Annotated in this window: 105 protein-coding genes, 1 tRNA gene and 1 riboswitch (2 of these 107 cut by a window edge); of the genes, 65 read left to right on the top strand and 41 right to left on the bottom strand. The window is 72.0% G+C overall.

Annotation, left to right across the window (positions count from 1 at the left end; all coding sequences use genetic code 11):
- The 4 genes in view from pcaG to AB0412_RS13140 are tightly spaced (at most 5 nt apart) and all read right to left on the bottom strand, a layout consistent with a single transcriptional unit that may run on beyond the window.
- On the bottom strand, positions 1-93 hold the beginning of the coding sequence (pcaG, locus tag AB0412_RS13155) for a protocatechuate 3,4-dioxygenase subunit alpha (RefSeq protein ID WP_366402628.1). It extends 513 nt beyond the left edge of the window; 93 of the gene's 606 nt are visible here — the first part of the coding sequence; it begins with the start codon at positions 91-93; its stop codon lies off the left edge, out of view.
- 5 nt (positions 94-98) lie between these two features.
- Complete coding sequence (gene pcaH, locus AB0412_RS13150) at positions 99-878, bottom strand: protocatechuate 3,4-dioxygenase subunit beta (protein WP_366402627.1); 780 nt, start codon at positions 876-878, stop codon at positions 99-101.
- A complete protein-coding gene (locus AB0412_RS13145) occupies positions 875-1,519 on the bottom strand; it encodes a CoA transferase subunit B (protein WP_366402626.1) in 645 nt (214 codons plus the stop codon). Before AB0412_RS13145 ends, pcaH begins: the two co-directional genes overlap by 4 nt.
- Positions 1,519-2,274, bottom strand: a complete 756-nt coding sequence (locus AB0412_RS13140; RefSeq protein WP_366402625.1) for a CoA transferase subunit A — start codon at positions 2,272-2,274, stop codon at positions 1,519-1,521. The genes AB0412_RS13145 and AB0412_RS13140 overlap by 1 nt, the downstream gene beginning before the upstream one ends.
- Positions 2,275-2,485: 211 nt before the next feature.
- Here AB0412_RS13140 and AB0412_RS13135 point away from each other — a divergent pair, with 211 nt between their 5' ends.
- Positions 2,486-2,956: a MarR family transcriptional regulator gene (locus AB0412_RS13135; protein ID WP_366402687.1), complete on the top strand. Its 471-nt coding sequence runs from the start codon at positions 2,486-2,488 to the stop codon at positions 2,954-2,956.
- Here AB0412_RS13135 and AB0412_RS13130 read toward each other — a convergent pair whose 3' ends face one another.
- Complete coding sequence (locus AB0412_RS13130; RefSeq protein ID WP_366402686.1) at positions 2,957-3,964, bottom strand: DUF3048 domain-containing protein; 1,008 nt, start codon at positions 3,962-3,964, stop codon at positions 2,957-2,959.
- A 190-nt stretch (positions 3,965-4,154) separates the two neighbouring features.
- On the opposite strand from AB0412_RS13130, the gene AB0412_RS13125 reads away from it, so the two are divergent.
- On the top strand, positions 4,155-5,345 hold the full coding sequence (locus AB0412_RS13125) for a zinc-dependent alcohol dehydrogenase (protein ID WP_366402624.1): 1,191 nt from the start codon (positions 4,155-4,157) through the stop codon (positions 5,343-5,345).
- A gap of 12 nt (positions 5,346-5,357) precedes the next feature.
- Here AB0412_RS13125 and AB0412_RS13120 read toward each other — a convergent pair whose 3' ends face one another.
- The 4 genes from AB0412_RS13120 to AB0412_RS13105 all read right to left on the bottom strand — a co-directional run bounded on the left by AB0412_RS13120 (position 5,358) and on the right by AB0412_RS13105 (position 8,952).
- The gene (locus AB0412_RS13120) at positions 5,358-6,425 is read right to left on the bottom strand and encodes an ATP-dependent DNA ligase (protein ID WP_366402623.1); all 1,068 of its coding nucleotides are present in this window, start codon (positions 6,423-6,425) and stop codon (positions 5,358-5,360) included.
- 102 nt (positions 6,426-6,527) lie between these two features.
- Complete coding sequence (locus tag AB0412_RS13115) at positions 6,528-6,665, bottom strand: hypothetical protein (protein WP_366402622.1); 138 nt, start codon at positions 6,663-6,665, stop codon at positions 6,528-6,530.
- Positions 6,666-6,883: 218 nt separating this feature from the next.
- Complete coding sequence (locus AB0412_RS13110) at positions 6,884-7,894, bottom strand: LacI family DNA-binding transcriptional regulator (RefSeq protein WP_366402621.1); 1,011 nt, start codon at positions 7,892-7,894, stop codon at positions 6,884-6,886.
- A 71-nt stretch (positions 7,895-7,965) separates the two neighbouring features.
- Complete coding sequence (locus AB0412_RS13105) at positions 7,966-8,952, bottom strand: multicopper oxidase domain-containing protein (protein WP_366402620.1); 987 nt, start codon at positions 8,950-8,952, stop codon at positions 7,966-7,968.
- A gap of 200 nt (positions 8,953-9,152) precedes the next feature.
- On the opposite strand from AB0412_RS13105, the gene AB0412_RS13100 reads away from it, so the two are divergent.
- Together AB0412_RS13100 and AB0412_RS13095 are read left to right on the top strand one after the other, a co-directional pair.
- The gene (locus AB0412_RS13100) at positions 9,153-11,630 is read left to right on the top strand and encodes a ThuA domain-containing protein (RefSeq protein ID WP_366402619.1); all 2,478 of its coding nucleotides are present in this window, start codon (positions 9,153-9,155) and stop codon (positions 11,628-11,630) included.
- 14 nt (positions 11,631-11,644) lie between these two features.
- Complete coding sequence (locus AB0412_RS13095) at positions 11,645-13,828, top strand: family 16 glycoside hydrolase (protein WP_366402685.1); 2,184 nt, start codon at positions 11,645-11,647, stop codon at positions 13,826-13,828.
- Positions 13,829-13,834: 6 nt separating this feature from the next.
- On the opposite strand, the gene ligD is transcribed toward AB0412_RS13095, so the two are convergent.
- Positions 13,835-14,860: a non-homologous end-joining DNA ligase gene (gene ligD / locus AB0412_RS13090; protein WP_366402618.1), complete on the bottom strand. Its 1,026-nt coding sequence runs from the start codon at positions 14,858-14,860 to the stop codon at positions 13,835-13,837.
- Between the two features lie 126 nt (positions 14,861-14,986).
- Between ligD and AB0412_RS13085 the strand changes: the two genes are divergently transcribed.
- Positions 14,987-15,775 carry a VOC family protein gene (locus tag AB0412_RS13085; protein WP_366402617.1) on the top strand — a complete coding sequence of 263 codons (789 nt, stop codon included), beginning with the start codon at positions 14,987-14,989 and terminating at the stop codon, positions 15,773-15,775.
- Between the two features lie 135 nt (positions 15,776-15,910).
- Positions 15,911-16,168 (top strand): WhiB family transcriptional regulator, encoded by a 258-nt coding sequence (locus tag AB0412_RS13080; RefSeq protein ID WP_366402616.1) that lies wholly within the window; start codon positions 15,911-15,913, stop codon positions 16,166-16,168.
- Between the two features lie 28 nt (positions 16,169-16,196).
- Here AB0412_RS13080 and AB0412_RS13075 read toward each other — a convergent pair whose 3' ends face one another.
- The 6 genes from AB0412_RS13075 to AB0412_RS13050 form a co-directional block, all read right to left on the bottom strand.
- Positions 16,197-17,171 (bottom strand): acyl-ACP desaturase, encoded by a 975-nt coding sequence (locus AB0412_RS13075; RefSeq protein WP_366402615.1) that lies wholly within the window; start codon positions 17,169-17,171, stop codon positions 16,197-16,199.
- Positions 17,172-17,388: 217 nt separating this feature from the next.
- A complete protein-coding gene (gene ddaH / locus AB0412_RS13070; RefSeq protein ID WP_366402614.1) occupies positions 17,389-18,165 on the bottom strand; it encodes a dimethylargininase in 777 nt (258 codons plus the stop codon).
- 95 nt (positions 18,166-18,260) lie between these two features.
- Positions 18,261-20,564: an excinuclease ABC subunit UvrA gene (locus tag AB0412_RS13065; RefSeq protein WP_366402613.1), complete on the bottom strand. Its 2,304-nt coding sequence runs from the start codon at positions 20,562-20,564 to the stop codon at positions 18,261-18,263.
- A 10-nt stretch (positions 20,565-20,574) separates the two neighbouring features.
- The gene (locus AB0412_RS13060; RefSeq protein WP_366402611.1) at positions 20,575-22,203 is read right to left on the bottom strand and encodes an ABC-F family ATP-binding cassette domain-containing protein; all 1,629 of its coding nucleotides are present in this window, start codon (positions 22,201-22,203) and stop codon (positions 20,575-20,577) included.
- A 271-nt stretch (positions 22,204-22,474) separates the two neighbouring features.
- Entirely contained in the window at positions 22,475-23,638 is a 1,164-nt protein-coding gene (locus tag AB0412_RS13055; protein WP_366402610.1) for a GDSL-type esterase/lipase family protein, read from the bottom strand.
- An 80-nt stretch (positions 23,639-23,718) separates the two neighbouring features.
- Positions 23,719-24,135, bottom strand: a complete 417-nt coding sequence (locus tag AB0412_RS13050; protein WP_366402609.1) for an SsgA family sporulation/cell division regulator — start codon at positions 24,133-24,135, stop codon at positions 23,719-23,721.
- Between the two features lie 359 nt (positions 24,136-24,494).
- Between AB0412_RS13050 and AB0412_RS13045 the strand changes: the two genes are divergently transcribed.
- From AB0412_RS13045 to AB0412_RS13030, 4 genes are all read left to right on the top strand, one after another.
- Positions 24,495-25,571 carry an oxidoreductase gene (locus AB0412_RS13045; protein WP_366402608.1) on the top strand — a complete coding sequence of 359 codons (1,077 nt, stop codon included), beginning with the start codon at positions 24,495-24,497 and terminating at the stop codon, positions 25,569-25,571.
- Positions 25,572-25,642: 71 nt separating this feature from the next.
- Positions 25,643-25,966: a plasmid stabilization protein gene (locus AB0412_RS13040; protein WP_366402607.1), complete on the top strand. Its 324-nt coding sequence runs from the start codon at positions 25,643-25,645 to the stop codon at positions 25,964-25,966.
- A 114-nt stretch (positions 25,967-26,080) separates the two neighbouring features.
- Positions 26,081-26,788, top strand: coding sequence for an endonuclease V (locus tag AB0412_RS13035; RefSeq protein ID WP_366402606.1), 708 nt, complete (start codon positions 26,081-26,083; stop codon positions 26,786-26,788).
- Between the two features lie 206 nt (positions 26,789-26,994).
- Entirely contained in the window at positions 26,995-27,141 is a 147-nt protein-coding gene (locus tag AB0412_RS13030) for a hypothetical protein (protein ID WP_366402605.1), read from the top strand.
- Positions 27,142-27,154: 13 nt separating this feature from the next.
- Here AB0412_RS13030 and AB0412_RS13025 read toward each other — a convergent pair whose 3' ends face one another.
- On the bottom strand, positions 27,155-28,333 hold the full coding sequence (locus tag AB0412_RS13025; RefSeq protein WP_366402604.1) for a saccharopine dehydrogenase NADP-binding domain-containing protein: 1,179 nt from the start codon (positions 28,331-28,333) through the stop codon (positions 27,155-27,157).
- Positions 28,334-28,422: 89 nt separating this feature from the next.
- Here AB0412_RS13025 and AB0412_RS13020 point away from each other — a divergent pair, with 89 nt between their 5' ends.
- The 4 genes from AB0412_RS13020 (at position 28,423) to AB0412_RS13005 (ending at position 33,575) form a co-directional block, all read left to right on the top strand.
- Complete coding sequence (locus AB0412_RS13020) at positions 28,423-28,803, top strand: MmcQ/YjbR family DNA-binding protein (RefSeq protein WP_366402603.1); 381 nt, start codon at positions 28,423-28,425, stop codon at positions 28,801-28,803.
- 152 nt (positions 28,804-28,955) lie between these two features.
- Positions 28,956-30,134: a CaiB/BaiF CoA-transferase family protein gene (locus AB0412_RS13015; protein ID WP_366402602.1), complete on the top strand. Its 1,179-nt coding sequence runs from the start codon at positions 28,956-28,958 to the stop codon at positions 30,132-30,134.
- A gap of 11 nt (positions 30,135-30,145) precedes the next feature.
- Positions 30,146-31,360 (top strand): acetyl-CoA C-acetyltransferase, encoded by a 1,215-nt coding sequence (locus AB0412_RS13010; protein WP_366402601.1) that lies wholly within the window; start codon positions 30,146-30,148, stop codon positions 31,358-31,360.
- A gap of 34 nt (positions 31,361-31,394) precedes the next feature.
- On the top strand, positions 31,395-33,575 hold the full coding sequence (locus tag AB0412_RS13005; RefSeq protein WP_366402600.1) for a 3-hydroxyacyl-CoA dehydrogenase NAD-binding domain-containing protein: 2,181 nt from the start codon (positions 31,395-31,397) through the stop codon (positions 33,573-33,575).
- Positions 33,576-33,626: 51 nt separating this feature from the next.
- Here the strand turns inward: AB0412_RS13005 and AB0412_RS13000 are convergent, their stop codons facing one another.
- On the bottom strand, positions 33,627-34,325 hold the full coding sequence (locus tag AB0412_RS13000) for a MerR family transcriptional regulator (protein WP_366402599.1): 699 nt from the start codon (positions 34,323-34,325) through the stop codon (positions 33,627-33,629).
- 216 nt (positions 34,326-34,541) lie between these two features.
- On the opposite strand from AB0412_RS13000, the gene AB0412_RS12995 reads away from it, so the two are divergent.
- Both AB0412_RS12995 and AB0412_RS12990 read left to right on the top strand, forming a co-directional pair.
- Entirely contained in the window at positions 34,542-36,017 is a 1,476-nt protein-coding gene (locus tag AB0412_RS12995) for an amino acid permease (RefSeq protein ID WP_366402598.1), read from the top strand.
- Positions 36,018-36,160: 143 nt separating this feature from the next.
- On the top strand, positions 36,161-36,649 hold the full coding sequence (locus tag AB0412_RS12990) for an ATP synthase F0 subunit B (protein WP_366402597.1): 489 nt from the start codon (positions 36,161-36,163) through the stop codon (positions 36,647-36,649).
- On the opposite strand, the gene AB0412_RS12985 is transcribed toward AB0412_RS12990, so the two are convergent.
- Positions 36,609-37,484, bottom strand: coding sequence for an arginase family protein (locus AB0412_RS12985; RefSeq protein WP_366402596.1), 876 nt, complete (start codon positions 37,482-37,484; stop codon positions 36,609-36,611). The genes AB0412_RS12990 and AB0412_RS12985 overlap by 41 nt on opposite strands.
- A 250-nt stretch (positions 37,485-37,734) precedes the next feature.
- On the opposite strand from AB0412_RS12985, the gene AB0412_RS12980 reads away from it, so the two are divergent.
- Positions 37,735-39,456, top strand: coding sequence for a BCCT family transporter (locus tag AB0412_RS12980; RefSeq protein ID WP_366402595.1), 1,722 nt, complete (start codon positions 37,735-37,737; stop codon positions 39,454-39,456).
- 304 nt (positions 39,457-39,760) lie between these two features.
- Here the strand turns inward: AB0412_RS12980 and AB0412_RS12975 are convergent, their stop codons facing one another.
- Positions 39,761-40,726 carry an FAD-dependent oxidoreductase gene (locus tag AB0412_RS12975; RefSeq protein ID WP_366402594.1) on the bottom strand — a complete coding sequence of 322 codons (966 nt, stop codon included), beginning with the start codon at positions 40,724-40,726 and terminating at the stop codon, positions 39,761-39,763.
- A gap of 68 nt (positions 40,727-40,794) precedes the next feature.
- On the opposite strand from AB0412_RS12975, the gene AB0412_RS12970 reads away from it, so the two are divergent.
- Positions 40,795-41,841: an oxidoreductase gene (locus AB0412_RS12970; protein WP_366402593.1), complete on the top strand. Its 1,047-nt coding sequence runs from the start codon at positions 40,795-40,797 to the stop codon at positions 41,839-41,841.
- A 48-nt stretch (positions 41,842-41,889) separates the two neighbouring features.
- Positions 41,890-43,527: an ABC-F family ATP-binding cassette domain-containing protein gene (locus tag AB0412_RS12965; RefSeq protein ID WP_366402592.1), complete on the top strand. Its 1,638-nt coding sequence runs from the start codon at positions 41,890-41,892 to the stop codon at positions 43,525-43,527.
- Here AB0412_RS12965 and AB0412_RS12960 read toward each other — a convergent pair.
- The 4 genes from AB0412_RS12960 to AB0412_RS12945 form a co-directional block, all read right to left on the bottom strand.
- Complete coding sequence (locus tag AB0412_RS12960; protein WP_366402591.1) at positions 43,524-43,976, bottom strand: putative glycolipid-binding domain-containing protein; 453 nt, start codon at positions 43,974-43,976, stop codon at positions 43,524-43,526. The genes AB0412_RS12965 and AB0412_RS12960 overlap by 4 nt on opposite strands.
- Positions 43,977-44,054: 78 nt before the next feature.
- Positions 44,055-46,436: a Tex family protein gene (locus AB0412_RS12955; protein ID WP_366402590.1), complete on the bottom strand. Its 2,382-nt coding sequence runs from the start codon at positions 46,434-46,436 to the stop codon at positions 44,055-44,057.
- Positions 46,437-46,542: 106 nt separating this feature from the next.
- On the bottom strand, positions 46,543-46,674 hold the full coding sequence (locus AB0412_RS12950) for an LPFR motif small protein (RefSeq protein WP_010042827.1): 132 nt from the start codon (positions 46,672-46,674) through the stop codon (positions 46,543-46,545).
- A gap of 89 nt (positions 46,675-46,763) precedes the next feature.
- Entirely contained in the window at positions 46,764-47,528 is a 765-nt protein-coding gene (locus tag AB0412_RS12945) for an enoyl-CoA hydratase-related protein (RefSeq protein ID WP_366402589.1), read from the bottom strand.
- Positions 47,529-47,613: 85 nt separating this feature from the next.
- Here AB0412_RS12945 and AB0412_RS12940 point away from each other — a divergent pair, with 85 nt between their 5' ends.
- Complete coding sequence (locus AB0412_RS12940; protein WP_366402588.1) at positions 47,614-48,273, top strand: HdeD family acid-resistance protein; 660 nt, start codon at positions 47,614-47,616, stop codon at positions 48,271-48,273.
- A 174-nt stretch (positions 48,274-48,447) separates the two neighbouring features.
- On the top strand, positions 48,448-48,954 hold the full coding sequence (locus tag AB0412_RS12935) for an ATP-binding protein (RefSeq protein WP_366402684.1): 507 nt from the start codon (positions 48,448-48,450) through the stop codon (positions 48,952-48,954).
- A gap of 19 nt (positions 48,955-48,973) precedes the next feature.
- Here AB0412_RS12935 and idi read toward each other — a convergent pair whose 3' ends face one another.
- The 3 genes from idi to galE all read right to left on the bottom strand — a co-directional run bounded on the left by idi (position 48,974) and on the right by galE (position 51,861).
- On the bottom strand, positions 48,974-49,567 hold the full coding sequence (gene idi / locus AB0412_RS12930; RefSeq protein WP_366402587.1) for an isopentenyl-diphosphate Delta-isomerase: 594 nt from the start codon (positions 49,565-49,567) through the stop codon (positions 48,974-48,976).
- Between the two features lie 189 nt (positions 49,568-49,756).
- Positions 49,757-50,695, bottom strand: a complete 939-nt coding sequence (locus AB0412_RS12925) for a cation diffusion facilitator family transporter (protein ID WP_366402586.1) — start codon at positions 50,693-50,695, stop codon at positions 49,757-49,759.
- A gap of 200 nt (positions 50,696-50,895) precedes the next feature.
- A complete protein-coding gene (gene galE / locus AB0412_RS12920; protein ID WP_366402585.1) occupies positions 50,896-51,861 on the bottom strand; it encodes a UDP-glucose 4-epimerase GalE in 966 nt (321 codons plus the stop codon).
- A gap of 284 nt (positions 51,862-52,145) precedes the next feature.
- Here galE and AB0412_RS12915 point away from each other — a divergent pair, with 284 nt between their 5' ends.
- The 20 genes from AB0412_RS12915 (at position 52,146) to AB0412_RS12820 (ending at position 73,407) form a co-directional block, all read left to right on the top strand.
- On the top strand, positions 52,146-53,999 hold the full coding sequence (locus tag AB0412_RS12915; RefSeq protein WP_366402584.1) for a DUF5941 domain-containing protein: 1,854 nt from the start codon (positions 52,146-52,148) through the stop codon (positions 53,997-53,999).
- Entirely contained in the window at positions 53,996-54,748 is a 753-nt protein-coding gene (locus AB0412_RS12910) for a phosphocholine cytidylyltransferase family protein (RefSeq protein WP_366402583.1), read from the top strand. Before AB0412_RS12915 ends, AB0412_RS12910 begins: the two co-directional genes overlap by 4 nt.
- Positions 54,736-55,797, top strand: a complete 1,062-nt coding sequence (locus tag AB0412_RS12905) for an iron-containing alcohol dehydrogenase family protein (RefSeq protein WP_366402582.1) — start codon at positions 54,736-54,738, stop codon at positions 55,795-55,797. The genes AB0412_RS12910 and AB0412_RS12905 overlap by 13 nt, the downstream gene beginning before the upstream one ends.
- 13 nt (positions 55,798-55,810) lie before the next feature.
- Complete coding sequence (locus tag AB0412_RS12900; RefSeq protein ID WP_366402581.1) at positions 55,811-56,554, top strand: CDP-alcohol phosphatidyltransferase family protein; 744 nt, start codon at positions 55,811-55,813, stop codon at positions 56,552-56,554.
- On the top strand, positions 56,551-57,432 hold the full coding sequence (locus tag AB0412_RS12895; protein ID WP_366402580.1) for a glycosyltransferase: 882 nt from the start codon (positions 56,551-56,553) through the stop codon (positions 57,430-57,432). Before AB0412_RS12900 ends, AB0412_RS12895 begins: the two co-directional genes overlap by 4 nt.
- A gap of 98 nt (positions 57,433-57,530) precedes the next feature.
- A complete protein-coding gene (locus AB0412_RS12890) occupies positions 57,531-58,466 on the top strand; it encodes an ABC transporter permease (protein WP_366402579.1) in 936 nt (311 codons plus the stop codon).
- Positions 58,459-59,247, top strand: a complete 789-nt coding sequence (locus AB0412_RS12885; RefSeq protein WP_366402578.1) for an ABC transporter ATP-binding protein — start codon at positions 58,459-58,461, stop codon at positions 59,245-59,247. Before AB0412_RS12890 ends, AB0412_RS12885 begins: the two co-directional genes overlap by 8 nt.
- Before the next feature lie 359 nt (positions 59,248-59,606).
- Positions 59,607-60,509 carry a squalene synthase HpnC gene (gene hpnC / locus AB0412_RS12880; RefSeq protein WP_366402683.1) on the top strand — a complete coding sequence of 301 codons (903 nt, stop codon included), beginning with the start codon at positions 59,607-59,609 and terminating at the stop codon, positions 60,507-60,509.
- The gene (gene hpnD / locus AB0412_RS12875) at positions 60,506-61,456 is read left to right on the top strand and encodes a presqualene diphosphate synthase HpnD (RefSeq protein ID WP_366402577.1); all 951 of its coding nucleotides are present in this window, start codon (positions 60,506-60,508) and stop codon (positions 61,454-61,456) included. Before hpnC ends, hpnD begins: the two co-directional genes overlap by 4 nt.
- Positions 61,456-61,593 (top strand): DUF6380 family protein, encoded by a 138-nt coding sequence (locus tag AB0412_RS12870; protein ID WP_366402576.1) that lies wholly within the window; start codon positions 61,456-61,458, stop codon positions 61,591-61,593. Before hpnD ends, AB0412_RS12870 begins: the two co-directional genes overlap by 1 nt.
- Positions 61,590-63,017: a hydroxysqualene dehydroxylase HpnE gene (hpnE, locus tag AB0412_RS12865; RefSeq protein ID WP_366402575.1), complete on the top strand. Its 1,428-nt coding sequence runs from the start codon at positions 61,590-61,592 to the stop codon at positions 63,015-63,017. Before AB0412_RS12870 ends, hpnE begins: the two co-directional genes overlap by 4 nt.
- A 71-nt stretch (positions 63,018-63,088) precedes the next feature.
- Positions 63,089-64,153 carry a polyprenyl synthetase family protein gene (locus AB0412_RS12860; protein ID WP_366402682.1) on the top strand — a complete coding sequence of 355 codons (1,065 nt, stop codon included), beginning with the start codon at positions 63,089-63,091 and terminating at the stop codon, positions 64,151-64,153.
- Positions 64,154-64,272: 119 nt separating this feature from the next.
- Positions 64,273-66,315, top strand: a complete 2,043-nt coding sequence (gene shc, locus AB0412_RS12855) for a squalene--hopene cyclase (protein WP_366402574.1) — start codon at positions 64,273-64,275, stop codon at positions 66,313-66,315.
- On the top strand, positions 66,315-66,956 hold the full coding sequence (locus AB0412_RS12850) for a 1-hydroxy-2-methyl-2-butenyl 4-diphosphate reductase (protein ID WP_366402573.1): 642 nt from the start codon (positions 66,315-66,317) through the stop codon (positions 66,954-66,956). Before shc ends, AB0412_RS12850 begins: the two co-directional genes overlap by 1 nt.
- A 5-nt stretch (positions 66,957-66,961) precedes the next feature.
- A complete protein-coding gene (hpnH, locus tag AB0412_RS12845; RefSeq protein WP_366402572.1) occupies positions 66,962-68,011 on the top strand; it encodes an adenosyl-hopene transferase HpnH in 1,050 nt (349 codons plus the stop codon).
- A 4-nt stretch (positions 68,012-68,015) separates the two neighbouring features.
- Positions 68,016-69,170, top strand: coding sequence for a flavodoxin-dependent (E)-4-hydroxy-3-methylbut-2-enyl-diphosphate synthase (gene ispG, locus AB0412_RS12840; protein ID WP_366402571.1), 1,155 nt, complete (start codon positions 68,016-68,018; stop codon positions 69,168-69,170).
- Positions 69,171-69,198: 28 nt separating this feature from the next.
- Positions 69,199-71,130: a 1-deoxy-D-xylulose-5-phosphate synthase gene (gene dxs, locus AB0412_RS12835; protein ID WP_366402570.1), complete on the top strand. Its 1,932-nt coding sequence runs from the start codon at positions 69,199-69,201 to the stop codon at positions 71,128-71,130.
- Positions 71,127-72,545, top strand: a complete 1,419-nt coding sequence (locus AB0412_RS12830) for an aspartate aminotransferase family protein (RefSeq protein ID WP_366402569.1) — start codon at positions 71,127-71,129, stop codon at positions 72,543-72,545. The genes dxs and AB0412_RS12830 overlap by 4 nt, the downstream gene beginning before the upstream one ends.
- A gap of 71 nt (positions 72,546-72,616) precedes the next feature.
- Entirely contained in the window at positions 72,617-73,240 is a 624-nt protein-coding gene (locus AB0412_RS12825; RefSeq protein WP_366402568.1) for an XRE family transcriptional regulator, read from the top strand.
- Between the two features lie 56 nt (positions 73,241-73,296).
- Positions 73,297-73,407 (top strand): DUF6126 family protein, encoded by a 111-nt coding sequence (locus AB0412_RS12820; RefSeq protein ID WP_366402681.1) that lies wholly within the window; start codon positions 73,297-73,299, stop codon positions 73,405-73,407.
- A 22-nt stretch (positions 73,408-73,429) separates the two neighbouring features.
- Here the strand turns inward: AB0412_RS12820 and AB0412_RS12815 are convergent, their stop codons facing one another.
- Positions 73,430-74,227, bottom strand: coding sequence for a tyrosine-protein phosphatase (locus AB0412_RS12815; protein WP_366402567.1), 798 nt, complete (start codon positions 74,225-74,227; stop codon positions 73,430-73,432).
- Positions 74,228-74,733: 506 nt separating this feature from the next.
- Positions 74,734-74,891, top strand: a riboswitch (cyclic di-AMP (ydaO/yuaA leader).
- Between the two features lie 4 nt (positions 74,892-74,895).
- Here AB0412_RS12815 and AB0412_RS12810 point away from each other — a divergent pair.
- Positions 74,896-75,825, top strand: coding sequence for a LysM peptidoglycan-binding domain-containing M23 family metallopeptidase (locus AB0412_RS12810; protein WP_366402566.1), 930 nt, complete (start codon positions 74,896-74,898; stop codon positions 75,823-75,825).
- Between the two features lie 185 nt (positions 75,826-76,010).
- Positions 76,011-76,829 (top strand): SGNH/GDSL hydrolase family protein, encoded by an 819-nt coding sequence (locus AB0412_RS12805; RefSeq protein WP_366402565.1) that lies wholly within the window; start codon positions 76,011-76,013, stop codon positions 76,827-76,829.
- A 250-nt stretch (positions 76,830-77,079) separates the two neighbouring features.
- Here AB0412_RS12805 and AB0412_RS12800 read toward each other — a convergent pair whose 3' ends face one another.
- The gene (locus AB0412_RS12800) at positions 77,080-77,679 is read right to left on the bottom strand and encodes a TetR family transcriptional regulator C-terminal domain-containing protein (RefSeq protein WP_366402564.1); all 600 of its coding nucleotides are present in this window, start codon (positions 77,677-77,679) and stop codon (positions 77,080-77,082) included.
- A 116-nt stretch (positions 77,680-77,795) separates the two neighbouring features.
- Between AB0412_RS12800 and AB0412_RS12795 the strand changes: the two genes are divergently transcribed.
- Entirely contained in the window at positions 77,796-78,989 is a 1,194-nt protein-coding gene (locus AB0412_RS12795; RefSeq protein ID WP_366402563.1) for an MBL fold metallo-hydrolase, read from the top strand.
- Between the two features lie 78 nt (positions 78,990-79,067).
- Here AB0412_RS12795 and AB0412_RS12790 read toward each other — a convergent pair whose 3' ends face one another.
- Entirely contained in the window at positions 79,068-79,514 is a 447-nt protein-coding gene (locus AB0412_RS12790) for an Asp23/Gls24 family envelope stress response protein (RefSeq protein WP_366402562.1), read from the bottom strand.
- Between the two features lie 216 nt (positions 79,515-79,730).
- Here AB0412_RS12790 and AB0412_RS12785 point away from each other — a divergent pair, with 216 nt between their 5' ends.
- Complete coding sequence (locus tag AB0412_RS12785) at positions 79,731-80,294, top strand: sigma-70 family RNA polymerase sigma factor (RefSeq protein WP_366402680.1); 564 nt, start codon at positions 79,731-79,733, stop codon at positions 80,292-80,294.
- Positions 80,285-81,082 (top strand): hypothetical protein, encoded by a 798-nt coding sequence (locus AB0412_RS12780; protein ID WP_366402561.1) that lies wholly within the window; start codon positions 80,285-80,287, stop codon positions 81,080-81,082. The genes AB0412_RS12785 and AB0412_RS12780 overlap by 10 nt, the downstream gene beginning before the upstream one ends.
- Here the strand turns inward: AB0412_RS12780 and AB0412_RS12775 are convergent.
- The 4 genes from AB0412_RS12775 to AB0412_RS12760 are packed head-to-tail and all read right to left on the bottom strand — an operon-like array spanning position 81,071 to position 85,778.
- Positions 81,071-82,111, bottom strand: coding sequence for a 2-hydroxyacid dehydrogenase (locus AB0412_RS12775; RefSeq protein WP_366402560.1), 1,041 nt, complete (start codon positions 82,109-82,111; stop codon positions 81,071-81,073). The genes AB0412_RS12780 and AB0412_RS12775 overlap by 12 nt on opposite strands.
- Positions 82,112-82,139: 28 nt before the next feature.
- Complete coding sequence (locus AB0412_RS12770; RefSeq protein WP_366402559.1) at positions 82,140-82,760, bottom strand: histidine phosphatase family protein; 621 nt, start codon at positions 82,758-82,760, stop codon at positions 82,140-82,142.
- Positions 82,757-84,247, bottom strand: a complete 1,491-nt coding sequence (locus tag AB0412_RS12765) for an FGGY family carbohydrate kinase (RefSeq protein ID WP_366402558.1) — start codon at positions 84,245-84,247, stop codon at positions 82,757-82,759. Before AB0412_RS12765 ends, AB0412_RS12770 begins: the two co-directional genes overlap by 4 nt.
- The gene (locus tag AB0412_RS12760; protein WP_366402557.1) at positions 84,240-85,778 is read right to left on the bottom strand and encodes an FGGY-family carbohydrate kinase; all 1,539 of its coding nucleotides are present in this window, start codon (positions 85,776-85,778) and stop codon (positions 84,240-84,242) included. Before AB0412_RS12760 ends, AB0412_RS12765 begins: the two co-directional genes overlap by 8 nt.
- Positions 85,779-86,085: 307 nt before the next feature.
- On the opposite strand from AB0412_RS12760, the gene AB0412_RS12755 reads away from it, so the two are divergent.
- The 15 genes from AB0412_RS12755 (at position 86,086) to AB0412_RS12685 (ending at position 101,083) form a co-directional block, all read left to right on the top strand.
- On the top strand, positions 86,086-86,877 hold the full coding sequence (locus AB0412_RS12755; RefSeq protein WP_366402556.1) for a DeoR/GlpR family DNA-binding transcription regulator: 792 nt from the start codon (positions 86,086-86,088) through the stop codon (positions 86,875-86,877).
- 224 nt (positions 86,878-87,101) lie between these two features.
- Positions 87,102-88,427 carry an MFS transporter gene (locus AB0412_RS12750; RefSeq protein ID WP_366402555.1) on the top strand — a complete coding sequence of 442 codons (1,326 nt, stop codon included), beginning with the start codon at positions 87,102-87,104 and terminating at the stop codon, positions 88,425-88,427.
- Positions 88,428-88,904: 477 nt separating this feature from the next.
- Positions 88,905-90,902, top strand: coding sequence for an ATP-binding protein (locus tag AB0412_RS12745; protein ID WP_366402679.1), 1,998 nt, complete (start codon positions 88,905-88,907; stop codon positions 90,900-90,902).
- A gap of 73 nt (positions 90,903-90,975) precedes the next feature.
- Positions 90,976-91,437 (top strand): roadblock/LC7 domain-containing protein, encoded by a 462-nt coding sequence (locus AB0412_RS12740; RefSeq protein ID WP_366402554.1) that lies wholly within the window; start codon positions 90,976-90,978, stop codon positions 91,435-91,437.
- Positions 91,434-91,811, top strand: a complete 378-nt coding sequence (locus tag AB0412_RS12735; RefSeq protein WP_366402553.1) for a DUF742 domain-containing protein — start codon at positions 91,434-91,436, stop codon at positions 91,809-91,811. The genes AB0412_RS12740 and AB0412_RS12735 overlap by 4 nt, the downstream gene beginning before the upstream one ends.
- Positions 91,789-92,436: an ATP/GTP-binding protein gene (locus tag AB0412_RS12730; protein WP_366402552.1), complete on the top strand. Its 648-nt coding sequence runs from the start codon at positions 91,789-91,791 to the stop codon at positions 92,434-92,436. Before AB0412_RS12735 ends, AB0412_RS12730 begins: the two co-directional genes overlap by 23 nt.
- A gap of 60 nt (positions 92,437-92,496) precedes the next feature.
- Entirely contained in the window at positions 92,497-93,072 is a 576-nt protein-coding gene (locus AB0412_RS12725; protein ID WP_366402551.1) for a GAF domain-containing protein, read from the top strand.
- Positions 93,073-93,260: 188 nt separating this feature from the next.
- Entirely contained in the window at positions 93,261-94,292 is a 1,032-nt protein-coding gene (gene tdh / locus AB0412_RS12720) for an L-threonine 3-dehydrogenase (RefSeq protein WP_366402550.1), read from the top strand.
- Between the two features lie 136 nt (positions 94,293-94,428).
- Positions 94,429-95,622, top strand: a complete 1,194-nt coding sequence (locus AB0412_RS12715) for a glycine C-acetyltransferase (RefSeq protein WP_366402549.1) — start codon at positions 94,429-94,431, stop codon at positions 95,620-95,622.
- Positions 95,623-95,658: 36 nt separating this feature from the next.
- A complete protein-coding gene (locus tag AB0412_RS12710; protein ID WP_366402548.1) occupies positions 95,659-96,564 on the top strand; it encodes a LysR family transcriptional regulator in 906 nt (301 codons plus the stop codon).
- A 46-nt stretch (positions 96,565-96,610) separates the two neighbouring features.
- Entirely contained in the window at positions 96,611-97,984 is a 1,374-nt protein-coding gene (locus AB0412_RS12705; protein ID WP_366402547.1) for a radical SAM protein, read from the top strand.
- Between the two features lie 46 nt (positions 97,985-98,030).
- On the top strand, positions 98,031-98,615 hold the full coding sequence (locus tag AB0412_RS12700; protein ID WP_366402546.1) for a helix-turn-helix domain-containing protein: 585 nt from the start codon (positions 98,031-98,033) through the stop codon (positions 98,613-98,615).
- Positions 98,616-98,626: 11 nt separating this feature from the next.
- Complete coding sequence (locus AB0412_RS12695; RefSeq protein WP_366402545.1) at positions 98,627-99,157, top strand: GNAT family N-acetyltransferase; 531 nt, start codon at positions 98,627-98,629, stop codon at positions 99,155-99,157.
- A 30-nt stretch (positions 99,158-99,187) separates the two neighbouring features.
- The gene (locus AB0412_RS12690) at positions 99,188-99,547 is read left to right on the top strand and encodes an MmcQ/YjbR family DNA-binding protein (RefSeq protein WP_366402544.1); all 360 of its coding nucleotides are present in this window, start codon (positions 99,188-99,190) and stop codon (positions 99,545-99,547) included.
- A gap of 222 nt (positions 99,548-99,769) precedes the next feature.
- Positions 99,770-101,083 (top strand): MFS transporter, encoded by a 1,314-nt coding sequence (locus AB0412_RS12685; protein ID WP_366402543.1) that lies wholly within the window; start codon positions 99,770-99,772, stop codon positions 101,081-101,083.
- Between the two features lie 36 nt (positions 101,084-101,119).
- On the opposite strand, the gene AB0412_RS12680 is transcribed toward AB0412_RS12685, so the two are convergent.
- Positions 101,120-102,040, bottom strand: a complete 921-nt coding sequence (locus AB0412_RS12680) for a transketolase (protein WP_366402542.1) — start codon at positions 102,038-102,040, stop codon at positions 101,120-101,122.
- A 39-nt stretch (positions 102,041-102,079) separates the two neighbouring features.
- Positions 102,080-102,787: a transketolase gene (locus tag AB0412_RS12675; RefSeq protein WP_366402541.1), complete on the bottom strand. Its 708-nt coding sequence runs from the start codon at positions 102,785-102,787 to the stop codon at positions 102,080-102,082.
- 126 nt (positions 102,788-102,913) lie between these two features.
- Between AB0412_RS12675 and AB0412_RS12670 the strand changes: the two genes are divergently transcribed.
- A tRNA-Pro gene (locus AB0412_RS12670) sits at positions 102,914-102,987 on the top strand.
- 73 nt (positions 102,988-103,060) lie between these two features.
- Here the strand turns inward: AB0412_RS12670 and AB0412_RS12665 are convergent.
- A complete protein-coding gene (locus tag AB0412_RS12665; RefSeq protein WP_366402540.1) occupies positions 103,061-103,294 on the bottom strand; it encodes a hypothetical protein in 234 nt (77 codons plus the stop codon).
- The gene (locus AB0412_RS12660) at positions 103,287-103,994 is read right to left on the bottom strand and encodes a DsbA family protein (protein WP_366402539.1); all 708 of its coding nucleotides are present in this window, start codon (positions 103,992-103,994) and stop codon (positions 103,287-103,289) included. Before AB0412_RS12660 ends, AB0412_RS12665 begins: the two co-directional genes overlap by 8 nt.
- Positions 103,995-104,445: 451 nt before the next feature.
- Here AB0412_RS12660 and AB0412_RS12655 point away from each other — a divergent pair, with 451 nt between their 5' ends.
- Positions 104,446-105,564: a transposase gene (locus AB0412_RS12655; protein ID WP_366402538.1), complete on the top strand. Its 1,119-nt coding sequence runs from the start codon at positions 104,446-104,448 to the stop codon at positions 105,562-105,564.
- Here the strand turns inward: AB0412_RS12655 and AB0412_RS12650 are convergent.
- From AB0412_RS12650 to AB0412_RS12640, 3 genes are all read right to left on the bottom strand, one after another.
- Positions 105,552-107,510 (bottom strand): helix-turn-helix domain-containing protein, encoded by a 1,959-nt coding sequence (locus tag AB0412_RS12650; RefSeq protein WP_366402537.1) that lies wholly within the window; start codon positions 107,508-107,510, stop codon positions 105,552-105,554. The genes AB0412_RS12655 and AB0412_RS12650 overlap by 13 nt on opposite strands.
- A 440-nt stretch (positions 107,511-107,950) precedes the next feature.
- A complete protein-coding gene (locus AB0412_RS12645) occupies positions 107,951-109,201 on the bottom strand; it encodes an MFS transporter (protein ID WP_366402536.1) in 1,251 nt (416 codons plus the stop codon).
- Between the two features lie 169 nt (positions 109,202-109,370).
- Positions 109,371-110,456: an alkene reductase gene (locus AB0412_RS12640; RefSeq protein WP_366402535.1), complete on the bottom strand. Its 1,086-nt coding sequence runs from the start codon at positions 110,454-110,456 to the stop codon at positions 109,371-109,373.
- Between the two features lie 135 nt (positions 110,457-110,591).
- On the opposite strand from AB0412_RS12640, the gene AB0412_RS12635 reads away from it, so the two are divergent.
- Together AB0412_RS12635 and AB0412_RS12630 are read left to right on the top strand one after the other, a co-directional pair.
- Positions 110,592-113,237 carry an AAA family ATPase gene (locus tag AB0412_RS12635; RefSeq protein ID WP_366402534.1) on the top strand — a complete coding sequence of 882 codons (2,646 nt, stop codon included), beginning with the start codon at positions 110,592-110,594 and terminating at the stop codon, positions 113,235-113,237.
- Between the two features lie 146 nt (positions 113,238-113,383).
- Positions 113,384-114,046, top strand: partial view of an NADPH:quinone reductase gene (locus tag AB0412_RS12630; protein WP_366402678.1) — the 5' portion only. The gene runs 321 nt beyond the window's last position; 663 of the gene's 984 nt are visible here — the first part of the coding sequence; its start codon is at positions 113,384-113,386; its stop codon lies beyond the right edge, outside the window.

The following is a 114,046-nucleotide window of genomic DNA, read 5'->3' as shown; positions in this document are numbered from 1 at the left end:
GCGGAAGGGCAGCGCGTAGCCGTAGAAGGGGCCGACGGTGTGCGAGGGGGTGGGCAGCACGGTCTCCGGGCTGCCGGTGTCGATCTTCGTCATGCTGGTCAGCGCCCTTCTTCCATCCAGGTGGCCGTCGGCCCGTCGAGCACGATGTCCCAGTGGTAGCCGAGGGAGAACTCCGGCACCGACAGACTGTGGTCGTACGTGGCGACCAGCCGCTGCCGGGCCGCGTCGTCCGTCACGGACTGCAGGATCGGGTCGTACGGGAAGAGCGGATCGTTCGGGAAGTACATCTGCGTCACCAGCCGCTGGGTGAACGCCGAGCCGAACACCGAGAAGTGGATGTGCGCCGGACGCCAGGCGTTGACGTGGTTGCGCCACGGGTAGGGGCCCGGCTGGATGGTGGTGAAGCGGTAGAACCCGTCGGCGTCGGTGAGGGTGCGGCCGAATCCGGTGAAGTTGGGGTCCAGCGGCGCGTCGTGCTGCTCCCGCTGATGGGCGTACCGCCCGGCCGAGTTGGCCTGCCAGATCTCCACCAGCTGACCGCGCACGGGGCGGCCGTCGCGGTCCAGCAGCCGGCCGGAGACGGTGATGCGCTCGCCGATCGGCTCACCGTTGTGATGCCGCGTCAGGTCGTTGTCGATCTCGGTGATGTCCCGCTCCCCGAACGCGGGGGAGGACAGCTCCACCAGCTCAGGGTCCTGCGCCACGTCGATGGCGACGGGCGGCTGCCGGGGATGGCGCAGCACCGAGGAGCGGTAGGGGGCGTAGTCGCGGCGCGGGTGGTGCTCCACGGGCGCACCCTCGGCGCGACGCTTCTCGTACGCGGCGTGCGCGGCCGCGATCTCCTGGTCGATGTCGCCCTGTGTGAGTACGTCGGTCACTTCAGGCCCTCCGCGATGAGCAGTTCGGCGTCGGTCTTGGCGGTGATCTCCTCGACGGTCACGCCGGGCGCGGTCTCGACGAGGACCAGTCCGGCGTCGGTGACGTCGAGGACGCCCAGGTCGGTGATGATCCGGTCCACGCACTCCTTGCCGGTCAGCGGCAGCGCGCACTCCTCGAGGATCTTCGGCGAGCCGTCCTTCGCGGTGTGCGACATCACCACGATGACGGTGCGGGCCCCGTGCACCAGGTCCATGGCGCCGCCGATCCCGGTGACGAGCTTTCCGGGTATCGCCCAGTTGGCCAGGTCACCGCGGGCGGACACCTGCATCGCGCCCAGCACGGCCACGTCGATGTGCCCGCCGCGGATCATGGAGAAGGACAGCGCCGAGTCGAAGAAGGAGGCTCCGGGCAGGACGGTGACGGTCTCCTTGCCCGCGTTGATCAGGTCCGGGTCGATCCGGTCCTCGGTGGGGTAGGGGCCGGTGCCCAGGATGCCGTTCTCCGACTCCAGCACGACCTCCACCCCCGGCGGGAGGTGGTTGGGGATGAGCGTGGGCAGACCGATGCCGAGATTGACGTACTGCCCGTCCCTCAGTTCGCGGGCCGCCCGCGCCGCCATCTCCTGACGTGTCCAGGCCATCAGCTGCTCACCGTCCGCTGCTCGATCCTCTTGTCCGCGGCCTGCTCGGGCGTCAGCGCGACGACCCGCTGCACGAAGATGCCCGGCAGATGCACCGCGTCCGGGTCGATCCCGCCCGGCTCGACCAGCTCCTCCACCTCGGCGATCGTCACCCGGCCCGCCATCGCGGCGAGCGGGTTGAAGTTGCGGGAGGACTTGTTGAACACCAGGTTCCCGTGCCGGTCGCCCTTCGCCGCCCGCACCAGGGCGTAGTCGGTGCGGATGCCGCGCTCCAGCACGTACTCCACGCCGTCGAACTCGCGGACCTCCTTGGGCGGGGAGGCCAGCGCGACCCCGCCGTTGCCGTCGTAGCGCCACGGCAGGCCGCCCTCGGCGACCTGGGTGCCCACACCGGCCGGGGTGTAGAAGGCGGGGATGCCGGCGCCGCCGGCGCGCAGCCGCTCCGCGAGCGTGCCCTGCGGGATCAGCTCCAGCTCCAGCTCACCGGCCAGGTACTGGCGGGCGAACTCCTTGTTGCCGCCGATGTAGGAGCCGGTCACCCGGGCGATCCGGCCGGCCGCCAGCAGCACCGCGAGGCCGGACTCCAGCGCACCGCAGTTGTTGGAGACGACCTTCAGCCCGCCCACCCCGCGCTCGTACAGGGCCTCGATGAGCACGTTCGGGACACCGCTCAGCCCGAATCCGCCCACCGCCAGCGACGCACCGTCCGGTACGTCGGCCACCGCCTCCACTGCGGAGGCGACCACCTTGTCCATCGATCCGACCCCATCCCTTTCCGGCTCTGCCCAGCGACCGAGTTAGTCAGCGCACTGATTATTTCCGCGAGGTTGCCCTCACGCTGCCATCGGGAGCAGAAACCGTCAATACCTCGGCTTATTCGGCTTGGTCGTACGCCTGCCACCGCAGACAGCGCCGTCCGCGCCAGGTATTGTTCAGTGCACCGATGAATCGACCATGGGGGCGTACATGGCGGCGGTGGACCTCACCACCCACCCCGGGCACCTGGCCCGGCGGCTCCAGCAGGCGCACTACCTGCTGTGGAACACGATGGTCTCCGAGGAGATCACCTCGCCGCAGTTCGCGGTCCTCAACGCCCTCGTGGCCGAGCCGGGCCTGGACCAGCGCACCGTGGGGGAGCGGGTGGGCCTGGACCGGTCCACCATCGCCGAGGTGATCAGCCGGCTGCTGCGGCGCGGGTTGCTCGACAAGGTCCGTGATCCGCAGGACGGCCGCCGTTTCCTGCTGCGCCTCACCGACGACGGGGTGCGCACCCACCGCAGGCTGACGGTGCGCACCGCGCGGATGAACCAGGTCTTCCTGGCCCCGCTCGACGCGGACGAGCAGGCGGTGTTCTTCGACCTCATCCGCCGGGTCGCCGACGCGGCGGAGCAGCTGCGCAACCCCGGCGAGCCGGCGTCCGCGGCGGCCCCGCGCTGATCAGGACGCCTTCGCGTACACCACCCACACCTGGCCGCGGGCGAAGTTCATCCGCTCGCCCTCCGCGGTGGTGAAGGTGGTGCCCTCCTCGGCGGCCGGCCGGTTCCACAGCGCCTCGTGGGCACGGCCCCCGCGCAGCACCAGGGCCTCGCCCGAGCCCACCGTCTCCGTGTACGGCGTGTTGTTGCCGAGGAAGTCCTGGAACTCCGAGGGGCGTACGGTCACGTACTGCACGACCACCGTCGCCGGTGCCAGCGGCTCGCCTTCGTCGGTGAGCGCCGGGCTGCCGTCCATGGCCACCAGCCAGCGGCTGTCCGCCTCCGACCAGGTGAACGTGAAGCGGGCCGCCGGATAGCGCACCGTGTGGGTGTCCCTGGGGGCACCGTCCGCCGGCGGCCGGCCGAAGCGGAAGCCGGTGGTGAGCGCCTGCGGGCCGGGCGGGCGGTCCATCAGGCGTTCGGGACGCAGATACAGGTTGTGGGGGGCGGGGCGCCCGGTGCCGCGGACGTAGACACCGGACGCCGACTCGGGCGTCACCGCATGGAGCGGAGCCCCGTCGATCAACGGCATGAGCCTGCTCTGCGCGCCGGAGAAGGCCAGCACGGGCCGGTCGAACTGGCGCAGCAGCTCAAGATCGGCCTCCCGGGCGCTGCGCACCGGCCCGACCCGGTCCGGCAGCCGGGTGGCGTACACCGCCATCAGGCGGCTCATCCCGCCCTCGACCTGCTCGACGTACACCACGTCGGCTTCCTCGACCCCGGTGTGCGGCCGCGCCCCGCGGGCGTTGTCGATCTTCACCGCGAGCACCGAGGGGCCGAATCTCTCGCCCGGGCCCGGCTCGCGCGACGAGTGCCGGGGCTGCTGGGACGAGCCGCGCCCGTCGTCGCCCGGACCGCCCGGCACCGTGCAGCCCGCCGCCAGACCGGCCGCCACCCAGACCGCCAGGAGTGACCCCAGCGCCGTGCGGCGCCGTGTGCGCGCCCCTCGTCCCGTGCCCACCGTCGCCACCACGCCCCGTCATTGATTGTCTCGATTGTGCGCTTTTCTGATCGTCGGTTGCTATACCCGATCAGAAGCGACCCCGCGCGGTCGTTCCGCCGATCGGCCCAGCGGCACACGATTCGCCCGCGGGCCCCTCGGGTACCCGGCGCCCACCGCATGAGCGACACACCGGCCGGCACGGAGGGAGCACGCGGCGATGAGGGCAGTGACCTGGCAGGGAAAGCGGGACGTCCGGGTGGAGAACGTGCCCGACCCACGGATCGAGGAGCCGACGGACGCGATCATCCGCATCACCTCCACCGGGCTGTGCGGATCGGACCTGCATCTGTACGAGGTGCTCACCCCGTTCATGACGCCCGGCGACATCCTCGGCCACGAGCCGATGGGCATCGTCGAGGAGGTCGGCGCCGGGGTGCCGGACCTCCAGGTCGGCGACCGGGTCGTGGTGCCGTTCCAGATCGCCTGCGGCAACTGCTGGATGTGCCTGACCGGCCTGCAGACCCAGTGCGAGACCACCCAGGTGGGCTCCGAGGGCATGGGCGCGGCCCTGTTCGGCTACACCCGCCTGTACGGCGCGGTGCCCGGCGCCCAGGCCGAGTACCTGCGCGTCCCGCAGGCCCAGTACGGCCCGATCAAGGTGCCCGAGGGACCGCCCGACGACCGGTTCGTCTACCTCTCCGACGTGCTGCCCACCGCCTGGCAGGCGGTCGCCTACGCCGGCATCCCGCAGGGCGGCAGCATCGCCGTGCTCGGCCTCGGGCCCATCGGGGACATGGCGTGCCGTGTCGCACAGGTCAAGGGTGCCGGACGGGTGTTCGGCGTGGACCTGGTCCCGGAACGGCTGCGCCGGGCGCGGGAGCGGGGCGTGGAGACCTTCGACCTGAGGTCCTTCCACGACGAGAAGGAACTCGTCGAGGCGATCCGCGACCGCACCGACGGCCGCGGCCCCGACGCGGTGATCGACGCCGTCGGCACCGAGGCGCACGGCAGCGCGGCGGCCCGCATGGTGCAGAACGCCTCCGCGATGCTGCCCCGCAAACTGAGCGGCCCCATGGCGGAACGCTTCAGCATCGACCGGCTCGCCGCCCTGCACACCGCGATCGAGCTGGTACGCCGCGGCGGCACCGTCTCGGTCACCGGCGTCTACGGAGGCACGGCCGACCCGATGCCGATGCTGACCATGTTCGACAAGCAGATCCAGATGCGCATGGGCCAGGCCAACGTGCGCCGCTGGAGCGACGAGATCATCCCGTATCTCACCGACGAGGACCCGCTCGGCGTGGAGGGCTTCGCCACGCATCGCGTGGCGCTGAGCGACGCGCCGCACGCCTACGAGATGTTCCAGCAGAAGCAGGACGGCGCGGTCAAGGTCCTCATGCAGCCGTGACACGGCCGTGCCTCAGGGGCCGCCGAGGATCTCCGCGAGGTCGTAGCGGACCGGCTCCTCGAGCTGTGCGTAGGTGCAGCTCTCCGGGGTGCGGTCCGGGCGCCAGCGGCGGAAGCGGGCGGTGTGCCGGAACCGCTGCCCGTTCTCCATGTGGTCGTACGCCACCTCGACGACCCGCTCCGGCCTGAGCGGCACCCACGACAGGTCCTTCTTCCCCGACCAGCGACTCGGCGCCCCCGGCAGCCGCGCGGACTCGTGCGCCGCCTCCTCGGCCCAGGCGGCCCAGGGATGCCCCTGGACGTCCTCCATCCGCAACGGCTCCAGCTCGTCGACCAGCTCCGCGCGCCGCTTCATCGTGAAGGCCGCCGACACCCCCACGTGCTGCAGGGTGCCCTTGTCGTCGTACAGCCCGAGCAGCAGCGAGCCCACCACGGGGCCGCTCTTGTGCAGCCGGTACCCGGCGACGACCACGTCCGCCGTGCGCTCGTGCTTGATCTTGAACATGGCCCGCTCGTCCTGGAGGTAGCGCAGGGTGAGCGGCTTGGCGACGACCCCGTCCAGTCCCGCCCCCTCGTACTGCTCGAACCACCCCTGAGCCACCTCGACGTCCGTGGTCGCCGGCGCCACATGCACCGGGGGAGTGACCCCGGCCAGCACCTCGACCAGCCGCTCCCGCCGCTCGGTCATGGGCACCCGGAGCAACGACTCGTCCCCGAGCGCCAGCAGGTCGAACGCGACGAACGAGGCCGGCGTCCGCTCGGCGAGCATCCGCACCCGCGAGTCGGCCGGATGGATCCGCTCGGTCAGCGCATCGAAGTCCAGCCGCCCCTCCCGCGCGATGACGATCTCCCCGTCCAGCACGCACCGCTCGGGCAGCCGTTCCCGCACCGCTTCGACCAGCTCAGGAAAGTACCTGGTCAACGGCTTCCCGGTACGGCTTCCGAGCTCCACCTCGTCCCCGTCGCGGAACACGATCGCCCGGAACCCGTCCCACTTCGCCTCGTACTGCATGCCGGGCGGGATCCTCGCCACCGACTTGGCGAGCATCGGCTTCACGGGGGGCATCACGGGCAGATCCATGCTCCGACTCTATGAACGGACCGGGCCCACCGCCTGCCGACGGACCCCGGTCCGGGGAGAGCAGGGCAGGGACCCGGCCCGGTGAGAGGGGGCCTGTCCGTGTCAGGCGACCTCCCAGCCGGCGAAGATGTGCAGCGCCGCCTCGATCTGCGCCTCGACACGGGGGTCCCGCACGCCGGTCACCCTGACGAAGACCACGGAGGATCCCGGGTCGGCCGCGACGCACAGCGTCAGCGGCACCTGGCCCAGCAGCGGGTAGTCGTACCACGCGGCCCGTTCGACGTCGGTCGCGGGCAGGGCGGTCTGAACGGCCGGCCAGTCCGAGTCGTCGAAGGCGTACCCGGCGAACGCGGCGACCGACTCGCACAGGGGCCGCAGGTTCGCGTCGACGATTCAGCCGCCGAGGGTGTGCTCGGACTCCGGGGCGGTCGCCGGTTCCGGCTCACCCGGTCCCCGGCTCACGCGGACGCCCGCCGTACCAGCGTCGTCGGGAGGATCACGCTCGACGGGGCGCGGTCGAGGCCCCGCAGGAGCAGGCGGGCCATCAGACGGCCCATCTCCTCGATGTCCTGACGCACCGTCGTCAGCGCCGGCTCCGTCTGCTCGGCGATCGGGAGCATGTCGTCGAAGCCGACGACCGCCACGTCGTCCGGCACCCGGCGCCCGTGCTCGCGCAGCACCCGCAGCGCACCCGCCGCCGTGAGGTCGTTCGCGGCGAACACCGCGTCCAGACCGGGGCAGCGGGCGAGGAGTTCGCGCATCGCCCGCTCCCCGCTCCCCGCGGTGAAGTCGCCCTCCGCGACCAGCCGCGGATCGGCGTCGACCATGACGTCCCGGTAGCCGTCGAGCCGGTCGACCGCCGACGTCTGGTCCAGCGCGCCGGTGATGTGCGCGACGCGGGTGCGGCCGAGGCCGAGCAGATGGCGTACGGCGTCGCGGGCGCCGCCCCGGTTGTCGCTGTCGACGTAGACGACCCCGTCCCGGCCGCCCGACCAGTCGGGACGGCCGCCGAACACAGTCGGGACGCCGGCCCGCTGGATCAGCTCGGGCAGCGGGTCGTTCAGGTGCAGCGAGAAGACCAGCGCGCCGTCCACGTGGCCGCCGGCCAGATAGCGGCCGACGCGTGCGTGGTCGTCGCGGCCCTCGGTGAGCAGCAGCACCAGCTGGTTGTCGTGGGCCGTCAGCTCCTTGCTGATACCGCGCAGCTGGCGGGCGAAGAACGGGTCGGCGAAGACGCGGCTCTCCGGCTCGGCGACGATGACGGCGACCGCGTCGTGCCGTTTCGTCACCAGGCTGCGCGCGGCCTGGTTGGGCACGTACCCGAGCTCCTCCACCGCCCGCCTCACCCGCTCGACCAGCGCTTCCCTGACGCCGTCACCGCCGTTGACCACGCGGGAGACGGTGGCCCGCGACACCCCGGCCCGCGCGGCCACGGCCTCCAGCGTGGGTCGCGGCACTGTGTCGCTCACTTCGGGGCTCCTCACCTGCGGCTGCGGGACAGGATAGCCCTGGGGCAGCGGACAGGAGGGAGCGCTCTCGATCACGTTCCGTGCTGATGGCCCTCGGCCGTCGTGGGCGTGTGATCGTGCTCGTGCGGGTCGTACCCGGGCATGGTGCCGTCCGGCTTCTTCACCAGGAACAGGCCGACCATGCCCATGTCCGAGTGGCTCTGGACATGGCAGTGGTACATCCACGCGCCCGCCCCGACGCCCTCCCCGGCGATCACCTGGAAGCCGAACGAGTCGGCCGGACCGACGATCTTGTTGTCGACGACCTGACTCGGGTCCTCGGGGCCGGTGAGCATCCCTGTGCGGTTGTCGGCCCAGCGGTGACCGTGCATGTGGAAGGTGTGGTAGTACTCGCCGTGCGTGATCATCACGAACTCGACGCGATCGCCCACCGTGGCCTCGAAGTCGGGTCCGGTGTGGCCCCGCCGGTTGTTGATCGTCATGTCGTTGAAGACGATGGTGTGGGTCGCGTCCGGCAGCACGTCGCCCTTGCGCCGCACGATCACCGGGCCGTACAGGCCGTTGCGGATGCCGCCGGTGCCGTGTTCCGTGCCGACCACGTGGTCGTGGTAGTGCCAGTAGCCCGCGCTGCCCGCCCGCCAGGTGCCGTCCGGGCGCCGTCCGGGCTCGTGGGTGCGCCAGGTGTAGGTGCGGGTACCGCCGGGCTCGACGTCGCTCCTGGTCTGCTTGGTGCCGTCGCTGGAGATCTCGTAGTCCAGGCCGTGGACGTGCAGGCTCACGGGTACGTCCATGGTGTTCTCGAACTCGATGTGCAGCGTGTCGCCCTCGTTGAGCTCGATCAGCGGACCCGGGATCGACGCCTTGCCCTTCTCGAGGCCGTAGCCCATCTGCCCGCGGTCCAGCTTCTCGGCGTAGAGCTTGATGCGCCGCACCTCGCCGCCGGCCGGCGCGGTTCTCGCGGGCCGGCCTGCGCTGTGCGCCTCGGGCGTCAGAGACAACGATGTCGCGACGGCTGCACCGCCCAGCAGCACCCGCCGGTTGAACCCGCGTCTGTCCATGCCGAACTCCCCAATGGTTGTCATGAACCTGGTGAACCGTACCGGCCGCACGCAAGTTTATCCACACTCAGGACAAAGTTGCCTTCATTGCGGCCATAGGTATTGGCGTGTGGCGTCAAGAGGTCTAGCTTCCTTCACGCTGTTGCCGCGACCGATGAGGGGTGGGTGGCCACGTGCGGTTCACATCGCATCAACAACCCATGAGCTTAAGAACGTCGAGCACCAGACGGCGCGCCTGGGCGGCGACCGTCACCGCCGGGATCGTCGCCGCCGGACTGCTGTCGGGTCCCGCCGCCAGCGCGCGCCCGGCGCCTGACCCGGATCTGACAACGATGTCCATCAAGTCGCCCCCGGGCGGCGCGAACGTACGGGTGCTGCTGTTCCACGGCTCGGCCGCCGGCGGCGAGGAATCACCGCTGGTCAACGCCGGGATCGTGGCGATCGAGAAGATCGGGCTGTCCGGCCCGGAGAACCAGCGGTTCAAGGTGACCGCCACCGGCGACTCCTCGGTCTTCACCGACGCCGCACGGCTCGGCCGCTTCAACGCCGTGGTGTTCCTGACCGGCGGCGGGGACGTGCTCGACCCGGACCAGGAGGCCGGCCTGGAGGCGTACATGGAGGCGGGCGGGGGTTTCCTCGGCATCCATGACGCGGCCCGCGCCGAGCCGTACTCGGACTGGTTCACCGGTCTCATCGGCGCCCGCCCCGCCGCGTCGAGCCCGGCCACGGTGCAGCGCGCGACCGTCGAGGTCGGCGACCGGCGGCACCCGGCGACCAAGAGCCTGCCACCGCAGTGGAAGCGGCCGGACAAGTGGCTCAACTGGGTGAAGAACCCGTCCGGCGAGGTGCACACCGTCGCCCGCGTACGGGAGTCGACGTACCAGCCGGGGACGAGCGCCAACGGCTGGGACCACCCGGTGAGCTGGTGCCGTGACTACGACGGCGGCCGGTCCTTCTACACCGGCATGGGCGGCACGGTGTCGTCGTACGACGAGACCGACTTCCGCGACCATCTGCGCGGCGCCCTGCTGTGGACCACCCGGCTCGTCCGAGCCGACTGCAAGGCGACCATCACCGGCAACTACAAGGCGGAGCGCCTGACGAAGCCCAACCAGCCCGGGCAGAACGACCAGATCGGCGAGCCGCACGGCCTGGTCACCGCCCCCGACGGCCGTGTCTTCTACATCGGCCGCGGCGGCGCCGACGCCTCCCAGCCGGTGATCACCGACTGGAACAACCCCGACATCGGCAAGGGCAAGGGCCAGATCCACGTCTACGACCCGAAGACCGAGCAGGTCACCCTCGCGGGCGAGCTGACCGTCTTCGGCAACAAGGGCGGCGGCGACGAGCTGACCAAGGTCGAGGAGGGCCTGCTCGGCATCGAGCTGGACCCGGGATTCGCCGAGAACGGCTGGGTGTACCTGCACTACACACCGCACTCGGAGATCAACCGTGAGACCCACATGGCCGAACGGCGCGTCTCCCGCTTCACGCTCGACAAGGCGACCGACAAGCTGGACCTCTCCAGCGAGAAGGTGCTGCTGAAGTGGCCGGTGCAGATCCACAGCTGCTGCCACTCCGGCGGCGGCATGGCCTGGGACTCCGAGGGCAACCTCTACATCGCCACCGGTGACAACAACTCCAGCGGTTTCAGCGGCGGTTACTCCGGCAACAACCCCGAGCCGAACTTCAAGGGCGTGTCCTTCGCCGACGCCCGCCGCACCGCCGGCAACACCAACAACCTCAACGGCAAGATCCTGCGCATCCACCCGGAACCGGACGGCACGTACACCCTCCCCGAGGGCAACCTCTTCACCGGGAAGGAGCCGGACGAGGGCGGCGGCAAGACCCGCGGCGAGATCTATGTGATGGGCGTGCGCAACCCGGCGCGCATCTTCGTCGACAAGTCGACCGACGTCCTCTACGCGGGCTGGGTCGGCCCCGACGCGGGGCAGCCCTCGCCCACCTGGGGCCCGGCCAAGTACGACACCTTCGCCGCCATCACCGAGGCGTCCAACCGGGGCTGGCCGTACTGCATGGGCAACAAGCAGCCCTACCGGGACCGCAATCTGCCCGACCCGTCCAAGCCGCTCGGCTGGTACGACTGCGACCACCCGAAGAACGAGTCGCCGAACAACGACGGCCTGGTCAACCTGCCGCCGGTGACCGGCAACAACATCTGGTACTCACCGCAGGGCGGCGGCCCCGACTTCCCGCGCGACGCCAGCGGCATCCCCTCCTACAAGGCGGAGGAGGCCACCTACCGGCTGCCCTGGCTCAAGGGCGGCGGCCAGGCCGCGATGAACGGGCCGGTGTACCGCTACGACGAGACGAGCGACAGCGCCGTCAAGTGGCCGGGCTACTGGGACGGCAAGTGGTTCGTCGGCGACTTCTACGACGCCGACCAGCCGCGCAACGCGGTGCTCATGGACCCGAAGACGCAAGGCGACGGCGGTCTGCCGGTGCACTCGGAGTCCCTGAAGAAGATCGTGCCGATCGGCAACGACGGCATCAAGAACCTGATGGACTGGAAGTTCGGTCCGGACGGCGCGCTGTACGTCCTCGACTACGGCCGCGGCTTCTTCACCTCCGACACCAAGTCCGCGCTGTGGCGGGTCACCTACACCGGCGGCGGGCCGACCCCGGCCGCCGGGCAACTGGCGAGGGGGACTCGGTGATACGTCGACGAAGAGTGTGGGCCGCGCTGCTGGCCGGTCTGCTGATGCTGCTGGGCCTGCAGGCGATGCCCGCCGCCGGGCAGCCCGAGGCCGAGGGGGCCGCCGCCGCGCAGGTCCTCACCTGGACCGCCGGCAACGACATCGACAAGTACCTGTCCGCACCGGCCACGGCGGTGGCCGGCCCGGCGACGATCGTCTTCGAGAACAGCGTGGCCACCGGCAACACCACCGGCATGCCGCACACGCTGACGTTCGTCACCAGCGATCCCGAGTACAACAGCGACGTCCAGCTCAACATCCTGGCCAACCCCAACGACGCCAACGGCGGCAGGCACACCGCCGAGGTCACCCTCACCCCCGGCCGCTACCTCTACCACTGCACGATCCCCGGCCACGGCCAGATGCAGGGCGTCCTGGTGGTGACCGAGGGCGACGGCGAGGACACCACCGCGCCCGAGGCGACCGCGAAGGTGAACGGCACGCAGAACGCCGACGGCGCGTACGTCGGCTCGGCGAGCGTCACCGTCGAGGCCACCGACGAGGGCTCGGGTGTCGACCGGATCGAGTACGCGGTCGGCGACGGCGGCGCCTGGCAGCCGTACACCGCGCCGGTCGTCATCGACCAGGTCGGCACCCACAAGGTGCGCTACCGCGCCCTGGACAAGGCGGGCAACGTCTCGGCCGAGAAGAGCGTGGAGTTCACGGTGGTCCCCCCGGCCTCCGACGACACCACCCCGCCGGAGACCTCGGCCACCGTGGACGGCGAACGCAACGACGACGGTGCCTATGTCGACATGGCGACCGTCACCGTCACCGCCTCCGACACCGGATCGGGGGTCAACACCATCGAGTACGCCATCGGTGCCGAAGGCCCCTGGCAGACGTACACCGGCCCGGTGATGGTGCACCAGGTCGGCACGCACACCGTGCGCTACCGCGCCACCGACAAGGCGGGCAACGCGGCGGCCGAGAAGAGCGTGCGGTTCACGGTCGTCGCCGCGCCCCCGCAGGACACCACCCCGCCGGTGACGGGCGTGAGCGTCGAGGGCGAACGGAACTCCGACGGCGCCTACGTCGGCGACGCCACCGTGACCGTCAGCGCCACCGACGAGGGCGGCTCCGGGGTGAACACGATCGAGTACTCGCTCGACGGCGGGCCCTATCTCGCCTACACGCAGCCGGTGATCGTCGATCGCGCGGGCCGGCACACCGTGACCTACCGGGCGACCGACAAGGCGGGCAACACCTCATCGCCGCTGTCGGTGAGCTTCACGGTCGTGGCGGGCGGCGGGGTGCCCGCGCCCGACTGCCCCGAGTACGACGAGCGGTTGACGGTGATCGTCGGCACGGTCGACTCGGGCGTCCCCAATCGGGTCACGAACAACCGGTGCCGGATCGGCGAGCTGATCGAGGACGAGAAGGAGTGGACCTCCCAGGCGCTGTTCCTCAAGCATGTGCGGACCGTCCTGGACCGGCTGCTGAAGGAAGGCGTCGTCGACCGGCGCGAGTACCGGGCGATCAACCGGGCCGCGCGCCAGTCGGGCATCGGCACACCGGGCCAGACCGAGGGCTACCGCACGATCCTCGACGGCACCGAGGCGTCCTTCGCCAAGTGGGAGCAGGTGGGCGGCGGTTCGTTCGCGCTGAACCCGGACGGGTCGATCACCTCCGGCACCACGAAGCCGGGCCTCGGCATGCTGTGGTTCCCCGAGCGGAAGTACGGCGACTTCTCGCTGAAGCTCCAGTGGCGGGACGACGCGCCCGGCACCGGCAACGCCAACTCCGGTGTGTTCGTGCGGTTCCCGCAGATCCACGACCATCCGGAGGAGCCGCGCCCGGAGTGGGTCGCCATCAAGTACGGGCACGAGGTGCAGGTACTGGACCGGCCCGACGGCGACATGTACAAGACCGGCTCGATCTACGGCTTCGACCGCGTGGGCCTCGCCGGTGCGGGCGTGACCCAGAAGGGCACCTGGAACGACTACGAGATCCGGGTCGTCGACCAGCACTACTCGGTCTACCGCAACGGCGTGCTGATCAACGAGTTCGACAACACCGGCGGCCAGGACTTCTCCCCGCCCCGCTCGGACGACCCGGGCACGGACGGGCGGCGGTTCGCCTCCGGATACATCGGACTGCAGGTCCACGGCACGACGGACGTCGTGTCGTACCGGGATGTGAGGATCAAGGACCTGTAGAGCCCGCTAGGGGGCGGTAGGCCCCGGTTGTCTCCTGGCCCGGCTCGGCTGTACCCGCCTGGGTTCCCCCGGCATCTTCGGATACTCGGGCGGGTACGGCAGATCGCCGAGCCCGTGGTCGTGCTCGTCCCGGCGGGCCAGCTCGAGCAGCGGCTCCAGGGAGAACGCGTGATCGTCCATGTCCGCGTGCACATCGCCGAGTTCGGCGAAGCGCGCGGGCATGGACGCGAGATCGAAGTCCTGCGGATGGGCGACACCGACCTCCTCCCACCGCAGCGGCGCCGAGACGGGCGCGTGCGGCCGGGGCCGGACGGAGTACGCGGAGGCGATGGTGCGGTCGCGGGCCGTCTGGTTGTAGTCGATGAAGATGCGCTCGCCGCGCTCCTCCTTCCACCACTTGATGGTCACCTGCTCCGGCATCCGCCGCTCCATCTCCCGGCCCACGGCGATGGCCGCCCGGCGGACCTGGGTGAACGTCCAGCGCGGCTCGATCGGCACGAACACGTGCAGACCCCGGCCACCGGAGGTCTTGGGCCAGCCGCGCAGCCCGTACGCGTCGAGCACGGCCCGCAGTTCGTGCGCGGCGCGGGCGGCGTCGTCGTAGTCGGTGCCGGGCTGCGGGTCGAGGTCGATGCGCAGTTCGTCGGGATGGTCGACGTCGTCGCGGCGCACCGGCCAGGGGTGGAAGACGAGCGTTCCGTACTGGGCCGCCCAGACGACCGCCGCCTCCTCGGTGGGGCACATCTCGTCGGCGCTGCGTCCGCTGGGGAAGGTGATGTGTGCGGTGGGAATCCAGTCGGGCATGTTCTTCGGCGCCCGCTTCTGGAAGAACGACTCGCCGGTCACCCCTTCGGGGTAGCGCTCCAGGGTGGTGGGACGGTTCCTCAGGGCGCGCAGGATGCCGGGTCCGACCGCCTGGTAGTAGCGGGCCAGATCGAGCTTGGTGAAACCGCGCTCCGGAAAGAACACCTTGTCCGGGCTGGACAGCCGTACGCTCCGCCCGGCCACCTCGAGCTCCACCGCGTCACCCATGCGAGCCACGGTAGGCGTATCACGCGAACCTCGCATACCGGGCGGCACCGCGTTCACGGACGGCCGTTGTCAGTGGCGGGTGCAAGACTCGGCGGCAAGGTGACGGGACCTCTTGGAGGAGGCGCCATGCTGAGCACTCGCTTCGTCGACGGCGGACCGGACTGGATCGAGGTCGCTGCGCCCGGTGCCGAGGAGGCCGCGGCCTTCTACGGCGGGCTCTTCGGCTGGGAGTTCCGCTCCGCCGGGCCGCAGGCCGGGGGATACGGCTTCTTCGAGCTGGGCGGTGAGATCGTCGCGGGATGCGCCCCCGGGGACGGGGCGGCCTCCTGGACCGTCTACTTCCAGAGCTCCGACGCGCAGGCCACGGCCAAGGCCGCCGAGCAGGCCGGGGGCGGCGTGGTCCAGGCGCCCGTGCGGGTCATGGAGCAGGGGACGTCGGCGGTTCTCACCGATCACGCCGGTGTGCCCTTCGGCATCTGGGAGCCCGGACTGCGCAAGGGCCTCGACCGGGTCATGGCGGCCGGCTCGCTGTGCTGGGCCGAGCTGTACACGCCGGACATCGCCCGTGCCGCCGCCTTCTTCCACTCCGTGCTCGGCTGGGAGACCTCCGCCGTGACCTACCCGGCCGGTGTCTACACGTCCGTCAACCCCTCCGGCACCGGTGAGGACGGCGCGTTCGGCGGGCTGGTGCCGGTGGCCGACGATCCCGTGGAGGCCGCGTCCGGCGGGCGGCCGTACTGGCTCCCCTACTTCGGCGCCGACGACCCGGACGCGACCGTCGCCAAGGCCGTCGAGCTGGGCGGCAGCGTGCGGATGCCGGCGACCTCGATCACCGGGGTGGGCCGGCTCGCCCGGCTCGAGGACCCCTGGGGTGCGCGCTTCGCCGTCCTCAGGGGAGACCCCCAGCAGGTCTGAACCCGACGTGCCGGGCGCGCCGCCGTGCTTTCGCGGGCCGACGCCGTCATCGTCGTCCCCGGTGTCCCGCGCGCGGCGCGCCGCGTTGATCCGGCGTTGATGAGACGTTTTTCGCCGCCGGGCACGCTTCCAGCCATGCACACGCACCTGGACATCGACACCTTCGCCTCACCCGATCTCGCTTGGCAGGAAGAGGCCCTGTGCGCGCAGACCGGGGGAGACTTCTTCTTCCCCGAGCCCGGCAGCTCCGTGCGCGAGGCCAAGCGGATCTGCGGGCTGTGCCCCATCCGCGCCACCTGCCTCGAGTACGCCCTGAGCCACGACATGCGCTTCGGCGTCTGGGGCGGACTGTCGGAGAAGGAGCGGCTGGAACTGCGGCGGGCGGGGCGCTGACGCCTCGCGTGCGCCCCGCGGGCGGGGGTCAGCCGGCGGCGCGGGCCGCCATGCGGGCCTTGCGGGCAGCGAGCTTCTCGTCGAACTTCCTGGCCTCCGCGTCCAGGCCGCCCATGTACAGACCCAGCTCCTCCTGGGCCTGCATGCCCTCGGGGCCCAGACCGTCGATCTCCATGATCTTCAGGAAGCGGAGCACCGGCTGGAGCACGTCGTCGTGGTGGATGCGCAGGTTGTAGACCTCGCCGATCGCCATCTGCGCCGCGGCCCGCTCGAAGCCCGGCATGCCGTGGCCGGGCATGCGGAAGTTCACCACGACGTCCCGCACCGCCTGCATCGTCAGGTCGGGGGCGAGCTCGAAGGCCGCCTTGAGCAGATTGCGGTAGAAGACCATGTGCAGGTTCTCGTCGGTCGCGATGCGCGCCAGCATGCGGTCGCAGACCGGGTCGCCCGACTGGTGGCCGGTGTTGCGGTGCGAGATCCGGGTGGCCAGCTCCTGGAAGGCGACGTAGGCGACCGAGTGCAGCATCGAGTGGCGGTTGTCCGACTCGAAGCCCTCGCTCATGTGGGCCATGCGGAACTGCTCGAGCTTGTCCGGGTCCACGGCGCGGGAGGCGAGCAGGTAGTCCCGCATGACGATGCCGTGCCGGCCCTCCTCCGCGGTCCAGCGGTGCACCCAGGTGCCCCAGGCGCCGTCCCGGCCGAACAGGGAGGCGATCTCGTGGTGGTAGCTGGGGAGGTTGTCCTCGGTCAGCAGGTTCACCACCAGCGCGATACGGCCGATCTCGGTGACCTTGGACTGCTCCTTGTCCCAGGCCTCGCCGTCCTCGAAGAAACCGGGGAAGTTGCGGCCGTCGCTCCACGGCACGTACTCGTGCGGCATCCAGTCCTTGGCGACCTGCAGATGCCGGTTGAGTTCCTTCTCGACCACTTCCTCGAGGGCGTACAACAGCCGCGCGTCGGTCCAGACGGAAGGGCTGCCGAGGTGGGGAGAAGCGAGCGTCACGGGGACTCCAGGGGGACGGTGACAGGTACGAGGGGTCCGGCGAGCGGCGCCGGGAACCTACGGAATCGTAGGCTACGAATCCGTAGGTTACGAAGCCGTAGGTTAAGGACGCTGTAAAGACCGCTGATCAGGCCCCCGCCGACCGGGAGTTGCCCGAAATGTGCCGACCCCCGGGACCCGCAGGTCCGGGGGCCGGACGAGGGGCGCGGACCGCCTCTCAGGCGTACAGCCCCCGCAGCCGCACCGAGAGGCATGTCACACAGCCCTCGAGCTTCTCGAACTCGCCGATGTCCACCAGCACGGGCTCGTAGCCCAGGTCCGCGAACAGCTCCGCGGTCTTCGGGGCGCTCGACGCCATCAGCAGCTTGTCCCCGCCGAGCAGCACCACGTGCGAGCCCGACTCCTCCGGCACCGGCAGGAAGCGGTCGAACAGCGACGGGGCGTCCATGGTCGGGATGTGCCCGATGACGGTGCCGTCCGGCAGCGCGGTGACCGCCGACTTCAGATGCAGCACCTTGCTCACCGGCACGGCGACGACCCGCGCGCCCAGCGGCTCGAACGCCGCGCGCAGCTGCTGGACGCCGGCCGCGTTGGTACGCCCGCCCCGGCCGACGTACACGGTGTCGCCGATCTTCAGCACGTCACCGCCGTCCAGCGTGCCCGGCTCCCAGATCCAGTTCACCGAGCAGCCGAGGCTCGCCACGGCCTCCTCGACGCCGATCGTCTCCGCGCGCCGGGACTCGGCACCGGAGCGGGCGATCAACGCGACGTTCCGGAACATCACGACCGTGTCCTCGACGAACACGGAGTCCGGGCAGTCGTCGGCCGGGTCCACCTCGACGGTCTCCCAGCCGTGGCTGCGCAGGGCCTCCACATACGCCTCCCACTGCTCCACCGCGCGGTCGACGTCGACCTGCTCCCGCTCGATGTGGGTCACCAGCCCCTCGGCCAGGCGGGGGCTGGGGCGGCGGACGAGGGCCTTCTTGCTGGGCACGAGCGTGACTCCGTATCGGATGGAACGTGACATGGGCGCCGGCCGACCATCATGCAAGCCGGAACCGGACGGGAACACCCCCACCGCCGATGAGTTTAACCACCGGTAACCCGGCGGGCCCCGGCTCGCCGCACCGCCCGGCGCAGATGCTCCCCGGTGTACGAGCCGTCCGCCTCGGCCAGCTCCGCCGGAGTCCCCTCGAAGATCACCCGGCCGCCGTCCCGGCCCCCTTCCGGGCCGAGGTCGATCACCCAGTCGGCGCGGGCGATCACGTCCAGGTTGTGTTCGACCACGATGACGGTGTTCCCCGAGTCCACCAGGCGGTCCAGCAGGGTGACGAGACCGTCGACGTCGGCCATGTGCAGCCCGGTCGTCGGCTCGTCCAGGACGTACACCGCGCCGGTGCGGTGCAGCCGGGTCGCCAGCTTGATCCGTTGCCGCTCGCCACCGGACAGCGTGGACAGCGGCTGGCCGAGCGTGAGGTACGGCAGCCCCACGTCCCGCAGCGCGGTCAGCCGGCGGCGCAGGCCCGGGTCGGAGAAGAAGTCCAGTGCTTCCCCCGCCGTCATCCCCAGCACATCGGCGATGGAGCGGCCGTCGACCGTCAGCCGCAGCACCTCGTCCTTGAAGCGCCGGCCCTCGCAGTCGTGACAGGTCGTGGTCACCGGGTCCATGAAGGCGAGGTCCGTGTAGATGATCCCGCGGCCCTCGCAGGTCGCGCAGGCGCCGTCCGAGTTGAAGCTGAACAGGCCCGCCTCCCGGCCCGTCTCCCGCGCGAAGATCTTCCGTACCGTGTCCATGATCCCGAGGTACGTCGCCGGGGTGGACCGGGCGGAGATGCCGATCGAGGACTGGTCCACCACCACCGCCTCGGGATGGGCCGCGGTGAACTCGGCGACCAGGGTGCTCTTGCCGGACCCCGCGACTCCGGTCACCGCGGTCAGCACCCCGGCCGGGAAGCGCACGGTGACGTCCCGCAGGTTGTGCCGGTCGGCGCCCTTCAGCCACAGCTCACCGGCCGCGTCCCGCACCGTGTCCTTGACCGACGCCCGCCGGCCCAGCCACCGTCCGGTCAGCGTGCCGGACGCGGCCAGCCCGGACGGCGGGCCCTCGAAGACCACCCGGCCGCCGTCGGCACCCGCCCCCGGCCCCATGTCGACGACGTGATCGGCCAGCGCGATGACATCCGGGTCGTGCTCGACGACCAGCACGGTGTTGCCCTTGTCGCGCAGCCGCAGCAGCAGTTCCCCGAGCCGGTGCACATCGCGCGGGTGCAGCCCGACGCTGGGCTCGTCGAAGATGTACGTCATCCCGGTCAGACTGGACCCGAGGTGCCGCACCGTCTTCAGCCGCTGGCCCTCGCCGCCCGACAGCGTGGAGGTCTCCCTGTCGAGGCTGAGGTAGCCGAGACCGATCCGCTCGATCCGCTCCAGCGCGGCGACGGCGGCCCCGGCGATCGGCCGTGCGACGGGGTCGTCGATCTCCCGCAGCACCGTGACGAGGTCGGTGACCTGCATGCGCGTGCAGTCGGCGATCGACAGGCCGTTGATCCGGGTGGCGAGGGCAGCCTCGTTGAGCCGTGCGCCCCGGCAGGCCGGGCAGGTGCCCTCGGACAGATACTCCCGCACCATGTCGCGGGTCTTCTGGCTCATCGCGCCCAGGTCCCGCTTGAGGTACAGCCGTTCGAAACGGTCGGCGAGGCCCTCGTACTCGGTGGTCCAGGTGCCGCCCGAACCGTTCACCGTGACCTTGCTGCCGGGACGCCCCCGCATCAGGAACTCCCGCTCGGCGGCCGTGAACTCGCGCACCGGCTTGTGCGGGTCCAGCTCGTCGCTGTTGGTGTACGCCTGGCCCTGCCAGGTCCCGGCGGCGAACGGCGGGAAGCGGACCGCCCCCTCGGCGAGGGAGCGGTCCGCGTCCAGGATGCGGTCCCAGTCCGGCCGCACGGTCCGGCCCAGACCGTCGCACTCGGGGCACATGCCCGACGGGTCGTTGAACGAGTACGCCGTCGCCGGACCGGCGCTCGGCGTGCCGTGCCGGGAGAACAGCACCCGGATCACCGAGTACACGTCCGTCATCGTGCCGACCGTGGAGCGGGAGTGCCCGCCGACGGGCCGCTGGTCGACGACGATCGCCGGGGTGAGGTCCCGCAGCGACTCCGCGTGTGGCCGCTCGTACTTGGGCAGCCGGTTGCGCACGAACCAGGTGAACGTCTCGTTGAGCTGCCGCTGCGACTCGACGGCGATCGTGTCGAAGACGACGGAGGACTTCCCCGATCCCGAGACGCCGGTGAACACGGTCAGCCGGCCCTTCGGGATGCGGAGCGTGACGTCCTTGAGGTTGTTCTCCCTGGCCCCGGTGATGGTGAGGTACGCGTTGTGGTCGACGGATGCGCTCATACCGCCGACGCTAGGCGGAATACCCGACAGCTTCTGTCGTGGTTTCTTTCAGTTCTCCCTCCTCCATGATCAGCCAGCGGGTGATGCCGAGGGACTGAAGGAACGGCAGGTCGTGGCTGGCCACGATCAGCGCCCCCTCGTACGACTCCAGCGCCGTGGTGAGCTGCCGGACGCTCGCCATGTCGAGGTTGTTGGTCGGCTCGTCCAGCATCAGCAGCTGCGGCGCGGGCTCGGCCAGCATCAGCGCGGCCAGCGCCGCCCGGAAGCGTTCGCCGCCGGACAGGGTCGCCGCCTTCTGGTCGGCGCGGGCACCCCGGAACAGGAAGCGGGCGAGCCGCGCCCGGATCCGGTTGTTGGTGGCCTCGGGCGCGAACCGCGCCACGTTCTCGGCCACCGACAGCTCCCCGTCGAGGACGTCGAGCCGCTGCGGCAGGAACCGCAGCGGGACATGCGCCGTCGCCTCACCCGAGACCGGCGGCAGCTCCCCGGCGATGGTGCGCAGCAGCGTCGTCTTCCCGGCGCCGTTGCGCCCGATCAGCGCGACCCGCTCCGGGCCCCGCAGGTCGAAGCCTCCCTTCACCCGGGCCCCGTGGGCGAGTTCCAGGTCCAGCAGCGTGAGAACGGTGCGGCCCGGTGGTACGGCGGTGTACGGCAGGTCGACGCGGATCTCGTCGTCGTCCCGCACGGCCTCCACCGCGTCGTCGAGCCGCTCCTTGGCCTCGGCGAGCTTCTCCTCGTGCATGATGCGGTGCTTGCCGGCCGCGACCTGGGCCTGGCGTTTGCGCTCGCTCATGATGATCTTGGGTTCGCGCTTGCTGTCCCACATCTTCTGCCCGTAGCGCTTGCGGCGCGCCAACTTCACCTGGGCGTCCGCCAGTTCACGCTTCTGCTTGCGCAGATCGGCCTCGGCGACCCGCACCATACGCTCGGCCGCCTCCTGCTCGACGGCGAGGGCCTCCTCGTAGGCCGAGTAGTTGCCGCCGTACCAGGTGACCTCCCCGGAGCGCAGATCGGCGATCTGGTCGACGCGTTCGAGCAGTTCACGGTCGTGGCTGACCACGATCATCACGCCCGGCCAGCCCTCGACGGCCGCGTACAGCCGCCTGCGGGCGTACAGGTCGAGGTTGTTGGTCGGCTCGTCGAGCAGCAGCACGTCCGGCCGGCGCAGCAGCAGCGCGGCCAGCCGCAGCAGCACCGACTCACCGCCCGAGACCTCGCCGATGGTGCGGTCCAAGTCGACGTGGCTGAGCCCGAGTTCGCCGAGCGTGGCCAGGGCGCGTTCCTCCACGTCCCAGTCGTCACCGACGGTCTCGAAGTGCTCCTCGGCCACGTCGCCCGCCTCGATGGCGTGCAGCGCGGCCCGCTGCGCGGCGATGCCGAGCGCCTCGTCGACGCGCAACGCCGTGTCGAGCGTGACGTTCTGCGGCAGATATCCCACCTCCCCGGCCACCCGGACGGTGCCGTCGACCGGGGTGAGCTCACCGGCGATCAGCTTCAACAGGGTCGATTTTCCCGACCCGTTGACGCCGACGAGGCCGGTGCGGCCGGCGCCGAAGGCGACGTCGAGGCCGTCGAAGACGGGGGTGCCGTCGGGCCATGCGAAGGACAGGGACGTACAGGCGATGGTGGAAGTAGACATGCGGGCCTCCGCGGTTGCTTGCAGTGGTCGGGGGAGCAATCGCGTATCGAGACACCGCGGGAGGCGACGAGGCGGAGACCGTGGGCCGGGAGGGAAGGCCGGGGCATGAGAAAAGCCCTGTTCCGCAAGGACGGCTCGAACGCCGAGGTCGCACACGACGGACACACTTCAGAGGTGTCACGCGGTGTCTCAGGACCTCAGACGAGCAACGTCCTTCTCCAATCGGCGGCAACAGGACCGCCATACACTGTAAGAGAGTTCCGGGCGGGTGTCAACACCCGCCGAAGGGTCCGCCCTTGCCGAAGGCCAGGTGCGCGAAGCGCTCGCCGACGCGACGGTGTGTGGCCGCGTCCGGATGCAGGTCGTCGGGCAGCGGCAGTTCGGCGTGGTCCGCCTCGCCGTAGAGCTCGCGGCCGTCCAGGTAGTGCAGATGGGGGTCGTCGGCGCCCCGCTCCCGCACGATGCGGGCCAGCTCGTCGCGCACGACCCTCAGCGTGAGCTTTCCCGCGGCCGTCTCGGCGGGATCGCCCGCGGCCTGGAAGCGCAGCCTGCCCTCGTCGATCTGGCTGAAGTCGAACGCACTGGGGCCCGGCGTGTTCTCGTGCATGGGGCACAGCAGGGGCGAGACGACCAGCAGGGGAGTGGTGGGGTGACCCTCGCGCAGGGTGTCGAGGAAGCCGTGCACGGCCGCCGTGAAGGCCCGCAGCCGCATCATGTCGTGGTTGACCAGATTGATGCCGATCTTCACGCTGACGAGGTCGGCGGGGGTGTCCCGCATCGCCCGCGCCGTGAACGGGTCGAGCAGCGCGCTCCCGCTCAGCCCCAGATTGATCAGGTCCACCTCGCCGAGCCGCGCCGCGAGCGCGGGCCAGGTCGTGGTGGGACTCGCGGCGTCGGAGCCCTGGCTGATGGAACTGCCGTGGTGCAGCCACACCCTGCGGTCCCCGGCCGGCACCGGCTCGACGGGGGCATCGGTGCGCAGCGCGACCAGCAGCGTCATCTCGTTGTGCGGCAGCCAGATCTCCACGCGCTTGTCGCGTTCGGGCAGCCCCGTGAACCTCACCGTGCCGACCGGCCCGGGCCGGAAGTCCGTGGACCCGGTGGCCAGGTCCGTCAGCACGACGTTCCCGCCGTCGACCGGGGACTGCCCGGCCGGCTCGCCGTCGATCAGCAGGTCGTACAGGCCGTCCGGACGGGGCGGGGCGCCCTCGTAGGCCGGCTTGGTGCGCAGCGCGTCCAGCTCGACCGCGGTGGCCCGGGTGCGGAACACCAGCCGGACCCCGGACGGCTGGGCCTCCGCCATGGCCACCTGACCGTCACCCTGCGCCCGGGCCCGCGCGGGCAGCCGGTGCGGTTGCACGCCCTGCCCGGTCCGCTCCAGCTCCAGCGCGCCCCGCAGCAGCTCCTCGGTGAGGGGCGTGGTGATCCAGCTCATGATCACAGACTGTCAACGGCAGGAGTGATCCGCAAACGGTTTCCGGCCGTTCCCCGCCGCGGTCCGGCGCCGCGCGGGTGTCAGCAGGCGTCGCGCATCAGCTCCGCCAGGTCGTGGTCCAGATCCAGCTGAAGGTGCTCCAGGCCGACCGGCACGAGCTCGCCCGTGGCCTCGAGGAACCGGCGCACCTCGCCCGAGCGGACATGCACGACGGCGGTGCCCTCGGGGGCGTGGAACTCCAGCACGGTGCGGTCGTACCCGTACGGCCGCACGCGCACGTCGCCATGGCCCTCGGGCCCCTCCAGGCCCGCGGCGAGGAGTTCGCGGGCGAAGGTCCAGCAGACCTCCACACCCTCCAGTGTGGCGGGCGCCGGGAAGGTCATCCGGACGGCGAAAGGATCGTTCCGGTCGTAATGCAGCGTGGCGGGAATGCTCGGCATCCGCGGTGCGGCGGCGACGAGACGGGCCTCTACGGGCTGCTCGATGACGGTGGACAACGCCTTGCTCCCTCGTGACGGCTGGACGGGCTTCCGGGCGGATGGGGCCGGGACGGCTACGGGAAGAGACGACGGAATCAGCCAATCCGTGCACACGAGAGGCGAGTGACCTCTGTCACCGCCTTCATGCACGCGAGTGACGCGGCTCTCCTCGCGTGACCCGAACGGCACTCGGGGCGCGTTCCGGCCCACCCGCCGGAGGCGTACGGCCCTCTGGACGGCGCCGGGGCCGTGGGCTAGCTTCGCCCGCCATGAGGCGCTTGGGGAGCACGCGACGCACTGGACGACGGGGCCGACCGGGGCCGACGGGCCGACAGCGACCAGCGGGGCGCGGGGGTCTCAGGACGACGGCCGCCGGCGTGTGCGCAGCCGTGCTGGCCGCGCTGACCGCCGTACCGGCGCAGGCGAACGGACCGGCGGGCGGGACCCAGGGCGGCGCACCGCATGCGACGGAACACGGGGCGCCGCACTGGGCGCTGAAGGACAGCGGCGCACCGGACGTACGGTTCCGCGGGCTGTCCGCCGTCAGCCGCGACACCGCCTGGCTGGCCGGCACCCGGGGCACCGTCCTGCGCACCACCGACGGCGGGCGCAGCTGGCGGAACGTCTCGCCGCCGGGCGCGGGGGAGTTGCAGTTCCGGGACGTCGAGGCCTTCGACGCAAGGCGGGCCGTCGTGCTGGCGATCGGCGAGGGCGAGGCGTCCCGCGTCTACCGCACCGACGACGGCGGCGCGACCTGGACCGAGTCCTTCCGCAACACCGACGCCCGCGCCTTCTACGACTGCATGACCTTCTTCGACCACCGCCACGGGCTCGCCATGAGCGACCCGGTGGACGGGAAGTTCCGCATCCTGCAGACCGGCGACGGCGGCCGGTCCTGGACGGTGCTGCCCGACACGGGCATGCCGCCCGCCCTGGAGGGCGAGGCGGGCTTCGCGGCGAGCGGCCAGTGCCTGGTGTCCTCGGGGCCGAAGGACGTCTGGATGGCCACCGGCGGGGCGGCACGCGCGCGCGTGCTGCACTCCGCCGACCGGGGCCGCACCTGGACGGTCACCGACGCCCCGATCCCGGCCGGCGACCCGGCCCGCGGAGTCTTCGCCCTCGCCTTCCGCGACCGCGCCCACGGCCTCGCCGTCGGCGGCGACTTCCGCCCCGACCAGCCCTCCGCGGACGCCGCCGCGCACACCGCCGACGGCGGCCGCACCTGGCGCCCGGCCGCCGCGTCCCCGCCCGCCTACCGCTCCGGCGTCGCCTGGCTCCCGCACAGCCGCCGCGCCGCCCTCGCGGTCGGGCCCACCGGGACCGACCTGACGACCGACGGCGGCCGGACCTGGCGGACCGTCGACACCGGCTCCTACGACACCGTCGACTGCACCCGCGACCACGGCTGCTGGGCCGCGGGGGAGAAGGGACGGGTTGCCCGCCTGGAGCACTGACGCATGCGGGGTGTCCTGATTGCTGCCAACGTGGGTACCCGTTCGCGGTACGCGAGAGGAAGTGAGCGGACATGCCACGCGGGTCCAGCCCGAAACGGGAGCGTCAGTACGAACACATCAAGGAGAGCGCACAGGACCGGGGCGAGAGCGCCGGCCGCGCCAAGGAGATCGCCGCGCGGACGGTGAACAAGGAACGCGCCCGCTCCGGCGAGTCCAAGTCCGCCAGCCGCACCTCGACGAAGGACATGTCGTCCGGCAAGCGGGGCGGCCAGCGGTCCGGCAAGGGCTCCCAGGGGCCCACCTACGACCAGCTCTACGAGGAGGCCAAGCGCCGCGGTGTCGAGGGCCGTTCGCACATGAACAAGAGCGAGCTGCAGCGGGCGCTCGGCAAGTGAGCCGCCCTGAGCGCACGACCGGTACGAACCCCCGGCGGTGAGAGGCGATCCGAGGTGGTCCCTCCCGGCGCCGGGGGTCTCGTCCGCCGGGGCACCGCGTAGGCTCGGGGCACCATGACGACCGCAGGCATCCCCGACGACTGGCCCGTGACCGAGGAGCAGGCCCGCGCCGTGCAGGACGCGTTGCGCGCCCGCGTGGTGCTCGACGAGGCGGGCCCGCCGCCCGGGACGGGGCACGTCACCGGGGTCGACGTGGCGTACGACGACGAGCGGGACGTCGTCGCTGCGGCGGCCGTCGTGCTGGACGCGGCGAGCCTGGACGTCGTCGCCGAGGCCACCGCGATCGGCCGGATCTCCTTCCCGTACGTCCCCGGTCTGCTGGCCTTCCGGGAGATCCCCACCGTCCTCGCCGCCCTCGACGCCCTGCCGTGCCCGCCCGGCCTGGTCGTCTGCGACGGCTACGGCCTCGCCCACCCCCGCCGCTTCGGCCTCGCCGCCCACCTCGGCGTCCTGACCGGCCTGCCCACGATCGGCGTCGCCAAGAACCCCTTCACCTTCACCTACGCCGACCCGGACACCCCGCGCGGCAGCACGGCCCCGCTGCTCGACGGGACCGAGGAGGTGGGCCGCGCCCTGCGCACCCGGGACGGCGTCAAACCCGTCTTCGTCTCGGTCGGCCACCGCGTGGGCCTCACGAACGCCTGCGCCCACGCCCTCGCCCTGACCCCGGCCTACCGCCTCCCGGAGACCACCCGCCGGGCGGACGCCCTGTGCCGCGGGGCACTGCGCGAGGCCACTGTGCTCCCGGGCCCCGGCGGGTAGGGGCGTCCGTGGCCGTGCCCGGTACCGCGGAGTCGGCCCCAGCCCGCTCGCCAGGTGCTGAGCCGACCCCTCGCCACGGCCCCGAGCAGAACCCCCTTGCCTGCGCGGGTCTCACCGGGGAAGCGGTCGGGGCGCGAGATCTGAGTACGGAGCCTGAGTACCCGGACGGATGCCCGGCCCACGGCACCCTCGGCAGGCTGGGGCGCATGACAACGCACCGTGCACCCAAGCCTGTTGCCGCTCCCGGCCGGACCGTCGAGCGGGGCGTGCTCGTCGCGCTGGTCCTCGCCGTGCTCGCCGCGCTGGGGTGGATCGCCGGGATGATCTACACCGTGGCCGAGTGGCCGCTGTGACTGCGGGGCCGCGTCAGCGGCTCGCGGCGACGCGGAAGCGTATGCCCGCCCGCTGGAGCCGTTCGAGGAGCGCGTCGCCCATCGCCACCGCGGTCGTGACCTGCCCGGCCGTCGGCGGGAGGTCGTCGAACGCCAGGGCCAGCGCGGCCTCGGCGAACATCTTGGCCGTCTCGTCGTAGCCCGGGTCGCCGCCCGACACCTCCGTGTACACCCGGCGCCCGCCGCCCTCGCCCACGAAGCGGACGGTGAACCAGCTCCTGGCCCGCTTCTCGGCGCTCGGCCCCTCACCGGGCTTGAGCCGGTCGGACAACCGGCGGCGCAGGGGCGGCACCTGGGCGGCCGCGACCAGGGCGCCCACGGCCGCGACGCCGCCCACCGCGACCGGCAGCCGGCGCACCGCCGCGTAGTGGCGGTAGCGGAAGTCGGGGCCGTACCGGTCCAGTGCCTTCGCCGAGCGGCGCACGATCTGCGCGTCGATGGTCGGCAGCGGCAGCGCCCAGGCGTCCACCTCGGGCGCGTAGCGGGGCGCGCCCGTCGGTGCCGAGGCGCGGCGGCCCACCAGCCGCGGCTCGTGCCGCCGCCGGTCCCGGGCCGCCGCGAGGAGCTGCCGGTACCGGGCGAACTGGCCCAGCGCCGAGGCGAACGTGCCGCCGGAGAACGTGGCGTCGGCGGTGACGAAGCCGTCCACGGTCAGCGGCACGCCCTCCGGCAGCTGCCGCACCGTGAAGTAGGCACCCAGGTCGTGCGGGACCGAGTCGAAGCCGCAGGCGTGCACCAGCCGCGCCCCCGTCTCACGCGCGCGTGCGTCGTGCCGGACGTACATCAGATCCACGAACTCGGGCTCGCCCGTGAGGTCGAGATAGTCCGTGCCGGTGTCCGCGCAGGCGGCGACGAGTTCCTCCCCGTACCGCACATAGGGACCGACGGTCGTGGCCACCACGCGCGCCTGCTCGGCGAGGGCGCGCAGCGACGCCGGGTCGGACACGTCCGCCCGCAGCACCCCGGCCCCGGCCGCGCCGGGCAGCCGGTCCCGCAGACGCTCCAGCTTCTCGGTGCTGCGGCCCGCGATCGCCCAGCGCAGCCCTTCGGGAGCGTGCGCGGCGAGGTACTCCGCGGTGAGGGTCCCGACGAAGCCGGTGGCTCCGAAGAGCACGATGTCGTACGGACGGTCCGTCCCGTTCAGCCTGCTCATGACACCCCTAGTCCCGCAGCCGCGCCGTTGTCGGTGGCCGAGGCTAGCGTGTGGAGTGCGGAGCCCGACGACGAGCCCGGAGGAAGCCGATGGCCGTACCCAGGAACGCCCTGAAGAAGTGGGAAAAAGTACGCGAGTACGCCCTCGGGCTGCCGGGCGCCACCGAGGAGCACCCCTGGGGAGAGACCGTCGCCAAGGTCAACAAGAAGGTGTTCGTCTTCCTCGGCGTGGACGACGGCAGTTACCCCTTGGGGGTGACCGTGAAGCTCAAGGACGAGACGGCCCACGCCCACGCCCTGGCCTGCCCCGGCGCCGAGCCCGCCGGCTACGGACTGGGGAAGTCCGGTTGGGTGAGCGTCCCCCTGGAGCCCAAGGGTGCCCCACCGGCCGAGCTGCTCTGCGACTGGGTGGAGGAGAGCTACCGCACCATCGCGCCGAAGCGCCTGACGGCGGAGCTGGACGCGCGCTGACCACGCCGAAGCGGCGGCCCGTGACGGCGGGGCGGAATCCGGTCACCCGTCGTACAGTGGCTAAGCGCTTGCTCGCCAGGTCTTGTGCCGGGTGGAACACGTTCCTAGCATCACTGGTGTTACATCAGTTGTGTCACAGCGGGGAGCTCAGGATGACCGAGGCGAAGACGCCAGGACCCGGCCCGCTCGCCGGTGTGCGGGTGGTCGAGCTCGCCGGGATCGGCCCCGGCCCCTTCGCGGCCATGCTCCTCGCCGACCTCGGCGCCGACGTCGTCCGCGTGGACCGCCCCGGCGGCCCCGGACTCGCCGTCGACCCCGCCCGCGACGTCACCAACCGCAACAAGCGCTCCGTGATCGTCGACCTCAAGGCACCCGACGGCCCGGCCCGCGTCCTCGACCTCGCCGCACGCGCCGACATCCTCATCGAGGGCTACCGCCCCGGCGTCGCCGAGCGCCTCGGTGTCGGACCCGAGGCGTGTCACGCCCGCAACCCCCGCCTCGTCTACGGCCGCATGACCGGCTGGGGCCAGCAGGGCCCCCTCGCCGACCGCGCGGGCCACGACATCGCCTACATCGCCCTCACCGGCACCCTCGGCATGATCGGCGACCCGGACCGCCCCCCGGCCGTCCCCGCCAACCTGCTCGGCGACTACGCGGGCGGCTCCCTCTACCTCGTCGTCGGCGTCCTGGCCGCCCTGAACCACGCGCGTGCGACGGGCACCGGCCAGGTCGTCGACGCCGCCATCGTGGACGGCACCGCCCACCTCTCCGCGATGATCCACGGCATGCTCGCCGCGGGCGCCTGGCAGGACCGGCGCGGCGCCAACCTCCTGGACGGCGGCTGCCCCTACTACGGCACGTACGAGACGGCCGACGGCAACCACATGGCGGTCGGCGCCCTGGAACCCCAGTTCTACGACGAGTTCCTGCGCCTGCTCGGCATCGACGACCAGGCAGGCGCCCGCACCGACGTCACCCGCTGGCCCGACCTGCGCGAACAGGTCGCCGCCCGCTTCAAGAGCCGCACCCGCGAGGAGTGGACGGCCGTCTTCGAGGGCTCCGACGCGTGCGTGGCGCCCGTGCTGTCGCTGCGCGAGGCCCCGCACCACCCGCATCTGGCCGCCCGCGGCACCTTCACCGACCACGACGGCATCACCCAGCCGGCACCCGCCCCACGCTTCTCCGCGACCCCCGCCGGCATCCGCTCCGGACCGGCCCGGCCCGGCACCGGCACCGCGGAGGTGGCCCGCGACTGGGACGTCCCCCGACTGCTGCGGCCCCAGGCCCCCGACGACCCTCAGCACCCTCAGCCGCCCCGAAACCCTCAGTGAAAGGCCTCCTCGTGAGCACCGAAGCGTACGTGTACGACGCGATCCGCACCCCGCGCGGACGCGGCAAGGCGAACGGCGCCCTGCACGGCACCAAGCCCATCGACCTGGTCGTCGGGCTCATCCACGAGATCCGCGCCCGCTTCCCCGGACTCGACCCGGCCGCCGTCGACGACATCGTGCTCGGCGTCGTCGGACCCGTCGGCGACCAGGGCTCCGACATCGCCCGCATCGCCGCCATCGCCGCGGGCCTGCCCGACACGGTGGCCGGCGTCCAGGAGAACCGCTTCTGTGCCTCGGGTCTGGAGGCCGTCAACCTGGCCGCCGCCAAGGTGCGTTCGGGCTGGGAGGACCTGGTCCTCGCGGGCGGCGTCGAGTCGATGTCGCGGGTGCCGATGGCCTCCGACGGCGGCGCCTGGTTCAACGACCCGATGACCAACCTGGCCACCAACTTCGTGCCGCAGGGCATCGGCGCCGACCTGATCGCCACCCTGGAGGGCTTCTCCCGCCGCGACGTCGACGAGTACGCGGCGCTCTCCCAAGAACGCGCGGCGACCGCCTGGAAGGAGAACCGCTTCGAGCGGTCCGTCGTCCCGGTGAAGGACCGCAGCGGCCTGGTCGTCCTCGACCACGACGAGCACATGCGGCCCGGCACCACCGCCGACTCCCTGGCGAAGCTCAAGCCGTCCTTCGCGGACATCGGCGAACTGGGCGGTTTCGACGCGGTGGCGCTGCAGAAGTACCACTGGGTCGAGAAGATCGACCACGTCCACCACGCGGGCAACTCCTCCGGCATCGTCGACGGCGCCGCGCTGGTCGCGATCGGCTCGCGCGAGGTCGGCGAGCGCTACGGGCTCACCCCGCGCGCCCGGATCGTCTCCGCCGCCGTCTCCGGCTCCGAGCCCACCATCATGCTCACCGGCCCCGCCCCCGCCACCCGCAAGGCGCTCGCCAAGGCCGGGCTCACCATCGACGACATCGACCTCGTCGAGATCAACGAGGCCTTCGCCGCGGTCGTGCTGCGCTTCGTCAAGGACATGGGCCTGTCCCTCGACAAGGTCAACGTCAACGGCGGCGCCATCGCGCTCGGCCACCCGCTCGGCGCCACCGGCGCGATGATCCTCGGCACGCTCGTCGACGAACTGGAGCGCCAGGACAAGCGCTACGGCCTCGCCACCCTCTGCGTGGGCGGCGGCATGGGCGTCGCCACCATCGTCGAGCGCATCTGACCCCCTCCCGACGGATCACCTGGAGCACACCCTCATGAGCACCGAGTCCACCACCATCCGCTGGGAGCAGGACGACACCGGCGTCGTCACCCTCGTCCTGGACGACCCCGACCAGTCCGCCAACACCATGAACCAGGCGTTCCGCGAGTCACTCGCAGCGATCACGGACCGTCTGGAGGCCGAGAAGGACAGCATCCGCGGCATCATCCTCACCTCCGCCAAGAAGACCTTCTTCGCCGGCGGCGACCTGCGCGACCTCATCCGCGTCACCCCGGAGACCGCCCAGCAGCTGTTCGACGGCGGCATGGCGATCAAGCGCGATCTGCGCCGCATCGAGACCCTCGGCAAGCCGGTCGTCGCCGCGATGAACGGTGCCGCGCTCGGCGGCGGCTACGAGATCGCCCTCGCCTGCCACCACCGCGTCGCCCTCGACGCCCCCGGCTCCAAGATCGGCTGCCCCGAGGTCACCCTCGGTCTGCTCCCCGGAGGCGGCGGCGTCGTCCGCACCGTCCGGCTGCTCGGCATCGCCGACGCCCTGCTGAAGGTCCTCCTCCAGGGCCAGCAGTACAGCCCCCGGCGTGCCCTGGAGAACGGTCTGGTCGACGAGGTCGCCGACAGCCCCGAGGACCTGCTCGCCAAGGCCCGCGCCTTCATCGACGCCAACCCGGAGTCGGCCCAGCCCTGGGACAGGCCCGGCTACCGCATCCCCGGCGGCACCCCGGCCAACCCGAAGTTCGCGGCCAACCTGCCCGCTTTCCCGGCCACCCTGCGCAAGCAGACGGGCGGCGCCCCCTACCCGGCGCCGCGCAACATCCTCGCCGCCGCCGTCGAGGGCTCCCAGGTCGACTTCGAGACCGCCCAGGTCATCGAGGCCCGCTACTTCGTCGAACTGGCCGCCGGACAGACGTCGAAGAACATGATCCAGGCGTTCTTCTTCGACCTCCAGGCCGTCAACTCCGGCGCCAACCGCCCCCAGGGCATCGAGCACCGCCAGGTCCGCAGGGTCGCCGTCCTCGGCGCCGGGATGATGGGCGCCGGCATCGCCTACTCGTGCGCCCGCGCCGGCATCGACGTCGTCCTCAAGGACGTCTCCCTGGAAGCGGCCGTCAAGGGCAAGGGCTACTCCGAGAAGCTGTGCGCCAAGGCCGTCGCCAAGGGCCGTACGACGCAGGAGAAGGCCGACGCGCTGCTCGCCCGCATCACGCCCACCGCCGAGGTCGCCGACCTGGCCGGCTGCGACGCGGTGATCGAGGCGGTGTTCGAGGACACGTCGCTGAAGCACAAGGTGTTCCAGGAGATCGAGCAGGTCGTCGCGCCGGACGCCCTGCTGTGCTCCAACACCTCCACGCTGCCCATCACAGCCCTCGCCGAAGGCGTCGAGCGCCAGGCCGACTTCATCGGGCTGCACTTCTTCTCGCCCGTCGACAAGATGCCGCTGGTCGAGATCATCAAGGGCGAGCGCACCGGCGAGGAGGCGCTGGCGCGCGCCTTCGACCTGGTCCGGCAGATCAAGAAGACCCCGATCGTCGTCAACGACTCGCGCGGCTTCTTCACCTCCCGCGTCATCGGCCACTTCATCAACGAGGGCGTCGCCATGGTCGGCGAGGGCATCGAGCCCGCGTCGGTGGAGCAGGCCGCCGCCCAGGCCGGCTACCCGGCCAAGGTGCTCTCCCTCATGGACGAGCTGACGCTCACCCTGCCGCGGAAGATCCGGAGCGAGACCAGGCGGGCCGTCGAGGAGGCGGGCGGCACCTGGACCCCGCACCCCGCCGAGGCCGTCATCGACCGCATGGTCGACGAGTTCGGCCGCACCGGACGCAGCGGCGGCGCCGGCTTCTACGAGTACGGCGAGGACGGCAAGCGCGCCGGCCTGTGGCCCGGGCTGCGGGAGCACTTCACGAAGCCCGGCCACGAGATCCCGTTCCGTGACATGCAGGAGCGGATGCTGTTCTCCGAGGCGCTGGACACCGTGCGTCTGCTGGAGGAGGGCGTGCTCACCTCGGTCGCCGACGCCAACATCGGCTCCATCTTCGGCATCGGCTTCCCCGGCTGGACCGGCGGCGTCCTGCAGTACATCAACGGCTACGACGGCGGGGTGGCCGGATTCGTGGCCCGCACGCGTGAACTCGCCGAACGCTACGGCGAGCGCTTCACCCCGCCGGCGCTGCTGGTGGAGAAGGCGGAGAAGGGCGAGGTGTTCACGGACGCGCGCTGAGGCACCGCGCGCCGCGCAGGGTTCCCCCTGGCCGTCCTGGTCCCAGGGGGATCACCCCTCGTCGTCGAGCCACTCCCGCAGCTCCTCCTTCAGCGACCGCTGGAAGGTCGTGAGCAGCGCCTGCACCACGAGCGGATGCATATGGGCGGACAGGGACTTCACGTCCCGCGCGTCCCGCTCCGCGACCGCGTCGCGCAGCAGCCGCGACAGCTCGCGGGCCGCCGCGCGGGAGTGCTCGATCAGGGCCGTGCGCGCGGCGAGCACCGTCTCGTGCGACAGCGGTACGTCCAGCAGCTCGACGCCGAGGCGCAGCAGCCCGGCGTCGACGCGGAAACCGTCCCCTTCCTCCTCGACGATGTCCAGGGCCACCAGCCGTTTCAGCTCCTCGTCGTCCAGGGCCCGCCCCGCCCGCCGCTCCAGCTCCTCGCGCGGCACCAGTTCCGTCGTCTCCGGCGCCCAGGAGGCCACCACCGCGCGCTGGATCGCCAGCTCCCGCGCGGTGAGACCGGGCGGCAGCTGCCCCAGATACCGCTCGATCGCCGCGAGCGTCATGCCCTGGCGCTGCAACTCCTCGATGAGCGCCAGCCGGGCCAGATGGTCGCGCCCGTAGCGGCCGACGCGGCGCGGGCCGAGCACCGGCGGCGGCAGCAGCCCCTTGGTGCCGTAGAAACGCACCGTGCGGACCGTGACACCGGCCCGGGCCGCCAGTTCGTCGATGGTGAGCGTCGGCTCCTCGGCGTCGGTCGTCATGTGCAGCAGTATCGCTGTCTCACCACTGCTGTGACACCTCGACGGCCTGGCCGACCTCGTGTGTGACATGTTCCGCGATGTGACGTGCGCCATCGCATGAGGCAGCCCACATCCGGAAAGGTGCCCCCTTGGTCTGTGCCGTGATCGGGCGCCGGCCGAGGCAATCCGGACAGCCGGGCGTGACCCGCCCGAGCGCACCAGAGAGTGGAACCACCCGTGAGCAAGGACGCCGTGAACACGGCAACGGCCGACGTGCGCCCCGCGCAGGCCCAGGTGCCCGCGGACGCGGGCGACGCCGGTTACAGCAAGGACCTCAAGGCCCGCCACGTCAACATGATCGCCATCGGCGGCGCGATCGGCACCGGCCTCTTCCTCGGCGCCGGCGGCCGGCTGCACGACGCCGGACCGGCCCTCGCCCTGGCCTACCTGGTCGCCGGCGTCTTCGCCTTCTTCGTCGTGCGCGCACTCGGCGAGCTGGTCCTGTACCGCCCGTCGTCGGGCTCCTTCGTGTCCTATGCGCGCGAGTTCCTCGGCGAGAAGGGCGCGTACGTCGCCGGCTGGATGTACTTCCTGAACTGGTCGACGACCGGTATCGCCGACATCACCGCGATCGCCCTCTACACGCACTACTGGAGCCTGTTCACCGACATCCCGCAGTGGGTGCTCGCGCTGATCGCGCTCGCGGTCGTGCTGGCCGTGAACCTGATCTCGGTGAAGATCTTCGGCGAGATGGAGTTCTGGTTCGCGATCATCAAGGTCGCCACGCTCGTCGTCTTCATGTTCGTCGGCGTGTTCCTGCTCGCCACCCAGCACGAGGTCGGCGGCGGCACGCCCGGCCTGAACATGATCACCGACAACGGCGGTGTCCTCCCGCACGGTGTGATGCCGGTCGTGCTCGTCATGCAGGGCGTGATCTTCGCGTACGCGGCCCTGGAGCTCGTCGGTGTCGCCGCGGGCGAGACCGCCGAGCCGGAGAAGGTCGTCCCCCGCGCGGTGAACTCCATCATGTGGCGCGTCGGCCTCTTCTACGTCGGCTCCGTCGTCCTGCTGGCCCTGCTCCTGCCCGGCTCGATGTACTCGGCCGACGAGAGCCCCTTCGTCACCGTCCTGTCGAAGATCGGCGTGCCCGCGGCCGGCGACATCATGAACCTGGTCGTCCTGACGGCCGCGATGTCGTCCCTGAACTCCGGCCTGTACTCCACCGGCCGCATCCTGCGCTCCATGGCCATGGCGGGCTCCGCGCCGAAGTTCACCGCCCGGATGAACCGCAGCCAGGTGCCCTACGGCGGCATCCTGCTGACCTGCGCGGTGTGCGTGCTCGGCGTCGGCCTGAACTTCCTCATGCCGCACCAGGCCTTCGAGATCGTGCTGAACGTCGCCTCCCTCGGCATCATCAGCACCTGGGTGATCATCATGATCTGTCACCTGATCTTCGTCCGCCGCGCCCGCGCGGGCCTGGTCACCCGCCCGGCCTTCCGCCTCCCCGGCAGCCCGGTCACCGAGATCGCCACCATCGCCTTCCTGGTCTCCGTCCTCGCCCTGATGTGGAACGACCCGGAGGTCGGCCGCAAGACGCTGCTCCTGGTCCCGCTGATCGCCGCCATGCTGATCGCCGGCTGGTACGCGGTCCGCCGCCGCGTCGCCCGCACGGCGGACCTCGAACTGACGAACCTGACGAACAGCACGAAGTAGCGGCTCGACAGCCGCGGTGTACGACCAGGCACGGTCGGCACTCGCCGGATCACCCGCACCCCTAAGGCGTCCCGGATCACCCGCCCCCTGCGGCGTCTCTGCCGGGGCGGGGCAGAGGCGGGGGGAGCGGGTATGGCATCGGCATGGAGCTCATTCCGATGGACGTCGGGCCGTTGAATCCCCCGGTCGAGGGGCTGGCGGCGGCGGTGTTCCTGTTCGCCGTCTGCCATCTCGTCGTGCGTCGGCTGCTGCGCCGGATCGACCGGGTGCTGGAAGCCCGCCGGCAGGCGAGCGACGGGGTCCGTAGGCAGGCCGAGGACGTGCGGGCGCAGGCCGAGGACGTGCGGGCGGAGGTGCGCGCCGTGCTGGCCGCAGCCCGGCACGACGCGGCGTCCGTCCGGCGGCGGGCCGAGGAGGAGGGCGCCGCGCTCATCGCCGCCGCCCGCGCCGACGGCGTACGCCAGGTCGACGAGATGCTCGCCGAGGCAGCCGCCCGCATCGAGTCCGACCGCAGGGCGGCGGAGGCCGAACTGCGCGGCTACGCGTCCGAGCTGGCCGTCGAGCTGGCCGGCCGGGTCGTGGGCGAGCCGATCAGTCCCGCGTCCCGAACGCCCGCAGCAGAGACGCGGTGAGCGCCGCGGCGATGCTCCCGTCCGGGTCCAGCCGCGGGTTGAAGATCGTCACGTCGAAGCCCACGGCACCGGGACCGGTCAGTGCCGTGCGCAGCACCGTCTCCAGCTCCGCCCAGGTCAGCCCGTCCGGCAGGCGGTAGTCGACCGCCGGCATGACCGCGTCGTCCAGTACGTCGGCGTCGACGTGCACCCAGTAGGCGGTGTCCCTCAGCAGAGCCATCGCGTGCTCCGCGGCCCCGGCCGCCCCCATCGCCCGTACCGTGCCGAGATCCATCGCGTGCAGGGCCGGCGGCAACGGCTGCATCCCCGCCGCCGCGGACTCCTCCCCGTCGCGGAAACCGAGGGCCACCACGTCCTCGTCCCGCACCAGCGGGCGTCGCCCCTCCAGGTCGGCGAGGACGTCCGGCCCCCGGCCCGTGGCCAGCGCCAGCTCCATCGACGCCACCTCGCCGGCCGGTTCCGCGGCAGGCTGGTAGAAGTCGGTGTGACCGTCGAGGAAGAGCAGTCCGGGCCTGCCGCGGCGGCGCAGGGCGAGCAGGTTGCCGAGCAGGATGCTGCAGTCACCACCGAGGACGACCGGGAACCGGCCCGCATCGAGCACGCCGCCCACGGCGTCGGCCAGCGTTACCGAGTACGCGGCGATACCGGCCGGATTCAGCACGCCGGTGGCCGGGTCGCGCACCGGATCGTAGGCGGGCGGCTCGACCCGGCCCGCGGACACCGCGCCCAGTCCCTCGGCCAGTCCAGCGCCGAGCAGCGCCCCCGCCAGCTCCTCGACCCCGCTCGGCCGCAGCCCCAGCACCGACGGTGCCTCGATGATCACGGCATCCCGCACGTCCGGCTCCCTCGTCCGCCCGGCGGCAGCGGCCGGGCCCCGCACACTCGGCGTACGCCCCACCGTATGCCGCCGGGCAGGACGCTGCGCGGCGGCCGGCCCTTCAGTGGGGCGAAGAGCGAACCTTCGCGCGGGGTGGCGCGGGGCACGAGACAGGTACTGCTGGGAAGGTGAATTTTGCGCCACACGTGGTAGGGGCATTGCGGGAGGAGCGCTCTCCTCCCGTTTGGTTTGACGAAAGGTGCCGCCTGTGACGCAACACGAACACAGCGACAAGGGACACACGGCCCACCCCCTGCCGGGCTCGGAAGCGGGCCTGCCCGGCCAGGAGCGTCCCCGGACCGACCGGGTGGTGTTCGGGGTCACGGCGGTGCTCACCCTTGCGTTCGTCATCTGGGGCGCCGCCGCGACGGACTCCCTCACGGACGTCTCCAGCACCATGCTCGGCGGGCTGATGCACAACGGCGGCTGGGCCTTCATGCTGGCCGCCTCCGGGTTCGTCGTCTTCGCCCTCTGGCTCGCGGCCAGCCGTTACGGCCGGATCCACCTCGGCGCGGAGGGCGAGGAACCGGAGTTCCGGACCGTGTCCTGGGTCGCCATGATGTTCAGCGCCGGTATGGGCATCGGCCTGATGTTCTACGGCGTCAGCGAGCCGCTGTCGCACTACCTCACACCCCCGCCCGGCACCGATCCCGCCGACTCCGGTGAGCGCATGGAGACGGCGATGGCGACCACGCTGTTCCACTGGACGCTGCACCCCTGGGCCATCTACGCCGTGGTCGGTCTCGCCATCGCCTACAGCACGTTCCGCAGGCGCCGCCGGCAGACCATCAGCGCGGTGTTCACGCCGCTCATCGGGGAGAAGAACGCGAGCGGTGTCGGCGGGCGGGTCATCGACATGCTCGCGATCGTCGCGACGGTCTTCGGCTCCGCCGCCTCGCTCGGGCTCGGTGCGCTGCAGATCGGCTCCGGTGTGCAGGAGCTGGGGTGGATGGACGAGGTGAGCACCGGGCTGCTGGTCGGCATCATCGCGGTGCTGACGCTGGCGTTCGTCGCGTCGGCGGTGTCGGGGGTGGAGAAGGGCATCCAGTGGCTGTCCAACACCAACATGGTGCTGGCGCTGGTGCTCGCCCTGTTCGTGTTCGTCGCCGGGCCGACGATCATCGTGCTCGATCTGCTGCCGACCTCAGTCTTCTCCTATCTGGGCGATCTGCCGCAGCTGGCCGGGCGCACCGAGGCCAGTGGGGGCGAGGGGGTCGCCGACTGGCTGGGCAGCTGGACCGTCTTCTACTGGGCGTGGTGGATCTCCTGGACGCCGTTCGTCGGCATGTTCATCGCGCGGATCAGCCGGGGGCGCACCATCCGCCAGTTCATCGGCGGCGTCATCCTGGTGCCGAGCACGGTCAGCCTGGTGTGGTTCGCGATCTTCGGTGGTTCGGCGATGAAGCTGCAGGAGCAGAACCGGCTGGGGGAGGAGGCCACGCCGGAGGGGCAGCTCTTCGCGGTGCTGCAGGAGTTCCCTGTCGCCACCGTCACGAGCCTGCTGGTGATGATCCTCGTCGGCATCTTCTTCGTCTCGGGGGCGGATGCCGCGTCGATCGTGATGGGCACGCTGTCGCAGAAGGGCGCGCTGGAACCGGGGCGGCTGGTGGTGGTCTTCTGGGGCGTGGTCACCGGTGCGGTGGCCGCGATCATGCTGCTGGTCGGCAGCGGGCAGGGGGACGCGCTGACGGGGCTTCAGAACCTGACGATCCTGGCGGCGGCGCCGTTCGTGATCGTGATGATCTTTATGTGCGTCGCTCTGATGCGCGATCTGCGGCGTGACCCGATCATCGTGCGTGACCGGATGGGGTCGGAGGCGGTGGAACTGGCCGTCATCGAGGGGCACAAGAAGTACGACGGGGAGTTCGAGCTGCGGATCGGGCCCGGGCGGGGGCCGGATGTGGAGGGGGACCCGATCGGCAAGCACTGAGGTCGTGGGTGGGGGCGCCTGCGGGTGGGGGGCCGGGGGTGGGGGGCCGGGGGTGGGGTGGTGCGACGAAGGCCGCCGCAGTCGCGCCCCTCCGCCCGCTGCCACAGTGCCCCGGCGTGGGGACCAGCTAAGCGGCGACCTCCGCCACACCACCCCACCCCCTCCCGCCGCCCCGCGCCCGCGGCAACGCCTCGGTGCGGTGGCATCATGCGTAGCTGCGGGCAGTCGTGCCGCTGGGGCGGCACGGGTGGGCGCAGCGGCACCCTGCCAGCGCAGGTCAGCGACACTTACCCCCGGCCCGCGGTCACGCCGTTGCCAATTCCGCCGCCTGCTCCGCGCAGCCCCAGGCCACTGTGATCCCCGCTCCGCCATGGCCGTAGTTGTGCACCAACAGGCGTCCCTCGGTCAGCTGTTCACCCTCCAGGCGGACCTCGTCGCGCGCCGGCCGCAGTCCCACCCGGTGTTCCAGTACCGATGCCCCGCCGATCTCCGGGCGCAACGCCGCACACCGCCGGACGATCGCCTCGGCCACCGCCGGGTCCGGGTCCAGGGACCACGCGTCCTCCTCCGCCGTACCGCCCAGAATCAGCCGCCCCGGCTGCGGGAAGAAGTACGCCGGCTCGCCGCCCGCCGTGTCGGACACCATCCACGTACGGATCCCCGGGTTCTCCACGACGACCAACTGCCCCCGCACCGGCCGCACCGACGCGTCCGGCACCAGATCCCGCGCCCCCAGGCCCGCGCAGTTGACGACCACCGGAGCTTCCGGCTCGTGCAGGTCCTTCACCTCTCGCTCCTCGACCGCCCCGCCCGCCGCCACCAACCGCTGCCGGAGCCACGGCAGATGAGTCGACATGTCGATGAGCGGCAGGCGCAGCCACAGACCGACGCCCTGCGGATACTCCTCGGCGGTCGCGAGGCGGGCGTCCGCCAATCGGCCGTCGGTCCAGGCGTCGAGCTCCTCCGGCAGCGTCCCGCCCATCACCCCCTCGACCATCCGCACGCCGGTCACCTCGGGCCGCTCCGCCAGTTCCTCGTACACCTCCAGCGACCGCAGCGCCCACGCCCGCGCCGACTCCATGGGCTCGATCCGGTACGGCCACCACAGTGCCCCCGCCACCGCGGACGTCGTCCGCTCGACCGGGTCCCGTGTCCACAGCCGTACCCGGCGGCCCCGCTCGGCGAGGACGACGGCCGTCGTCAGGCCGATGACGCCGCCGCCGACGACCAGCACTTCGCAGTTCGGTTCACGCTTCGTCGCATCGCTCATCGCAAGGGACGCTAGCCGAATGTGGCACGGCGTGCTCAGGAGCGGCCCCCGGAGGGAATACTCACCCCATGTCTGCCGAGTACGCGACCTTCGGCCTGGCACCGGCGATGAGACCCGGTGGAGTCCTCGCCAACGGTGACTTCCAAGTCCACCGGGATTTCGTCGACTTCGTCGTCGACGGATGCCCGCTGCTGTTCCGCCTCTCCGACCTGGACGCGGTCTCCCCGCTCGCCTCCGACGTTCCGCCCGCCATCTTCACCGCCCAGGTCCGCAGCCTGCTGCTGGAGACCGAGGCCCCCCTGCCCGCCGGCCGGTACATCGTCTACGGCTGCCCCGACTGCGCGGACCTCGCCTGCGGCGCGGTGACCGCCGTCATCGAACGGGACGGCGAGGACTTCATCTGGCGGGACTTCGCCTGGCAGACCGACGAGCACGCCAATCTGGAGCTCAACGGCTACCACGGCATAGGCCCGTTCCGCTTCCGCGGCGCCGAGTACCGTACGGCCCTCGCCTCCCTCCTCGACGCCGGCTCCGGTGACGAGAGCGACGGCGACACGCCGGGCACCCGCCGCCGCGTCCTGCTCATCGGCGCCCGTGTCGCCCTGCTCGCCAAGCTCGCCGCGGCGCTGCGCACCATCGGCATCGGCGCCGACATCGCCCAGGACGCCGACGGTGTCCCGGAGGGGGAACTGCGCAGCTACGGGGCGGTCGTCTTCGGCCGCGCGGTGCCGGACGAGCAACGTGCCGCCGTTCGCCGCGCGTTCACCGCCGCCGGCATCGACGTGCCCTGCGTCGACGGCCTCGCCCCGATCGTCCCGCTCCTCGTCGCGCAGACCGAACACGCCCTGGACCGCAGACCGAGTGAGCAGCGCCGCCTCACCGACCTCGCCGCCACCGGCGACGCGGCGGAGATCGAGGTCACCTCCTCCTGCCGGGTGACCCTCACCGCGTACCGCATCGACCGCCTCTCCCGTACCCACACCGAGGACGTCTTCGACGGCATCCTGGAGCCCGGCCGGCATCGGGTCCCCGTCGACGCCAAGGCGGTGAAGGGGGAGGCGTACCTGGTGGCGCGCACCGCGGGGACGGTGCTGGTCGCGGCCGTCCGCCGCTGAGGAGCGAGGGGCCTGCCGTCCCGCCGGGCCGTTAGGATCGGCGGTCTGATGACTGCCACCCTCGTCGCCAAGAACCTCGCCGCCGGACACGGTGACCGCTCGCTGTTCAGCGGCCTCGATCTCGTCGTCGCCCCCGGTGACGTGATCGGGCTCGTCGGGGGCAACGGCGCCGGCAAGTCCACGCTGCTGCGGCTGCTCGCCGGGCTCACCGCGCCCGAGGAGGGCGAGGTGCGGCTCTCCCCGCCGACGGCGGCCGTCGGACACCTCCCGCAGGAGCCGGAGCGCCGGCCCGGCGAGACGGTTCGGGCCTTCCTGGCCCGCCGCACCGGTGTCGCCGAGGCCCAGCGGACCATGGACGAGGCGACCCAGGCCCTGGTCGACGGGGCGCCCGGCGCGGACGACGCGTATGCGACGAGCCTGGAGCGCTGGCTCGCGCTGGGCGGCGCCGACCTCGACGAGCGGGCCGAGGAGGTCGCCGGCACGCTCGGGCTCGCCGTCGACCTGGATCAGCCGATGACCTCGCTGTCCGGCGGGCAGGCGGCCCGGGCCTCCCTCGCCTCCCTGCTGCTGTCCCGCTACGACGTCTTCCTCCTCGACGAGCCCACGAACGACCTGGACCTGGACGGTCTGGAGCGGCTGGAGCGCTTCGTGAGCGGCCTGCGCGCCGGGACCGTCGTCGTCAGTCACGACCGCGAGTTCCTCACCCGCACCGTCACCAAGGTCCTCGAACTCGACCTCGCCCAACGGCAGATCAACCTCTACGGCGGCGGCTACGCGGCCTACCTGGAGGAGCGCGAGGTGGCCCGGCGGCACGCGCGCGACCAGTACGAGGAGTACGCCGACAAGAAGGCCGGCCTCCAGGAGCGCGCCCAGATGCAGCGCACCTGGATGGACAAGGGTGTGAAGAACGCGCGTCGCAAGGCGGGCGACAACGACAAGATCGGCCGGAAGTTCCGCAGCGAGGCGAGCGAGAAGCAGGCCGCGAAGGCCCGTCAGACGCAGCGCATGATCGAGCGGCTCGAGGTGGTCGAGGAGCCGCGCAAGGAGTGGGAGCTGCGCATGGAGATCGCGGCGGCCCCGCGCTCCGGCGCGGTGGTGGCGACGCTGCGGGACGCCGAGGTGCGGCGGGGCGGCTTCACGCTCGGGCCGGTGTCGCTGCAGATCGACTGGGCCGACCGGGTCGCCGTCACCGGGGCCAACGGCGCCGGCAAGTCCACCCTGCTCGGCGCCCTGCTGGGCCGGGTCCCGCTGGACGCGGGCCATGCCGCGCTCGGCTCGGGCGTGCTGCTCGGCGAGGTCGACCAGGCCCGCGCCCTGTTCCACGGCCCCGAGACCCTGCTGGACGCCTTCCACGCGGCGGTCCCGGACACCGAACCGGTCGAGATCCGGACCCTGCTCGCCAAGTTCGGACTCAAGGCGGACCATGTGGGGCGCCCCGCGGCCGGCCTCTCGCCGGGCGAACGCACCCGCGCCGCGCTCGCCCTCCTCCAGGGCCGGGGCGTCAATCTCCTGGTCCTCGACGAACCGACCAACCACCTCGACCTGCCCGCCATCGAGCAGCTGGAGTCCGCTCTCGACGCCTACGAGGGCACGCTGCTGCTGGTCACCCACGACCGGCGCATGCTCGATGCGGTGCGCGTGACGCGCCGCCTCGAGGTGGCCGACGGCAAGGTGACCGAACGCTAGTCCGGCCGGCCGGGTGTCGCTCTCCGGGCCGGCAGGGGGTAGTCCACGACCAGACCCTCTGCGTCGACCTCCAGCTCACTGCTGAAGTCCCCGGACGCGAAGCGAACCCGTCCGGGGGCGACGTGGGTATAGGTCTGCCGTGACGGCCGCACGTCCAGGTCGGGGACGGCGACCCACGCCATCAGGAACCGCCGCTCGCCGAGGGCGCGGTGGAGGTCGTGCCGCAGATCGAGCGTGCGGGTGCCGGAGGCGTCGTCGGCGGTCACCGCCAGCCGCCGGGTCACGAAGCCGTCCGTCGTCTCCAGCTCGTAGGTGATCCAGTACGGCCACGGAACGGTCCCGACGGCCCGTCCCCGGGCCCGCAGCGCGCGGTCACCCAGCTCGACCCAGGCGGTCTCGTAGCCGTGGCTCGCTGTGACGTCCCAGGTGATGACTCGTGAGGTCGGCATGCCGGCAGCCCAGGGACGGAACCGGGCCCGGGGTCCCACCGCCACGGCGGCTGGTCTCCGGGCCCGGTCCTCGAGGTGTCAGCGCCTGCCGTTGTTCTGGTCGAGCAGGCCCGCGCGGCGCAGGGCGTCGGCCATCGCGCTGTTCGCCGGGGCGGGCGCCTGGCGCGAGCCGCCGCCCCCGCCGCCCCGTCCCTGGCGCTGCTGGGGCGGGCGCCCGCCGCGCTGCCGGCGTTCACCGCCACCCGCCGGAGCGCCGCCGGCCTGCGCGGACGCCTCGTCGTCCAGCCGGAGCGTCAGCGAGATGCGCTTGCGCGGGATGTCCACGTCGAGCACCTTCACCTTGACGATGTCACCCGGCTTCACCACGTCCCGCGGGTCCTTCACGAACGTCTTCGACATCGCGGAGACATGCACCAGACCGTCCTGGTGGACACCGACGTCCACGAAGGCGCCGAAGGCGGCCACGTTCGTCACGACGCCCTCCAGCACCATGCCGGGCGCCAGGTCGGAGATCTTCTCCACGCCTTCCTTGAACGCGGCCGTCCTGAACGCCGGACGCGGGTCGCGGCCCGGCTTCTCCAGTTCCTTGAGGATGTCGGTGACGGTCGGCAGACCGAACGTCTCGTCCACGAAGTTCTGCGGCCTCAGCGAGCGCAGCACCGCCGTGTTGCCGATCAGGGCGGCGACCTCCTGGCCGGAGGTCTTCACCATGCGGCGGACCACCGGGTAGGCCTCGGGGTGCACGCTGGAGGCGTCCAGCGGGTCGTCGCCGCCGCGGATCCGCAGGAAGCCCGCGCACTGCTCGTACGCCTTCGGGCCGAGCCGCGGCACCTTCTTCAGCTGGGAGCGCGACGTGAACGGCCCGTTGGCGTCGCGGTGCGCCACGATGTTCTCCGCGAGCCCGGAGGTGATGCCGGAGACCCGGGCGAGCAGCGGCGCCGACGCGGTGTTGACGTCCACGCCCACGCCGTTCACACAGTCCTCCACCACCGCGTCCAGCGAACGCGACAGCTTCACCTCGGACAGGTCGTGCTGGTACTGGCCGACACCGATCGACTTCGGGTCGATCTTCACCAGCTCGGCCAGCGGGTCCTGCAGCCGGCGCGCGATGGACACCGCGCCGCGCAGCGACACGTCCATGTCCGGAAGCTCCTGGGAGGCGAAGGCGGAGGCCGAGTACACGGAGGCGCCGGCCTCGGACACCATCACCTTCGTCAGCTTCAGCTCGGGGTGCTTGGTGATCAGCTCACCGGCGAGCTTGTCGGTCTCGCGGGACGCCGTGCCGTTGCCGATGGCGATCAGCTCGACCGCGTGCTCCTTCGCCAGCCGGGCCAGCTTGGCGATCGCCTCGTCCCACCGGTTCGCCGGGACATGCGGATGGATCACGTCCGTGGCGACGACCTTGCCGGTCGCGTCCACCACGGCGACCTTCACACCCGTACGGAAGCCCGGGTCCAGACCGAGCGTGGCGCGTGTGCCGGCCGGGGCGGCGAGCAGCAGGTCGCGCAGATTGGCCGCGAAGACCCGCACCGCCTCGTCCTCGGCCGCCGTGCGCAGCCGGAGCCTGATGTCGATGCCGAGATGCACCAGGATGCGGGTGCGCCAGGCCCAGCGCACCGTGTCGAGCAGCCACTTGTCGGCCGGGCGGCCCCGGTCGGCGATGCCGAAGCGGTGCGCGACGATGCCCTCGTACGACGACGGCCCGTCCGTCGGCTCCTCGGGCTCCAGGACCAGGTCGAGGACCTCCTCCTTCTCGCCGCGCAGCATCGCCAGGACGCGATGCGAGGGCAGCTCGGTGAACGGCTCGGCGAAGTCGAAGTAGTCGGCGAACTTGGCGCCGGCCTCCTCCTTGCCCTCGCGCACCTTGGCCGCCAGCCGCCCGCGCACCCACATGCGCTCACGCAGCTCGCCGATGAGGTCCGCGTCCTCCGAGAACCGCTCGGTGAGGATCGCCCGGGCGCCGTCCAGCGCGGCCTGCGGATCGGCGACGCCCTTGCCGGCGTCCACGAAGGCGGCGGCCGCGGCGAGGGGCTCCACACCGGGATCGGTGAGCAGCCCCTCCGCCAGCGGCTCCAGACCGGCCTCGCGGGCGATCTGCGCCTTGGTGCGCCGCTTGGGCTTGAACGGCAGGTAGATGTCCTCCAGCCGCGCCTTGGTCTCGGCGCCCCGGATCCGCGCCTCGAGCTCCTCGGTGAGCTTGCCCTGCTCACGCACCGACTCCAGGATCGCCGTACGACGTTCCTCCAGCTCCCGCAGATAGCGCAGCCGCTCCTCGATGGTGCGCAGCTGCGCATCGTCGAGCATCTCGGTCGCTTCCTTGCGGTAGCGGGCGATGAAGGGCACCGTCGAACCGCCGTCGAGCAGCTCCACGGCGGCCTTGACCTGCCGCTCCCGTACGCCGAGCTCCTCGGCGATCCTGCCTTCGATGGACCCTGCTCCGAGGGACCCGGGTGTCGTCACGATCCCGTACCGCCTTCTTCCACTGAGGTTGCGCGGCAATTGTGGCAGGTGGCACCGACGATCGGGGATCAGGGCGCCGACGCGCCGGGATCCGTTTCGGCCGCCGTCACACCCGGCGGCTGCGAGTGCTGGACGAGGCCCCGCCGAACAGCCGGGCCAGCGCCCGGAACGGCAGGGTCACGACGGTGGCGATGGCGCCGCCGATCTGACGCAGGACATCTGCGATGGCACGGAACACGTGCTTTCCCCTTTCATCCTTCCGGCCGCTCCGGCCGGGACGGACTCCGGGTACCTCGTCGATGCTTCAACATGCACGCGGCCGGCGCATCATGCGCCCGCCCCGCCGTGGACGCTCCAGGTGAAGCGCGGTGCGCGGCGCTCGAGGAACGCGGCGACGCCCTCCGCGGTGTCCTCGCCCGCGCGTGCCTGCTCGGTCCAGTGGGCGTCGCGGTCGGTGCGGCCGTCGGCGAACTCCTTCGCGGCGGCCTGCGTCAGCTGTGAACGGGACGCCAGGACGCGGGTGAACTCCCCGACCCGCTTGTCCAGTTCGGTCGCCGGCAGCACTTCGTCCACCAGGCCGGTGCGCAGCGCGCGCTCGGCGTCGATCAACTCGCCCGAATACAGCAGGTACTTGGCGGTGGCCGGGCCCACCAGGGAGACCAGCCGGCGGGTGGAGGAGGCCGGGTAGACGATGCCCAGCTTGGCCGGGGTCACGCCGAAGAGCGCGTCCTGCTCCGCGAACCGCAGATCGCAGGCCGCCGCCAGTTGCGCCCCGCCGCCCACGCAGTGGCCGCGGATCGCCGCCAGTGTCGGCTTGGGGAAGGCGGCGAGCGCCTCCTCCGCGGCGACGGCCAGCCGCTGGGCCTCGAAGGCCGACTCGCGGAGTGTGGAGATGTCGGCCCCGGCGCAGAACGTCCCGCCCTCACCCGTGAGGACCAGCACCCGTACCCGCGGGTCCTCCGCCAGCCCGGCGAGCAGTGGCGGCAGCGCGGACCACATCGCGGCGGTCATGGCGTTGCGCTTCGCCGGATGGCTGATGACGACCGTGGCGACCGAGTCGGTGACGTGGTGCAGCAGCTGGGGCTCCTCCATGTGCCGGATGCTATCCGGCCCGTTCGGTGCGACGGCCGCCGGGAGCGCGCACAGTGGAGGGGAGGGACGGACCGAGGAGGCAGCCATGGCCGAGCCCACCGCGCCGCGGGGCGACGAGACCACCCCACCCGGGGGCGACCGGCCCACCGCGCCGCAGGACGAGGTGAAGCGGCTGAGCCGCGGCTTCAGCTGGCTCGCCGTGCTCGGGGTGATCCTGGTCGTCGCGGGCCTCGTGGGGCTCGTCTACACCGGTGTCGCCACCCTGACCTCGATGATCCTGTTCGGCTGGCTGCTGCTGATCGGCGGGGTGATCGGCCTGCTGCACGCCGTCCAGGCGCGGGGCAGCAACTTCTTCTGGCTGGGCGTGGTCGTCGCGGCCCTGAACATCGCGGCCGGTGTGGTGGTCCTGAAGACGCCGGACGCCGCGGCCGAGGCGCTGGCCATGTTCGCCGCGCTGCTGTTCCTCACCGGCGGGCTGTTCCGCCTCGTCGGCAGCCTCGTCGTGCGCGGACCGCAGTTCGGCTGGACGCTCGTGCAGGGCGCCTTCGGGCTGCTCCTCGGCATCCTGGTGCTGGCATCCTGGCCGAGCAGCAGTCAGTACGTCATCGGGACGTTCTTCTCGCTCGCGCTGCTCTTCGACGGACTCGGCCTGATCGCCACCGGCTACGGCGGACGCAGGATCGTCGGCATGGTCTCCGACCGGCTCGCCGGTGAGGAGCCCGTCAAATCCGTACAACCCGAATAGTTCGCCGAGACGGCACAAGGCGGACAGGAACAGTCCCACAACTGACCGTGTCATACGCAGCCGGTCAGAAACGCTCGATATGTGCTGACTTCTGTTCAGTACTTGGGTGCGGAGCGCATCGTTACCAACACTCGACGTGTGGTGACAATCGAGCGCGAGGGTGGCGACCGGACGATGGACGACCAGGGGCGCGGGCCCGGCCCACGCCCACAGGGCGCGGAAGGTTCCGTCGACGCGAGAGCCGTCGACCCGTTGCCGTACGAGGGTGTCTGGCGGTTCACCGCGCCCGCCGCCGACGCCTCGGTCCCTCAGGCCCGCCACGCCGTGCGCGACCTGCTGCTGCGCCAGGGCGTGCCGGTCGCCGACGACGTCGTCCAGGGCCTGCTGCTGATCGTCTCGGAACTGGTCACCAACGCCGTCCGGCACGCCGCGCTGCTGTCCCCCATGCTCGCCGTCGAGGTCGCCGTCGGCGCCGAGTGGATCCGGGTGTCCGTGGAGGACAACCACCCCTACCGCCCGACCGCCCTGGAGGCCGACTACGGCCAGACCGGCGGACGCGGACTGCTCCTGGTGCGCGAGATCACCCGCGAGGCGGGCGGGGTGTGCGACGTCGAGCACACCGCGAGCGGCGGCAAGGTGATCTGGGCCGCCCTGCCGCTCAAGCCCGCGCAGGTCTCCTAGCCGGCCGCCCGCCGCAGGGTCACCATCCGGCCGACGGCCCCGTCAGCTCCCGGACCGCCGGACGCGCCGCGTCCAGAACGGTCATGAACCACGCCGAGAACGTGTCCCGCGCGTGCCGCTCCGCCAGCTCGGCCGGGGTGACGAAGACCGTGGAGGCCACCTCCTCGGGGTCCGGCCGCAGCGGCGACTGGACCAGTCCGACGAAGAGGTGGTTGAACTCCTGCTCCACCAGACCCGAGGCCGGGTCCGGATGGTTGTAGCGGACCGTGCCCGCCTCCGCGAGCAGCGACGGGGACACCCCCAGCTCCTCGTACGTCCGCCGGGCCGCCGCCGCGAACGGCGCCTCGCCGGGGTAGGGGTGACCGCAGCAGGTGTTGGACCACACACCGGGGGAGTGGTACTTGCCCAGCGCGCGCTGCTGGAGCAGCAGCCGGCCGTGCTCGTCGAACAGGAACACCGAGAACGCCCGGTGCAGCTGACCCGGCGGCTGATGGGCGGCGAGCTTCTCCGCGGTGCCGATCGTCACGCCGTTCTCGTCGACCAGTTCCAGCAAAATCGGCTCCGCTGTCCCGTTCGACGGACTGTGCGTCGCGGTGGCAGGTGTGATCGCCATACCCATCCTTCACATCGGTCTTCGCGCCCCAAGTCTGCCGTACGAATCCGGCACTCCCGGCACTTCCCGGCGCGCCCGCATGTCCTCGAAGGCGGCACCGGTCGTTCACGGTCGGGGACCCGATAGATCATCGTGCCCGGACGGGCGGGCCGGGAATCCTCGGCCGCACCGGCCCCCGGCGCGGCGCGCTCAGTGGCAGAGCCGGGCCTCGTGCTCCGCGTGGCCGCCGGGCTCCAGCTGGAAGGTGCAGTGCTCCACGTCGAAGTGGTCGCCGAGGCAGCTCTGCAACTCGTGCAGCATCTTCTCGTGCCCTAGGGCGCTCAGGACCTCCGAGCTGACCACGACGTGCGCGGACAGCACCGGCATGCCCGAGGTGATGGTCCAGGCGTGCAGGTCGTGGACGTCCTCCACGCCGTCCGTGGCCAGGATGTGCGCCCGCACCTCGGCCATGTCCACACCCTTGGGCGCCGCCTCCAGCAGCACGTCCAGGGTCTCCCGCAGCAGCTTGACCGTTCGCGGCACGATCATCAGGGCGATCACCAGAGAGGCGATCGGGTCGGCGGCCGTCCAGCCCGTGGTGACGATCACCAGCGCGGAGAGGATCACCGCGACGGAGCCGAGCGCGTCGGCGGCCACCTCCAGGAAGGCGCCGCGCACGTTCAGGCTCTCCTTCTGCCCGCGCATCAGCAGCGTCAGCGACACCAGGTTGGCGACCAGGCCGATCGCGCCGAACGTCATCGCCAGACCGCCCTTGGTGGCGGCCGGGGAGACGAACCGCTCGACCGCCTCGTACAGCACGTAGCCGCCGACACCGAGCAGCAGCAGACAGTTCGCCAGGGCCGCCAGGATCTCCGCACGGGCCAGCCCGAAGGTGCGGCGCTCGCTCGGCGGGCGGGCCGCGAAGTGGATCGCGAGCAGCGCCATCCCGAGCCCCAGGGCGTCGGTCGCCATGTGCGCGGCGTCCGCGACGAGGGCCAGCGAGTCGGCCAGCACACCGCCGACGATCTGGACCACCATCACGCCGAGCGTGATCGCCAGCGCGACGCGCAGGCGGCCGCGGTAGGCGGCACTCGCGGTGCCGCCGGCCGGCGCGCCGTGCGCATGCCCGTGATCGTGCCCAGCCCCCATGCGTGCCGTCCTTCCGTGACGCGGTCCGGATCACAGTGAACTACGGGGAGGGGGTATGGGGCAACGCGGCACTGAACACCGTTGTCATGTGCCCTGACCTGCGGGTTTGCTCCGCAGGTCAGGCGGTTGTCCGTCGGCTGCGCGATCAGCCACGGACTGCCTGCTCCCGGGACTCCACCCTTGCCGCAACGGCGCTTCGCCTAAGCCTTGCCGTGCCAGCCCTGCCAGGCCGAGTCGACCATCTCGGACACCGAACGGCGGGCCTTCCACCCCAACTGATCCGCCGCCCGCTCCGCCGATGCCACCGCACGGGGTGCGTCGCCCGGACGGCGGGGTTCCACGACCGGAGGCCGCCCCTCGCCGGTCACCTCGGCGATGACCGTGATCAGTTCGCGCACGGAGACGCCCTCGCCGCGGCCGATGTTGACGGTCAGGTCACCCGAGACGTCGCCGTCGGACAGCCGGCGTGCCGCCGCCAGGTGGGCCTCGGCGAGGTCGGAGACGTGGATGTAGTCACGGACGCACGTGCCGTCCGGCGTCGGATAGTCGTCGCCGAAGATCCGCGGGGCCTCGCCCCGGGTGAGCCGGTCGAAGACCATCGGCACGATGTTGAAGACCCCGGTGTCCGCCAGCTCCGGCGCCCCCGCGCCCGCGACGTTGAAATAGCGCAGGCACACCGTGGCGATTCCGTGCGCCCGGCCCGCCGCCCGCACCAGCCACTCACCGGCGAGCTTGGTCTCGCCGTACGGGTTCACCGGCGCGCAGGGCGCGTCCTCCGTGATGAGGTCCACGCCGGGGTCGCCGTACACGGCCGCTGAGGAGGAGAAGACGAAGCGGTCGATCCCGGCCTGCGCCACCGCGTCGAGGAGCGTGGCGAGACCGCCCACGTTCTCCCGGTAGTAGCGCGTCGGCTGGGCCACGGACTCGGCGACCTGCTTGCGGGCGGCGAGGTGCACCACTCCGGTGACCCCGTGTTCGGCGCACACCCGCTTCAGCAGCGCAGCGTCCAGCGTCGAGCCCTCGACCAGCGGCACCTCGACGGGCAGTCGTCCCGGGACCCCGGCCGAGAGGTCGTCCAGGGCGACGACACGCTCCCCGGCCTCGGTCATGGTCCGCGCCACATGGGCCCCGATGTAACCGGCCCCGCCGGTGATCAGCCATGTCATGGTCGCCCACCCTATGCCGAGCGCCCCGGCGAGGGGGAAATGTCCCCGATCTCCTTCAACGCCCCTTCTGGCGGCGCGGTTTGTGGGCCGGGCCCCGCATCGCCCATGATGATCGCGGCACAGGCGCGGGCGAACCGCGTCGATCCAGCCGTGGAACGGGCGGTGAACGCCGGCTTCCGGGGATCCGATAGCCTCTGCCGACATGCCGCCCGGGGTCCGGCACGGGCGCCCCCACCATGTACATGACCGGCGCGGATGCGCCGGTACCCAGGGAGTGAGTTCGGTTGTCGACCGCCATCCTCACCGGTCAGCCGGTCCCCGGCTCGTCGCTCGAGGGCGATCTGCGCTCCCTCGGCTTCGACGTCCGGACCGCGTCCGGCCCGGCCGAGGCCGAGACGCTGCTCGCCGAGGTGCCCTCGGGCGAGCGCGTCGCCGTCGTCGACGCCGGGTTCGTGGGCCATGTGCACGCCCTGCGCCTCGGTCTCACCGACCCCCGCTTCCCGCTCGCCGCGATCCCCGGCGCCGTCACCGCCCAGCCGGCCGGCCGCCAGGCCCTGACCCGGGCGATGGCCCGCGAGAACTCCGCGGCCGGGGGGACGGCGGACGAGGGTGCCTCCGCGCGAGCGCAGGCCGGCGTGGTGGCCGTGGACAGCCTCCCCGACCGCATCGTCACCGCGCTCGACGCCGACGGCGCCGACGTGCACCGCCCCGACCTCGGCAGCCTCGTCGCCGCCGTCCCCGCCGACCCCCAGGCCCGCAACGAGGCCCGCCAGGCCGTCGCCGCCGTCGACGACGAGGCCGTCCGCCTGAAGTCGGCCGTCAAGGCCCGCGACGGCTTCTTCACCACGTTCTTCATCAGCCCGTACTCCCGCTACATCGCCCGCTGGTGCGCCCGCCGGGGCCTGACCCCCAACCAGGTCACCACCGCCTCGCTGCTCACCGCGCTCATAGCGGCCGGCTGCGCCGCCACCGGCACCCGCGGCGGCTTCGTCGCCGCCGGCGTGCTGCTCATCGCCTCCTTCGTGCTGGACTGCACCGACGGCCAGCTCGCCCGCTACTCCCTGCAGTACTCCACCCTCGGCGCCTGGCTCGACGCCACCTTCGACCGGGCCAAGGAGTACGCCTACTACGCCGGCCTCGCCCTCGGAGCCGCCCGCGGCGGAGACGACGTATGGGCCCTCGCCCTCGGCGCGATGGTGCTCCAGACCTGCCGGCACGTGGTCGACTTCTCGTTCAACGAGGCCAACCACGACGCCACCGCCAACACCAGCCCCACCGCCGCCCTCTCCGACAAGCTCGACAGCGTCGGCTGGACGGTCTGGGTGCGCCGCATGATCGTCCTGCCGATCGGCGAACGCTGGGCGATGATCGCCGTCCTGACGGCCGTCGCCACCCCCCGCATCACCTTCTACGCCCTGCTCATCGGCTGCGCCTTCGCCGCGACCTACACCACGGCGGGCCGTGTCCTGCGCTCGCTGACCCGCAAGGCGAAGCGGACCGACCGGGCCGCGAAGGCACTGGCCGACCTCGCCGACAGCGGACCGCTCGCCGAGGGCGTCGCCAAGGCGCTGCGCGACCCCGCCCGCCGGCTCCCCGGCTTCGCCGTCCCCGCCCTCGCCCTGCTCGGCGGCGCGGCCGTCGTCACCACCGCCGCGCTCACCGGCTTCGGCAGTGCCTGGACGATCGCCGCCGCCGCCGTGTACGCCGCGACCTCGGGCCTCGCCGTCGCCCGCCCCCTCAAGGGCGCCCTCGACTGGCTCGTCCCGCCGTTCCTGCGCGCCGCCGAGTACGGCACCGTTCTGGCACTGGCGGCCCACGCGGAGGTGAACGGAGCCCTTCCCGCGGCCTACGGGCTGGTGGCCGCGGTCGCCTACCATCACTACGACACGGTCTACCGCATCCGCGGCAACGCGGGCGCGCCCCCGCACTGGCTGGTGCGGGCGATCGGGGGGCACGAGGGCCGCACGCTCGCGGTCGCCGTTCTGGCGGCACTGCTCACCGCCTCGCAGTTCACGGTCGCGCTCACGGTGCTCGCCGTGGCCGTGGCCCTGCTGGTGCTCGCCGAGAGCATCCGCTTCTGGGTCGCCGCCCACCAGGGTGGCGCGCCCGCCGTACACGATGAAGGAGAACCCGCATGATCGGCCTCGTGCTGGCGGCCGGCGCCGGACGGCGTCTGCGCCCCTACACCGACAGCCTTCCGAAGGCGCTGGTGCCGGTGGGGCCCGCGGGTATAGAGGGCGAACCGACGGTCCTGGACCTGACCCTCGCGAACTTCGCCGAGGTCGGTCTGACCGAGGCCGCGATCGTCGTCGGCTACCGCAAGGAGGCCGTGTACGAGCGCAAGGCGGCCCTGGAGGCCAAGTACGGCCTCAAGCTCACCCTGATCGACAACGACAAGGCCGAGGAGTGGAACAACGCCTACTCCCTGTGGTGCGGCCGTGACGCCCTCAAGGACGGCGTGATCCTCGCCAACGGCGACACCGTCCACCCGGTCTCCGTCGAGAAGACGCTGCTCGCCGCCCGCGGCGAGGGCAAGAAGATCATCCTCGCGCTGGACACGGTGAAGTCGCTGGCCGACGAGGAGATGAAGGTCGTCGTCGACCCCGCCAAGGGCATGACGAAGATCACCAAGCTGATGGACCCGGCCGAGGCGACCGGCGAGTACATCGGCGTCACCCTCATCGAGGGCGACGCCGCCCCGGAGCTCGTCGACGCGCTGAAGACGGTCTGGGAGACCGACCCGCAGCAGTTCTACGAGCACGGCTACCAGGAGCTGGTCGACCGCGGCTTCCGTATCGACGTGGCGCCGATCGGCGACGTCAAGTGGGTGGAGATCGACAACCACGACGATCTCGCCCGCGGACGGGAGATCGCATGCCAGTACTGACCCGGCTCATCCCCTCCCCGCTCGTCGTCGACATCCGCCCCGGCGCCCTCGACGACCTGGGCTGTGTCCTCGCCGACGAGCGCATCTCGCACTCCGGCCGGCTCGCCGTCGCCGTCAGCGGCGGCTCCGGAGCCCGGCTGCGCGAGCGCATCGCCCCCTCGCTGCCCGGCGCCACCTGGTACGAGGTCGGCGGCGGCACCATCGACGACGCGGTCCGGCTGGCGAGCGACATAAAGGCCGGCCACTACGACGCGGTCGTCGGACTCGGCGGCGGCAAGATCATCGACTGTGCCAAGTTCGCCGCGGCCCGCGTCGGCCTGCCCCTGGTCGCCGTGGCCACCAACCTGGCGCACGACGGCCTGTGCTCCCCGGTCGCGACCCTCGACAACGACGCCGGCCGCGGCTCCTACGGCGTGCCGAACCCGATCGCCGTCGTCATCGACCTCAACGTGATCAGAGAGGCCCCCGTCCGGTTCGTCCGCTCCGGCATCGGCGACGCCATCTCCAACATCTCCGCCGTCGCGGACTGGGAGCTGGCCGGCCGGGTCAACGGGGAGAAGATCGACGGCCTCGCCGCCGCCATGGCCCGCCAGGCCGGCGAGGCGGTGCTCAGGCACCCGGGCGGCGTCGGCGACGACGACTTCCTGCAGGTCCTGGCCGAGGCGCTGGTCCTCACCGGGATCGCCATGTCGGTGTCCGGCGACTCGCGCCCCTCCTCCGGCGCCTGCCACGAGATCAACCACGCCTTCGACCTGCTCTTCCCGAAGCGGGCAGCCGCCCACGGCGAGCAGTGCGGCCTGGGCGCCGCCTTCGCGATGTATCTGCGCGGCGCGCACGAGGAGTCGGCGTACATGGCCGAGGTGCTGCGCCGGCACGGGCTGCCGGTGCTGCCGGAGGAGATCGGGTTCACGGCCGACGAGTTCGTCCGCGCGGTCGAGTTCGCCCCGGAGACCCGCCCCGGCCGCTACACGATCCTCGAACACCTCGACCTGAAGACCGACCAGATCAAGGACATCTACGCCGACTATGTCAAGGCCATCGGTAGCTGAACTCCGTCCGGTCGTGCACCCCGCGGGGGTCAAGGACCGGCGCAGCGGTGAGCACTGGATGGGACGCCTCTACATGCGTGAGGTGTCCCTGCGGGTCGACCGCTACCTGGTGAACACCAGGGTCACCCCCAACCAGCTCACGTACCTGATGACCGTCTTCGGAGTCCTCGCGGCCCCGGCCCTGCTGGTGCCGGGGATCGCGGGAGCCGTCCTCGGTGTGGTCATGGTCCAGCTGTATCTGCTGCTGGACTGCGTCGACGGCGAGATCGCCCGCTGGAAGCAGCAGTTCTCCCTCGGCGGGGTCTACCTCGACCGGGTCGGCGCCTATCTGTGCGACGCGGCCGTCCTCGTCGGTCTGGGCCTGCGCGCCGCCGATCTGTGGGGCCCCGGCCGCGTCGACTGGCTGTGGGCCTTCCTCGGCACCCTGGCCGCGCTCGGCGCGATCCTGGTGAAGGCCGAGACCGACCTGGTCGGCGTCGCCCGTCACCAGGGCGGTCTGCCGCCGGTCAAGGAGGCCGCCGCCGAGCCGCGCTCCTCCGGCATGGCGCTGGCCCGCAAGGCCGCCGCCGCGCTGAAGTTCCACCGCCTGATCCTCGGCATCGAGGCGTCCCTGCTGATCCTCGTCCTCGCGATCGCCGACCAGATCCACGGCGACCTGTTCTTCACCCGCCTCGGCACCGCCGTCCTGGCCGGCATCGCCCTGCTGCAGACCCTGCTGCACCTGGTGTCGATCCTCGCGTCGAGCAGGCTGAGGTGAGCGCCTTGAAGGTCGGGGCCGTCATCATCACCATGGGCAACCGCCCCGACGAGCTGCGCGCCCTGCTCGACTCGGTCGCCAAGCAGGACGGCGACCCGGTCGAGGTGGTCGTCGTCGGCAACGGCTCGCCCGTCCCCGACGTCCCCGAGGGCGTCCGCACGATCGAGCTGCCCGAGAACCTCGGCATCCCCGGCGGGCGCAACGCCGGCATCGAGGCCTTCGGCCCGGGCGGCCGCGACGTCGACATCCTGCTGTTCCTCGACGACGACGGACTGCTGGCCGGCCACGACACCGCCGAGCTGTGCCGGGAGGCGTTCGCCGCCGACCCGCGGCTCGGCATCATCAGCTTCCGCATCGCCGACCCCGAGACCGGGATCACCCAGCGCCGCCACGTGCCCCGCCTGCGGGCCTCCGACCCCATGCGCTCCTCGCGGGTGACCACCTTCCTCGGCGGGGCCAACGCGGTGCGCACCCAGGTCTTCGCCGAGGTCGGCGGCCTGCCGGACGCGTTCTTCTACGCCCATGAGGAGACCGACCTGGCCTGGCGGGCCCTCGACGCCGGCTGGCAGATCGACTACCGCTCCGACATGGTGCTGTACCACCCGACGACCGCCCCCTCCCGGCACGCGGTCTACCACCGCATGGTCGCCCGCAACCGCGTCTGGCTGGCCCGCCGCAACCTCCCCGCGCTGCTGATCCCCGTCTACCTGGGCGCGTGGGTCCTCCTCACCCTTGTGCGCCGCCCCACACGCGCCGCGCTGAAGGCGTGGTTCGGCGGATTCAGGGAAGGGTGGACGACACCCTGCGGGCCGCGCCGGCCCATGAAGTGGCGTACGGTGTGGCGGCTGACCCGACTGGGCCGGCCCCCCGTGATCTGACAAGCTCGTATCCGGGAACATCGGGGCCGTACCCAGGCTCCCCGGCTCATGCCAGGCCGCTCAGGGCCGCGCATCTCGAGGACGAAAGTTTTCCACCAGTGAGTGAGACAACGCACGACGGCACGGTCGCGGTCAGCGCGCCCGTGTCGCCCGACGAGGGCCTCACGGCGGCCGAGCTCGCCGCCAAGTACGGGCTGTCCGTCAGCGGCGCCCGGCCGTCCCTCATCGAGTACGTCCGTCAGCTCTGGGGGCGGCGCCACTTCATCCTCGCCTTCTCCCAGGCGAAGCTGACCGCCCAGTACAGCCAGGCCAAGCTCGGCCAGCTGTGGCAGGTGGCGACACCGCTGCTGAACGCGGCCGTGTACTTCTTCATCTTCGGCCTGCTGCTGGGCGCCAACCGGGGTATCCCGAGCGACGTGTACGTCCCGTTCCTGGTGACCGGCGTGTTCGTGTTCACCTTCACGCAGAGCTCGGTCCTCGCGGGCGTGCGCGCCATCTCCGGCAACCTGGGCCTGGTGCGCGCCCTGCACTTCCCGCGGGCCTCGCTGCCGATCTCCTTCGCGCTCCAGCAGCTCCAGCAGCTGCTGTTCTCGATGATCGTGCTGGTCGTGGTGATGCTGGCGTTCCGCAGCTTCCCCGACCTGTCCTGGCTGCTGGTCGTGCCGGCGCTGCTGCTGCAGTTCGTCTTCAACACGGGCCTCGCCCTGATCTTCGCCCGCATGGGCAGCAAGACCCCCGACCTGGCCCAGCTGATGCCGTTCGTGCTGCGCACCTGGATGTACGCCTCGGGCGTGATGTTCAGCATCCCGGCGATGCTCGCCGACAAGGACGTCCCCGGCTGGCTCGCCGACGTGCTGCAGTGGAACCCGGCCGCCGTCTACATGGACCTCGTCCGCTTCGCGATGATCGACGACTACGGCTCCTCCTACCTGCCCCCGCACATCTGGGCCTTCGCGGTCGGCTGGGCGCTGCTGGCCGGTGTGGTGGGCTTCATCTACTTCTGGAAGGCGGAGGAGAGGTACGGCCGTGGCTGACGACAAGACGGGCGCGCGCGTCCCCACCGTCATCGCGGACGACCTGCACATCGTCTACCGCGTGAACGGTGCCCGGTCCGGAAAGGGCAGCGCCACCGCGGCGCTCAGCCGCATCCTCAGGCGAGGCAAGGACGACGAGGCGCGGGGCGTGCGCAAGGTGCACGCCGTGCGCGGGGTCTCCTTCGTCGCCTACCGCGGCGAGGCCATCGGCCTGATCGGCTCCAACGGCTCCGGCAAGTCCACCCTGCTGCGGGCCATCGCCGGGCTGCTGCCCGCCGAGCAGGGCAAGGTCTACACCGACGGCCAGCCGTCCCTGCTGGGCGTGAACGCGGCGCTGATGAACGACCTGACCGGCGAGCGCAACGTCATATTGGGCGGGCTCGCCATGGGCATGTCCCGCGAGCAGATCAAGGAGCGCTACCAGGAGATCGTCGACTTCTCGGGCATCAACGAGAAGGGCGACTTCATCACCCTGCCGATGCGCACCTACTCCTCCGGCATGGCGGCCCGCCTGCGCTTCTCCATCGCCGCCGCCAAGGACCACGACGTCCTGATGATCGACGAGGCCCTGGCCACCGGGGACCGCAAGTTCCAGAAGCGTTCCGAGGCCCGCATCCGCGAGCTGCGCAAGCAGGCCGGCACGGTCTTCCTGGTCAGCCACAACAACAAGTCCATCCGCGACACCTGCGACCGCGTCCTGTGGCTGGAGCGCGGTGAGCTGCGCATGGACGGGCCGACCGACGAGGTGCTCAAGGAGTACGAGAAGTTCACGGCCAAGTGACCCGGAACGCCCAGGGCCCCGCCGGAACTGCTCCGGCGGGGCCCGGCGTCTGCAAAGGAAACGTCAACTCCTGTCCCCTTGAGGAAGCTTGACGCCAATCGGTGTGTTGTTGTGATGTGCGGGTCACCCCGACGGTCGGTATCGCGTTGTACAACGTAAGCTGTACCGGTCCCTAAAGGCGGCAATCAGGGCCATACTGCGCGACACGTCCGGCACTGCCGTCGGGCGGAAGTCCGGGCGGCGTGTCCGAAATAGTGTGTATTGGGTCGGCGGTGTAGAACGGGAGATGTGACGGCAATGGCTACGGAGACTCCCCGGCTGAACGCAGCATGCGCCGTCCCCGCCCCGGGCAGCCCACGATGACGCCGGCCGGCACGGCGCGCGCCGCCGACACCGAGCGCGCCACCCTCGACAAGGCCGCCGCGGAGAACTTCCCCGTGGCGCCGTTCTTCCTGCCCCGGGCCTGGCGCACCGACCTGATGGCCGTCTACGGCTTCGCCCGCCTCGTCGACGACATCGGCGACGGCGACCTGGCCCCCGGCGGCGCCGACGCCGCACTGCTCGGCGTCTCACCCGATCAGGCGGAGGACCGGCCGGCACTGCTGGACGCCTTCGAGACCGACCTGCACCGCGTGTTCGATTCCGTCCCGCGTCATCCGCTGCTGCGCCGCCTCCAGCCGACCGTCCGCCGCCGCGCGCTCACCCGCGAGCCCTTCCTCGCCCTGATCGCCGCCAACCGCCAGGACCAGCTCGTCAAGCGCTACGAGACCTACGACGACCTGCTCGCCTACTGCGAGCTGTCCGCCAACCCCGTCGGCCGTCTCGTCCTCGCCGTCACCGGCACCGCCAGCCCCGAGCGCATCCGCCGCTCCGACGCGATCTGCACGGCCCTGCAGATCGTCGAGCACCTCCAGGACGTCGCCGAGGACCTCGGCCGCGACCGGATCTATCTGCCCGCCGCGGACATGAAGCGCTTCCACGTCCAGGAGGCGGATCTCGCCGCCCCCACCGCCGGCGCCTCGGTGCGCGCCCTGATCGCCTTCCAGGCCGAGCGCGCCCGTGACCTCCTGCGTGAAGGCACCCCGCTCGTGGGTAGCGTCCAGGGCAGGCTCAGGCTGCTGCTCGCCGGGTTCGTGGCGGGGGGAAGGGCGGCGCTCGACGCGATCGCCGCCGCCGAATTCGACGTACTTCCCGGCCCGCCCAGGCCCGGCAGGCTGAGGCTGCTGCGCGAGGCGGGCGTGACCCTGCGAGGAGAGGGGTGATCCGGACCGTGGAGTCGGAACCACACGCGTCCGCACCGGTACTCGCCGCATACCGCTACTGCGAGGCCGTCACCGGGCAGCAGGCCCGTAACTTCGCCTACGGCATCCGGCTGCTGCCCACGCCCAAGCGGCGCGCGATGTCGGCGCTGTACGCGTTCTCCCGGCGCGTCGACGACATCGGTGACGGCGCGCTGGCGGACGACGTCAAGGTCGCACGGCTCGAGGACACCCGCGCGCTGCTCACCCGGATCCGTGCGGGCGCGGTCGACGAGGACGACACCGACCCGGTCGCCGTCGCCCTCGCGCACGCCGCCGGACACTTCCCGATCCCGCTCGGCGGACTCGACGAGCTCATCGACGGCGTCCAGATGGACGTACGCGGCCAGACGTACGAGACCTGGGACGACCTGAAGGTCTACTGCCGCTGTGTGGCCGGCGCCATCGGACGCCTCTCGCTCGGCGTGTTCGGCACCGAACCGGGGGCGCGCGGCGCCGAGCGCGCGCCCGAGTACGCCGACACGCTCGGTCTCGCGCTCCAGCTCACCAACATCCTGCGCGACGTCCGCGAGGACGCCGAGGGCGGGCGCACCTACCTGCCCGCGGACGACCTCGCCAAATTCGGCTGCTCGGCCGGGTTCAGCGGGCCACGGCCACCGGAGGGCTCCGACTTCGCGGGCCTCGTGCACTTCGAAGTGCGTCGGGCCCGCGCCCTTTTCGCCGAGGGCTACCGGCTGCTCCCGCTGCTCGACCGGCGCAGCGGCGCCTGCGTCGCCGCCATGGCCGGCATCTACCGACGCCTCCTCGACCGCATCGAACGCGACCCCGAGGCGGTGCTGCGCGGCCGGGTCTCGCTTCCCGGACGCGAGAAGGCCTACGTCGCCGTGCGCGGGCTGTCCGGCCTGGACGCCCGGCACGTCACCCGGCGGACCGTCAGGAGGCGCGCCTGATGGCCGCAGCGATCCCCGGTGACGCTCCCGGCGAAAAGCGGCGGGCAACCCTCCGCGGCGGGGGTGCGTCCCAGACTGAGACGGCCGGTCGTTCACGGTTCATCTACGGCCGCCGTCGGGGGGAGGGCGCACGATGACCCATGTCACGCGGCCCGGGGGGCCGCTCGCGGACGAACCGGCACCGGACGGGAGGCACGCCGTCGTGGTCGGCGGCGGGCTCGCCGGCGTCACCGCCGCGCTCGCGCTCGCCGACGCCGGGGTGCGCGTCACCCTGCTCGAAGGCCGCCCGAGACTCGGCGGACTCGCCTTCTCCTTCCGGCGCGGCGCCCTCACCGTGGACAACGGCCAGCACGTCTACCTGCGCTGCTGCACCGCCTACCGCTGGTTCCTCGACCGCATCGAGGGATCGGCGCTGGCACCGCTGCAGAACCGGCTCGACGTGCCCGTCGTCGACGTCACCAAGCCCGAGGGACGCAGGCTCGGCCGGCTGCGGCGCGACCCGCTGCCCGTACCGCTGCACCTGGGCCGGAGCCTCGCCACGTACCCGCATCTCCCGCTCGCCGACCGGGCGAAGGTGGGCCGGGCCGCGCTCGCGCTCAAGGGGCTCGACCTGGCCGATCCGGCGCTGGACACCCAGGACTTCGGCAGCTGGCTCACCGCGCACGGACAGTCCGCGCGAGCCGTCGAGGCCCTGTGGGACCTGGTCGGGGTCGCCACCCTCAACGCGGTCGCCTCCGACGCCTCCCTGGCGCTCGCCGCGATGGTGTTCAAGACCGGTCTGCTGTCCGACCCGGGCGCGGCCGACATCGGCTGGGCGCGCGTACCCCTGGGCGAGCTGCACGACCGGCTGGCCCGCAAGGCGCTCGACTCCGCGGGCGTGCGCACCGAGGTCCGTACACGCGTCACCTCCCTCTCACAGAACGGGAACGGGAGGTGGAGCGTCCAGGTTCCCGGCGAGACGCTCGACGCGGACACCGTCGTCCTCGCCGTACCCCAGCGCGAGGCGTACGAACTGCTGCCCGCCGGAGCGCTCGACGCCCCCGAACGGCTGCTGGACATCGGCACCGCGCCGATCCTCAACATCCACGTCGTCTACGACCGCAAGGTGCTCGCCCGCCCCTTCCTCGCGGCCCTCGGCACCCCCGTCCAGTGGGTCTTCGACCGCACCGACGCCTCCGGTCTGACGCAGGGCCAGTACCTGGCGCTGTCGCAGTCGGTGGCCCACGACGAGATCGACGAACCGGTGGCCGTGCTGCGCGAGCGGTATCTGCCCGAGCTCGAGCGGCTGCTGCCGCGCACGCGCGGCGCCGAGGTGCTGGACTTCTTCGTCACCCGGGAGCGCACCGCCACGTTCGCTCCCGCCCCCGGCGTCGGGCGGCTGCGGCCCGGCGCCCGCACCGAGGCACCCGGCCTGTACCTGGCCGGAGCGTGGACCGCCACCGGGTGGCCCGCGACCATGGAGAGTGCGGTCCGCAGCGGTGTCGGCGCGGCGGACGCCGCGCTGAGCGCCCTGGGCCGGCCCCGCCCCCGTCACCTCTTCGAGATCCAGGAGGCGGCGTGATGCTCGATCAGAGCGGCGCGGCAGACCCCCGCACCCCCGGTACCGCGACAAGAGGAGAGACTGTGCCCACTGTGCCCCCGGCCCCGAAGGCCGACCGGAGGACCGCGGTGGACGTGTCCGCGCTGCTGGAGCGCGGCCGGACCCTGGCCACGCCGGTACTGCGGGCGGCCGTCGACCGTCTGGCCCCTCCCATGGACACCGTCGCCGCCTACCACTTCGGCTGGATCGACGCCCACGGCAGGCCCGCGGACGGCGACGGCGGAAAGGCCGTGCGCCCCGCGCTCGCCGTGCTGTCCGCCGAGGTCACCGGCGCCGCCCCGGAGACCGGCATCCCCGGCGCGGTCGCCGTCGAACTGGTCCACAACTTCTCCCTGCTGCACGACGACCTGATGGACGGCGACGAACAGCGCCGGCACCGCGACACCGTCTGGAAGGTGCACGGCCCCGCCCAGGCCATCCTGGTCGGCGACGCCCTGTTCGCGCTGGCGGGTGAGGTGCTGCTGGAGCTCGGCACCGTCGAGGCCGGCCGCGCCGCCCGCCGTCTGACCACCGCCACCCGCGCCCTGATCGACGGTCAGGCGCAGGACATCTCCTACGAGCACCGCGACCGCGTCAGCGTCGAGGAGTGCCTGGAGATGGAGGGCAACAAGACCGGCGCGCTGCTCGCCTGCGCCAGCTCCATCGGCGCCGTGCTCGGCGGCGCGGACGACCGCACCGCCGACGCGCTGGAGAAGTACGGCTACCACCTCGGCCTCGCCTTCCAGGCCGTCGACGACCTCCTCGGCATCTGGGGAGACCCCGAGGCCACCGGGAAGCAGACCTGGAGCGATCTGCGTCAGCGCAAGAAGTCCCTCCCCGTCGTCGCCGCCCTCGCGGCCGACGGGCCCGCCGCCCACCGGCTCGGCGAGCTCCTCGCCGCCGACGCCAAGAGCAGCGACTTCGAGAACTTCTCCGAGGAGGAGTTCGCGGCCCGCGCCGCGCTCATCGAGCAGGCGGGCGGCCGCGAGTGGACCGCCGAAGAGGCACGCCGTCAGCACACCATCGCCATCGAGGCCCTCGACGCCGTGGACATGCCCGAGCAGGTGCGGGAGCGGTTCACGGCGCTCGCGGACTTCGTCGTCGTACGAAAGAGATGATCACTATCGGTCGAATAGCCCTCGCGTAGTCGCCGGCCGGTGGTGCGGGGAGCACGGCACCGGCCGACGGCGGACCCACAGCAGACGCACGCCTTGCAGGACTGCACGAAGGGGAAGCCATGACAGCGACGACCGACGGAAGCACCGGGGCGGCCCTGCCGTCCCGAGTAGCCGCGGCCAGCGACACCGACACCGACACCCCCGTGGCGGCCGGGGTACCCGAGGCAGCCGCCCGCGCCATGCGGCGCGCCACCGACTTCCTGCTGTCCCGCCAGGACGACCAGGGCTGGTGGAAGGGCGACCTCGAGACCAACGTCACGATGGACGCCGAGGACCTGCTGCTGCGTCAGTTCCTCGGCATCCGCGACGAGGACACCACCCGCGCCGCCGCCCTGTTCATCCGCGGAGAGCAGCGCGAGGACGGCACCTGGGCCACCTTCCACGGCGGCCCCGGCGAACTGTCCACCACCATCGAGGCGTACGTCGCCCTGCGCCTGGCCGGCGACGCACCCGACGCCCCGCACATGGCGAGAGCCGCCGCCTGGATCCGCGACCAGGGCGGCATCGCCGCCTCCCGGGTCTTCACCCGCATCTGGCTGGCCCTGTTCGGCTGGTGGAAGTGGGAGGACCTGCCCGAGCTCCCGCCCGAGCTGATCTGGTTCCCCACCTGGGTTCCGCTCAACATCTACGACTTCGGCTGCTGGGCCCGGCAGACCATCGTCCCGCTGACGATCGTCTCCGCCAAGCGGCCGGTGCGGCCCGCGCCGTTCCCGCTCGACGAGCTCCACACCGACCCGGCCGACCCCAACCCACCCCGGCCCCTGGCACCGGCAGGCACCTGGGACGGCGCCTTCCAGCGTCTCGACAAGGGCCTGCACGCCCTGCGCAGGGCCGTGCCGCGCCGGCTGCGCCGGGCGGCCATGAACACCGCCGCCCGCTGGATCATCGAACGCCAGGAGAACGACGGCTGCTGGGGCGGCATCCAGCCCCCGGCCGTCTACTCGATCATCGCGCTGCACCTGCTCGGCTACGACCTCAAGCACCCCGTGATGCGGGCCGGGCTGGAGTCCCTGGACCGCTTCGCCGTCTGGCGTGAGGACGGGGCCCGGATGATCGAGGCGTGTCAGTCCCCGGTGTGGGACACCTGCCTCGCCACCATCGCGCTCGCCGACGCGGGCCTGCCCGCCGACCACCCCCAGCTGGTCAAGGCCGCCGACTGGATGCTCGGGGAGCAGATCGTCCGGCCCGGCGACTGGTCCGTGCGGCGGCCTCATCTCCCGCCGGGCGGCTGGGCGTTCGAGTTCCACAACGACAACTACCCCGACATCGACGACACCGCCGAGGTGGTCCTCGCGCTGCGCCGGGTCGAGCACCACGACCCGGAACGCGTGGACAACGCCATCGGACGCGGGGTGCGCTGGAACCTCGGCATGCAGTCGAAGAACGGCGCCTGGGGCGCCTTCGACGTCGACAACACCAGCCCGTTCCCCAACCGGCTGCCGTTCTGCGACTTCGGCGAGGTCATCGACCCGCCGTCCGCCGACGTCACCGCGCACGTGGTCGAGATGCTCGCCGTCGAGGGCCTCGCCCACGACCCGCGCACCCGGCGCGGCATCCGCTGGCTGCTCGCCGAACAGGAGCCGGACGGCTCGTGGTTCGGACGCTGGGGCGTCAACTACATCTACGGCACCGGGTCTGTCGTCCCCGCCCTGACCGCCGCCGGGATCCCCGGCTCGCACCCGGCGATCCGGCGGGCCGTGGCCTGGCTGGAGTCGGTGCAGAACGACGACGGCGGCTGGGGCGAGGACCTGCGCTCCTACAAGGACGCCCGCGAGTGGTCCGGCCGGGGCGCCTCGACGGCCTCCCAGACGGCGTGGGCGCTGATGGCGCTGCTCGCGGCCGGCGAGCGGGAGTCCAAGGCCGTCGAACGCGGCATCGAATGGCTGGCGGCCACCCAGCGCGAGGACGGCTCCTGGGACGAGCCGTACTTCACCGGCACCGGCTTCCCCTGGGACTTCTCCATCAACTACCACCTCTACCGGCAGGTCTTCCCGCTGACCGCGCTCGGCCGGTACGTCCACGGCGACCCCTTCGCGAAGAAGCCGGCCGCACGGGAGGGCGCCGCGGAGCAACAGCCGCTCGCCGAGGCGAAGGGGAGCTGATGACCGCCCAGCCCGTCTCCGCGCCGCTGCTGATCGCCTGCGCGCTCGGCATCGAGCAGTTCGCCCTGCGCGTGAGCGAGCGCGGCGGCGCGGGCGGGCCGGTCACCGTGCTGCGGACCGGGATGGGGCCGGCGGCCGCCGAGCGGTCCGTCACCCGGGTGCTCGCCCACCCCTCCCTGCGCCAGGCCGCGGTGCTCGCCACCGGGTTCTGCGCGGGGCTCGCCCCCGGCATGCACCCCGGTGACCTGGTGGTCGCCGAGGAGACCCGGGACCCGCGCGGCAGCGTGCCGTGCGTGGGGACCGAGCTGCTCGTCAAGGAGCTGGTGCGCGCCGTGCCCGGACGCACCGTCCACACCGGGCCGCTCACCGGCTCCGACCATGTCGTCCGCGGTCACGAACGGTCCGATCTGCTCGCCACCGGCGCGATCGCGGTCGACATGGAATCGGCGGCCACGCTGCTGAGCGCCGTGCGCACGGGCGCGCGCCCGGTTGCGGCCGTCCGGGTGGTCGTGGACGCTCCAGAACATGAACTCGTCCGGATCGGCACGGTGCGCGGTGGAATATCGGCTTTCCGTGTTCTTCGTTCCGTACTCCCGGCTTTCTATGAATGGCACCGTTCCTTGCTGCTCCCCAGGAGGTGAGCCAGATGGCCATGCCGCTGCGCCAGTCCATCAAGGTCGCTACTTACTTGGCCGAACAGAAGCTCCGCCGGAGGGACAAGTTTCCGCTCATCGTCGAGCTGGAACCGCTCTTCGCCTGCAACCTCAAGTGCGAGGGCTGCGGCAAGATCCAGCACCCCGCCGGAGTGCTCAAACAGCGCATGCCGGTCGCCCAGGCCGTCGGGGCGGTGCTGGAGTCCGGTGCGCCGATGGTGTCGATCGCCGGCGGGGAGCCGCTGATGCACCCGCAGATCGACGAGATCGTGCGCCAACTGGTGGCCAGGAAGAAGTACGTCTTCCTGTGCACCAACGCCATGCTGCTGCGCAAGAAGATGGACAAGTTCACCCCGTCCCCGTACTTCGCGTTCGCCGTGCACATCGACGGGCTGCGCGAGCGGCACGACGAGTCGGTCGCCAAGGAGGGCGTGTTCGACGAGGCGGTGGCGGCCATCAAGGAGGCCAAGCGGCGCGGCTTCCGCGTCACCACCAACTCCACCTTCTTCAACACCGACACCCCGCAGACCGTCATCGAGGTGCTCAACTACCTCAACGACGACCTCCAGGTCGACGAGATGATGATCTCGCCCGCCTACGCCTACGAGAAGGCCCCCGACCAGGAGCACTTCCTGGGCGTGGAGCAGACCCGGGAGCTGTTCAAGAAGGCCTTCGCGGGCGGCAACCGGCGCCGCTGGCGGCTGAACCACTCGCCGCTGTTCCTCGACTTCCTCGAGGGCAAGGTCGACTTCCCGTGCACCGCCTGGGCCATCCCCAACTACTCCCTCTTCGGCTGGCAGCGCCCCTGCTACCTGATGAGCGACGGCTATGTGCCGACGTACCGGGAGCTGATCGAGGAGACCGACTGGGACAAGTACGGTCGCGGCAAGGACCCGCGCTGCGCCAACTGCATGGCCCACTGCGGCTACGAGCCGACCGCCGTCCTCGCCACCATGGGGTCCCTGAAGGAGTCGCTGCGCGCCATGCGCGAGACGGTCTCGGGGGGCGCCGGCGGTGCCGGCTCCTCCGGCGGCAAGGGGTGACGTGATGACCGCTGTCCCGCTCGGCGTGCCGTCCGTTCCGACCAGGCTCGCCGAGCGCCGGCGGAGCCGGCAGATCCAGGTCGGATCCGTGGCGGTCGGCGGAGACGCCCCCGTCTCGGTCCAGTCGATGACCACGACCCGCACGTCCGACATCGGCGCCACCCTCCAGCAGATCGCGGAGCTGACCGCGTCCGGCTGCCAGATCGTCCGCGTGGCGTGCCCCACCCAGGACGACGCGGACGCACTGGCGACGATCGCCCGCAAGTCGCAGATCCCGGTGATCGCGGACATCCATTTCCAGCCGAAGTACGTGTTCGCCGCGATCGAGGCGGGCTGCGCGGCGGTGCGCGTGAACCCGGGCAACATCAAGAAGTTCGACGACCAGGTCAAGGAGATCGCCAAGGCGGCGAAGGACCACGGCACCCCGATCCGCATCGGTGTGAACGCCGGCTCGCTGGACAAGCGCCTGCTGCAGAAGTACGGCAAGGCCACCCCCGAGGCCCTGGTCGAGTCCGCTCTCTGGGAGGCGTCCCTCTTCGAGGAGCACGACTTCCGGGACATCAAGATCTCGGTGAAGCACAACGATCCGGTGGTGATGATCGAGGCGTACCGGCAGCTCGCCGCCCAGTGTGACTACCCCCTGCACCTCGGCGTGACCGAGGCGGGCCCGGCGTTCCAGGGCACGATCAAGTCGGCGGTCGCCTTCGGCGCCCTGCTCTCCCAGGGCATCGGCGACACCATCCGCGTCTCCCTGTCCGCGCCGCCCGCCGAGGAGGTCAAGGTCGGCATCCAGATCCTCCAGTCGCTCGGGCTGAGGGAACGACGGCTGGAGATCGTCTCCTGCCCGTCCTGCGGACGTGCCCAGGTCGACGTCTACAAGCTCGCCGAGGAGGTCACGGCCGGTCTGGAGGGCATGGAGGTGCCGCTGCGGGTGGCGGTGATGGGCTGCGTCGTCAACGGGCCCGGCGAGGCGCGGGAGGCGGACCTGGGCGTCGCCTCCGGCAACGGCAAGGGCCAGATCTTCGTCAAGGGCGAGGTCGTCAAGACCGTCCCCGAGTCCAAGATCGTCGAGACGCTGATCGAAGAGGCGATGAGGATCGCCGAGCAGATGGAGAAGGACGGCGCCGCGGCGGGGGAGCCGGCCGTCACCGTGAGCTGAACAGCACGGAAGTGAAGGGGGCCCGAGCGTGACGATCCTGGAGAGCATCCGGCAACCGCGCGACCTGAAGGCGCTGTCCGAGGGGGAACTCGTCGAACTGTCCCACGAGATCCGGGAGTTCCTGGTGAACGCGGTCGCGAGGACCGGCGGACACCTCGGGCCCAACCTGGGGGTGGTGGAACTCACCGTCGCCCTGCACCGGGTCTTCGAGTCACCGGTGGACCGCATCCTGTGGGACACCGGCCACCAGAGCTACGTCCACAAGCTGCTGACCGGGCGTCAGGACTTCTCCAAGCTGCGCGGCAAGGGCGGCCTGTCCGGCTATCCCTCGCGTGAGGAGTCCGAGCACGACATCATCGAGAACAGCCACGCGTCCACGGCCCTCGGCTGGGCCGACGGTCTCGCCAAGGCCCGCGACGTGCAGGGGGAGGAGGGCCATGTCGTCGCGGTGATCGGCGACGGCGCGCTGACCGGCGGCATGGCCTGGGAGGCACTGAACAACATCGCCGCCGCCAAGGACCGGCCCCTGATCATCGTCGTCAACGACAACGAGCGCTCCTACGCGCCCACCATCGGCGGCCTCGCCAACCACCTCGCGACCCTGCGCACCACCGACGGCTACGAGCGCATGCTGGCCTGGGGCAAGGACGTTCTGCAGCGCACCCCCGTCGTCGGCAACACGGTCTACGAGGCGCTGCACGGCGCGAAGAAGGGGTTCAAGGACGCCTTCGCGCCGCAGGGTCTCTTCGAGGACCTGGGACTGAAGTACGTGGGCCCGATCGACGGGCACGACATCAAGGCCGTGGAGTCCGCGCTGCGCCGCGCCAAACGCTTCCACGGTCCCGTCCTGGTCCACTGCCTCACCGAGAAGGGCCGCGGCTACGAGCCCGCCCTCGCCCACGAGGAGGACCACTTCCACACCGTCGGCGTGATGGACCCCCTCACCTGCGCCCCGCTCGCCCCGTCCGGCGGCCCCTCGTGGACGTCGGTGTTCGGCGAGGAGATCGTGCGGATCGGGGAGGAGCGCGAGGACGTGGTGGCGATCACCGCCGCCATGCTGCATCCCGTGGGTCTCGGCGCGTTCGCCGAGCGGTTCCCGGACCGGGTGTGGGACGTCGGCATCGCCGAGCAGCACGCGGCGGTGTCCGCGGCGGGCCTGGCGACGGGCGGGCTGCATCCGGTCGTCGCCGTGTACGCCACGTTCCTCAACCGCGCCTTCGACCAGCTGCTGATGGACGTGGCGCTGCACCGCTGCGGGGTCACCTTCGTCCTGGACCGGGCCGGGGTCACCGGTGTCGACGGACCCTCGCACAACGGCATGTGGGACATGTCGGTCCTCCAGGTCGTCCCCGGCCTGCGCATCGCCGCGCCCCGCGATGCCGACCAGTTGCGCGCCCAGCTGCGGGAGGCGGTCGCCGTCGACGACGCGCCGACCCTGCTGCGCTTCCCGAAGGAGTCCGTCGGCCCCGCGATCCCGGCGCTCGACCGGGTCGGCGGCATGGACGTGCTGCACCGGGCGGACGATCCGCAGGTGCTGCTGGTCGCGGTCGGCGTGATGGCGCCCGTCTGCCTCCAGGCCGCCGAGCTGCTTGAAGCCCGCGGCATCGGCTGCACCGTGGTCGATCCCCGCTGGGTCAAGCCCGTCGACCCCGCACTGCCCGAACTGGCCGCACAGCACCGGCTGGTGGCGGTCGTCGAGGACAACAGCCGTGCGGCGGGCGTCGGTTCGGCGGTGGCGCTGGCGCTGGGCGACGCCGAGGTCGACGTGCCCGTACGGCGCTTCGGCATCCCGGAGCAGTTCCTCGCGCACGCCAAGCGGGGCGAGGTGCTCGCCGACATCGGTCTGACGCCCGTCGAGGTCGCCGGACGGATCAGCGCGAGCCTCGCCGTGAAGGAAGAACTGTCCGAGCCAGCACTGGACCGACCGGTCCACCGGGACCGACAGGAGCACCAGTCATGACCACCGCGGAGTCCGCGTCTCAGCCGTCGCAGACCGGGGAGTTCGACCTCGGCGCGCTGCTGGCCGAGCGTGGCGCCGAGCGCTACGAGCTGCACAGCAGGTACCTCAACCACCAGCTGCCGCGCATGCTGCACACGATCGGCTTCGACAAGGTGTACGAGCGTGCCGAGGGTGCCTACTTCTTCGACGCGGACGGCAACGACTACCTGGACATGCTCGCCGGGTTCGGGGTGATGGGCCTGGGCCGCCACCACCCCGTGGTCCGCAAGGCGCTGCACGACGTCCTGGACCTGAACCTCGCCGACCTCACCCGCTTCGACTGCCAGCCGCTGCCCGGCCTGCTGGCCGAGAAGCTGCTCGCGCACAGCCCGCACCTGGACCGCGTCTTCTTCGGCAACAGCGGTACGGAGGCCGTCGAGGGCGCGCTGAAGTTCGCCCGGTACGTCACCGGCCGGCCGCGCGTGCTGTACTGCGCGCACGCCTTCCACGGCCTGACCACCGGCTCCCTGTCGGTCAACGGCGAGTCCGGTTTCCGGGACGGCTTCGCCCCGCTGCTGCCGGACACGGCCGTACCGCTCGGTGATCTCGACGCCCTGGAGCGGGAGCTGAGGAAGGGGGACGTCGCCGCCCTGATCGTCGAGCCGATCCAGGGCAAGGGCGTGCACGAGGCGCCGCCCGGCTATCTGCGGGCCGCGCAGGAGCTGCTGCACCGGCACAAGGCGCTGCTGATCGCCGACGAGGTGCAGACCGGGCTCGGACGGACCGGCGACTTCTACGCCTACCAGCACGAGGAGGGCGTCGAGCCCGACCTGGTGTGCGTGGCCAAGGCGCTCTCCGGCGGATATGTGCCGGTGGGGGCCACGATCGGCAAGGACTGGATCTTCAGGAAGGTCTACTCGTCGATGGACCGGGTGCTGGTCCACTCGGCCAGCTTCGGAGCCAACGCGCAGGCCATGGCGGCGGGCCTCGCGGTGCTGTCGGTCATGGAGAACGAGCAGATCGTGGCGGGCGTCCGCGCCACCGGCGAGCTGCTGAGATCCCGGCTGGCGGCGCTGAAGGACAAGTACGAGCTGCTCGCCGACGTGCGGGGCCGGGGCCTGATGATCGGCATCGAGTTCGGCCGGCCCCGCTCGCTGAAGCTGCGCGGACGCTGGACCATGCTCCAGGCCGCCCGCAAGGGACTCTTCGCACAGATGGTGGTCGTACCGCTGCTGCAGCGGCACCGGATCCTCACCCAGGTCTCCGGGGACCACATGGAGGTGATCAAGCTGATCCCGCCGCTGATCATCGGTGAGCGGGAGGTGGACCGGTTCGTGGACGCCTTCAGCGCGGTGATGGACGACGCGCACGACGGTGGGGGGCTGGTGTGGGACTTCGGCAAGACGCTGGTGAAGCAGGCGGTCGCCCACCGGTGAGGAGGCTTCCGCGCTTTGCCTGTGAGGCAAGAAATTTGCCTGCTGGGTAAGACCTCCGGCTGAATGGAGGCATGAGCTCCTCCGAGACGGGGCCGTCGGCCGAGCCGGCCGGCGCCCTGCTCGTGGTCGCGCCGCAGCTCCGGGCACTGCGGCGCCGGGCCTCCCTGACGCTGGAGGCCGCGGCCCGCGACGCGGGCCTGTCGCCCGCCCACCTCTCCCGCCTGGAGACCGGGCAGCGCCAGCCCTCGCTGCCGATGCTGCTCTCCCTCGCCCGGATCTACGGTACGACGGTCTCCGAGCTGCTCGGTGAGACGGCCGCCGACCGGGACGCCGTGGTGCGCGCCGACGACATGGAGCCCACCGCCGCCGGCGGCTGGACGTACTGGCAGGCCGGTGCGTCCGGGCGCGGCATGCAGGCCCTGCGGGTGCGGGTGCCGCACGGCTCCCAGGGCGACATCGTGCGCGTCCACCCCGGCGAGGAGTGGCTGTACGTCCTCGAGGGACGGCTGCGGCTGCGCCTCGGGGACACCCTGCACCGGCTCGGCCCGGGGGACAGCGCGCACTTCGACTCGCTCACCCCGCACCGGATCGCGGCCGAGGATCCCGCCGGGGTCGAGCTGCTGTTCGTCCACACCCTGCTGCAGAGTCCCACGGCCGCGCTGTGCCTGGGCCCGACCCCTGGAGAAGCGCGATGACCGGCAAGGACGTGCAGAACGTGAACGACGCGAACGACGCGAAGAACACGCGGGACATGGAGGAGAAGTTCCCCCGCGCGCTGTGGGTGAGGCTGTTCATCTACATCGCGGTGGGGCACGTCTTCGCGGCGTTCGTCTATCTGCTGTTCGAGGTCGGCGCCAAGTAGCCGCACGCCAGTCCCGGCCGGCTCAGTCGAGCAGGCGTTCGCGCAGGCGCTCCCGGTGCTCGGGGGTGAGCCCGAGCGCCGTCTCCAGGTAGGTGTCCACGTCGCCCCAGGTCTCCTCGATCGTCTCCAGGGCGGCCGACAGGTACTCGGCGCGGGCGTCGAAGAGGGGGCTGAGCAGCTCCATCACCTCGGGGGAGTAGGCCGCGGGGGCGTCACTGCTGCGGCGCACCTTGTAGCGGCGGTGCTTGGCGTTGGACTTCAGGTAGTCCTCGAAGATCGCGTCCCGCTCGACGCCCAGCGCGAGCAGCGTCACCGCCACGGACAGTCCCGCGCGGTCCTTGCCCGCCGCGCAGTGCATCAGCGCAGGGACGCTGTCCTCGGCGAGGGAGTGCAGCACCTGGGAGTGCTCCGCGGTGCGCGTCTTGATGGTGGTGCGGTAGGAGGCGATCATCCGGGCCGCGCCCTTGCCGTCCGCGAGGATCTCGCGCAGCTGGTCCAGGTTGCCGTCGCGGACCATCTTCCAGAACTCGGCGCCGTCGGCCGGGTCGCTCAGCGGCAGGTTCACATTGCGCACGCCCGGCAGCTCGACGTCCGGCCCCTCCAGCTTCTGGTCGGCCGCGTTGCGGAAGTCGAAGATCGTGTGCAGTCCCAGCGAGGACAGGAAGGCCGCGTCCTCGGCGGTCGCGTGAGCGAGATGGCCGCTGCGGAACAGCACCCCGTGCCGGACGCGCCGGCCGTCCACGGTCGGCAGTCCACCCACATCGCGGAAGTTGCGCACTCCGGCCAGCTCGGGCTCGGTCGACGGGACGTGCTGCGTCACAGGGGCTCCTCCCACTCGGCGCCGCCGCGCGGCTCGACGGCGGGCTCGTGTCGACGATACGACATGGCTGCCCCGGGCAACGAGGAGGAGCGAACACCCCGAAACGGGCGAATTCGCATCAAGTGTCCGGGTGGATGAGTCGAGGATCCGGCGCTCCGGTGAACCGCCGGCGATTCGGTGGCTAAGGAGAGTAATAAGGCGTTCTGTCCGATTAGGGACCTTCGCCATAACGTGCCCCGAAAGAAAGGGAGATGGGGATGGGGCGCGTGAGCATCGTCATATTCGTGACGATGTGTTGTCGCCATGTTCACGTAATTCCAGCGACTGACAAGGGAATTCAGGGCTCGCGGGGAATGCGGCGCGACGCTCGGTGACGGCATTTGTTCCCGTGGATCACGGAAAAACGGCTTGGTAGGGAACCTCGTGCTTGTCCCTTTGCGTCGCGGTCGCTTACGTTCCACACCGATCCGGACGGACGCCTAATCCTGCCGCCGCCCGGAGCCCGCACACACACTGACCCGTGTTCGGCAGGAGCGGGGGACCCACAGGTACGACTGCCTGGGCCGGTCTCCGGAACAGGCTTGGGGTTAAGTCGCGTTGACACGCGGCCGGGCATCTCCAGCCCGAACCCGACAGCTCACCTCGCAGGCGCCGGAGAGGAATTCGTCATGCCCGCGAAGGGTAAGCACCGCCGTCCCAGGACGCTTCGTTTCACCCGTTCCATCGCCGTCGCCGGAACCGGTGGCGCCGCACTCGCATTGCCGCTTCTCGGTGCCACCGGTGCCCACGCCGCCGCCCCGCAGACGGCTCCGGAAAAGGCCGTTCAGTCCCTTTCCGTCGCCGGCAAGAAGGCCGACGCCAAGGAGAAGGGCGAGGGCCGCACCTACACCGTGAAGGCCGGCGACTACCTCGCCAAGATCGCCGAGACCGAGGACGTCGACGGCGGCTGGAAGAAGCTGTACGCCGACAACCGCGAGGCCGTCGGTGAGGACCCGTCGCTCATCCACCCGGGCCTGAAGCTCGCGATCGACGGCGAGGCCGCCAAGAGCGCCCCGAAGAAGTCGTCCTCCTCGCAGGCGCCCGCCGCCCCGAAGGCGCCCGCCAAGCCGGAGTCGCAGCCGTCGAAGGCCGCGCAGCCCGCCGAGCAGTCCGCCGCGAAGACGACCACCGCCGACCGGGCCGCCACCACCTCCGCCTACAGCGCCCCCGTGTCCGGCGCCGTCGGCACCGGCTACAAGGTGGCCGGCAGCATGTGGTCCAGCGGCTACCACACCGGCGTCGACTTCAGCGTCCCGACCGGCACCTCCCTCAAGTCCGTCGGCGCGGGTACCGTCGTCTCCGCCGGCTGGGCCGGTGCGTACGGCAACCAGGTCGTCATCAAGCTCAACGACGGCTACTACGCCCAGTACGCCCACCTGTCCTCGCTGTCCGTCTCCGCCGGCCAGACCGTGACCGCCGGGCAGCAGGTCGGCCTCTCCGGCTCGACCGGCAACTCGACCGGCCCGCACCTGCACTTCGAGATCCGCACCACGCCGAGCTACGGCTCCGACGTGGACCCGGTCTCCTACCTGCGCTCCAAGGGCGTCTCCCTCGGCTGACCCCCCCCGAGGCGACCTGCCTGACACGCCGCCGACGGCCGGACCCGATCCCCGGGTCCGGCCGTCGGTGTGTCCGGGGGCGTATTCCTGAGTTGGCCAATTCTTTGAGAGTGGCTTATCTCACCGACCGTCAACCCCTGCCTACGGTCGCGTAGGTCACATTCAAAGGTGAATCATGAGGGGCTGTGGCAGACGATTCGAAGAGTGACAGCGCAACAGAGATCGGGTCGTACGTGGCGGTGGGGGACAGCTTCACCGAGGGTGTCGGGGATCCCGGCCCCGACGGGGCGTTCGTCGGCTGGGCCGACCGGTTCGCCGTACTCCTCGCCGACCGCCGGCCCGAAGGTGACTTCCAATACACGAATCTCGCCGTGCGCGGCAAACTGCTCGACCAGATCGTCGCGGACCAGGTGCCCCGGGCTCTGGAACTCGCCCCCGATCTGGTCTCGTTCTGCGCCGGCGGCAACGACATCCTGCGGCCGGGCACGGATCCGGACGAGGTGGCCGAGCGTTTCGAGCGCGCGGTCGCGGAGCTGGCCGCGGTGGCCGGGACGGTGATGGTGACGACCGGGTTCGACACCCGTGGCGTGCCACTGCTCAAGCATCTGCGGGGCAAGATCGCCACGTACAACGGGCATGTGCGGGCGATCGCCGACCGGTACGGGTGCCCGGTGCTCGACCTGTGGTCGCTGAGGAGCGTGCAGGACCGCAGGGCGTGGGACACGGACCGGCTGCATCTTTCGCCCGAGGGGCACACGCGCGTGGCGCTGCGGGCCGGCCAGGTGCTGGGGCTCGACGTGCCGGCGGATCCGGAGCAGCCGTGGCCGCCGCTGCCGCCGCGGGGAACGCTGGAGGTGCGGCGGGACGACGTGCACTGGGCGCGCGAGTATCTGGTGCCGTGGATCGGGCGGCGGCTGCGCGGGGAGTCGTCCGGGGACCATGTGACGGCGAAGGGCGCTCTGTCGCCGCAGGACATCCGGACCCGGATCGGGGCGGTGGCCTGAGCGCTGGTTGCGGCGCGGGGAGGGCGGGGCGGCCGGGCGGATCGTGCGGCCCGGGATTGCTGGTGGCCGTGATGTCCGACAGGCGGAGCTGCCACGCCGCCCTCGCCGCGGCGGGCGCACCCGTGCCCGACTCGCCCACGTCGGGGGCACGGTTCGGGCCCGCTTCCCCGGCTCTCGACTTCGTTCGAGTGGCGCCCCCGTCGCCCGGCAGCGCGATTGCCCGCGGGATCGGCGGCCCCGTCGGCCGCGGTTACGGGACGGGCATGGTCAGTTCGCGGGTCAGGGCCTCGTCGACCCATGCCCTGGCCCGGGATCTCGGGATCGTGCCCCTGTAGGACGTCAGTTGGACTGCCAGGCCGTCCAGCAGGGCCGTCAGGCGCCGGGCCGTCGCCGCGGGGTCGGGGCAGGTGAACTCGCCCGCCTTCACGCCCTCCGTGATGACCTCGGTCAGCGCGGCCTTCCACTGGAGGTCCAGGTCCCGCGCCACCTCCCGCAGGGCCGGGTCGCGCAGGGACACCGCCCAGCCCTCGATCCACAGGCGCCAGCCCTTCGCCTGGCCCGTGGGCGCGTACCAGCGCACGGCCGCACGCAGCCTGCGCAGTGCCGTCGTGCGGCGGCTCAGCAGCTTGCGCAGATGGGCCAGATCTCCCTCGGCGGCGTGCGCGAACGCGGCGGCGACCAGCTTCTCCTTCGTCGCGAAGTGGTACAGCACCAGCGCGTTGCTGACCCCGAGCGCCGAGGCGACGTCGGAGATCCGGACCGCGGCCACACCCCGTTCCTCGATCTGCTCGATGGCGGCCCGCAGCATCTCCTCCCGCCGCTCCGCCACGCTCAACCGCACCCTCGTCACGGCGGTCACCCTAGCCCGTACATGTCATGACGAGGGACTCCCGTACCGGCCGATCGGCACCGCGCTGTCGGACCGGCCCCACATAATGGAATGCCTGACCGACTCCTGGAGGTACCGTGGCCGGATTCCGTTCCCAGAGCTCCGGGCTCCGCGGCCTTCGGCCCCCGGCCTTCGGCGCGGACCCCAGCGGTGAGCGCATGGCGCGCATCCGCAGATCCCCGCACTTCAAGGACGGTGTGTTCGTCAATCCCGGCGGCCCCGCGCGGACCCGTCCCTCGGGCTCGTCCCTGGATCTGGCGAAGGTCTTCCTCGACAAGGAGACCCGGACCCGCCGCGCCCCCCGCGGCCCGGTGCCGGTGCACCCCACGACCCTCGCCGACATCTCCCGCCCGCCGGCCACCGGCCTGCGTCTGACCTGGATGGGCCACTCCAGCGTGCTCGCCGAGATCGACGGGCAGCGGGTGCTGTTCGACCCGGTGTGGGGCGAGCGCTGCTCACCGTTCCCCTTCGTCGGGCCCAAGCGGCTGCATCCGGTGCCGCTGCCGCTGGCCGCGCTCGGCCCGGTCGACGTCGTCGTGATCTCGCACGACCACTACGACCACCTCGACCTGCCCACCATCAAGGCACTGGCCGGCACGGACACGCTGTTCGCCGTGCCGCTCGGGGTCGGGGCGCATCTGGAGCACTGGGGCGTGTCCGAAGGGCGGCTGCGCGAACTGGACTGGCACGAGGCGACCCAGGTCGGCGGACTCACCCTCACGGCCACCCCCGCCCGGCACTTCTGCGGCCGGGGCCTGCGCAACACCCAGCACACCCTGTGGGCGTCCTGGGCCGTCGCGGGCGAGGAGCACCGCGTGTACCACAGCGGCGACACCGGCTACTTCGACGGCTTCCAGGAGATAGGCGCCGACCACGGCCCCTTCGACGCGACGATGATCCAGCTCGGCGCCTACTCGGAGTTCTGGCCCGACATCCACATGACGCCCGAGGAGGCGCTGCGCGCGCATCTCGACCTGCAGGGCGGGCAGCCGGGCGGAGTGCTCCTGCCGATCCACTGGGGCACGTTCAATCTGGCCCCGCACGCATGGGCGGAGCCGGGGGAGTGGACCAAGGACGCGGCGGAGTCCGCAGGCCAGGCGGTGGCGTTCCCCCGGCCCGGCGAGCCTTTCGAACCCGCGGGCAAGCTGCCCTCGGACCCGTGGTGGCGTGCGGTGACCGCTCCGATCGCGCGCCCGTGGCGGCGTCCACGGGGCGCGGCGGGTGTGGCGGACACGAGCAGGGACGATCTCCACCTGGCCGGTGAGCGGTGACATCGGCCGGGGACGAGACGTACTCGGGGAGGTAGTCCGGATACGGCTGTCGTGGCGGCGGACGGGGGGCTCGCGTGTCTACTGGACGCGGCCCTCGGTCTCCTCCTCTTCTTCCTCCTCGTCGGGCAGGTGGACGTCGTCGACGGCGATGTTCACCTCGACGACCTCCAGGCCCGTCATGCGTTCCACGGCCGTGATGATGTTGCTGCGGACGTCGCCGGCGACGTCCATGACGGACACGCCGTACTCCACGACCACGTCGAGGTCCACGGCGGCCTGGCGCTCGCCGACCTCGACGCTCACACCCCGTGTCACGCTGGGGCGTCCGCGCGGCACCCGGTCGCGCACGGCTCCGAAGGTGCGGGTCATCCCGGCGCCCAGGCTGTGAATGCCCGGTACCTCGCGGGCGGCCATGCCCGCGATCTTCTCCACCACGCTGTCGGCGATGGTCGTGCGCCCGCGCTTCTCCGGCGCGGTGCTGGGCCGGCTCTCGGATGCCGCGGGGCGGCTGAGGGTGTCGGACATGAGGACCTCCCGGAGGTGTCCGTGCGCGCACCGGGGTGGTGCCCGCCTATGGATGGGACACATCGCGACGCGGTTCCTCACGGCACTTGTGTAACGGGAGTCACATAAAATGGGTGGGTGCGTGCGGACGCCGGGGCGACAGCCCCTGGCACCAGGTCGGAGGCCGGTGGCGGCCGGACCGGCCTGCTGCCTCCACGGCCGCCCCCACCCGCCGCGGTGCGGCCGCGGAAGCCCGCCCTGTCGGCGACACCCGACCGCGTGCTGGCTGTCCGCGCCTCCGAAGGGGACGACGACGCGTTCGCCGTCCTGGTACGCCGGCACAGCCGCCCGCTGCTCGCACTCGCCCGTCGCCTGCTCGGCAGCCAGGCCGACGCCGAGGACGTCGTCCAGGACGCGTTTCTCAGCGCCTGGCGGCGGCTGCCGGAGTTCCGCCACAGTGCTTCCTTCGGCACGTGGATGTACCGCATCGTCACGAATCGCTGTCTCAACACCCTGCGCCGCCCCCGTGCCGTCCCCCTGGACAAGGTTCCCGAGCCCGTTGCCCACGACGCGTCCGCCTCACCCGCCTCCGCCGCCGAGACGGACGCGGCCACGGCCGCGCTGCTGCAGGCACTCCGCGCTCTCCACCCCGATCTGCGGGCCTGCTGGGTCCTGCGGGAACTCCACGGCCTGCACTACCAGGAGATCGCCCATGTGACGGGGACCAGCGAACAGACGGTGCGCGGGAGGCTCTTCCGCGCACGACGCGCTCTGCAGGAGGCGATGCGCCCATGGCGCTAGACGACCCGCCCCCCGTCTCCGGCGAAGCGGCCCATGGGGGCCGGCCGGTCGGCGCTCGGCCGCTTCCCGCGTCGCGGGTACCGGTCGGCGACGAGTATCTGCCCTGCGGGCGATCCCTCAGCCGCGCCTGGGAACTGATGCGCGACAGCGAGGTGCCGGACCCGCACGCCACTCACTGCCCGCACTGTCAGCAGGCCGTCGAAGGGCTGGCCGCCCTGGACCCGGCCGCCCACGCCCTGCGCGCCGGGGACCTCTCGGACAGTCGCGGCCTCGCCGACAGTCGCAACCTGGCCGACCGGGTCATGAGCGCCGTACGCGCGGAGGTCCGTCTCGGCAGGCTGCTGCCGTTGGACGACCCCGCCGAGGACCTGTGGATCGCTGAGCGTGCCGCCGCGCGAGCACTGCGTCGCGCCGCTGACGGCGTCCCCGGTGTCCGAGCCGCCGGCTGCCGTCTCAGGCCCGTGGGCGACGGTACCGCCGTCCACGTCGGCATGACCCTGGCCAGCACGCTCGACCAGCCTCTGCCCGACCGGGCTGCCGAGGTGCGGCGCGCAGTCCTGCACGCCGCCGAGCACGAGCTGGGCCTCGCGGTCACCGGCGTCGACCTGAGGATCGACGCGTTGTGGGACCCTCCCGGCACACTCGGTGACAGTCAGCCTGAACGGAGGGACCAGTGGTGGCCCGACGACCCCCACGACGCGGTCGCCGGCCCCGCCGAGACCGCGGAGACGATCCGGCGGGCCGAGTGGAGCGAAGGGGAGCACCGGCCGCCCGGATCAGGCCCCTGAGGCCCGCACCTCCGGATTGGCGCAGTGGGCCAGGGCCTCCCCGCGCAGGAAGCGGCCCACCTCGCCGGCGACGATCCGGGCGGCCTTCTGCGCGACCTCCCGGCTCGCGCCGGCGATGTGCGGGGTGAGCACGACCCCCGGCGTGGACAGCAGCCGCGCACCGGCCGGGACGGGCTCGACGGGGAACACGTCGAAGCCGGCGCCCGCCAGCTGCCCGGCGTCCAGGGCGTCGCACACGGCGTCGTAGTCGACGAGCGCCCCGCGGGCGCAGTTGACGAGGACCGAGCCCCGCGGCATGGCCGCGATCTGGTCCTTGCCGATCATGCCGCGGGTCTCGTCGGTCACCCGGGCGTGCAGCGAGACGATCCGGGAACGGCTCAGCAGCTCGTCGAGGGGGACCAGCCGGGCCACACCCTCGACGGCCTCCGGCCGGACGTAGGGGTCGTGGACCAGGACCGTCGCCCCCATCGCGGACAGCACCCGGGCCACGCGCGAGCCGATCGCGCCGAAGCCGACCAGGCCCACCACCGAGCCGTCGATCTCGACACCGCAGCGCGTGTAGTCGTAGTAGTCGCCCCGCCAGGTGCCGTGCCTGAGGTCGGTGTGCACGTCGCCGATGCCGCGGGCGGCGGCGAGGATCAGGGCGAGGGTGTGCTCGGCGGTGGCGACGGCGTTGCGGCCCGGCGCGAAGGTGACGGCGACGCCGTGCCGGGTGGCCGCCTCCAGGTTGGCGTTGACCGGGCCGCCCCGGCTGACGCAGAACAGCTCCAGGTCGGGGCAGGCGGCCAGCACCCGTTCGGTCAGCGGCGCCATCTGGGTGACGCAGATCCGCGCGCCCCGCAGCGCCTCGATCAGCTCCTCCTCCGTCCCGGACGCCTCGTCGACCTCGGCGACCTTGCCGAACGGCGTGTGCGGCCAGGGGAGTCGAAGCTGCCGCACGTCGAGGTCGGGGGCGGCGGCGCGCAGTTCCTGTACGAGCAGCTGGGGCAGGACGAAGTGGTCGCCGGCGGCGAGGACGGTGGTGGGCACGGTGGTCTCCGGGTGCGAACGGAAGCGATCAGGAACGGGCGGTCAGGTCGACAGGGGCGTTCAGGCGGAGCAGCGATGCCTCGCCGGCGCGCAGCCGCAGTTCGGTCAGGGCGCCGTTCTCCAGCGCCGGGAAGGCGCGTCGGTAGTGGGCGAGCGGGATGCCGAGCAGCTTGCACAGCACCAGGCGCAGCAGCGTCGAGTGGGCCACGACGAGGACGCGGCCGTCGGGGAGTTTGCGCGCGATCTCCTCCAGGCAGTCGACCGCCCGGTCGGCCGCCGCCACCGGATCCTCACCGCCGGGCAGGTGGTGGGCGACCGGGTCGGCGAGGAACGCGGCCAGCTCGTCGGGGAAGGCCTCGGCCATCTCCGCGCGGGTGAGCCCGTCGCCGCGGCCGAAGTCCACCTCGTACAGGCGCTCGTCGACCCACGGGGTCAGGCCGAGCGCGGTCGCCGCCGGCTCCGCGGTCAGCCGGGCCCGGGACAACGGCGAGCAGAGCACGGCGTCCAGCCGTTGCCCGGCGGCCCATGTGCCGAGCGCGGCGGCCTGCCGGCGGCCGCGTTCGGTGAGCGGCACGTCGGTGCGGCCCGCGTAGCGGTTCTCCGCGTGCCAGGCGGTCTCGCCGTGGCGGACGAGAACGAAGTCGGTCACTGTTCGGCCTTTCTGCGCGCATGGTCGGCCACGGCCTCGTCCAGCAGGCCGCGTCGGGCCAGTTCGTCGACGAAGCCGGCGTAGACGGGGAGCAGGGCGGCGGTGCGGCCCGGATCGGGGTGGAGTTCCCCGCGCAGACGCACCATGGCTGCCGTCGCCTCCTCAAGGGTGGCGCCGGAGGCCGTGGCGGCGAGCACCGCCATGCCGAGGGCGCTCTCGGCCTGTTCCGGCAGGCCGACCGTGCGGCCGAGCAGGTCGGCGCGCAGCTGCGCCCAGTAGCGGTTGCGGGCGCCGCCACCGGTGAAGGTGAGCGGCCCGTCGACGGGTGCGCCGAGGTGGTCGAGGTAGTCGAAGCACAGCCGTTCGACGCAGGCCACGCCGAGCAGGCAGGCGTGGAACTCCTCGGCCTCCCCGGAGAGTTCGCCGAGGACGAAGGGTGTGGCGTCCGGAGCGCGGAACGGAAAGCGTTCGCCGCCCGCGCCGGCCAGTGGATAGACGACCGCGGTGGAGCCGGTCGCGGCCGCCCGTGCCGTCAGCGCGTCGAGGTCGGCGCCGGGGAAGCGCTGGGCGATGATCCCGGCGCCGCTGCTGGAGGCGCCGCCGGGCAGCCAGGTGCCGCCGGGGCCGCGATGGCAGTAGACCACGCCGCCGGGATCGCGCACGAGGTGCGGGCTCGCGCCCTTGAACACCAGCGTGGTGCCCAGCACCGAGTTCCAGGCGCCCGGCGTCAGCGCCCCGGCGCCGATCTGGGCCGCGCAGCCGTCGGTCATCCCGGCGGTGACGGGCGTGCCGGCCGGGATGCCGGTCGCCTCGGCGGCGTCCGCGCACACCGTGCCGACGACCGTGCCGGGCCGTACCACCTCCGGCAGCAGATCGGGCGGGACGCCGAGCGCGGCGAGCTCGGCCTCGGGCCACCGCTCGGCGAGCAGGTCGTAGCCGGTCTTCAGCGCATGGCTGGCGTCGCTCGGCACCTGCCGCCCGGTGAGCCGCCAGGTGACGAGGTCCGCCTGGTGCAGCAGCCGGACCTCACGGGCCGCACCGGGGAGCCGGTCCAGCAGCCACAGCAGCTTCGGCAGCGCCCACGACGGCTGCATCGCGCGGTACCCGAGCCTCTCCCACACCTCAGCGCCCACGGTGTTCACACGGTCGGTGTACGCGTCGGCGCGACCGTCGTCGTACATCAGCCCCGGTGTGAGCTGGGTGCCCGCCGCGTCGGCGAGGAGCACCGTCCCGGAGGTGGCGTCGACGGCCAGGCCGCGCACGCGCCGCGGGTCGACGCCGGACAGGGCCGCACGGCAGGCGGCGGCGAGCGCCGGCCACCACTGCGCGGGGTCCTGTTCGTGCCGTACGCCGTCACGGCGGCCGGTCAGCGGGCGGGACGCGGCGCCCACCACACGGCCCGTGCCGTCCACGGCGACCGCGCGGGCGCTCTGGGTGCCGAGGTCGAGACCGAGGTGGACGGCGTCGGGGGACAGGGCGTCAGACATGCGGAGCCTTCACGGCGTGGGGGACAGGGGCGAGCGCCGGCCCGGACCCGACAGCGGCCGTCCAGCCGAGCGCGCGTGCGGCGTCGCGCCAGGTGAGATACGAGGCGTACAGCCCGTCGTAGAACGCGGCCCGCTCGGGGTCCGGCTCCCAACTCCTGTGCATATGGACGTACTTGGCGGCGGCGCTGTGCATGCTGCGCTCCGCCTCGCTGAGCACCAGGCCGGTCAGGAAGGCGCCCTTGGCGCCCAGTTCGGTGTCGGCGCTGCGGGCCGTCGGCACACCGGTGACGTCGGCGATGAGCCGGCACCAGTCGTCGCTGGCGGATCCGCCGCCGCACAGGCGCAGTTCGTGGACGTCGGTCCCGGACGCGGCGAGGCAGTCGCGGACGACGAGCGACAGGCCCTCGAACACGGCGCGGGCGAGGTGCGCGGGCGTGTGGTCGAGGGACAGACCCCAGAACGCGCCCCGCGCACGCGGGTCCAGGAAGGGGGCACGCTCCCCGGCGGGCGACAGATAGGGCAGGAACGCCGGCCCGTCCGCGCCCGGTTCGATGCCGAAGGCGAGCCGGCCGAGCGCGGCGGGATCCTCGACGGACAGGGTGCGGCAGGCCCAGTCGAGCACCTCGGTGCCGGACAGGGTGGGGAAGGCGCGCAAGGTGCGTTCCCGGCCGCGGTAGGCGATGTTGATGCCGCAGGGCTCGCCGCCGGTGTCCGGCGCCCGGGTGACGATCTCCGTGCACAGGGTCGTGCCGAGGATCGTGCACGCCTGGCCGGGGTTGACGGCGCCGGCGCCACGCGCGGTCGCGGCGATGTCGTACGGCGCCATCACGACCGGCAGCCCGGCGGGCAGACCCAGTTCGGCGGCCGTCTGGTGGGTGATCTCGGCCACGCGCTCGTGCTCACCGAGGATCCGCGGCAGCAGCGGCTCGGCCCAGCGCAGCTCGAACAGGTCGAGGATCACGGGGTCGTAGGCGCCGGTGGAGTGGTCGAGGAACGGCGCCGAGGCGTCGGACTCGTCGATCGCGGTGACGCCGGTGAGCCGCAGGAACAGCCAGCCCGCCGCCGTCAGCGCCGTACGGGAGCGCTTCAGCCGCTCCGGGTCGTGCCCGGCGAGCCAGCTGAGCACCGCGTTCGGCATGCCGCTGCAGGTGAGCGAGCCGTTGCGGCGGAACGCCTGCTCCAGTACGCCGTCCGCCTGCCAGCGGGTGAGCAGATCGCCGGCGCGCCCGTCGGACCACAGGATCGCCGGGCCGGTCGGGCGGCCCTCGCCGTCGACGAGCCAGCAGCCGTCGCCCTGCGCCGTGAAACTCACCAGCCACACGGGATCCTGGTCCGGGCCCAGCTGGGCGAGGGCGCTGCGCACGGCGAACACGACGCCGTTCCACACCGCCTCCATGTCCTGCTCCGCCCATCCGGGACGGGGCCGCAGCACCTCGGTGCCGATGCGGGAGACCGCCAATTCCCGACCCTGGTCGTCGAACACGACGGATTTGATGACCGAGGTTCCTACGTCGATGGTGAGAACCGACATGACTGCAATACCTGCCCCTTCATGTCCCTGCGCAAAGGACGCGCCCGCGGACCGGGCGGGCCCGGACCGCACGGCGGCTCGCGAAATCAGGGAATCGCGCGGCGGGCGCCGCGTCAATCGGCCCGGGGAGTTGTCCCGCGGGCGGATCACGGCGCCGTGTGAGATTCCGGGCGCGCTCTTGTGTCCGTGTGGTGTGGGAGCGGCGCTCACACGGGCACCGGCCAGGTCACGTCGTGTTACGTTCATGTGAGGTTCGCATCGCCGTGTCCCACGCCCCGCCCGCACCGCCCGGAAGGAGCCGCGAGCCATGCCCGGCATCGACGCCCGCACGGACGCCCAGGAGGAGCGCCGGCAGCGGCTGCGCGAGCTCGTCACCAGCCAGGGCTTCGTCCGCACCGCCGACCTCGCGGCCGAGTTCGGCGTGAGCGTCATGACCGTCCACCGCGACCTGGACGCGCTCCAGACGCAGGGCTGGCTGCGCAAGGTGCGCGGCGGGGCCAGCTCCCTGCCCTCCACGCAGTTCCACGGCAGCGTGAGCGAACGGCTGACGACGATGGCGCAGACCAAACAGCGGCTGGCGCGGGCCGCCGCCGAGGAACTCGCCCCGGGACAGGTCGTGATGATCGACGACTCCACGACGTGCCTGAACCTGGTCCGGCACGTCGCCGACCACACACCGATCACCGTCATCAGCAACGCCCTGCCCGCCATCACCGCCCTGGCCCGCGAGCCCGGCGTGGCGCTGATCGCGCTGGGCGGCACCTACTTCCCCGCGTACGACGCCTTCCTGGGCGTCCACACCGCGCACAGCGTGGAGTCGTTCCGCGCGGATGTGCTGTTCATGTCGACGACGGCGGTGACCGGCGGCCGCTGCTACCACATGTCGCCCGAGACGGTGCAGGTCAAGCGAGCCATGATGAGCGCGGCAGCCCGCCGGGTGCTGCTCATCGACCACACCAAGTTCGCCAACCAGGGCCTGTACGCGCTCGCCCCGCTCACGAGTTTCGACCTGGTGCTCGTCGACGACGCCGCCCCCGTGGGAGAGGTACGGCGGCTGCGGGACAGCGGGGTCGACGTCCGCGCCGTCGCCGGGGCGTGACCGGGCTCCGCCGCCTGTACGTCACGTGAAATGCACACCGATTTCACTCGGCGCCCCGGGCGGATGCCGAGGTCCGCACGGCGGCCCCCGGTGTCTTAACATCACGGCTCACACACCCCGCGAGGTGTTCTCCGGGACGGATTGACCCCGGCCGGGAGCGGTCTTTTCATCAGTGCCACGCCTTAGGCAATCCGCTCCCCGAATACCGCAAGAAGGTGTCCGCCGTGACCGTCCCCCCGAATGTCACACCCGCTTTCGAGGAAAACCCGCCGAGAAAATTCCTGGACCGTATCGGTATTCCGCATTCCCTCGCGTGGGGATTTCTGGGCGTCCTGGTCTTCATGATCGGTGACGGTGTCGAATCGGGATTCCTCGCCACCTATCTCCTGGACGAGGGCGTCTCCGAGGACCGCGTGGCGCTGCTGTTCACCGTGTACGGCGTCACCGCGAGCATCTCCGCCTGGTTCTCCGGGGCGCTGTCCGACCTGTGGGGCCCGCGCCGGGTGATGCTGCTGGGCCTCGGCATCTGGGCCGTCCTCCAGGTGGTGTTCCTCGGTGTCGCCGTACCGGCACAGCACTACTGGCTCCTGCTGGTGAGCTACGGCGTGCGCGGCTTCGGCTATCCGCTGTTCGCGTACGGCTTCCTGGTGTGGGTCACGGCGGTGACGCCGAGACGGCGGCTGGGCTCGGCGGTGGGCTGGTTCTGGTTCGCCTTCACCGGAGGGCTGCCCACGCTCGGCTCGCTCGTCGCCAGCTTCACGGTGCCGTGGATGGGCACGTACCGCACGCTGTGGTTCTCGCTGGGCCTGGTGCTGGCCGGCGGCGTCATCGCCCTGCTGCTGGTGCGCGAGCCGACCGGCCGCGGCCGGCTGGCGCCCGCCGGGGAGCGGCCGGTGGCCACGCTGCTCGGCTCGCTGTCCATCGTCTGGCGCGATCCGCGCATCGGCACCGGCGCCGTCGTGCGCACCATCAACACCGCGGCCCAGTTCGGCTTCCTGGTCTTCCTGCCGGTGTTCTTCACCGAGACGCTGGGCTTCACCCTGACCGAGTGGCTGCGGCTGCTGGCGGCGATGTTCGCCACCAATATCTTCTTCAACCTGCTGTTCGGCCTGGTCGGCGACCGGTTCGGCTGGCAGCGCACCGTGGCCTGGTGCGGCGGCGTCGGCTGCGCCCTGACCACGCTGCTGCTGTACTACGGGACGCTGGCGGCCGGTGACAACTTCGCACTGGCCCTGGTGCTGGTGAGCCTCTTCGGCGCGACCCTCGCCGGGTACGTCCCGCTGTCCGCGCTGATGCCGTCCCTGGCGCCGGAGCACAAGGGCCAGGCGATGGCGGCGCTCAACCTCGGAGCCGGGGCCAGCACCTTCGTCGGCCCGGCCGTGGTCGGGCTCTTCCTCGGGCCGCTCGGAGTCCAGGGCGTGATGTGGATCTTCGCCGGGCTGTATCTGGCGAGCGCCGTGATGACGCTCTGTCTCACGCTGCCGGAGCCGGACGCCACGGAGCGTACGACGGCGGCGGTGCCGGTGCAGAGCAGCACGGAGAAGGTGTAGGCGCCCACCGGCCCGTCGCCCGGCCGATGCCGCCCACGAAACGGAAGACCTTGGGCCTGATGATTACGGAGGGTGATGCCTGGGGGTAGGGCTGATCGGGCTGCCGGTGTGCGTTCCTTCCCCGGCCGACCGGTCGGGGCCGGTGAACGGGGTGGTCGGGGAGCTGTGGGCTTCCCGGCCGCCTTGTTCGTGTCTGACCGCTTCTGAACAGGTCGAATCGATCCTTGAACGATGTCAGGTCGTACGGTGGCGGGCTTATCGGTCTGTCGTACGAGGCCTCATACCAGAGCGGGACGTCGGCCGTAGGAGTTTGTCAACTGCCCACCGCACATGATGCGGTGGCGACTACGGTGAGTGGCGGTCGACAGCGTCGCATGAGGGAGCGGGGACCGGTACGTGCAGGCACAAGGCGGACGAGGGAACCGGCCGGGAGGCGTCGGCGCCGAGGCGGAGACCGGGCCGGCCCCGCGCGGGCGCGTGCCGCGACGCGAGGGTGCGCCCCGGCGTGACGGTGCGCCCCGGCGCGAGGGCGGACGGCACGGACGCCCGGCCGCCAGGCCCGCTCCCGCGCTGCCCGAGACGCACATACGGCCCCAGCTGCTGCGCCTCGCCGTGCTGCCCCCCGTCGCCGTCGCCCTCAGCGCCTGCGCCGCCGTGCTGTTCCTGGTCCGGACCACCGGAGTGCGTCCGGGCCCCGCCCTGTGGGCCGTGCTCGGCGGCGCCGTGTGCGTGGCCCTGGCCGGCATCATCATCGCCGCCGTGGCCGCCGACCGCGCGGCCCGCTCCGTGCACGACCGCATCGGCACCCTGCGCCGGAGCACCGCCCGGCGCGAGGCCGAACTGCGCGCCCTCGTCGAGACCCTGCGCCGCGGCGACGGCCCGCCCCCTCGGGCCCAGCACGGCGGACCGCCCCGGGACGCCGACGAGTTCGACCTCCTCGCCGCCGACCTGGCCCGCGCGCACGACGGTGCCGTGAACGCTGTGGTGCAGGCCTCCCGGCTGTCCAGCCAGGCGGGCAGCGAGCAGAAGCTCGAGGTGTTCGTCAACCTGGCCCGGCGCCTGCAGTCGCTGGTGCACCGGGAGATCTCGATCCTCGACGAGCTGGAGAACGAGATCGAGGACCCCGACCTGCTCAAGGGCCTCTTCCACGTCGACCACCTCGCCACCCGCATCCGCCGCCACGCCGAGAACCTGGCCGTGCTCGGCGGGGCCGTCTCCCGGCGGCAGTGGAGCAACCCCGTGTCCATGACCGAGGTGCTGCGCTCGGCCATCGCCGAGGTCGAGCAGTACTCGCGGGTCAAGCTCGTACCGCCCATCGACGGCACCCTGCGCGGGCACGCCGTCGCCGACGTCATCCACCTCCTCGCCGAACTCGTCGAGAACGCCACGGTGTTCTCCGCTCCGCACACCCAGGTGCTCCTGCGCGCCAACCTCGTCACCTCGGGGCTCGCCGTCGAGGTGGAGGACCGGGGACTGGGCATGCCCGTGGGCGAACAGGACCGGATGAACGCCCTGTTGAGCGATCCCGACCAGGTCAACGTCGCCAGTCTGCTGGCCGACGGGCGTATCGGTCTGTTCGTGGTCTCGCAGCTGGCCAAGCGGCACGGCATCCATGTGCGGCTGCAGACCAACATCTACGGCGGCGTGCAGGCGGTACTGGTGGTGCCGCAGGCGCTGCTGGGCGCGGAACCGGGCGAACCGGCGGCGGGCGCCGCGGGACAGCCGCGTGACGGCGACACCGGCGCGGGGACCGACGCGGGTACGGGCCCGGGGCGGCTGGTGTCCGTCCCCGGTACGCCTCTGTCGCCGGTGGCCGCCCCCGCCGTACCGCAGTGGCAGCGGCAGCCGGCCGCACCACGGCCCTCGGCGACCACGGCGCCCGCCTCCGCGCCGGTGTCCGCGCCCGCCCCTGCCCCGCCGGCGAACGGCGGAGCCGTCGCCCCGCCGCTGCCCGTGCGCGGTGCCCGACAGGTACGTCCCACCCCGGCCGAGGCCGTGCCCGGCGTCAACGCCGACGACCGGCAGCTTCTCGCCGAGAACGAGACCAGGCCGCTCACCCCCCGCACCGGCCCCGTGCGCGGCACCATGGGCAAACCCCAACTGCCCCGCCGCCGCGCCCAGGAACACATCGCACCCCAGCTCCGCGACGGTCCTGCCCCTCGCCAGGACACCGAGCACGTCCCCGGCCACGATCCCAACCTGATGGCCGCCTTCCAACGCGGCATCAGCCTGGCCGAGTCCCAGCAGCACACCGAGTCCCCGCGGCCCGACGAGCGGGCCTACACAGAGGGCGGCCACATGGGGGGCGGCCACACGGAGGGCGGCTCCATGGAGCATGGCCCCGTGGAGCGCGGCCACATGGGGCGCGAACACATGTCGTCGGCCTCCCTGTCCGACGGCACACCGCGCCCCGCAGGGGACACAGCGCGTACCGACCACACTTCCCGGCACGACGGGAGCGCAACCGCCGGATGACCACCCCCACGCCCACCCCCACCCGAATCCCAGCGCTCCCGCAGACCTTCGTATGACAAGGAGTCGATCCACCATGGCGAGCGATGCGCCGACCGCCCATGTATCCGATCTCGACTGGCTGATGAGCGGCCTCGTGCAACGCGTACCGCACACCAGCAGCGCCGTCCTGCTGTCGTGCGACGGGCTGGTGAAATCCATGCACGGCCTCGACCCGGACAGCGCCGACCACATGGCCGCCCTGGCCTCCGGCCTGTACTCCCTCGGCCGCAGCGCCGGCATCCGCTTCGGCGACGGCGGCGACGTCCGGCAGGTGGTCGTCGAGCTGGACTCGACCCTGCTGTTCGTCACCACCGCCGGCTCCGGCACCTGCCTCGCCGTCCTGGCCGGCCGCGAGGCCGACGCCGCCGTGCTGGGCTACGAGATGGCGATGCTGGTCAAGAGCGTCCGGCCGTACCTGGTGACCGCACCCCGGCAGCCCGCCGTCGAGCCCCAGGCTTCCCCGGGTTCGCCGGTCTCCCCGGCGATGAGGCCTTGAGCGCGGCGGCGGCCGGCGACGGACCCTGGCTCGACGACGCGGCCGGGCGGCTGGTGCGCCCCTTCACCGTCAGCAACGGCCGCACCCGCCCCACCGTCGCCCTCGACCTGCTGTCGCAGGTGATGGCCACCGGAGCCACCCCCCTCGGCTACCTCGGCCCCGAACACGTACAGGCCCTCGACCTGTGCCGCGCCCCCGTCCCGGTCGCCGAGGTCGCCGCCCATCTCAAGCTGCCGGTGGCCGTCACCAAGGTGCTGCTGGCGGACCTCGTCGACTGCGGGGCGCTGACCACCAAGCCCCCCGCGTTCCACCACACCCCGACGGACCGGGCCCTTCTGGAGGCAGTGCTCGATGGACTACGACGACAGCTCTGACTACGGCGACGGCGCACAGTACGGCGACGGCTCCGAGCAGGGCGCCGACCTCTTCCCCACCGCGCTGAAGATCCTCGTCGCGGGCGGGTTCGGCGTGGGCAAGACCACCTTCGTCGGCGCGGTCAGCGAGATCGCCCCGCTCAGCACGGAGGAACTGCTCACCACGGTCAGCGCCGCCACCGACAGCCTCGAAGGGATCGAGAACAAGGTCGAGACGACCGTGGCCATGGACTTCGGCCGCATCACCCTCGACCCGGAACATGTGCTGTACCTCTTCGGCACACCGGGCCAGGAGCGGTTCTGGTTCATGTGGGACGAGCTCTGCGAGGGCGCGCTCGGGGCGGTCATCCTCGCCGACACACGGCGCCTTGAGGAGTGCTTCGCGGCCGTCGACTTCTTCGAGCAGCGCGGCCTCGGCTTCATCGTCGCCGTCAACGAGTTCGACGGCGCCTTCCGCTACGACCCCGAGGAGGTGCGCGCCGCCCTCGACCTGCCGGACGAGATCCCCGTCGTGTGCTGTGACGCCCGGATCTCCAGCTCCGGTGTCCAGACCCTGCTCACCCTCGTCCGGCACCTCATCGCCCACGCCCCGGCCACCGCCACGGGGTATGGCGCTCACATGTGATCCCCGCACACCGTCACGGAGCCCGTATATGACCTTCGCCCACATCAAGGGAGCCCGCCCATGAGCTACGACCCGCCCCGCCCGGCCGGTCGTCTGCTGCTCACACCCGAGGACAAGGAGGCACCCGACCGCACGCGCAGGCTGCACCGGCTGGGACTCGGGGAGCGCCCCGAGCCCTCTCTCGACGCCTTCGCCTACGGTCTCGCCGAGCTCACCGGAGCCCCGTACGCCATGGTCAACTTCCTCGGCGAGGAGAGCCAGTTCTTCGCCGGCCTGTACACACCGGCCGCTCCGCCCGCCGTCCGCAGCGACGGCACCGGTGCGCTGCTGGGCCGGGTGCTGCCCCGCGACCATGGTTTCTGCCCCCATGTGGTGGCCCGGCGCAAGGCGCTGGTCCTCCAGGACGTCAGCGACTATCCGCGGTTCGCGGGCAACCCGGTCGTGGACGAGTTCGGCATCCGCTCCTACCTGGGCGCCCCACTGATCGACAGCACCGGCATGGTGCTCGGCACCGTGTCCGTCTGCGACATCCGGCCGCGGGCCTGGGGGCAGGCGGGCCTCGCCGCCATCAAGGAACAGGCCGCCGATCTCGTCGTACGCCTGGAGCGCCGGGAGGACGACGGGCTGCCGCTCTGAGCGCCCGGAGGCGTCGCACCGCCGATGAGGTGACGGCGTGAAGGAAAGCTGTGGCTGCGCTTAAGAAATCCTCGATGGACCGGTGAAGGTGTTGTACGGCAGATTGCAGTGCGATTCCACTCCTCTTCCCGGTGCCGGGCCTCCTTCGTGCGCCCTGACGCCGGGACTCACCCACAGGAGCCGTTGCGTTGAAGGCGCTCGTCAAGGAGAAGGCGGAACCCGGGCTGTGGCTCGCGGACGTTCCGGAGCCCGCCGTCGGACCCGGCGAGGTACTGATCAAGGTGCTGCGCACCGGTATCTGCGGCACCGATCTGCACATCCGGAACTGGGACGGCTGGGCCCAGCAGACCATCAGCACCCCGCTGGTCCTCGGCCACGAGTTCGTCGGCGAGGTGGTGGAGACCGGCCGGGACGTCCCCGACGACATCAAGCCCGGTGACCGGGTCAGCGGCGAGGGCCACCTGGTGTGCGGCAAGTGCCGCAACTGCCTCGCCGGCCGCCGCCATCTGTGCCGGGCCACCGTCGGTCTCGGGGTCGGACGCGACGGCGCCTTCGCCGAGTACGTCACGCTGCCCGCCGCCAACGTCTGGGTGCATCGCGTCCCCGTCGACCTCGACATCGCCGCGATCTTCGACCCGTTCGGCAACGCCGTGCACACCGCGCTGTCCTTCCCGGTCGTGGGCGAGGACGTGCTGATCACCGGGGCCGGACCCATCGGCCTCATGGCCGCCGCCGTGGCCCGGCACGCGGGGGCCCGCCACGTCATGATCACCGACGTGAGCGAGGAGCGCCTGGAGCTCGCCCGGAAGATCGGCGTGAGCCTGGCCCTGAACGTCGCCGAGTCGACCATCGCCGACGGCCAGCACACCCTCGGCCTGCGCGAGGGCTTCGACGTCGGCCTGGAGATGTCCGGCCGCCCCGAGGCCATGCGGGACATGCTCGCCAACATGACGCACGGCGGCCGGATCGCGATGCTCGGCCTGCCCGCCGAGGAGTTCCCGGTCGACTGGGCCCGGATCGTCACCTCGATGATCACGATCAAGGGCATCTACGGCCGGGAGATGTTCGAGACCTGGTACGCCATGTCGGTGCTGCTGGAGGGCGGCCTGGACCTCGCCCCCGTCATCACCGGCCGCTACGGCTACCGCGACTTCGAGGCCGCCTTCGACGACGCGGCGAGCGGCAAGGGCGGCAAGGTCATCCTGGACTGGACCGCGTAACTCCCTTCCTGGCCAGGCACATCGCCTCCCGGATCTGGCTCATCGCCTACCGCGCCAGGCACATCGCCTCCCCGGCCCGCACCCGCCTTCCGGCCGCGCCATCCCCGTCCGCGCAAGCACCTCAGGAGCCCTTTCCATGTTCGAATCCGTCCGCGACGACCTCCGCGCCACTCTCGACGAGATCCGCGCCGCCGGCCTGCACAAGCCCGAGCGCGTCATCGGCACCCCCCAGTCCGCCACCGTGAACGTCACCTCCGGCGGCCGCCCCGGCGAGGTCCTCAACTTCTGCGCCAACAACTACCTCGGCCTCGCCGACCACCCCGAGGTGATCGCCGCCGCCCACGAGGCGCTGGACCGCTGGGGCTACGGCATGGCGTCCGTCCGCTTCATCTGCGGCACCCAGGAGGTGCACAAGGAACTGGAGGCGCGGCTGTCGGCGTTCCTCGGCCAGGAGGACACGATCCTTTATTCCTCCTGCTTCGACGCCAACGGCGGTGTGTTCGAGACGCTGCTCGGCCCGGAGGACGCGGTGATCTCCGACGCGCTGAACCACGCGTCCATCATCGACGGCATCCGGCTGTCCAAGGCCCGCCGCTTCCGGTACGCCAACCGCGACCTGGAGGACCTGGAGACACAGCTCAAGGAGGCCTCGGACGCGCGCCGCAGGCTGATCGTCACCGACGGCGTCTTCTCCATGGACGGCTATGTGGCGCCGCTGCGGGAGATCTGCGACCTCGCCGACCGCTACGACGCGATGGTCATGGTCGACGACTCGCACGCCGTCGGCTTCGTCGGCCCCGGCGGGCGCGGCACCCCCGAGCTGCACGGCGTGATGGACCGCGTCGACATCATCACGGGCACCCTCGGCAAGGCCCTCGGCGGCGCTTCCGGCGGGTACGTCGCCGCACGCGCGGAGATCGTCGCCCTGCTGCGCCAGCGCTCGCGGCCGTACCTGTTCTCCAACACGCTCGCCCCGGTGATCGCCGCGGCCTCGCTGAAGGTCCTGGACCTGCTGGAGTCGGCCGACGACCTGCGGGTCCGGCTCGCCGAGAACACGGCCCTGTTCCGCCGCCGGATGACCGAGGAGGGTTTCGACATCCTCCCCGGCGACCACCCCATCGCGCCGGTGATGATCGGCGACGCGGCGCGGGCCGGGCGCATGGCGGAGCTGCTGCTGGAGCGCGGGGTGTACGTGATCGGGTTCTCCTACCCGGTGGTGCCGCAGGGCCAGGCCCGTATCCGGGTCCAGCTGTCGGCCGCCCACTCCACGCAGGACGTCGACCGCGCGGTGGACGCCTTCGTCGCGGCACGGGCGGAACTCGACGCCTGAGCCGAAGGCACCGCGGCATTTGAGACAATCGACCGCATGATCGAGGCGCGGCGGCTCCACATCCTCCGTGCGGTGGCCGACCACCGCACGGTCACGGCGGCTGCCGCCGCGCTCTACCTCACCCCGTCGGCCGTGTCCCAGCAGCTCACCGCGCTGGAGCAGGAGACGGGCCACCGGCTGGTGGAGCGGAGCGCCAAGGGCGTACGGCTGACCCCGGCCGGCGAGATCCTGCTGAGCCACACCAACGCGGTCCTCGCCCAGCTGGAGCGGGCCGCCGCCGAGCTCGCCGCGTACAGCTCGGGCTCGGCCGGAACCGTCACCGTCGCCTCCTTCGCGACCGGGATCGCCGAGGTCGTCGCACCGGCGGTGGCCCGCCTCGCCGAGTCGGCGCCCGGTATCCGCATCCGCGTCCAGGACGCCGAGGGCGACGCCAGCCTGCCGATGGTGCTGGACCGGCAGGTCGACGTCGCCGTCGCGGTCGAGTACCGGGGGGCGCCGCCCGCCGACGATCCGCGGCTGGCCCACGTACCGCTGTACGCGGAGCCCTTCGACGCCGTCGTGCCGGTCACCCACCGCCTCGCGGACACCGCGGAGGTGCCGCTGGCCGAGCTGGCCAAGGACCCGTGGATCGGGCCGTACCCCGGCAACCCCTGCCACGACGTGGTGGTCCTGGCCTGCGAGAGCGCCGGGTTCCAGCCCCGGCTGGAGCACTCCTCGGACGACTTCCGCGCGGTGGTCGCGCTCGCCGCGGCGGACGCCGGTGTGGCGCTCGTACCCCGCTCGGCGCTGCGTGGCATGGATCTGACCGGCGTCGTGGTCCGCCCGGTCGACGGTGTGGCGCCCACCCGCCGGGTCTTCGCCGCCGTGCGCGGGGGCGCGGAGGAGCATCCGCTGATCAAGCCCGTCCTCGACGCGCTGCGCGAGGCCGCCGCGAACGGCTGAGCAGGCGCCGGGAACCGGCCACCGGCCGCGGACAGTCTGGGCTGTCATGCGTGTGACGATGATCCTTCCGGCCCTGACCGAGGCGACCAGCCCGTTGTTCCGGCCCATCAAGTACTCGCTGTTCCCGCCCCTGGGTCTGGCGACCCTCGCCGGCTACCTCGACCCCGACGACGAGGTCACCCTGCACGACGAACACGTCGAGCGCCTCGACCTGGAGGCCCTCGGCACCCCGGACCTCGTGGTGATCCAGCCGTACATCACCTCCGCGCGCCGAAGCTACGAGATAGCCGCCCACTTCCGCGCACGGGGCGTGCACGTCGCCATGGGCGGCCTCCACGTCACCTCGCTGCCCGAGGAGGCGGCGGCGCACGCGGACACCGTCTTCACCGGCCCCGGCGAGGACACCTGGCCGCTGTTCCTCAAGGACTTCCGCGACGGCGTACCCGCCCGCCGCTACGACTCCACCAGCCGCACCCTCGCCGGCCTGCCCCCGGTGCGCCGCGACCTGATCAAGCGGCACCTCTACCTGGTCCCCAACTCGATCGTCGTCACGCGCGGTTGCCCGCACCACTGCGACTTCTGCTACAAGGACGCCTTCTTCGAGGGCGGCAAGTCCTTCTACACCCAGGCCGTCGACGACGCTCTGGCCGAGATCGACCGCCTGCCCGGCCGCCACCTGTACTTCCTCGACGACCATCTCTTCGGCAACCGGCGCTTCGCCGAGGCCCTGTTCGACGGTATGACCGGCACCGGCCGGCTGTGGCAGGCGGCGGCGACGGTCGACTCCGTCCTCAAGCCGGGCCTGCTGGAGCGTGCCGTGGAGGCGGGCCTGCGCAGCCTGTTCGTCGGCTTCGAGACGGTGAACGACGCCAACCTCGCCGAGCGCCGCAAGAACCAGAACATGGGCGCCGACTACGCGGCGGCGGTACGGCGGCTGCACGACGCCGGAGTCATGGTCAACGCCAGCTTCGTCTTCGGTCTCGACCAGGACGGCCCCGACGTCTTCGACCGGACCGTGGAGTGGGCGGTCGGGCAGGGCATCGAGACAGCCACCTTCCACATCATGACGCCGTATCCGTCGACCGGGCTGTGGAGGCAACTGGAGTCGCAGAACCGCATGCTGCACCGCGACTGGGACCTGTACGACACGCGCCATGTCGTCTATGAGCCGAAAGGGATGACGGCACGTCAGCTGGAGGACGGCTACTGGCGGGCCTACCGCGACTTCTACCGCTGGCCGAACATCTGGCGGGGCTCGGCGGCCCAGCCCGGCCGGCACGAGCGGATGCGGCATCTGGCCTACGCGGGCGGCTGGAAGAAGTTCGAGCCCGCGTGGGACCTGTTGATCCGCTCCAAGCGGGTGGTCCGTGCGCTGCCGGCGCTGGAGCGGACCCTGGCGGCGTTCGGGGGCCGCGAGTGACGGGGCTCTTCGAGGTGTGTTTCATATCCGGGATAGACTCCCGGATATGAAACGAGATGAGGCAGGGGTGGCCCCGGACCCCGTCGACGCCCGGCTCGGTGCGCGACTGGCCGAGCTGAGGGCGGAACACGGCTGGTCCCTGGGGGAGTTGGCGGAGCGCAGCGGGATCAGCCGGTCCACCCTGTCCCGGGCCGAGCGGGCGGAGATCAGCCCCACCGCCGCCCTGCTGAACCGCCTGTGCGCCGTCTACGGGCGCACCATGTCCCAGCTGCTCAGCGAGGTCGAGGCGGAGCCGGCGCCGGTGGTGCGGGCCGCCGACCAGCAGGTGTGGGAGGACCCGGCCTCCGGCTTCGTCCGCCGGTCCGTCTCGCCGCCGCACGGCGGGCTGCGCGGTGAACTCGTCGAGGGCAGGCTCACCGCCGGCGCCGACATCGCCTACGACCGGCCGCCGGTGCCCGGCCTCGAACAGCACATCTGGGTACGGGAAGGGGCTCTGGTGGTGACGGCCCAGGACACCGATCACCGGCTCGCCGCCGGCGACTGCCTGAGACTGCGCGTATGGGGCCCGACGCGCTTCAGCTGCCCCGGCCCCGAGGACGCGCGCTACGTCCTGGCGGTGGTACGACCGTGACCGTCACCCGCATGGATGCCACCCAACTCGCCGAGGACGCGGAGACCTTGGCCGACCTGCTGACCGACACCGTGGACGGTGGAGCCTCCGTCGGCTTCCTCGCGCCGCTCGACCGCGACGCGGCCCTCGCCTGGTGGAAGGAGCGGTCGGCGGCCGTCGCCGCGGGCCACCTGGCCGTCTGGGTCGCCCACGACGACGAGGGCCGGGCGCTGGGCACCGTCAGCCTCGCCTTCCCCGACAAGCCCAACAGCGCCCATCGCGCCGAACTCGTGAAGCTGATGGTGCACCGCGCGGCCCGCGGCCGGGGGCTGGGCCGCAGGCTGCTGACCCTCGCGGAGGACGCGGCCGCAGCGCGGGGCATCACCCTGCTGCACCTGGACACCGAGACCGACAGCCCCGCCGAACACCTCTACCGCTCCGCCGGCTGGACCCCCGTGGGCGCGATCCCCGACTACGCGGCGGACCCGGCCGGGGTGCTGCGGCCCACGACGATCTACTACAAGCACCTCACAGGGGCCCCGGCGCACGCTCCGACCAGGTGATTGTCAGTGACGGGCGCTACGGTGCCTGCCATGCCGGATGCCGAAGACGTACGACGGATCGCCCTGTCCCTGCCGGACACGACGGAGAAGGTCGCCTGGAACATGCCCACGTTCCGGGTCGCGGGGAAGATGTTCGCCACCCTGCCCGAGGACGAGACGTCCATCGCCGTGCGCTGCCCCAAGGAGGAGCGCGACGAACTGGCCCTCGCCGAACCGGAGAAGTTCTGGATCGCCGACCACGAGGCGCAGTTCGCCTGGGTCAGAGTCCGCCTCGCCGCCCTCGAGGACGAGGCCGAACTGCACGACATCCTCGCCGACTCCTGGCGCCAGGCGGCCCCGCCCCGCCTGCTGGAGGCCCACCCCGGGCTGGGGCTGCCGCCCGCGGGCTGAAATCGGCAGGAGCGTTGTCAGTGCCCCGTGGCATGATCCGGTTTCGTGGGTGCCGGCCGGGGCCGGAGGGGGGCTCCGGCCGGCACGGCGTGGGGTGAACGGGCGGAACGCGGTCGGGGAGGGCCACAGGTGGGGGCGAGGTCGAGGCGGCCGGCGGCAGGGACGGCCGGCAAGGGGACAGGGCCGGCCGCAGGGCGTCGTGAGGGGAGTGCGGCCGAGCAGGTGGCGGCGGACTCCGGCCGGGGCGTGTGGTCGCGGGACTTCGGGCTGTTCTTCGTGGCGCGGGCCGTTGCCCGGCTGGGGGACACCATGCTGCCCGTGGCGCTGGCCGCCGGTCTGCTCCAGCACGGGTACGGCGCGGGCGCCGTCGGCCTGGCCATGGCCGCGACGGCCGCCGCGTTCGCCGGGCTCGTCGTCTTCGGCGGGGTGATCGCCGACCGCTTCAGCACCCGCAAGCTCATGATCGGGGCCGACCTGGTGCGCCTGGCCGCCCAGTTGCTCGCGGCCGGGCTGTTCTTCTCCGGGCATGTCGTGCTCTGGGAGATCTGCGCCATCGGCTTCGTCAACGGCGTCGCCGGCGCCGTGTTCCAGCCCGGCGTCGCCAGCACGGTGCCCCGGCTGGCCTCCGACATCCAGGGCGCCAACGGCGCGATACGCATAGCCGAGTCCAGCGCCCAGCTCGCCGGCCCCGCCCTCGCCGGTCTGCTCGTCGGCTTCGCCTCACCGGGAGGCGTCTTCGTGGCGCACGCCGCGACCTACGGGGTGAGCGCCCTGTGCCTGCTGCTGCTCCGGCTGCCCCCGCTCCCGACGAGCAGCCGTCCGGCACAGCACAGGGGCCGCGCCTTCCGGGCCGATCTCGTCGAAGGCTGGCGGGAGTTCCGGGCGCGCACCTGGCTGTGGGGTGTGATCGCCATCTGGTGCCTCTACATGATCGCGGTGTGGGGTCCCACGGTTCCCCTGGTCGCCGCCGACGTGGTCCAGGAGCACGGTCCGCGCGCCTACGGCCTGGTCAACTCCGCCCTCGGCGCGGGCACCGTCGTCGGCGGTTTCCTCGCGCTGCGTCTGCGGCCCCGCCGTATGCTCCGCGCCGGTGCGATCGCCCTCTTCGCGTTCGCCGCGTTCCCGGCGTCCGTCGGGGCCGGACTGGGCGTGCCGGCCATGGCGGCCGGGGCGGCCGTCGCCGGGGCCGGGCTGTCGTTCTGGGGCGTGATGTGGGCGACGACCGTGCAGACCCAGGTCCCGCCGGACGTCCTCAACCGCATCCACGCCTACGACGTGGCCGGCTCGCTGGCGATGATGCCGGTCGGCCAGGCCCTCGCCGGCCCGGCCGCTTCGGTGCTCGGCACGCAGCACGTCCTGCTGGCGGCCGGCGTGACCAGCCTCGTCGTCTCGGCGTCCCTGCTCGCGGTCCCGGCGATACGCACCCTGGTCCGCGCCGAGCCGTCCCCGGCCGACCGGACGTCCCCCCGACCGGCCCCCGAAGCCCCGGCAGCCTGCGAGCCACCCGCGAAGGACGGCTGTCCCGACCGGGGTTGAGCCGGGGGTGACCGATCCCGCTCGGGCAGCCCTTCCTCACGCCCCCACGGGTGACCGTCGGGCGGCGAGGAATCCGCCGATCCGCTCGCGCAGCGACCCCGCGTCGAGACCGTGCGCGGCGGCGTGTTCCTCGATCCGGCCGTAGCGGCGCAGCTCCGGTCGGCCCACGCCCAGCCCCAGCACCCGGTGCGGTACGTCGGACAGCGCGTCGTTCGCCACGCCCGTCGACGTGCCCGCCAGATACGGCTCGACGAGCACCACATCCGTGCCGGCCGTCTCCGTGGCCCGGCGCAGTGCGGCCCCGTCGAAGGGGCGGACGGTCGTGGCGTACAGGACCGTGACGTCCAGACCCTCCGTCGCCGCGAGCACCGCGTCCAGCATCGGCCCGACCGCGATCACGACGCCGGAGCGGCCCTCGCGCACCGTGCGGAACCGCTCCCCGTCCACGGGCAGCGCGTGCGCGTTGGACTGCACGGACAGCCGCACGTACACCTTGTCGTCCCCGGCGGCCACCGCGTGCCGCAGCAGCGTCTCGGCCTCGTCCGGATGCCCCGGCACATGCACGGTCCAGCCGTCCAGGGTGTCCAGCAGCGCCACATCGCCCGGTGCCATGTGCGTGTAGCCGCCTGCCGGCCAGTCGAAGGAGGCGGCGGCACTCACCAGCACCGCTCCCACGCCCTGATGCCCGAGGTCCAGCTTGACCTGCTCGAAGGGCCGCTCGACGAGAAAACTGGCGAACGTGTGCACCACCGGCCGCAACCCGGTGAGGGCCATCCCGGCGGCGGCCCCCACCAGCAACTGCTCACGGATGCCGACGTTCACCACCCGGTCCGGATGCCTGCGCCGGGCCGCCTCGAAACCGTCCCTGCCGATCTCGGCGAGAACCACGGCCACCCGGGGATCCTCGTCGAGCAGCCGGGAGACGACAGGGGCCAAACGATCACGCATGGTGTCCACGGAGATCGGTCCTTTCATATGACGGATTCGGAAGGGAATTCACACGGACTTCGGCTCGACCCGGGCCACCACCGCATGGGGCCGGCCCGGGTGCGGGGCGGTGAACGCGGCGTACAGCGCCTCGTGGTCGCGGCCGTCGACCGTGCGCGTGGACCAGCCCGCCGCCTCGAAGCGGGCCGCGATCCCGCCGGGCCGGGCATGGCTCGCGGAGGAGTTGTCGACGACGACGGTGTGCAGCCGCTCCAGGCCGGCGGGCCCGGCGAAGGCGATCGCCTCGTGGTTGCTGCCCTCGTCCAGTTCGGCGTCGCCGACCAGCGTCCACACCCGCGGTTCGTCGAGCCCCTGCGCCCGCATCCCCAGCGCCGTACCGACGGCGATCGGCAGCCCGTGCCCCAGCGAGCCGCTGCCGATCTCCGCCCCCGGCACCAGCATCCGATCGGGATGATGACCGAGCGGCGAGTCGTAGGACCCGAAGCCCGGCAGCCACTCCACCGGCAGAAAGCCCTTCGCGGCCAGCACGGCGTAGTACGCCATCGGGCCGTGCCCCTTCGACAGCAGGAACCGGTCCCGCTCCGGGTCGTCCATCCGCTCCGGGCTCACCCGCAGCACCCGGTCGTACAGCACCCACAGCACGTCCAGCGTGGATGTCGCGGCCGGCCCGTGCTTCTCGTCGCCGGTCATGAGACTCATCAGCCCGGGCACGTCCGCGTACCCGTACACACGCCTGGTTTCCTCGGTCGTCGTCATGCCGACGATGCTGCAACCTCAACCAAACTTGAGGTCAAGCGCGGAAAGGGTGCGCGATCACCGCCGTGAGTGCGGTATGGTTTCCGTGCACGTTCGGCCCGGGGAAACCCCAGGTCAGACGGGCAACGGGACGTGGCGCAGCTTGGTAGCGCACTTGACTGGGGGTCAAGGGGTCGCAGGTTCAAATCCTGTCGTCCCGACTTGCACAGCAGCAGGTCAGAGGCCATATCGGGAATGCCGATACGGCCTCTTGAGCTGTTTCCGGGACGACGATCAGCCAGACCCTCGGGGGCCGGGTGAGTGTCCCCAGCCTGCCTGAGAGTCGCCGATCCCCAGCAGCACCAGTCGCAGGTCGGCTTCCGTCCCCGCCGCGGTCGGTTCCCCATGTCCGCGCGACCCGTCGGCGATCCGCTCCAGGTACTCGCGCACGGACACCCCCTCGGCCGCAGCCGCCGCCGCGAGGCGGGCGTACGCGGCCGTCGAGATCCTGAGGTCCGTCTCAGTCACCGGCAAAGCCCCTCCCTTCCGCCAGCCGGTCGAGCAGTTCCTCGGCCCACGTCGGGTCGTAACGGTCGAGGCGGGGCACGCCGCCCTCGTTGGGGTCCCCGGTCCATTCGACGTGCGCGCCGGGGTTGTGCGCCGCGTACCCGCCGGGCGCGAACAGGTGAGGGCTGCCCTGGATGTCACGGCCCTGGGCGATGCGCCACTGCTCGTAGATCTCGGCGCGCCCGGCGCCGCGCTCCAGGGCGCGGCCCAGAGCCTCTTCGTCCACGTGCTCGCACTTGGCGGCCACGTCGAGGATCTCCGAGGGGATGCTGACGCACCGGCTCTCGGCGTAGAAGGCGTGACGCAGGCCGGCGTCCAGTTCGTCGCTGCCGCGCAGGCCACCGATGGACGGATCCTTCGCCGCCTGGACCGCTTCCATCGCCGGCAGCATGGTCGAGGGGTAGTCGTACTCCCGTCCCGCCCAAAGACGCCAGCCGAGTTCGGGACGGTGTGCGGAGATCACCACCATCTCGGGCTCCACGATGAACTTGGGCGTGGGCTGGCTGTTGAACAGCTCCAGGGGAAACGCCCGGTGGTCGATCAGGAGGTCCTGCCCGCGTTCGCGAGCCGTGGTGCGGAGCGTGTGCAGGGCGAGGGTGGCCCAGGGGCACCCCAGGTCCGACCAGACGGTGACGGGCGCTGGCTCCGGAGCAGCGCTCATGATGATCCTCCTCGGTACCGGGACCACCGCTGGTCCCTGTCGTGTGTGCCGCGGCACGGAAGTCCATGGTGACGCGCTTGCGGGACCCGGCATCGAGGCCCCGGTGACAGTGTGTCAAGTGCCTTCCCCGGCGCCCCTGTAGAGCGTCCGCACCTCGGGGGAGGTGGTGCGGACACACTCCGCGGCCCGCGCTCCGGAGGGGACGGAGGGGAGGGGGAGGCCGCAGTGCTGGTCCGGCCACCCCCACCCGTCGCAAGTCCTGTGCTCTGTGTACCTGGGAGCGACGTTCGGCGTACCGCACAGTGGAAGGGCAGCCCTTCGGATCGTCTCCCGTCTGACCTTGATGGAGGGTCCGTTCATGAGTGTGGTCGCGCTGAGCCCTGACCAAGCGCAGAATCCGACCACGTGCGAGCCGTCGTACGTACCTGCGTGCAACGTGTCGTTGCCGGAGATGTGCTCACTCCTGTTCGCCTCCCTGCCCCGAAGCGACCAGCGTCGCAAGGGTATGGAGTACATACGAGGTCTGTTGGAGGTGCGAGGACGCAAGTCGATACGGAACATAGCCGCGCTCGTCGGGGGACAGGCGACGGAGCAGAGCCTGCATCACTTCATCAGCGACTCGAGCTGGGAGTGGGTGCCGGTGCGCCGGGCACTGGCCCGGTACGCGGTGAGTGTCGTTCCGCCACAGGCGTGGGTGGTGCGGCCCATGGTCATCCCCAAGGCCGGGCGGCACTCCGTGGGGGTGGAGCGGCGCTTCTTCCCGGAGCACGGCCAGATGCTCAACGCCCAGCAGGCCGTGGGCGTGTGGGCAGTCGGCGAGGAGACGTGCGTACCGGTCAACTGGCGGCTCCAGCTCTCCCCGGGCTGGATCACCGAGGACCGCCGACGGCGCGCTTCGATACCGGACGACGCGTGCGCGGAGTCCCTCGGCGAATGCGCGGTCCGGGCCTGTCTGGAGACGGCGACCTGGGGACTGCCGTCCCGCCCCGTGGTGATGGACGCCCGCGGATGGGACGTCGCGTCCATCGTGTCGAGGATCCAGGGCAGGGGAATGCCGCTGCTGCTCAGGGTGGACGAGTCCCTGCGGCTGTCGGTGGCGGACCCCGCGCTGCCGGGCTTCGACGCCGCCCCCAGGCCGGTGCGCCAGATCATGAGTGCCGGCCGGGCCCTGCGACGGCCGGTACTGTGGCCGGGCGTGAGCGGGGGGACGGTCATGCGGTCCGGGCTCGTCAGCGCCGTACGGGTGACGCTGCACGCTCCGCGAAGCCGGCGGACGGGACGGCGCAGTGACCTTCTCCTGCTCGGGGCCGGGAACCACGACCGGCGCCGGCCGCCGGAGGTGTGGCTGACCGACCTGACGTCCGCTCCGCCCGCGTTCCTCATGCGGCTGCGGGAGACGGTCCACCGGGTCGACGAGGACTTCGCCAGGGGCGCCGACCGAGTGGGCATCCGCGACTTCGCCGGGCGCTCCTACCGCGGCTGGCACCGGCACGTCACCCTCGCGTCCGCCGCGTCCCTCCTCGCCGCACTGGGCGACGCCGACGACAGGGCACTCGACTACGCGTCCTGATCCCCGGCCGTGTTCCGAGCGGGCTCCGTGCGCTCCTTCAGCACGCGCCGTATCCGGGACATCCGGAGCGCGAGCTGGATCTCCAGGGCCCGCTGCGGCTTCTGCCAGTCGGAGCCGATCAGATCACCGATGCGTTCCAGGCGGCGGGCCACGGTATTGGGGTGCACATGGAGCTTCTCGGCGGCGTACGTGGGGCTCCCACCGGTCTCGAAGTAGGCGTCCAGCGTGCCGATCAGCTCCGTCAGCCGCTGCTCGTCGTAGTCGAGTACGGCACCTATGGTGCTGTCGATGAACTTCTCGGCGTCCAGATGCTCCGAGAGCAGGAGACCCACGAACCCCATCTCCTGGGTCGAGGCCGAGGTTCCGGCGGCGCCCAGGGCGGTCATCGCGTCGAGGCAGCGCGCTGCTTCCCGGTACCCGCGGAGAACCGCACCGGGCTCCGACACCGGTCCTGAGCCGCTCACCGTGGCCGGACGGCCGGGCAGCGACGCCAACTCGTCGTGCACCGTCCGGGCCGCCGCGCCCGGGTCGGTGCCCGGTAACAGCAGCACGATGTCGCCCTCGTGCGTCGTGTGCAGCCCGTTCATGCGACGCGCGCACGAGGACGCCCGGGTGACCGCCTGCGCCTGCGCACCCCCCTCCGGGCGGGCGATCACGACGACGTGCGGCTGGTCCAGGCCGATGCCCAGCCGGCGGGCCCGCCGCTCCAGCTGCTCCCGGGGGCGGGGCACGCTGATCAGCAGATCGTCGAGCAGTTCGTCCCGGAGCTGCGCCTCAGCGACGGAGGCACCGCCCTCCTGAAGGAACAGCAGCACGGCGGCCACTCGGGCGGCGTGACGGAGCAGCTCCGCCGCGTCGTCGGTGGGTGAAGGGCCGGCCTGGACGTACAGGGCCCCCACGGAGTGACCGCGGGCGATGATCGGCACGAACCAGATGCCGCCGTCCAGAAGGGTCGGTGACGCATCCCGCAGCACCCCGGCATCCTTCGCCGCGCGAGTGAAGTCCTCCGGCGTGTGCTCCGGCATGTCTCCGGCCGCGGCGATCGCCGTGCCGTGCGGACCGCACAGCAGCACCGGGGCGTCCAGCAGGCTGTGGAACTCCTCGACCAGTGTCTGCGGGTCACAGCCGCCGAGCACGAGGTCGAACAGCGTCGCCTTCGTCGCGGCCAGTCTGCGCGCGTCGGCCAGTTCCGTCTCGGTGCGCTGGAGTTGCCCCCGCAGGGCCGACATGTCCGCACGCGTCTCGTCAAGGTGCAGGGCCCGCTCCAGGGCCACACCGCCGACTTCCGCGAGCATGTTCATCAGCGCTATCTCGTCGGCGGAGAAGCGGCGCACGCTGCGCTCGGCCACGTGCAGCGACCCCGGGGAGCCCGCGCCCCGGCTCAACGGCACGGCGAGGACGGCGTGGAGCCCTTCGGCCCTGATCCACCGATCGGGCTCGTCGGCGTGCCGGAAGCTGTCGTCCGTCAGGTAGTCGGATGTCCACAGCGGCGCACGGTGGGCCACTACGGCCGCCGCGAGCCCTGCTCCCTGCGGTAACCGCAGCCGGGTGTTCAGCATCGTGACGTGGCCGTCGAGGGCGTGCAGCCGGGACCCGTCGTCGGCGGCGGGCAGAGTGACCCAGGAGACGTCGGCGCCGAGCAGCAGCCGCGCACGGCGCGTGATGATCTTGAGGGTGTCCTCGACGGTGTGCGGGGTCACCAGGTCGCAGGCCGTGTCGACGAGCGTGGTGAGGGCCGCGCTCCACTGCTGCCGCCGCTCCAGCCGGGCCTGGATGGCCAGGGCCAGCCGTTTGACCTGTTCCACCGTGCGCAGGTCGGCCCCGCTCACGCCCTGCCTTCGGGCCTCCTCCACCGGCGCCTCGAAGCTGCTCGCGGGGCCTTCGCCGGCGAGCAGGTCCAGCAGGGCCAGTACGGCGGCCACCGTTTCGTCCTTCTTCTGCGACACGAGGCCCTCCGGTGTCTCGTTCCCCAACCGCCGGCAGTGGCGGAGCGCGAAGGCCGAGTCGCACGGACCACGGCTCCATGGGCGCAACGGGAAGACACCGGCGTGTGTTCCACGAGCCGCGCCCGGGGACCGTGAACAGAGAGAACCACAGCCCCCCTTCTTTCACGGCGTCACTTGGTGGCCTGCGGCCCGGACTGGTCAATGGCCGGCGACCGAGTGGGTGCTCCCTACCCGTGGTGGCGTGAAACACACCGCTGATTGCCGGCCTCCTCCGACCCGTGGCGGGAACGGTGCACGAGGTGCTCGCGTCTCACTTCCGTTCCTCATGAACTTCCGTGCCGATTATGCCAGTTGAGGAGGGTGAGAAGGTCCTGGGAACGCACTGTGCGCCGTCACACACGTACGGTGTGACGGCGCACACGGAGCGGAAGCTCCTGAGGTCAGAGCGCCAGGAGCGAGACGATGGCGGGCCCGAATGCCGCACCGAGGAGGTACGCCAGGTTGAACAGACCGATCGCCGGGGGCCGTTGGCCGTCGGGGACGGACGAGGTGGCGTGGACGGCGAACGCTCCCTGGCCCGATGCCGCCGCGATCGAGGTCAGGGCCTGAGCGGCCAGCAGGGCCGCGGCGGCGGTGTTGAAGGCCGCCCACACCGGTCCCAGGACCGCGAGGGTGACGAGCGCGGCGATCACGGGCCGGCGTCCCGTCCGTGCCGAGACCGCCACGACGAACCACGACAGGGTGCCGCCCAGCAGCAGGGGCCACACCATGGCGACGCCGATCTCGCTGGACGACCACGACGTGTGGTCCTCCAGCCGCTCCGGAATCGCGTACATCATGCCGAAGTTGACCACCGCCAGAGCGAACGCGAGTCCCGCCGAGACCAGGAAGCTCGGAGTGCGGACCAGGACGGCGGGTACGAAGCCCCGAGGCCGTGCGCGCACGTGGGCCGCCAGCAGCGCCGCGGCGGCGACGGAGCCCACACCGGCGATCAGCGGCTGATGCGGCACGAACACCAGCGCGGTGACCAGCGCGGTCAGCAGCGCGGTGCCCACGGGGTCGAACGGCTCGCGGGTGGCCGCAGCGCCGTGCACGCACCGGGCCGCGGCGAAGGGAACGGCGATCGCGCTCAGCACGGGCAGGGCGAGGGTGGCCTGCCAGGACAGCAGGTCGTTGACGAGGGAACCGGCCAGCGGAGCCGTCGAACCCACCACGGCGAGCGAGGCGGTGACCAGTCCCATGACGCGGGGAGAGTCGGCGAGGCTCATCGCCGTCGCCGTGAGGCCGGCCGTGCCGAGGCCCTGCAGAGCGGTGCCGAGGACGAGGACCGGCAGGAGGGGTATCCCGGCCACCAGGCCCGCCCCCAGCAGGACGAGCAGACCGCACACCGTCAGCGCGGCGCGCGGTCCCCGGCGGTCCAGCAGACCGGCCAGCAGGGGCGTGCCGACCGCAATGCCCCAGCCGAACGCGGTCACCGTCCAGGTCACCGCCCCGGTCGAGACGCCGAGGTCTCTCGCGGCGTCGTCCAGGACCAGGGCGGGGCCCGCTATGCCGAAGGACAGCGGGCCGGCCATGAGGGCCAGCCAGAAGGCCGCGGGTCCGTGGAACGGGCCGCGGGCACCGGTCTCGTGGGATTTCCTGCCCGGCGCGGCGGGACCCGGGGCGCCGGGCTCGGCGAGTGAGTTGCTCATCTGTGCTCCCTGAGCGGTCGGTCGGCGCTGGATCACCCCGGCCCGGACCGGCCGTGCAGCCCTTCGGGAGAAGGTGCCGGCCGGGCCAGGGAGTCGATGACCGGGCGGGACGGAAGCGGACGGGGCGGGCCGGGCGCGGACCGCGTGCGTCTGCCGCCTGCCCGGTGGATCAGCCGTCCAGCGTCGGGTAGTCGGTGTAGCCCCGGTGGTCGCCTCCGTAGAAGGTGTCCGGGTCAGGCGTGTTGAAGGGGCCGCCGGCCCTGATCCGAGCGGGGAGGTCGGGGTTGGCGAGCCACAGCGAGCCGATGCTCACCGCGTCGCACAGTCCCTCCCGCAGCACCGCCTCGGCGGACTCGGGTGTCACCGAGGCCTCTTCGCCCGTGGCGTGCGGGTTGAGGATCAGCACGCCCGGCCATTCCTTCCGGATCAGCTTCGTGATGTCACGGCCGCCGAACTCCATCAGGTGGACGTAGGCCAGGCTGACGGGTGCCAGGGCCCGGATCAGTGCCTCGTACAGCGCGGCCGGGTCGCGCTCCTCGATGCCGTTGGCCGTGTTGGCGGGGGACAGGCGGATGCCGACCCGCTCCGGGCCGATCGCGTCGCTCACCGCCTGGGCGACCTCCACGGCGAAACGGATACGGTTGTCGATGCTGCCGCCGTAGGCGTCGGTGCGCAGGTTGGTGTTGTCGGCGAGGAACTGGTGGATCAGATAGCCGTTGGCGCCGTGCAGTTCCACACCGTCGAACCCGGCGTCCATCGCGTACTTCGCTGCCGAGATGTGGTCCTCGACCGCCCGTGCGATGTCGTCCAGGGTCATCTCCCGGGGCGTGGGGTGGTCCAGCATGCCCTCCGGTGTGTACATCTGGCCGCCCGAGGCCACCGCCGAGGGCGCCAGCGGCAGCGCGCCGTCCGGGTAGAGGCTCGGGTGACCGATCCGGCCGGAGTGCATCAGCTGCACGAAGATCCGGCCCTGCCTCTCATGGACCGCGTCGGTCACCCGTCGCCACGCCTCCACCTGCTCCGGCGTGTGCAGGCCCGGTGTGTCGATGTAGCCCTGCCCGATCACACAGGGCTGCGTGCCCTCGGTGATGATGAGGCCCGCCCCGGCGCGCTGCGCGTAGTACTCGGCGGCCAGCGGGGTCTGCACGCCGTCCCGGGCCCGGCTGCGCGTCATCGGCGCCATGACGAGCCGGTTGGGCAGCGTCAGCTTTCCCAGGGGCAGCGGTTCGAAGAAGTGGCTCACGATCTCCTCCATCGGGGAACCGGCTTGTTCCACACCGTAGGAAGGGGGACGACCCGTCCGAATCAGTAAGGTTTCTGTAACCGGGTACGTAACTTCGGCACGGCTTACTTACCGGTGGGCCGCAACACGGGGAAGCGAGGCACTTACGTGCTGTACGGCAGGTCCACCGAGCTGGCGGCGCTTGAGGATCTGATCGCGACGGCCCGCGGGGGACGCAGCGGTGCCCTCGTCCTGCGGGGCGAGGCGGGCATCGGGAAGACGGCCCTGCTGGACCGTGCGGCCGAGTCGGCGTCGGCGTCCGGGATGCGGGTCCTGCGGGTCACCGGGATCGAGCCGGAGGCGGACCTGGCGTTCGGCGGGCTGGTGCAGCTGCTGTGGCCGGTGCAGGACCGGCTGGACGCCCTGCCCGAACCGCAGGCGGAGGCGCTGCGCGCCGTGCTCGGCACGGGCCGGACCAGGACGCAGGACAGGTTCCTGACCGGCCTGGCCGTGCTCACCCTCCTCGCGGACCTGGCCGAGCAGGGGCCCGTGCTGTGTCTGGTGGACGACGCGCAGTGGCTCGACCAGGCCACCGCGGAAGCGCTGCTGTTCGCCGCGCGCCGGCTGGCCGCCGAGCAGGTCGCCATGGTCTTCGCGACCCGCGAGGAGGGGTTCGCCGCGCCCGGGCTCACCGAGGTGCGGCCGTCCCGGCTCGACGCGGGCGACGCGGCCCGGCTGCTCGCCGACGTGGGCCTGCCCCCCGCCCTGCGCGACCAGGTCATCGCGGAGTCCGTCGGGAACCCGCTGGCGCTCATCGAGTTCGGGGTCGCCCGCCGCGACGACCCCGGCAGGTTCACGCCCGTGACGGTCGCCGACCGGGTGCTGTCGTCGTACCGCGCCCAGATCGCGACGCTTCCCGAGAAGACACGGCTGGCGCTCCTGGTCGCGGCGGCCGAGGGGCGGGGCGACCTGCCCCTGCAGATGAAGGCGGCCCGGACGCTGGGCATCGGTCTGGAGGACCTGGAGGACGCCGAGCGGGCGGGCCTGATCCACGTGACGGAGAGCACCGTCGCCTTCCGCCATCCGCTGATCGGGACCGCCGCCTACCAGGGAGCCGTACTGGCCCGCCGTATCGCCGTCCACCAGGCGCTGGCCGACGCGGCCGAGGACCCCGACTGCCGGGCCCGGCACCTGCCGCTGGCCACGACCTCGCCCGACGACGCCGTGGCGGCGGAACTGGTGGCGGCCGCCGACCGGGCCGCGGACCGCAGCGCCTACGCCGCCGCCGCGCTCCTCCAGCAGCAGGCCGCCCGCCTCACCCCCGACCGCCGCGCACAGGCGCACCGGCTCGGGGACGCGGCGGCCCTCGCGCTGAACGCCGGGCACGCCGGGCAGGCCGGGGATCTGGCCGGGCAGGCCGAGCGGCTCACCGACGACCCGGAGGACCTGGCCCGGCTGGCACCCGTGCGCGCCGCCGTGATGTTCGAGCTGGGGGAGCAGCGGGAGGCCGCCCGCCTGCTGCTGGAGCGGGTGCGGTCGGCCGGCCCCGGACCGGGCCGGGACATGCTGCGCACGGGCGCCACCTACGCCTGGCTCGCCGGCGACGCGGACACCGTCCGGGACGCCGCCCGCCGTCTGCGGGCCCTCGGCGGGACGGATCCGATGGTGGAGGGCATGGCGCACCTCGCCGACGACGACTGCGCCCGCGGACTTCCCCTCCTGGCACGGGCCGTCACCGCCGACCCGGCGGACGAAGGCATGGCGCGGGCGCGTGCCCTGCACAGCGCGATCCTCGTCGGCGACGACGCCACGGCCATGGAACTGGCCGCCGCCGAGGTGGCACGCTGCCGTGCGCAGGGACTCATCGGAGCGCTGCCCCAGGCACTGCACCTGCTGGCGGAACGGCAGGTGCTGGCCGGGGCGCACCGGGACGCGGAGGCCTCGGTGGCGGAGGCCGTGGAGATCGCCCGCGACACGGGGCTGCGGCAGCGTGTCGCCTGGCTGGGCGGCGTCCCGGCGCGGATCGCGGCGATCGAGGGCGACGAACAGCGCTGCCGCAGCCTCACCCAGGACGTCCCCGACGTCGGCAGGGTGGCCGGCGAGAGCGCGCTGAGCCTGCTCGAACTGGCGCAGGGCGACTACGAGGCGGCCCTCGCCCGGCTGGAGGCCGTCGCCGGCCCCGGTCCGCGGCGTCATACGGCGATGACGCTGGCCGCCGTCGCCGACCAGGTGGAGGCGGCCGTGCGGCTCGGGGACCACAAGCGCGCCGAGGGGCCGATGCGTGCCTTCGAGGCCTGGGCGCAGGCCGGCGGCCAACCGTGGGCGCGGGCGGTGGCCCACCGGTGCCGGGCCCTGGTCGACAGCGGGGAAGAGGACAGGGAAGAGGACTACGTGCAGGCCGTCCGCCTGCACGGACTGGGCGGGCGGCCCTTCGAGCGGGCCCGGACCGAGCTGGTGTACGGGGAGTGGCTGCGCAGGGCACGGCGGCGCAGCGAAGCCCGCGCGTCGCTCCGGTCGGCCCTGGAGATCTTCGAGCGGCTCCGTGCCGCGCCCTGGGCGGAGCGGGCGCGGGCGGAGCTGCGGGCGGCAGGGGACGCGACGACGGTCGCCAAGGCGACGGCGGAGAACGTCCTGGACCGGCTGACCCCCCAGGAGCTGCAGGTGGTCCGGCTGGCGGCCGGCGGCAACAGCAGCCGGGAGATCGCCGCGCAGCTCTTCCTGAGCCGCCGGACCGTCGAACACCATCTGTACAAGGCGTATCCCAAGCTGGGCGTGGGCTCCCGGCGGGAGCTGGCTCGTCTGAACCTGACCTGATCCCTCTGTGCCTGCCCGTTCCGTCCGTGCCCGGCCTGCGGCGGGGGCGGACCTGACAGATACGGTCCCGATCTGACAGATCCGCGACGGAGCCGGGGCCGCACGCGGGCGGGCGCCGCACGCCTTTGCCAGAATCCTTGACCATGATGCGTGCTGCCTACATCGAACAGCTCGGATCTCCGGACGTCATCCGCTACGGCGAGCTGCCCTCGCCCGAACCCGGGCCGACCGACGTGCTGGTGGACGTCACCGCCGTCTCCGTCAACCACGTCGACACCTTCGTGCGCTCCGGGGCCTGGCGCACCCCGCTGGCCTTCCCCTTCGTGATCGGCCGGGACCTGGCCGGCACCGTCGCCGCGGTCGGCGCGGGCGTGCACCGGTTCCGGCCCGGCGACCGGGTGTGGTGCAACAGCCTCGGTCACGACGGCCGTCAGGGGGCCGCCGCCGAGCAGGTGGTGGTGCCCGTCGACCGGCTGTACCGCCTGCCGGAGGCCGCCGACCCGTACGAGACCGTGGCGCTGGCGCATCCGGCCGCGACCGCCTACCTCGGTCTGTTCACCCACGGGCGGCTCCGGTCCGGCGAGACCGTCGTCGTGGTGGGCGCGGCCGGGAACGTGGGAAGCGCCCTGGTGGTGATGGCCGCCGCGGCGGGTGCCCGGGTCATCGCCGTCGCCTCCGCGCGGGACGCCGAGTACTGCCGCGGTATCGGCGCCGATCACGTCATCGACTACCGGGATCCCGACGTGCCCGGACGCATCCGCGCCGCCGCCCCGGCGGGCGCCGACCTCTACCTCGACGCCTCCGGCACG

The organism is Streptomyces sp. NPDC052012 (assembly GCF_040689265.1).
In the GTDB taxonomy this organism is placed as follows: domain Bacteria; phylum Actinomycetota; class Actinomycetes; order Streptomycetales; family Streptomycetaceae; genus Streptomyces.
The sequence above is the reverse complement of the archived record's forward strand: the minus strand, read 5'-3'. Positions and strand labels throughout refer to the sequence as shown.

What these genes read in the sequence shown, in the direction of transcription:
- AB0412_RS13125 (WP_366402624.1), top strand. Translation starts at nt 4,155, where the DNA reads ATGAGGGCAGTGACCTGGCAGGGAAAGCGGGACGTCCGGGTGGAGAAC.
- AB0412_RS13015 (WP_366402602.1), top strand. Translation starts at nt 28,956, where the DNA reads ATGACCGAGGCGAAGACGCCAGGACCCGGCCCGCTCGCCGGTGTGCGG.
- AB0412_RS12905 (WP_366402582.1), top strand. Translation starts at nt 54,736, where the DNA reads ATGCCAGTACTGACCCGGCTCATCCCCTCCCCGCTCGTCGTCGACATC.
- AB0412_RS12810 (WP_366402566.1), top strand. Translation starts at nt 74,896, where the DNA reads ATGCCCGCGAAGGGTAAGCACCGCCGTCCCAGGACGCTTCGTTTCACC.
- AB0412_RS13030 (WP_366402605.1), top strand. Translation starts at nt 26,995, where the DNA reads ATGACAACGCACCGTGCACCCAAGCCTGTTGCCGCTCCCGGCCGGACC.
- AB0412_RS13055 (WP_366402610.1), bottom strand. Translation starts at nt 23,638, where the DNA reads ATGAGCTGGATCACCACGCCCCTCACCGAGGAGCTGCTGCGGGGCGCG.
- AB0412_RS12910 (WP_366402583.1), top strand. Translation starts at nt 53,996, where the DNA reads ATGATCGGCCTCGTGCTGGCGGCCGGCGCCGGACGGCGTCTGCGCCCC.
- AB0412_RS12695 (WP_366402545.1), top strand. Translation starts at nt 98,627, where the DNA reads ATGGATGCCACCCAACTCGCCGAGGACGCGGAGACCTTGGCCGACCTG.
- AB0412_RS13065 (WP_366402613.1), bottom strand. Translation starts at nt 20,564, where the DNA reads ATGAGCGCATCCGTCGACCACAACGCGTACCTCACCATCACCGGGGCC.
- AB0412_RS13135 (WP_366402687.1), top strand. Translation starts at nt 2,486, where the DNA reads ATGGCGGCGGTGGACCTCACCACCCACCCCGGGCACCTGGCCCGGCGG.
- AB0412_RS12655 (WP_366402538.1), top strand. Translation starts at nt 104,446, where the DNA reads ATGTGCTCACTCCTGTTCGCCTCCCTGCCCCGAAGCGACCAGCGTCGC.
- AB0412_RS12830 (WP_366402569.1), top strand. Translation starts at nt 71,127, where the DNA reads ATGACCACCGCGGAGTCCGCGTCTCAGCCGTCGCAGACCGGGGAGTTC.
- AB0412_RS12990 (WP_366402597.1), top strand. Translation starts at nt 36,161, where the DNA reads ATGGAGCTCATTCCGATGGACGTCGGGCCGTTGAATCCCCCGGTCGAG.
- AB0412_RS13060 (WP_366402611.1), bottom strand. Translation starts at nt 22,203, where the DNA reads ATGTCTACTTCCACCATCGCCTGTACGTCCCTGTCCTTCGCATGGCCC.
- AB0412_RS12945 (WP_366402589.1), bottom strand. Translation starts at nt 47,528, where the DNA reads ATGGAGGAGCCCCAGCTGCTGCACCACGTCACCGACTCGGTCGCCACG.
- AB0412_RS12640 (WP_366402535.1), bottom strand. Translation starts at nt 110,456, where the DNA reads ATGGAGGAGATCGTGAGCCACTTCTTCGAACCGCTGCCCCTGGGAAAG.
- AB0412_RS13080 (WP_366402616.1), top strand. Translation starts at nt 15,911, where the DNA reads ATGCACACGCACCTGGACATCGACACCTTCGCCTCACCCGATCTCGCT.
- AB0412_RS12975 (WP_366402594.1), bottom strand. Translation starts at nt 40,726, where the DNA reads ATGAGCGATGCGACGAAGCGTGAACCGAACTGCGAAGTGCTGGTCGTC.
- AB0412_RS12660 (WP_366402539.1), bottom strand. Translation starts at nt 103,994, where the DNA reads ATGAGCGCTGCTCCGGAGCCAGCGCCCGTCACCGTCTGGTCGGACCTG.
- AB0412_RS13085 (WP_366402617.1), top strand. Translation starts at nt 14,987, where the DNA reads ATGCTGAGCACTCGCTTCGTCGACGGCGGACCGGACTGGATCGAGGTC.
- AB0412_RS12960 (WP_366402591.1), bottom strand. Translation starts at nt 43,976, where the DNA reads ATGCCGACCTCACGAGTCATCACCTGGGACGTCACAGCGAGCCACGGC.
- AB0412_RS12760 (WP_366402557.1), bottom strand. Translation starts at nt 85,778, where the DNA reads ATGTCGGTTCTCACCATCGACGTAGGAACCTCGGTCATCAAATCCGTC.
- AB0412_RS12925 (WP_366402586.1), bottom strand. Translation starts at nt 50,695, where the DNA reads ATGGGGGCTGGGCACGATCACGGGCATGCGCACGGCGCGCCGGCCGGC.
- AB0412_RS13105 (WP_366402620.1), bottom strand. Translation starts at nt 8,952, where the DNA reads ATGGACAGACGCGGGTTCAACCGGCGGGTGCTGCTGGGCGGTGCAGCC.
- AB0412_RS13145 (WP_366402626.1), bottom strand. Translation starts at nt 1,519, where the DNA reads ATGGCCTGGACACGTCAGGAGATGGCGGCGCGGGCGGCCCGCGAACTG.
- AB0412_RS13020 (WP_366402603.1), top strand. Translation starts at nt 28,423, where the DNA reads ATGGCCGTACCCAGGAACGCCCTGAAGAAGTGGGAAAAAGTACGCGAG.
- AB0412_RS12850 (WP_366402573.1), top strand. Translation starts at nt 66,315, where the DNA reads ATGACCGCCCAGCCCGTCTCCGCGCCGCTGCTGATCGCCTGCGCGCTC.
- AB0412_RS12970 (WP_366402593.1), top strand. Translation starts at nt 40,795, where the DNA reads ATGTCTGCCGAGTACGCGACCTTCGGCCTGGCACCGGCGATGAGACCC.
- AB0412_RS13000 (WP_366402599.1), bottom strand. Translation starts at nt 34,325, where the DNA reads ATGACGACCGACGCCGAGGAGCCGACGCTCACCATCGACGAACTGGCG.
- AB0412_RS13120 (WP_366402623.1), bottom strand. Translation starts at nt 6,425, where the DNA reads ATGGATCTGCCCGTGATGCCCCCCGTGAAGCCGATGCTCGCCAAGTCG.
- AB0412_RS13100 (WP_366402619.1), top strand. Translation starts at nt 9,153, where the DNA reads ATGAGCTTAAGAACGTCGAGCACCAGACGGCGCGCCTGGGCGGCGACC.
- idi (WP_366402587.1), bottom strand. Translation starts at nt 49,567, where the DNA reads ATGGCGATCACACCTGCCACCGCGACGCACAGTCCGTCGAACGGGACA.
- AB0412_RS12645 (WP_366402536.1), bottom strand. Translation starts at nt 109,201, where the DNA reads ATGAGCAACTCACTCGCCGAGCCCGGCGCCCCGGGTCCCGCCGCGCCG.
- galE (WP_366402585.1), bottom strand. Translation starts at nt 51,861, where the DNA reads ATGACATGGCTGATCACCGGCGGGGCCGGTTACATCGGGGCCCATGTG.
- AB0412_RS13025 (WP_366402604.1), bottom strand. Translation starts at nt 28,333, where the DNA reads ATGAGCAGGCTGAACGGGACGGACCGTCCGTACGACATCGTGCTCTTC.
- AB0412_RS12675 (WP_366402541.1), bottom strand. Translation starts at nt 102,787, where the DNA reads ATGACGACGACCGAGGAAACCAGGCGTGTGTACGGGTACGCGGACGTG.
- AB0412_RS12765 (WP_366402558.1), bottom strand. Translation starts at nt 84,247, where the DNA reads ATGTCTGACGCCCTGTCCCCCGACGCCGTCCACCTCGGTCTCGACCTC.
- AB0412_RS12825 (WP_366402568.1), top strand. Translation starts at nt 72,617, where the DNA reads ATGAGCTCCTCCGAGACGGGGCCGTCGGCCGAGCCGGCCGGCGCCCTG.
- AB0412_RS13140 (WP_366402625.1), bottom strand. Translation starts at nt 2,274, where the DNA reads ATGGACAAGGTGGTCGCCTCCGCAGTGGAGGCGGTGGCCGACGTACCG.
- AB0412_RS12820 (WP_366402681.1), top strand. Translation starts at nt 73,297, where the DNA reads ATGGAGGAGAAGTTCCCCCGCGCGCTGTGGGTGAGGCTGTTCATCTAC.
- AB0412_RS13035 (WP_366402606.1), top strand. Translation starts at nt 26,081, where the DNA reads ATGACGACCGCAGGCATCCCCGACGACTGGCCCGTGACCGAGGAGCAG.
- AB0412_RS12715 (WP_366402549.1), top strand. Translation starts at nt 94,429, where the DNA reads ATGTTCGAATCCGTCCGCGACGACCTCCGCGCCACTCTCGACGAGATC.
- AB0412_RS12965 (WP_366402592.1), top strand. Translation starts at nt 41,890, where the DNA reads ATGACTGCCACCCTCGTCGCCAAGAACCTCGCCGCCGGACACGGTGAC.
- shc (WP_366402574.1), top strand. Translation starts at nt 64,273, where the DNA reads ATGACAGCGACGACCGACGGAAGCACCGGGGCGGCCCTGCCGTCCCGA.
- hpnE (WP_366402575.1), top strand. Translation starts at nt 61,590, where the DNA reads ATGACCCATGTCACGCGGCCCGGGGGGCCGCTCGCGGACGAACCGGCA.
- AB0412_RS12755 (WP_366402556.1), top strand. Translation starts at nt 86,086, where the DNA reads ATGCCCGGCATCGACGCCCGCACGGACGCCCAGGAGGAGCGCCGGCAG.
- AB0412_RS12730 (WP_366402552.1), top strand. Translation starts at nt 91,789, where the DNA reads ATGGACTACGACGACAGCTCTGACTACGGCGACGGCGCACAGTACGGC.
- AB0412_RS13040 (WP_366402607.1), top strand. Translation starts at nt 25,643, where the DNA reads ATGCCACGCGGGTCCAGCCCGAAACGGGAGCGTCAGTACGAACACATC.
- AB0412_RS12710 (WP_366402548.1), top strand. Translation starts at nt 95,659, where the DNA reads ATGATCGAGGCGCGGCGGCTCCACATCCTCCGTGCGGTGGCCGACCAC.
- AB0412_RS12780 (WP_366402561.1), top strand. Translation starts at nt 80,285, where the DNA reads ATGGCGCTAGACGACCCGCCCCCCGTCTCCGGCGAAGCGGCCCATGGG.
- hpnC (WP_366402683.1), top strand. Translation starts at nt 59,607, where the DNA reads ATGACGCCGGCCGGCACGGCGCGCGCCGCCGACACCGAGCGCGCCACC.
- AB0412_RS12870 (WP_366402576.1), top strand. Translation starts at nt 61,456, where the DNA reads ATGGCCGCAGCGATCCCCGGTGACGCTCCCGGCGAAAAGCGGCGGGCA.
- AB0412_RS13005 (WP_366402600.1), top strand. Translation starts at nt 31,395, where the DNA reads ATGAGCACCGAGTCCACCACCATCCGCTGGGAGCAGGACGACACCGGC.
- AB0412_RS12740 (WP_366402554.1), top strand. Translation starts at nt 90,976, where the DNA reads ATGGCGAGCGATGCGCCGACCGCCCATGTATCCGATCTCGACTGGCTG.
- ispG (WP_366402571.1), top strand. Translation starts at nt 68,016, where the DNA reads ATGACCGCTGTCCCGCTCGGCGTGCCGTCCGTTCCGACCAGGCTCGCC.
- hpnH (WP_366402572.1), top strand. Translation starts at nt 66,962, where the DNA reads ATGGCCATGCCGCTGCGCCAGTCCATCAAGGTCGCTACTTACTTGGCC.
- AB0412_RS12790 (WP_366402562.1), bottom strand. Translation starts at nt 79,514, where the DNA reads ATGTCCGACACCCTCAGCCGCCCCGCGGCATCCGAGAGCCGGCCCAGC.
- AB0412_RS12690 (WP_366402544.1), top strand. Translation starts at nt 99,188, where the DNA reads ATGCCGGATGCCGAAGACGTACGACGGATCGCCCTGTCCCTGCCGGAC.
- AB0412_RS12935 (WP_366402684.1), top strand. Translation starts at nt 48,448, where the DNA reads ATGGACGACCAGGGGCGCGGGCCCGGCCCACGCCCACAGGGCGCGGAA.
- AB0412_RS12725 (WP_366402551.1), top strand. Translation starts at nt 92,497, where the DNA reads ATGAGCTACGACCCGCCCCGCCCGGCCGGTCGTCTGCTGCTCACACCC.
- AB0412_RS12700 (WP_366402546.1), top strand. Translation starts at nt 98,031, where the DNA reads ATGAAACGAGATGAGGCAGGGGTGGCCCCGGACCCCGTCGACGCCCGG.
- AB0412_RS12940 (WP_366402588.1), top strand. Translation starts at nt 47,614, where the DNA reads ATGGCCGAGCCCACCGCGCCGCGGGGCGACGAGACCACCCCACCCGGG.
- AB0412_RS12705 (WP_366402547.1), top strand. Translation starts at nt 96,611, where the DNA reads ATGCGTGTGACGATGATCCTTCCGGCCCTGACCGAGGCGACCAGCCCG.
- ligD (WP_366402618.1), bottom strand. Translation starts at nt 14,860, where the DNA reads ATGGGTGACGCGGTGGAGCTCGAGGTGGCCGGGCGGAGCGTACGGCTG.